Genomic DNA, 112,912 nt, shown 5'->3' on the forward strand with positions numbered 1-112,912 from the left:
GGCGATCTGCTCCAGCGCCTGGCCGATGGTGCTGACGACGCGGGCCTGCAACGAAGCTTCGTCCTGCTGATGGCGCAGATTGCTTTCGCGCTCGCTCTCGAGAGCCAGCTGCTGGGCAGCCTCGCGATCGGACATCGCGTGACGCTCCCGGATCTTTTCCTGCAGCGACTGCGTCGCTTTCGCCATCATGCCGACTTCGTTGTTCATGCCGGTATGCGGTATCGTAAGCTTCACGTCTTCCTCGGCAACCGCCTGCAGCGCGTTGTGAACGTCCTTCAGAGGGTTCGATATACCGCGGATGAAATAGAAGGCGGCGCCGATACCGCCAACGAAGACGATGGCGCAGGCCGTGAGAGCCTTCCACATCGTTTCATTGACCTTGGCCTGCAGGTCGTCGAGATAAACGCCTGTGCCGACGACGATCTTCCAAGGTTCGAAGGCCTTCGAATAGCCGCCCTTGAGGAAGACCTGGTCTTCCGGCTGACCCGGCTTGGTCCAGTAGTAGTAGGTACGGCCGCCGCCGGCCTTGCCATGGTCGACAAGGGCCTGGCTGAATTTCGCGCCTGTCTTGTCGACCTGGCCGCTCATGTCTTTGCCGAGATTGACCGGGCTCGGATGGAAGACCTGGATGACGTTATAGTCGAAGCCGAAGAGATAGCCTGATGGCTGGAAGGTCACGCGCTTCAGGATGTCGAAGGCTTCGGCTTGGGCAGCCTCATGCGTCATCTGGCCAGCCTTCTCGCGCTCATAGAAGGTGTTGAGAACGGAGATGCCCGATTCGACCTGCGTGCGAAGCATGTCGAAGCGCTCATCATAGATCGCCTGTTCGGATGTACGGATCTGAAAGTAGGTAGCGACTGCAAATGCAGCCATCAAAACACCGACCAGCGCAAAGAGCTGGTGCGCAATCTTGAGCTTCTTCATGGTTGACCTCGCGGAAAGGTGAAAAGCAATATCCCGGATCGGTCAACTCCCGACCTGCGCGCGAAGCATCGCGCGCTCAGTTAGCGCAGTCATGCGTCCTCCGGTTCCCCGACAAGTAAAATTAAAGTGAATGATTAAATTATCTTTTAACAAATGCGTCGCTTCTACTCGACGGACCTAGTAAAATTGACGGGTCTGTTCTTACAGACCTGTGTAAGTTGCAGTCATCGCCGACTGCAATTCAGTTAAATTAGGGTATACTTATTTAGAAAATCAAAAACACACCCGCGCCTCTTAAAGAGCGCGTGCATCCGCTTTGGCGGAGCTTTGTCCCGACCAAAACTCTGATCAACCAAACGGGGCTCAGAAACGGAGCTGGAAAGCAGAAGCGTCGAGGGGAGAAGCCTGCATGCCAGCCATCACCGGTTTCGCATCACCGCCAACCACGGCCGCCGTTGCCTCGTTGTCGATGCCCTCGGCGGGGGCAGACGGGGCGAGCGCCAGCATCTGCTCGGGCGTGGCTTTGCTGACGAAGAGGACAGGAGAACCGCCCATCCAGTTTTCGGTGCGATAAATTTTCTTCTCGCCGCCGATATCACGGACTTCGGCCTGCTGGAAAGTGCCAGGCCGCAGTTCCGGCACCGCGTAGTCTTTCTTGGAGACTTCTGCCTGAAGCGGCGGGCAATGCGTGCAGCTTTCAGTAACGATGCTGCCTGCTTCCTTCGGCTTGCTCGGCCCGATCACCTCGATCGACGAAGCCATGGCAGAACCGGCAGCCAGCAGGAACAACACACTGAAGAAAATCTGACGCATCAAGCTACTCCGTCTCCCTTGGGAGCGGCGCACCGAAAAACGGGTCGCGTCCACCGCTCTCAACTTTTTGTTTGAGCATCAGATTATCCGAAAACTGCTCCACACTTTTCGATCCAATGCACTGAGAGCCAGATTAGCGCAGCTTTGTTTCCATCCTGTCAGAAGAAAGGGTAAAAATTTAACGAAACAGGCAATTGCCTGCCTCGCTCTTATGCATTCTCGCGTTCAACCGCGCGCCAGCCAATATCGCGACGGCAGAAGCCGTTTTCCCATTTTACGCGGTCCAGCAGGGTATAGGCGCGGTCCTTCGCCTCGCCAACGGTCCGGCCCGTCGCCGTGACGTTCAGCACGCGGCCGCCGGTCGCGACAAGCGCGCCATCCTTCAGCGCTGTGCCGGCGTGAAACACCTTCTCGCCTTCACCAGCTTCCGGCAGAGCGATGATCGGCGTGTTCTTCTCATAGGAGCCGGGATAGCCCTTCGAGGCCATGACGACTGTCAGCGCCGGATCATCGGTCCATTCGGCCTTGACTTGATCCAGCGTGCCATTGGCACAGGCAAACAGCAGCGGCAGCAGATCGCTCTTCAGCCGCATCATTAGCACCTGACATTCCGGATCGCCGAAGCGGACATTATATTCAATGAGTTCCGGCCCCTTGGCGGTGATCATCAGCCCGGCGAAAAAGACACCGGTGAACGGATGGCCGCTTTCGGCCATGCCGCGAATGGTCGGCTCGATGATTTCCTTCATCGTGCGCTCGGTCATCTCGCCCGTCATGACGGGAGCCGGCGAATAGGCGCCCATGCCACCGGTGTTCGGGCCGGTATCGCCCTCGCCGACGCGCTTGTGGTCCTGTGCGGTTGCCAGCGGCAGCGCGCTCTTGCCATCGCACAGGCAAAAGAAGCTCGCCTCTTCACCATCGAGATAGGCTTCGACGACGACTTCGGCGCCAGCCTCCCCGAACGCGCCTTCAAAACAATCGTCCACCGCGGCCAGCGCCTCATCCAGCGTCATGGCGACCGTGACACCCTTGCCGGCAGCGAGACCATCGGCCTTAACGACAATCGGAGCGCCCTCCTCGCGTATATAGGCCTTGGCTTTCGGGGCATTGTTGAAGCGCTGATAGGCGCCAGTCGGAATATTGTAGCGGGCGCAGATATCCTTGGTGAAACCCTTGGAACCTTCAAGCTGGGCGGCCACGGCTGAGGGGCCGAAAACCGCAAAGCCTGCTGCGCGCAGCTTATCGGCAATGCCGGCCACCAGCGGCGCTTCCGGTCCGACGACAACGAAATCAATCTGCTTTTCGCGGCAGAAGGCGATAACGGCATCGTGGTCGTCGACATCAAGGGCGGCGAGCGTCGCGTGCTCGGCGATGCCGGGATTGCCAGGCGCGGCATAGAATTCCGTCATCAGCGGCGATTGCGCCAGCTTCCAGGCGAGCGCGTGCTCGCGTCCTCCAGATCCGATCAACAGAACCTTCATGCCCGATCCCCTTCCTGCTGGTCTGGCCTGTTGGCCCAGCCTGTTGGCCTAGCCTGCTGGTTTGGCGGTTAAGCGGGAAGGCCCGAAAGGTCAAGCAAGAATGCTTACCAGCCCCCGCCTCCGCCACCACCGCCGCCTCCGCCAGACGAACCGCCGCCTGAAAAACCCGAGGACGAACTGGAGGGCGGCGGCGACGGAATGGTGGAGGCGATCGTCGAGGCCATCGACGACGAGAAACCCCCAATACGATCCGAAAAACTGCCGCTGTTGAAATTGCCGGAATACCAACCCGGATTATAAGCGGCGGCGGCTGCACCCGCCGAGGCTGCAGCGAGCCATGTCTCGAACGTGCGTGACCACGGCTTTTCGACACCGAGCGCCACGGCATAGGGCAACAGGGTTTCGAAATGCTGCGGCGACATTTGCGGCGCGCCCGCCATGTTCATGCGGTCCTTTTCGGCGAGCGTCAGATATTGCCTGAGGCCATCGACGCCAGCTGTCATCTTGGCGCCGAGCGGCGTCGGCGCGCCCATAATGAAGAAATAGAGGATGTTGAAGAGAACGATGCCGCCGACGGCGAAGAGCATCGGCGTTTCGTGGAATTCCATTAGCGATGAGGCAAGTGCCAGCACGACGGTGGAAACGATACTGAGACCCACGAAAACGGCCATCGCAATAGCGATGACCGCGAAAATCTTGCCGACAAGCGAGCCGCGATGCAGCGCCTTAACGAAGCCTGCGACGAAAATGGAGAGAAAGACGGATATGCCGATCGGGACGACCATCAGTGCGATCGTATCCGGCTCCAGAGAGCCGAAGACGAAAAGCGCAACCAGCGCGACGGCGCTCAGCACCACGCCGCCGATGATATAGCCGGTATTGGAATTGTAATATTTGCCGCGGTGTTCCCGCTCGATCGAGGAGCGGAACGTCTGGCCGACTGATTTGACTTTTTCGCCGTTTGCCTTGTCGATGACCAGCGTATCGCCGGCGCCACCGACAGCTTTCAGAAGCTCCGACTCGCCTGCCTGAAACTTCTCCTTGCCAAGCGGCTTGTCGGCGCGGCGGATGATGATCGAGTCCCTGAGATCCTCGAGCCTGACATAACCGCGAACGGCAAGATCGAGCGCCGTCGCCGCAAGCGCAGTCCAGCCACCGCCGGAAAAGCCCCTGTTATCGATGTAATTGACGAGCGCAGGTGAGATGCCGCTTGGCGGATCCCAGCGCGGTACGACGATTTCGCGGGCCGGATCGCGGCCGACCTTCAGCCAGGAGCGCGTGTAATAGAGGAAGACGAGGATGAGACCGCCGAAGCCGATGAAATAATCTCGGTTGTCTCTGAACCACCAGGAGCTTTGCTGATCAGCACTTGGCGGATCGATCGCGCCTTTCGGCAGTTTCGCCGCAAAGGTCAGGCCCTCCTGCGCGCCGAGCGGCGCGGTAGTCGCGACGACCAGACGGCCATCCTCCACACTTGAGCGGGCATTTCTGTCTCTGGACCCGAGAGGCCCCGTGAAGAACGTCACATCCAGTGGCGTCACCCCCTGCGGAAAGGTGACGGTCGCGATAGCCGAGCGGATCGGGAATATCCAGCCATTGCCGGTCACGTTCCAGTAGAGTTCATCATGATCGTCGAAATAACGGATCTGACGGTTCGTTTTGTAGGTGAAGACATATCGGTGGCGGCCGGGAGAAATCGTCACGTCTTCTGAGCCGGCATAGATGCGAATGCCGCCGGAGATGGATTCCGTATGCCAGGGCTCGTCCCGACCGTCCCGCTTTACCGAGACGACGCTGAAATCGACGCTACGGCGTCGGCCGCTCTGATCGACGAAGGTCAGCGGAAAATCGCGGAAGATGCCGCGCCGGATACGGTCCCCTTCGGCATTGACGGTGATCGTTTCGGCCACCGTCATCGCCCCGCTCTTTTCCAACTGGATGGCGGAATCGAAGGAAGCGATGAACTCCGCACCGATTGCCGGCCGTGCAGCCATTACCAACAGCAGTACGAAATAAATGCCGAAAAACCGCCGGACCATGTGCCCTCCCCGTTTGCGGTTTCGCCTTGACTCGATTCAGGCTTCGTCCTTGTAGGCAACCCCCAGCCCTGTAAGCGTGCGCCAGTAGGCCGGGAAGGTCTTCCCGACGCAATCAGGGTTTAGAATGGTAACGCCGGCGATCTTCAGGCCGGCGAGCGCAAAACTCATGGCGATGCGATGATCGGCAAAGGTGTCGATATCGGCTGGTAACGTCTGGCCGGCGAGCGCGGGGTCGGAATGGACGATCAGATCGTCGCCTTCCTCAACCGCCAGGCCTCCTCGAATATTGTTCAGCCCCGTGGACAGCGCGCGGATGCGATCGCATTCCTTGACGCGCAGGTTGGCGATGCCGACGAAGCGGACCGGAGTCTGATTAAAGGCGGCGAGAACGGCAATCGTCGGGATGGCATCCTGCATCTGTGAGCCGTCGATTTCAGCCGGCAGATGCGGAAATTTGGCGATGGTCTCATAGGCCTTGGCATCCGGCTGAGTGAAGGCCTCGTTCTCGACGCCGAGATCGATCTTGCCACCGCTCAACACTTCGGCCGCCCAGAGATAGGTTGCGGCGGACGCATCCGGCTCGATGACGAAGTCGGCTGCGATATAACCGGTCGGCTCAACGCGCCAAGTCGCGGCATCGAGCTGTTCCACCTTGGCGCCGAACGCTTTCATGGCGGCAAGTGTCAGATCGACATAACCACGCGCGCCGATATCCGTGCCAGCAAGCGCGATTGTGAGCGTCGCATTGGCGCCCTGCTTGGCAAGCGGTGCTGCCATCAGAAGGGCCGAAACATATTGGCTAGAAAGTCCGGCATCGATCTCGACACGGCCCGAGGCGAAATGCCCGTTACCGCGCACGGTCACAGGTGGGCAGCCTGTCGGTGCTTCGGCATCGAGACCGAGCGACTTGAGGGCCGCGACCAGCGGGCCGATCGGGCGCTTGCGCATGTGCTCGTCGCCATCGACCACAACCGTACCGTCGACAGAAGCGACCGCCGCCGTCAGGAAGCGCGTCGCCGTACCGGCATTGCCCAGAAACAGCGGAGCTTTCGGCGGCAAAAGCTTGCCACTGCCGGTCACGACAAAGGTCGTTTCATCGGGTTCATCGATCTGCACACCCATGGCACGGAGCGCCTCGGCCATATATTTGGTGTCATCGCTCTTCAGCGCGCCGGTCAGCCGGCTCGTGCCCTTGGCAAGACCTGCCAGCAGCAGCGCGCGATTGGTGATCGACTTCGAGCCCGGAACCACGGCACGACCGGTGAGCGGCTTGCCCGGCGGGATGATGGTGAGCTTGGCTTTACTCATTGCGCTTGTCTCTTCTGTCCATTGCAGCGGCCGCGCACGGCCATGTCGGACTGCTCATAGCAGCTTTTGGGCAAAGACAAAGGTCAGAACTTGACGGATGGCACGGCGCGATCGGCCTCGTTGGTGATTTCGAAATATTCGCGCTTGGCAAAACCGAACTGGCCGGCGATGAGGTTAGACGGGAAGCTCTGGACCTTGACGTTCAGGTCACGGGCCGCACCGTTATAATAGCGGCGCGCCATCTGGATTTCGCTTTCCATCGTTTCCAGCGAGGCCTGAAGTTCGGAGAAATTCTGGTTGGCCTTCAGATCGGGATAGGCTTCGGCAAGCGCCATCACCCGGCCAAGCGCCTGACCGAGCAGCCCCTCCGCCTGCGCCCTGCCCGCTACATCGCCTGAAGGGACGGCCTGCGCCTTGTTCCTGAGTTCGACGACCTCTTCGAGCGTGCTCTTTTCATGGGCGGCATAGCCCTTGACGGTCTCGATCAGGTTCGGGATCAAGTCCGCACGGCGCTTCAGCTGCACATCGATACCGGACCAGGCTTCCTCAGCCATCTGCCGTGAACGGACGAGACCGTTGTAGATGAAGATGACGTAGAGCGCGATCAGAACGATGACGCCAAGAGCGATATACATCGCGAATCCCCTGCAACAAAGTAGCGTTTACGCAAAGACTTCGCAGGTTTCCCGGCTGTCGTCAAACGCCGATATGCGCGAGAATTCGGGCCACCGTCCGCTCCGGCGAAAGCTCCGTCGTATCAATTTCGACTGTGTTTTCAGCCAGTCCGCGCAACAGTTTATAGTTTGCCCGGAGCTGTTGCAGCCTCGCCGTATCCGTCAGCTTGAGCGCCTCTGAACGGCCGGGGGAGACAAGGCGTCTGGCGTTCTCCTCCGGCGCGCAATCGAGAAGAACCGCGACCAGATCCGCGCCTCTAGCGGCAGCCAAATCGAGATACCAGGAGAACGTCGCCCTATCATGCTCGTCATCGGCAAGAGCATCGGTAAAGACAAAGCTTTCAGCCGGATCGGCACGCACGGCATGGTCGAAAACCGCTCGTCGAATCTGCTCACGCAATGATGCATGTAGAGGATTGCTGCGGGCGAAAAGAGCTTCGGCTGGATTAAGCAGCATATGATTGTCGATGAGCCGCGCGCCGAGCCTTTTCGCCAGCGAGCGGCCGATGGTCAACTTCCCAGTGCCTGGCCAGCCGTTGATATGAACTATGCGGCTGGCAGGTTTTTGCGTCACGCGGCCTCTTTCGACAAGTTGACGCCGCCGGCATCCGTCAGCAGGAATGCTTCACCGCAGGCTTTGGCGAGGGTGCGTACACGCAGGATGTAGCTCTGGCGCTCGGTGACGGAGATCACGCCGCGCGCGTCGAGCAGGTTGAACACGTGGCTGGCCTTGATGCACTGGTCATAGGCCGGGAAGACGCACTTGTGCAGGCGCTGGTTGGCATTATCGCCGGGCGCGCCGGCGGCGAGCAGCGCCTGGCATTCCTTCTCGGCATCGATGAAGTGGCGATGCAGCATCTCGGTATTGGCAAATTCGAAGTTGTGGCGAGAATATTCCTGCTCCGCCTGCAGGAAGACATCGCCGTAGCTGATCTTCTCGTCGCCTTCGCGGCCGTTGAAGTTCAGGTCGTAGACATTGTCGACGCCTTGGACATACATGGCGAGACGCTCGAGACCATAGGTCAGTTCGCCGGCGACCGGCGAGCATTCGATGCCGCAGACCTGCTGAAAATAAGTGAACTGCGAGACTTCCATGCCGTCGCACCAGCATTCCCAGCCAAGGCCCCAGGCGCCGAGCGTCGGGCTTTCCCAGTCGTCCTCAACGAAGCGTATATCGTGCAGCAGCGGATCGAGCCCGATGGCGGCGAGCGAGCCGAGATAGAGCTCCTGCAGGTTCGGCGGGTTCGGCTTCAGGATGACCTGATACTGATAATAGTGCTGCAAGCGGTTCGGGTTTTCGCCATAGCGGCCGTCGGAGGGACGGCGGGAGGGCTGAACGTAGGCTGCCTTCCAAGGCTTGGGCCCAAGCGCGCGTAGCGTCGTGGCCGGGTGGAAGGTGCCGGCACCCACTTCCATGTCATAGGGCTGCAGGACCGCGCAACCCTTGTCCGCCCAGTAGTTATGCAGGGTCAGGATCAGCGCCTGGAAGGAACGCTTCGGGTTCATGTGGTCAGGAATGGCTGCAGACATGGAATGGCACCGATTGCTTGGAATATGAGCGCGACAGGTGCCACGCAGCGCCGCAGGGGTCAAGACTTTTGCGCCCTGTCGCCGGAAAGCTTGACGCCGTTTCGCTATGCTCTACTCGTCTTCCCGCTTCAGGCGATACTCTCCCGTCGCCGGATCCTTCACCAACGTGCCGATGGCACCCGTCTTGCGCTCTTTCTGAGCCCGGCGGGAGCGCTCGGCAAGTTTCTGCGCGTCGGAGACGAAGCGACGATAGAGCCACCAGGCCGCGCAGACGAGGATCAATAACGTAATAAGCTGTGCCATCCCCTCGTCTCTCCCGTCAAAGCCCGTAGCGGCTCCACAATGCTCTTTCCTCTGCCGCTTCGACAAGCCCTGATGCGAGACCGGAGGCCGCACCTTCGAGCGAGACCTGCGAGACGCCTGGAATACGGCGGCCGAGCAGACCGCGAGTGGCCGTAACGAGCTGCAGCTTTGTTTTCTGGCCGTAGCGTTTCTTCAGTTCCTGGCGCATGTCGCCGAGCCCATCGATAAGGCCGAGTTCCAGACCGCGCGTGCCACTCCAGAAGAGGCCGGAGAACACGGTCGCATCGTCCGTCAGCTTGCCGGCGCGACGCTCCCGCACCATAGAGATGAAAACGTGATGGATCTCAAGTTGCAGGCTTTTGAGATATTCGATGTCCTTTTCCTTCTCCGGCTGGAAAGGATCGAGGATCACCTTGTTCTCACCTGCTGTATAAACGCGGCGCTCGATACCGATCTTCTTCAAGAGTTCCGGAAAACCGAAACCGCCCGAGACGACGCCGATCGAGCCGACGATGGAAGTCGGATCGGCGATGATCTCATCGCCCGCCAGCGCGATCATGTAGCCACCGGACGCTGCGACATCTTCTACGAAAACCAGCACCTTCTTCTGCTTTTCGCGCGCCAGTTCGCGGATACGGGTGAAGATGAGGCGGGACTGGACGGGCGAACCACCAGGCGAATTAATGGAGATGGCAACGGCGGGCGCCTCCTTCATGGAGAAGGCCTTTTCAAGGACCGGCGCGACATTTGCGAGATTGAGGGTCGGGCGGAACTGGCCGCCACCGCTGATGATTGCGCCCTGCAGCCGAACGACGGGAATGACGATCCCATCCTTGCGAAACCGCTTCGGCATCAGCTTTCTCAAAAATCCAGCCATTTCTCTTCCTTACCATGATCGGCGGCGTCAGCATGCACATGCACATTACAAGGGCATTGCATGTATGCGTTGCGATGACAAACGCAATGGCTACGTTTCCAAAACATCCCGCCTCCATTTTCTTATTGCGAATGACTTGCATTATCATTCTAATCGGGCATAGTGCCAGCATGGCTAGACAGGTGAAAATCGCATGGACATCGTAAATCCGAAGGCAAAGCGCGGCTGGCGGACCGAACGCGAGGAAGCCTCGCTCTCCGACGTCTATCGTACGGTTGGTACGGGACGGCACAGCTCCGCGTGGCGGCGCGCAGCGGCCTTCCTCGGCCCTGGCTACATGGTTGCGGTCGGCTATATGGACCCCGGCAACTGGGCAACCTCGCTCGCAGGCGGATCGAAATTCGGCTATGCATTGCTGACCGTAGCCCTGCTTTCCAACCTGATGGCGATCGTACTGCAATCGCTCTGCGCACGTCTTGCGATCGGTTCCGGCCGCGACCTGGCGCAAGCCTGTCGCGACGCCTATCCGAACTATGTGGCTGTACCGCTCTGGGCTTTTGCGGAAATTGCCATTATCGCCACCGATATTGCCGAAGTGATCGGCACTGCGATCGGCCTCAACCTGCTTTTCGGCATCCCGCTCGAAATCGGCGTGCTGATCACGGCGCTCGATGTCTTCCTCATCCTTCTCTTACAGAGGCTCGGCTTCCGCTGGATCGAGGCCTTCATCATCACGCTGCTTGGCATCATCGCGCTCTGTTTTGCGGTTCAGATCTTTCTTGCCGACCCGCAATGGGGCGCCGTCATCAGAGGCTTCCTGCCCACGCCCGAGGTCGTTACCAATCCGGAAATGCTCTATCTGGCGCTCGGAATTCTCGGCGCGACCGTGATGCCGCACAATCTCTACCTTCATTCCGGCATCGTACAGACGCGCGCCTACGGCCATACGGTATCGGAAAAGAAGGAGGCGCTGACCTTTGCGACGATCGACTCCACCGTGGCGCTCTGCTTCGCGCTCCTGATCAATGCCTCCATTCTGATCCTCGCCGCAGCCGCATTCAATGCCAACGGCAAGACGGATGTGGTGGAACTTGGTGAGGCGCATTCGCTGCTGTCGCCGCTGCTTGGTCTTGCGATTGCGCCGACGCTCTTCGGCATCGCGCTGCTCTGCTGCGGCCTGAATTCGACGGTTACCGCCACGCTTGCCGGCCAGATCGTCATGGAAGGCTTCCTGAAAATCCGCCTGAAACCCTGGGTTCGCCGGATGATTACCCGCGCCATCGCAATCATCCCGGCTGCCTTCGTGACGATCTGGTATGGCGATCAAGGCACAGCGGAACTGCTGATCCTCACGCAGGTTGTGCTCAGCCTGCAGCTCTCCTTCGCCGTTTTCCCTCTGGTGATGTTCACGGCAAGCAAGGCGAAGATGGGCGAGCTGGTAGCACCGAAATGGCTCAGCGGCATCGCCTATGTGATCGCCGTGCTCATCGCCGGCCTGAACGTCAAGCTGCTCTTCGACTTTGTGACCGGCGGCTAGGACTTGGCGCGAAGTCTCGCATAGGCCGCCCGGCCATTGTTGAAATCATCGACGAGAGGGGAGAACTTGTGGCTCCCCTCTTCGTGCATGATGAACGGCGCCCGCAGCGATAACCTTGCCCGCGACCCCTTGATCGCCGTCACCAGAATGCGGACGGCACTTTTCCCCTCACGCGGATGGATGGCCGTGATTTCGATGCCGCCGAAGCGCCGGCCGCAGGCATCGATGATCTCCGCGATCGATTGCGGCCGGGCGATCAACGATAATTGACCGCCCGGAATCATGATGGCGCCGGCAGTGCGAATCCAGCTTTCGAACAGGCCGTCCGTCATGGCATGAGCCTCGGCCTTCAGCGCATCCGGCGTCTTGCGATCGCCGACATCGTTGAAGGGTGGGTTCATGATAACGTGATCGAAGCTCTCGTCGATCAGTCCGGCGTCATTGCGCGCCTTGGCGGTCAGCGTCACATCAGCTTCCACGACCGAGACACGGCCGCTCATATGAGCATTATCAGGCAATTCGATGCTACGGCGGGCGTAGTTGGCCATCTCTGCCGAACGCTCGAAGAGCACGACTTGAGCTTTTGGCAGACGGGAGGCAACGGCAAGGCCGGCGGCACCTGCACCGGCCCCGAGATCGGCCACTTTTATGGGGCGATCGTCGGCAACCAGAGCGGCAAGCAGCATGGCATCCATGCCGGCGCGATGTCCCCTGCCCTTTGGCTGAACGATACGGAAGAGGCCGCGATAGAAGGCATCTATGGTGTCGGTCACGGCCTGCGACATATTTTCACTTCCGCTCGCGAAGCTCGTCGCCGAGACCGGCATCGATCAGAATGCGGCGCGCGCGCTCAGCCATTTCTTCATCGACCAACAGCCGGCGCGGCAGCATGCCGAGCGATCCCTCGAGCACGCTCATGCCCTGATCGGCAATGAAGCACGCAATTCCCGCATCCTTCATGAGGCTCTCGGCAAATGAGAGCAGGACGGGATCGTTCGCGCGGATAAGTTCATGCATTTGCCGTTATTTTCCCTTCCGAATTTGCCCGCAGCGACAATTCACCCCTTGCCGCCTCCATCGCCCCTTTCTATTGTCAAAAGCAATGAATGAACAGGAGTCCGGGTCGTTGGGCGTGGTCATACCGCTAGAAGAAAGCAAAAACAAATTGGCTTCCATCAAGCCGCTGGTGGACCTCACCAAGGCTGATATGGAGCGGGTGAACCAGCTTATCCTTTCCAAGGCCGGCTCCGATGTGCAGATGATCCCGGAGGTGGCGAACCATCTCATCTCCTCCGGCGGTAAGCGCCTGCGGCCGATGCTGACGCTCGCTGCGGCCTCGCTCTTCGGCTACAAGGGCGAAAATCATATCAAGCTCGCGACCTCGGTCGAGTTCATGCACACGGCAACGCTCCTGCATGACGACGTAGTAGACGAAAGCGACCTGCGCCGCGGCAAATCAACAGCCCGCACCATCTGGGGCAACCAGGCGAGCGTTCTTGTCGGCGACTTCCTGCTCGGCCAGGCCTTCCGCATGATGGTCGAAGTCGGCTCGCTTGAAGCGCTCGACGTGCTGTCTTCTGCGGCCTGCGTGATCGCCGAGGGCGAAGTGCTGCAGCTTTCCGTCGCCAAGAACATGGAAACGACCGAGGATGATTATCTCTCCGTCATTCGCGCCAAGACGGCAGCACTCTTTGCCGCCGCCGCCGAAGTCGGCCCGATCGTTGCAGAGACCAACAAGTCCGGCCGCAACGCGCTGAAATCCTATGGCATGAATCTCGGCCTCGCCTTCCAGCTCGTCGACGATGCGTTGGACTATGGCGGCAAGGCTGCCGATCTCGGCAAGAATGTCGGCGACGACTTTCGCGAGGGCAAGATCACCCTTCCGGTCATCCTCGCCTATCGTCGTGGCACGCAGGAAGAGCGCGCCTTCTGGCGCGATGCGATCGAAGGCGGCAACAGCAGCGATGCCAATCTGGAAAAGGCCCTCGGCCTGATCACCAAATATGGCACGTTGAACGACACGATCCAGCGCGCGGTTCACTACGGTACGATCGCACGGGATGCACTCGCACCTCTGCCCGATACCGCCTGGAAATCGGCCCTGATGGAAGTCATCGACTTCTGCATCGAGCGCGTGAACTAATTGACGGGTGCCGTCATCGCAAAAATCGCTGCGCACTTTTGCGCGCATGCATGATCAAACGTCTTTGAACGAGGGCTGAATTTCTTGCAGGGCCGCTTCAAAAAAGCCATCCTGTTGTGAATCAGTGTTTGCAACTGATTTTGCGGCCGGCGCATTCAGCCGGCCGTCCCTGAAGAAAGGTTTTCTAATGCGGCAGAGATTTGTCACCCGTCTCCTTTCGAGCGCAGCCCTGGCGGCGGTCCTTTCGCTCGGTGGAATCGGCGGTGTGAACGCCGAAGACGCGGCCAAGGCTGACGATGCCGGCAAGGCCGTGACCTTCGATCCGGACAGCGTTTCCACCTTCTCGGGCGCGTTCCTCGCTGCCCGCACAGCCGATGTGGACCACGACTATCCGACCGCGATCGAGCTCTACAAGAAAGCTTTGCAGATCGAACCGGGCAATCCGGAAATCCGTCAGCGCCTGATGATCTCGCTACTGCTCAACGGCGATATCAAGGACGGCGTGAAATATGCCAACGACCTGAAGGGCGACCCGACCGTCGAGCGCATCACCACGATCGTGCGCGGTATGGATGCGATGCGCCGCGGCGAATTCAAGACGGCGGAATCGATCCTGAAATATGACGGTCCGAACGATCTCGACCGCATGATGAACGACCTTCTGCTGGCTTGGGCGCGGGTCGGCGCCGGCCGCGGCAAGGAGGGGCTCACCATGGTCGAGAAGATGAAGGGCCCGGATTGGGTCCGCATCTTCCAGAATTACAATGCCGGTGCGATCGCCATCGTCAACGGCGACGTCAAATCCGCCCGTCAGCATCTTAACGATGCCGTATTGGACAAGGAAGGCGGCGCGACCGCCCCTGATACGTTCATGCGCGCCATCATGGCGCTTGCCCGCCTCGAAGCCTCGCAGGGCAACAAGCAGAAGGCACTCGACGCCGTCTCGGTCGGCGACAATCTGCTTCCGAACTACGCACCGCTGAATGCACTGCGCGACAGCATCGAGAAGGGCGAAAAGCAGGAACAGCAGGTCAAGAGCGCCGAAGAGGGCGCGGCCGGCGTGCTGTTCTCGGTTGGCGGCGCGCTGAACCGCGACGGCGCTGAAGACATCGTCTCGCTCTATCTGCAGACGGCCAATGCGCTTGATCCGAACAGCGCCGACACGCTTGTCCTGCTCGGCGGCATTGCGGAAAAGCAGAACCAGATGGACCGCGCGATCGCGCTTTATCAGAAGGTGCCGGCGAATTCGCCGATGCGCCGCATCTCCGAACTGCAGCTCGGCCTGGCGCTTGCCCAGGGCGGCAAGGTGGACGAGGCCCGCAAGCACCTGCAGGCGCTGATTACGTCCGACCCGAAGGATATCCGCAGCTACCTCGCCTATGGCAGCGTGCTTTCCGATGCCAAGGATTATCGGGCGATGGCCGATAATTACGACAAGGCTGTCGAGGTGATCGGTCCGTTGCCGGGCCGCGCCGACTGGAGCGTCTTCTTCCAGCGGGGCATTGCCTATGAGCGGCTGAAGCAATGGGATCAGGCGGAGCCGAACTTCCGCAAGGCACTCGACCTCAATCCCGACCAGCCGCAGGTTCTGAACTATCTCGGCTATTCCTGGATCGACATGAACCGCAACCTCGACGAGGGTCTTGAGATGATCAAGAAGGCCGTCGAACTGCGCCCCGATGATGGCTACATCATCGATTCGCTCGGCTGGGCCTATTTCCGCCTTAACCGTTACAACGATGCTGTCGAAGAGCTGGAGCGAGCAGCCCAGATCAAGGCCGGTGACGCGACGATCAACGACCATCTCGGCGACGCCTACTGGCGCGTCGGCCGTAAGCTGGAAGCCGTCTATCAGTGGAACCGAGCGCTCGCCTCGCAACCCGAGGAAGCCGAGATCCCGAAGATCAAGGAGAAGATCGCCAGCGGCCTGCCGACCCAGGATGACGACTCCAAGACCGTCGACAAGAAGCAGCCCGACCCGCAGCCGGCAGCACCGCCGCCGGTCGACAAGAAATCCTGAGGTCGCATGCCTGAAACGGGCATGCTCCTTTCCGGATACGGCGATTTCGCCGTTACCGAAAATGCCTGCGCAAAAATCAATTTGGCCCTGCACGTGACGGGCCAGAGGCCTGACGGCTATCACCTTCTCGAAATGCTGGTGACATTTGCGCGACATGGCGACCGGCTGGGTTTTGCCCTCGCCGATACCGATGATTTCACGCTTTCCGGTCAGTTTGCCGATGTGCTGGCGGATGATCCGGGCACCAATCTGGTCCTGAAGGCCCGCGATCTGCTGCGCGAGGCGGCAGGGGTCGCTCCGCCCGTTCGTATCCATCTGGAAAAAAACCTGCCGGTTGCCTCTGGCATTGGCGGGGGATCGGCCGATGCGGCAGCGACGCTGCGCGGGCTGATGCGCCTCTGGGATGTGGCGCTTCCGGCTGAGACGGTCTCCTTGCTTGCGCTGAAGCTCGGGGCCGACGTGCCGATGTGCCTCAGGAGCGCACCGCTGATCGCCCGCGGTATCGGCGAGGAGCTGGAGAGCGCCGATGCGCTGCCCTCTTTCGCCATGGTGCTCGCCAATCCGCTGAAAGGCATTTCCACGCCCGAGGTTTTCCGGCGGCTTGCCATCAAGAACAATCCTCCGCTGGTCCTGACCAGGACGCTGCACTGGATGGAAGCCATACGGGCGACACGCAACGATCTCGAGCCGCCGGCGCGGGAACTCGTTCCCGAAATCGCCGAGATTTCAGACATGCTCACGGCCGAAGGCGCATATTTCACACGCATGTCCGGCTCGGGCGCAACCTGTTTCGGCATCTTTGAAACGCCTGTCGCTGCACTCCGCGCGGCTGAGCGCCTTCACGCCGCCCGCCCGGACTGGTATTTCCAGGCGACTGAGACTTTCGCGGGAGGTGCATGATGGCAGGCCTGGATGAAACAAGAGCTTTTATTCCCCTCGGCATCGCGGTGCTGACCGTTTCGGATACGCGCACGCTGGCGGACGATAAATCCGGCGATACGCTCGCAGCCCGGATCGCCGAGGCAGGACACCAGTTGATCGATCGGGATATCGTGCCTGACGACCGGGAAAGGATCGCCTCACGTGTGCGCGCCTGGACGGAAGCCAAGGAGATCGATGTCGTCATCACCACGGGCGGGACTGGCTTTACCGGCCGGGACGTGACACCCGACGCTCTAGAATCGCTCTTCGAAAAACGGATGGATGGCTTTTCGGCCGTGTTCCACCGTATTTCCTATGACAAGATCGGCACTTCAACGATCCAGTCACGCGCCACGGCGGGTGTCGTCAATGCCACCTTCGTCTTCGTGCTGCCGGGCTCGCCAGGCGCATGCAGGGATGCGTGGGATGGTATCTTGAAGGCGCAGCTCGACTATCGCCATATGCCGTGCAATTTCGTGGAGATCATGCCGCGGCTCGACGAGCACCTGAAGCGTGGCGCGACGAAGTAGGCTGGCTAAAGAGCGATATCCTCTGCGCATCGGCCTGAAAATCGGAATCGATTTTCGGAAAGCCTGATGTGTAGATTCAAAGCGTAGAGCGCAGTGCGCCGGACCCACTGCGCTCTAAGTCGCAAGGCCCGGCAGCGTGGGCAGCGTCTCCCAGCTATCACCGGACAGCAGCACGCAGCTTATGCCGTGAACATCCGTGATGACGAGCGTCCATGTACCGCTCTTGGCGGCATAAACTTCAAGAATGGCGTTCTGGTTGATCAATCCAACTGCCGTGAGCTTTTCAGCAAAGTTGCTGTCCAGGAAATTGACGATCTCAGATCGGCCTGCGCAACTGTGCATCATCTGCGATGCTGCCCGATGCGGATGCGCGATCATCGATATCGACAATATGACGGCCGACAGACCATGGATCATATTGCTTAGCATGACGCACCTCCTTTCGCCGGTGACCCGACAGAAAGGAGATTCTCGCTGACCTGTTCTGCCGTCCTCCGGCATTCATTGGCCATCCGCTACGAAGCGAGGCGCTTCGGCGGCGCCGTGTTCAAATTATAGCGCGAAATTTTATTGAGCGCCATCTTTACGCATGTCTGGAGGTGCAGGAGCTAGCGCGCCGCGCGGGCGACCCAGGAAGGAATCAACTCACTGGAAAGCTGGCGCGGCTTCTGCCCCTTGGTGAATTCGGCAAGCCGCATACCGCTCTTTGCCGTGGCAAGTGCAAGCTTCTTCGGCATCAGCAAACCGAGTTCCAGCGGCGGTCTGGTACGGCCGACGCGTTGGAGGAACGGGCGGCGATAGCCACGGGAGGCAGTGAAACGCGCCGGCACTTTATTTAGTGCGACATATTCCAGGATCTCGTCGATCCATCCTGCCTGCGGCCTCGCGCCCGGCTCGACGAAGAGCAGCCATTCACCACGTGCCGAACGAACGATGTCCTTGATATCCCATTGCGAATGGAAACGGCAGCCGGCAGCATCCGCCACCCGCGAGGTGCCGTCACGCGAGCCATGATCGAGCACGACCACGTCGCTGACGAGGCCTTCCACGGCGCCTGCCACCAATACGGATAAAGTCTGGGCCAGTTCAGGTTCCTGATCCTGGCATTCAAGAACGACAGTCAACATTGCCTGTTTATAGAGCGCCGCACAAAATTTTGCCAGCGGGACTTTCCTCATTTTGTTCTTGCATTGTTCTCATTTTGTCGATAGGAATTTAATCATCAAAACGAGCGGAGCCGAGCGTTTTCCGCCGCTGGAGAATCCGATGAGACCACAGTCCCTTGCAGGGCAGGCCGCATTTGCGCCTGCCAATACAGCGGATATTGCCGACGCGATGATCGCGGCCTCGGGGCTGCGCATCGAGGTTGACAGGCGGCACGGCCGCGGCGCCGGGCTGAATCCGAGCGGTCGCTTCGAGCCGATGCAGCGGGAGACCTTCGATGATGGTTGGCAGACGCTCGAGGATCTGCCGCCATTCAAGACGGATGTGCAGATCGAGAAGCCGCGTACGGCGATTACCCGCAACGAGTCCCCGGATCTTTCCTTCGACCGATCCATCAATCCCTATCGGGGCTGCGAGCATGGCTGCATCTACTGCTTTGCTCGGCCGACGCATGCCTATATGGGTCTCTCAGCTGGGCTGGATTTCGAGAGCAAGCTCTTCGCCAAGCCGGATGCGCCGAAGCTTCTGGAGCGGGAGCTCGCCAAGCCCGGTTATAAAGTGCGCGTCATTGCGATCGGCACCAATACTGATCCCTATCAGCCGATCGAGAAGGAGTGGCGCATCATGCGGCAACTTCTTGAAGTGCTGAATAAGGCGAATCATCCGGTTGCTATCGTCACCAAGTCGGCGATGATCCTGCGCGATCTCGACATCCTCTCGGAGATGGCGGCAAAGAACATCGTTCGTGTTGGCATTTCGGTGACCACGCTTGACCGCAAGCTCGCGCGCCTCATGGAACCGAGGGCCGCGACCCCGACGCGCCGGCTGGAGGCGATCCGCGGGCTTTCCGAGGCCGGTGTGCGCACGACGGTGATGGCAGCGCCAATGATCCCGGCACTCAACGATCACGAGTTGGAGCGTATTCTGGAGGCCGCCAAGGCATCAGGCGCAGAAGAGGCAAGCTATGTGCTGCTGCGGTTGCCGCTCGAAGTGAGCCCGCTTTTCCGTGACTGGCTGCTGCAGAACTATCCTGACCGCTATCGCCATGTCATGTCGCTCGTGCGCTCGATGCGCGGCGGCAAGGATTATGATGCCGAGTTCGGTAAGCGTATGAAGGGTACTGGTCCCTATGCCTGGCAGATCGCCCGTCGCTTCGAAATGGCGGCAAAACGATTGGGGCTGACCCGTCGAAGCCTTGCCCTGAGCGACGACCTCTTTGTGCCGCCCAATGGCAGCGGCGTGCAGCTTTCGCTGCTCTGACTGATCGCCTTCATGCAATTCCGGACGCAAAACCGCTGCGCACTTTTGCTGAATTGGTTCTCTGTTTGCGCAATTCCAGACGCAAAAACCGCTGCGCACTTTTGCTGGAATTGCTTGTGAGCTTGCGTAAGGCGTGAAGAAGACCTGCCCTGCGTCTTCTGCCTTACGCAATTCCCGCGGATGGCCTTGACCGCACCCATCCGCCGGACCGCCCCCGGCCGTCGCCGCCCTGATCCGGGGGCTTGCAGGAAATCGGGTTGGCGTGCGAGTTTCAACCGCATGAAACATCGCACGTCACCCGATTCTCCTCTGCTCTTCGAAGAGGTTCCTCTCGTGCCGGATTTCCGGCTGGAGCTGAAGGCCCGCAAGGCCGGCCACTGGCCTGTTGCCGGCGCCGACGAGGCTGGACGCGGACCGCTTGCCGGCCCTGTTGTTGCCGCAGCTGTCATTCTCGATCCCAAACGCATTCCCGAGGGCCTGAACGACTCTAAGCAGCTTTCGGTACAGAGGCGCGAGGAGTTGTTTACGCAGATCCTGGCAACCGCGACGGTTTCCATCGCCTCCTCCAGCTCCACTCGCATCGACGAGACCGATATCCGCAAGGCGAGCCTCGATGCCATGCGGCGTGCGATCTGCGGCCTAGCCATACAGGCAAGCTATGTACTGACGGACGGGCTCGACGTGCCGACTGGGCTCGCATGCCCGGGTCAGGCCGTTGTGAAGGGGGATGCGCGCTCTGTCTCGATTGCGGCAGCTTCCATCGTCGCCAAGGTAACGCGCGACCGGATGATGGCTCGGGCGCATCTCGTATTTCCCGAATATGGTTTTGCAGCGCACGTCGGATATGGCACGGCACAGCATCGTTCCGGTATCGAGAAACACGGGCCGTGTTCGCTGCACCGAATGACCTTCCGGCCACTCCGCAAAGATGGCGTGGAGGTCGAGGTGAACGGAGAGATGCTCAACGAGTAGTTCCGGTCGCGACCTCGTATCTCCTGACCGGACTATTGCGTTTTGCAAGCCCATCATCGACAGCCTGTCGCATCAGGCGAGACACCAACACATACAAAACAAAAAGCCCCGCTGAGCGGGGCTTCTCTAATTCTATTGAGTTGAAGCTTAGTTCAGACGGGTTTTCACTTCGCCAACAGCCTTACCGAAAAGCTCGGACTGGATCTTGGAATCGGCCTGCTTGCCGATAACCGATTCAGCGGCTGCGATAGCGAGATCGACGGCAGCAGAACGAACGGCCTTCATCGCATCGACTTCGGCCTGCTTGATCTTCTGCTCTGACAGAGCCGTACGGTTGGCAACGAATTCTTCCGTCTTCTTCTTCGCTTCCGCAGTCAGCATCTCGGCTTCGCGCTCGGCTGCAGCTACGATGTGAGCAGCCTCAGCTTCAGCTTCTTTGCGCTTGCGCTGATATTCAGCGAGCAAGTGTTGGGCTTCTTCGCGCAGGCGCTTGGCTTCTGCCAACTCGTTGCGAATCTGATCGGCGCGGTCGTCGAGCGACTTTGCCATCATGCCCGGAACCTTCAGATAAACGACCAGCGCCACGAAGAGAACGAGGCCGACAAAGGCGAAGAAAGTTGCATCAAAAGCAAATTCCATCGATCAAGCCTCCTTCTTGGCAGCTGCAATGGCAGCGGCGACGTCAGACTGGGCAGCAGAGCCGCCGATGAGCTGTTCGACAACGGCTGCGGCGGTTTCCTCCGCGATGGCGCCGACATCGGCAAAAGCCTTTGCCTTCACATCGGCGATACGGGCCTCGGCAGCCTTCAGCTTTTCGCTCAGGCTTGCCTCGACCGCACGACGATCTTCCTCAGCCTTGACCTTGGCAGCGTCACGAGCGGCAGTGCCGATCGAATTTGCCTTGGCGCGGGCAGCGGCGAGTTCGCCTTCATAGGTCGCGACAGCGGCGTCAGCCTCGGCCTTCAGACGGCCCGCTTCTTCGACGTCCTGCGAGATACGGCTATGACGCTGCTCGATGATGCCGCCGATGCGCGGGGCGATGACCTTTTGCATGAGCAGATAGAAGATGACGAACGTAATCGCCAGCCAGAGAAGTTGGGAAGCGTAGGTCGTCGAATCGAAAGGCGGGAAAGGTCCGCGCGCGTGCTCGCCTTCGGGGACGCCGGTCTCGGTATGGACCTCGCCGGCAGCCGGAGCGGCGTGCGCATCCGTCGCGGTTCCCGCCGGGGCCTCTTCAGCGTAGGCCGGGGTCACAAAAAACATGCTCACCTCCAGGTGTACTGCAAATGCAAAGGATCACGGCTCGCTGTTCGCAGGCCGTGATCCATCAATCCACCGGTATCAAACGGCGAAGAGCAGGAGGAGAGCGACGAGCAGCGAGAAGATGCCCAGAGCTTCCGTAACGGCGAAGCCGAATACCAGACGGCCGAACTGGCTGTCTGCAGCAGACGGATTGCGCAGAGCGCCGGAGAGGTAGCTACCGAAAATGTTGCCGAGGCCGAGAGCCGTACCGGCCATACCAAAGCAAGCCAGACCTGCACCGATGAACTTTGCTGCTTCCGCGTCCATGTTGAACTCCTTTAAATGGTTGTTGCGGCGATTGACTGACGCCCTTTGACGTCGCTGTCGTTATCCTTAGTGCCCGCCTGGATGGATCGCGTCATTGAGGTACATGCAAGTCAGTACCGCAAAGACGTAAGCCTGAAGGAAGGCAACGAGGAACTCGAGACCGGTCAGGGCGACCGTCATCAAGAGAGGAAGAACGGCTCCGCCGACACCGACGGCACCAAGGGCTCCAAGCGAGGCGACGAAGCCTGCGAACACCTTCAGCGTGATGTGACCGGCGAGCATGTTAGCGAAAAGACGAACCGACAATGAAATTGGCCGGGACAGGAAGGAAATGATCTCGATCCCGACGACCAGAGGCAACAGAATGCCCGGCACGCCCGATGGCACGAAGACATTCAGGAAGTGGAAGCCGTGCTTATAGAAACCGTAGACGAGAACTGTGCCGATGACGAGGATCGCCAGCGCAAACGTGACGATGATCTGGCTGGTGACCGTGAAGAAATACGGGAACAGACCAAGCAGGTTTGCCGTCAGCACGAACATGAAGAGCGAGAAGACCAGCGGGAAGAACTTCATTCCCTTGGTGCCCGCCCCTTCCTTCAGCATGCCGGCAATGAACTCGTAGGACATTTCGGCCAGCGACTGCGAACGGCCAGGAATGATGGCCCGGTTCGAGGTCGAAAAATAGAGAAAACCGGCGGCGACAGCGGCCGAAGCCACCATGAAGAGCGATGCGTTGGTGAACGAGAAATCAATCCCGCCGATCTCGATCGGCACAATCTTGAAGATCTGGAACTGATGAGTCGGATCGTTTGACACCGGTTGTTCTCTCTCTTTGACCCGCCAAGAGGCGGAAATTGCACTGGACCGGGAGCGGTCCCTATTTCTCAGGCGGCCTGCGATCCAGGGGTTGGGAGACCCTCCCCGCAGCACGCAGTACATTCAGCACGCCAGCACAGAATCCAAGAAGCAGAAGAACAATCAACCCCCAAGGCGCCGTGCCGACAAAACGGTCGAGGAGATAGCCGAGCACAGCACCGACAATGATGGCGGAAATGAATTCGCTCGAGAGCTTCATCGCCTGGGCATAACCTTTGCGGCTCTGCTCGGCGTTGGCCTCTCGCGCCTCTTCCTTCCTGTCATCGACACGCTTGGAGGCAAGTTCCGCTTCCAGCTGCCGACGGCGCTGCTCAAGACTTTCTTCGCGGTCATCCGCCATCGTGCTCTCCTCCGCTTCCGTCGCCCGCAATCCCGCTACCCCGGTTTTCCGAACCACGGACGCAAAGGTTAAAGAACCTTCCGGCCCGTTCTGAAGTCGCGCGCAACATAGTTTTAGGGATTAGCATAGTCAAGGCGTAGGAAGCTTGTGTCCAGCCATAAAATAACCATCAGAAATCAAATACTTAAGCGGAACTTTGTTGCGTGAACCCGATTTCTCCGAAAGAATCCGCTTTCGAATGGGTCAGGACGGCGAAAAATTGGCAATCAGCGACCCTTTTGCCTTAAGCGTGTCGCGGTCTTTCGGTTTCGCATTCCACGCTTTACGCTTTTGTTTTCGGCACGTCGTTATCGCAAGACCGCTGCAAACTTTCGCGCGACATTCTTTAGCTCCAGCCACCACCGTAGGTGCGATAGAATACATGCATACCAATGCGGCCGACTTTTTCCATGGTCTTTGCCCAATTCGGCCTAACATAGACAGCATGGTAATGCGTCGCCGAGCCAACCTGTGGCAGCCAGATCCTGCCGGCGGTCACGGCCATGGCCACATCGCGGGCGACGCGCCAGTGATATTGCGAGTTCACGCGGTCCTTGATGTTGTCGCAGGCAAAGGAAAACTGGCAGCGGTTGCGCCAGTCCTCGTTCTGGTAAACGACGCCGCAGATGGTCTTGGGATAGGCCGGATTGCGGACCCGGTTGAGGATGACCTGGGCAACGGCTGCCTGCCCTTTCACAGATTCGCCACGCGCCTCGAAATAAATGCCTGACGCTAGGCACTGCTGTTCGCGGGCGGAAAAGACACTGGGCGGGAGGATGCTTGCAGCCCATGCATGATCCTTCGGGCCGATCTGCGGGACGAAACGGCCTTCCTCCCTGTCGGTCAAGATCGAATCGAAAGGCGATTGGCGAGAATAATCCGGCGCGGCAGGCGCATAGGCCGTTGCCAGCACATCCGCCTTGTCGCTGGTCACCAGACTTGCCAGCACGGCCGGTATGGCATCGTCCTGCTGCGGAACCGGCTGCTTCTTATAGAAGGCCGTGGCGATCTCGATTTCCTTGCCTTTGATCGCTGGCTTCACGAAGGCCGACTTCTCCTTGAGGTCGAAGACAGGGCGGAAAAGAAGCTTGGTGCGTTCGAGGATGGAACCGGCCGAGAAATCCTTCGGCGGCTGCACCTTTTCCACGGCAACGACGCGGCCTTTCTTGGCGTTACGGTTGACGCGGTCCTCATCCGGGATCGCCTCATTGCCCTTCTCGCCGGCAATGAATGCAACTTTGCGGCCATCGGGCAACACCATACCGGCACCGGCAGCGATCGAACCGGTGACAGCGGGATCGGCAAATGCGAGTTCGGCCTGATGAATGGAGCCGGCCGGCGAGTTGGTCAGAACCATGCGCCAGCTTTCGCCATCATTGTCGAGACCGGCAAGCATGGTGGCGAGATCTGCATGAGAAGCGACGCTCGGGAAGATCAGCCATCCGGCAACGCCGAAGATCGCGGGAGAAACCCAGTTCTGGGGCAAGAGACGCAGCTTGCTGCGGGAACGGCCATTTCGACGCAACGCGGACTCCAGGCATGGGACGCAGGACAGTCCCAAGAAAATCTCGCATTAACCTTGATAGCTGGTTAACGACCTGTGCCGGAATATGCCCATGAAGATATTGCTCTGATGCCGCTGACGTTTTCATGAGATGGAGCATCTCATTGTGTGCCTATCACAGGAATGGGAGAGGACGAAATCGTGCCCTCTCCTTCCTTCTCGTCAGATGATGACGTGCGAACCCAGTTCCACCACGCGGTTGGCCGGCAGGCGGAAATAGTCCGAGGGGTTGGCGGCCGCATTGGCGAGCGCGATGTAGAGGCGGTCCTGCCAATAGGGCATGCCGGATTTGGCATCGGGCACCAGCTTGCGGCGACCGAGATAGAAGGACGTCGTCATGATATCGAATTTCAGGCCGGTCTTGCGCAGCGCGGCCAGCGCCTGCGAGACGTTCTGCGATTCCATGAAGCCGAACAGCAGCTCGACGCGGGAGAATCGTTCGGAGATCTGCTCCACCTTGTAGCGCTCCTGTGGCGAGACACGCGGCTTGTTCACCGTGCGGATCGTCAGGATAACATTGCGATCATGGAGCACGTGGTTGTGCTTGAGATTGTGCAGCAGCGCGGCAGGTGCGGAATCCGGGTCGCTGGTCAGGAAGATCGCAGTGCCCGGAACATGGGCCGGCGAATGCTCACTCTTGCGCTCGATGGAGCTCACGAAAGAGGCGAGCGGAATGTCGGTATGGCGAGTCTTTTCCGTCAGGATCGCCGTACCGCGGCGCCAAGTCCACATGATGACGGTGAAAGCGGTCGCGATCATGATCGGGATGTAGCCACCGTCATGGATCTTCAGGAGGTTGGCGCCAAGGAAGACCAGTTCCAGGGCGACCAGTGGCAATAGCGCCGTGATGGTGACCGGCAGCGACCAGTTCCAGCGGACGCGGACGAACTCAAAGGCCATGACCGAAGTGACGACCATCGCGCCGGTGACCGAAATACCGTAGGCGGTGGCCAGCGCATCGGAGGTCTTAAAGCCGAGCACCAGGAAGATGACTCCGAAGAACAGAACCGCATTGACCGAGGGCACGAAGATCTGCCCGGTATTGGTCTCGGACGTGAAGAGGATTTCCATGCGCGGCAAGAAGCCGAGGTTGATCCCCTGGCGCACCAGCGAAAAAGCGCCCGTTATGACGGCTTGGCTAGCGATGATGGTGGAGGCGGTCGCAAGAATGACGACCGGCAGCAGCGCCCACTGCGGATACATGAGATAGAAGGGATCGGACATTGCCGCCGGATTGCCGAGAACGAGCGCGCCCTGCCCCAGATAGTTCAGCGTGAGCGACGGGAAGACCAGGGCAAACCACGCCCACTGGATCGGGCGACGACCGAAGTGACCAAGGTCCGCGTATAGCGCCTCCGCACCCGTGACGGTCAGGAAGACAGCGCCGAGAACGACGACACCGTAGAAACCCTCATGCAGCAGGAAACTGACGGCATAATAGGGATTGAAGGCGGCGAGAATGCCGAAATCATCTGAAATATGAGCGATGCCGGCAGCGGCCATGACGAGAAACCAGAGCGCCATGATTGGACCGAAGAAGCGGGCGACGGCACCCGTGCCATGCGACTGCACGACGAAGAGCAATGCCAGGATCGCCACAGATATGGGCACGATATAATCCGTCAGGCTCGGGGTCACGAGCTTCAGACCCTCGACGGCCGAAAGCACCGAAAGCGCCGGGGTGATCATCGCATCGCCAAGAAAGAGCGCCGCGCCCATCAGGCCGAGCAGCATCAGCAGGGCAGTGTGGCCGTTGGCGGTCTTCATCAGGAGGGCCAACAGCGATAGAGTGCCGCCTTCGCCATCGTTATCGGCGCGCAGCAGGAAGAGCACGTATTTGATGGTGACGATGATGGTCAGCGCCCAGATCATCAGGGAAATAAGGCTGATGACCTCGAAACGGGTGAGACCATCGTGGGCGACCGGCTTCAGCGCTTCGCGGAACGCATAAAGCGGGCTCGTGCCGATATCTCCGTAAACGACGCCTACCGAGCCCAGCGCAAGATAGAAGAGCTTGCGCGGCCCTAGGTGACGCTCGTGAGAATGGCTTTCTTCGGACATGAAGCAGTTACAGGCTCCTTAGAGCCAGCCTTTCCAGCGGAAAAAGAAGAAGGGAATGACGGCGGAGATCACCATGAGGCCCAGCGAGTAGGGATAGCCCGCGCTCAGGTGCAGCTCCGGCATGAACTCGAAATTCATGCCATAGATGGAGGCGACCAGCGTCGGCGGCAAGAACACGACCGAAGCGATGGAAAATATCTTGATGATGGCATTCTGTTCGATGTTGATGAGGCCGAGCGAGGCGTCGAGGAGAAAGGTGATATTGCCGGCGACGAAGGAGGCGTGTTCCGAAAGCGACTGGATGTCGCGCGAAACCGTGCGGCAAAGCTCCTTGGTCTCCTGGTCGTGCTGCACGGCAGGGATCGTGTAGAAGAAAGTGAGAAGGCGCGAGAGCGAACCGAGGCTGTCGCGCAGTTTGCTGATCATGCGGTGATGGCCGGCAATGTCCTTCAGCTTCTCTTCGAGGTAGTTCGAGGGCTTGCGTATCTTCCTGGCGCGATCGCCGAAGACGTGGACCGACAGAATGTCCAGCCGGGACACCGAGACTTCCAGAACTTCGGCCGTGCGGTCGACGATCGTTTCCAGAAGCTTGGCGAGAAGAGCAGCACCACTGCGCCATTGCTCGGGTATGCGATGCAGAGCAGCAATAAAAAGCGCGAAAGACTTCGGATGGGCATAGCGGATGGTCACCAGCCGGTCGCCGGCCAGAATGAAGGCGACGTCCGTCAGGGTTGGAGCTTCCGTCTCAGCCTTCCATATCAGAGACGCCGTCATATAAACTGCGTTGTTTTCGACATAGAGGCGCGCCGACGGCTCGATCGCCCTGAGATCGTCACGGGTCGGCACTTCGATACCAAGGATCTTCTCGACATGCAGTTCCTCCTCGCGAGTCGGTTCGACCATGTCGATCCATACCACATCCGCCGGAAACTCCGGAGAATTCGCTAGGTCGCGAATCTCGATCGATTTGCAGTTGGAACAGTATGCGGTGATCACAGTCCGCATCTCCGGCGCCGGCAACGCCCGGCCATCCTAATCCTTTTCATCGAAAGCCCATCCATGCGGTCGCGAGCGCGACGGGGCCAGGCGCGCGCGGCATCGATCGTAACGGAAGCAGATAAAAAGAGTTCATACAACTCCGGCCATATACGGCCTTTCCGGTCGGGTCGCTCCACCGCATCGCAGTCACCAATCCTTCGATCGACAAGTCAACCCCGAATATGCAGTAAGGCCGTAACCTTCATCGACAGGCGGCCATCGCAGAGCATTTGCAGACGCGCCATCATGACGCCGGCGCGCATATGAAGCAAACCCGGAGAATAATCAAGACACCTTACGTGAACTGCGCCTTTTCATCTCATTTCCCCCACAATTTGGGGTAAACGGCCAAGTGATTCGCTATTCGAAGACGATGGCGGGCGCTTCGCGCTGCGGCTTTTCGCCGATCTGCTCCCATACTTTGGCGGCGATGGCGCGGTAGATTCCGGCCACGGTGCCATTCGGATCGGAGGCGACAAGCGGCGTTCCCGCATCGGACGTTTCGCGGATATTCATGGTCAGCGGCACTTCGCCAAGGAAGGGTACGCCGATACGCTCGGCCTCCTTGCGGGCGCCGCCGTGGCCGAAGATGTCATAGCGCGTGCCTGTGTCGGGCGCGACGAAATAGCTCATGTTCTCGACGATGCCGAGAACCGGCACCTCGACCTTGCGGAACATATTAAGTCCCTTGCGGGCGTCGATCAGCGCCAGATCCTGCGGCGTGGAGACGATCACGGCGCCGGAAAGCGGCACCTGCTGGGCCATGGTAAGCTGGGCATCGCCGGTGCCGGGCGGCATGTCGACGACGAGAACATCCAGTTCGCCCCAGGCGACTTCACGCAGCATCTGCAACAGCGCGGACTGAACCATCGGCCCGCGCCAGATCATCGCGGTCTCCTCATCAACGAGAAAGCCCATCGACATGACCTTAAGGCCGTAATTTTCCATGGGGTTTATGATGCGACCGTCGATCTGAGTCGGACGGCCGGAAATCTTTAGAAGGCGCGGCATGGAGGGGCCGTAGATATCGGCATCGAGGATCCCGACACGAAGGCCGTTCGCCAGCAGACCGAGGGCAAGATTGACGGCCGTTGTTGACTTGCCGACACCACCCTTGCCCGATGCGATGGCGATGATGGCGCCGATGCCTGGAACGCCGATCTTGGCCGTGCGCGGCTGCTGTTGCTGCGGCGCGTGGGAGTGGCCGTGATGGCTCTGGCTCGCCTGGGGTGCGGGTCGCGCTGCAGGTGCATTGGCGGCGGCTTTCTTGTCAGCCGTCAGCGCCACGAGCGCGCCTTTCACGCCTGGCATTTCCCTGATGACACGCTCCGCAGCGAGCCGCATCGGCTCCAGTTCCTGGGCGCGTTCGGCCGGTACGGTGATGGAGAAATAGACTTTGCCATCGGAGATGAAGACGTCGGACACCATGCCGAGTTCGACGATATTGTGCTCCAGATCCGGCCCGCGCACGGTCTTCAGCGTTTCCAGAACCTGTTCCTTGGTGACCTCGGTCATTCCATCCTCACTGCTTTTCCCCGCATAAATAGTGGAGGGTGGCAGCTTCGCCAAACAAAATCGGGCGGCGCAAAAAATCTCCCATCGAATGGAATGGCAGCGGGTTCTCTTTCCGTTGCGGCCATCAAGTCCGCCGGGCTTTCACCCTGATGACCGCAACGGACTCCCCGAGAACCGACGCAATTCGGGGCGAGTTAGCGCAAGCTGAAAAAAAGGCCAGTAAAAATTTGAAGAAATCGTGCGGTTTCGGAACAGCGGCTAAACGCGGTTGCCTAAACGCAACAACCGCCGCTGATATCGAAATACCGGGAAAGCGGCAACGATGTCAGGCGGCGGCATGTCGGTCGCACCGTTGAACTGGCGCTGTTTTCAAAGTCCCCTCTGGACCTCTGCCAGGACCGATGCAGGAAGCGTGCCAGCTGCGAAATTTGCTGAAAAAGGATGATAATTATCAATCTGGGCAGCCGAATTAGGAATGTACGCTCAGATTTTGAGCAGCCCAGCGGTTGCTGACGTTAATTTAGGCTGGCTACACGTTACTTGATGAGGCCGATGCGCAGGGCCTTGGCAACAGCCTGCGTGCGGTTGACCGTATCCAGCTTCTTGGTGGCGCGATTCAGATAATGATTGACCGTATGTTCCGAGAGATCGAGAATTTCGGCAATCTCGGCGCTGGTCTTGCCGGCCGCCGTCCAGTTGAGGCAATCGATCTCGCGATCCGTCAACGTGTCTGTCATGCGTGTATCGAGGTTGCGGATCTCGGCAAGTCGATCGAAGACATGAATGGAGATGTAGCTGAGTTCGCGCATCTCGGCCGGCGTAAAGGGTTCGCGATCACCGGCAAAGGAGACCGCGCCCCGCGCGCCCGACGGTTCATGCGTCGGAAAATAGGCGCAGCGCATCATTTTGAAGCGTTCGAAGAGGGTGGCAACAAGGCCCGATTTGCCATCGTCACGCGGCCAGTTGGCGCGTGCTGTGTCGTAGAAGAACGGCAAGGTCGACGTGCGCAGTCTCCGCAGGACCGGACTGTTCATCATCAGCCCCTCCTGATCGTAGATGGATAACAATTCTGCCGGCCAGCTCGTGATGATCGTATTGCCCTGCAGATCGAAGGAGGTGATCGGCGGCAGGTTCAAAACCATGAAGGCCCGGCTGCGATAGGCCTCAGTCACCCGTTTCATGAAGCGGAAGATGTCGAACTGGGTCTTGAGACTGGCGACCTCCTGGACATAGGCGTCTTCCACCGAAGTTTGCGGTAAGCTTGCCATCAGATTTTTCGCCTTCGAGCCGGGCTTTGGGTAAACCGCTGGCAGCCTGTATGGAAAAAGGTCAGGTACAGGTGGGTTACACAACGCCCGTCAGATCAATAGGATTCAGCCTCGGCGGGCAGCGCGTTCGGCCGGTGAATTGTCGATGATTTCGCGGACGACCCCAGTTGGCGTGATTCGCCGTCAAATCTCAATAACACACTTATCATAAGCATGCTATGTATGGACGTCCAGCAACTGACCATCGTCAAATTGGCATCATCGCCGTGGACCGAGGCGGATGCGCATCTCGTCCATGATTTTCCGCGCGGTCATTTGAACCGGAACGGCCCATGCCTGGAGAAGTTCCATCGACAGGCGATAAGCGGGGCCGGTGACAGAGACCCCGCCGATGAAGGATCGGTCGTCCGACCAGATGGGAGCAGCAACACAGCGGATACCCGCCTCGTGCTCCTCCCGATCGTAGGCGTGACCGACAGAGACAATATCGCGGATCTCCGCCAGCAAGGTTTCAGCATTCATATGCGTCGCCGAGGTGAAACGGTTGAAATGCAGGCTGCGAAGCAGTTCGGAAAGTTTGTCGGCTGTCAAAACCGAAAGGGCCGCCTTGCCAACACCGGTACAATAGCAGGGTGAGGCATTGCCGATCTGTGAATACATGCGCACCGGCTGATGCCCTTCGACCTTGTCGAGATAGATGATGGAGGAGCCGCGCAACACACCAAGATGGACAGTCTCGCCTGTCTCCCGATGCAAGGCGGCCAGATGTGGTGCCGCAATCAGGCGGAATTCGTTGCGTGCCCAGCTGCGCGAGGCGAGATCGAGCAACCGCAGGCCCGGCGCGTAACGCCCCTCGGCATCGATTTCAAGAAGCCCCTCCTCCACGAGATGGCCGAGCTGGCGGTGCAGCGTGCCGCGCGGCTGACCCGCAAGCGCGAGGATATCAGTAAACCGCAAGGGAGCATCGGAATGGGTGACGAGATCGAGCAGCACCATCAGCTTGCCGAGCGTGCCGGTATCACGCGGCGTGCTCGCGTCACGCGACGCATCATCATTATCGTCTACCTGGGCCATGCGGTCGCCGCCTGATATCATCGCCTTTCCTGCCCCTTGACAGGAAAGGCAGCCTAATTCGATAATTCCACATAGTCAAATAAAGTTCCAAATAATGGAATTTTTCGAATACCGGGAGGAGAGACGGTGAATACTATGTCTGCACAATTCCCCGAATTCAGGGACCGCACGGTGCTGGTAACCGGCGGCGGCTCGGGGATTGGCGCCGGTATCGTCGAGGGCTTCGCAAGACAAGGTGCAAAGGTCTCCTTCCTCGATATTGCCGAGGCTGAAAGCCGGGAACTGGCGGAACGGCTTTCGAGAGAGAATGTGCATCCGGTGACCTTCTATCACGCGGATCTCCGCGACATCGATGCCATCAGGCGTACCGTGACAGAGGTCGTCGAAAAATCCGGACCGATCCGGGTGCTCGTCAACAATGCCGCCTGGGACGACCGGCACGAATTCAATGACGTGACCGAGGAATATTGGGACAATAACCAGGCGGTCAATCTGCGCCATGTCTTCTTCACCTCGCAAGCGGTTGCACCTTCGATGCGGGAGGCCGGTGGCGGAGCGATCATCAACATGTCATCGATCGCCTTCAAGCTGAACATGGGCGTCTTTCCCGCTTATGCGGCCGCGAAAGCCGCGGTAATCGGCCTGACGAAAAGCATGGCCGGAAGGCTTGGGCCTGAGAATATCCGCGTCAACTGCATCCTGCCGGGCATGGTGGTGACCGAACGGCAGATGAAGCTGTGGCTGACGGAGGAGAGCATTGCCCGCTCCATGCAGGGTCAATGCCTGAAAGTAGTCTTGAAGGCAGATGCGATCGTCGGTCCGGCTCTTTTCCTTGCATCCGACTGCGCCGCCGGGATGACCGCGCAGTCCCTAATCATCGATGGAGGCGTTCTTTAATGGCAATTCCCGCTTATGTCGCGGTGGACTGGGGCACCAGCAGCTTCCGGGTCTGGCTTATCGGTACCGACGGCAGCATACTCGCTGAGCGCCGCAGCAGCGAGGGCATGACGACCGCGGCCAAGACCGGCTTTTCTCAGGTTCTCGAAGGACATCTTGCGGCAGTCGATGCGCCAGCCGATCTGCCGGTTATCGTCTGCGGCATGGCGGGCGCGCGGCAGGGTTGGGTGGAGGCCGGTTATATCGATGTGCCGGCTTCGCTTTCCTCGATCCTGTCAGGAGCAGTCTCCGTGCCAGGCGAACGCCGAGACGTGCGGATCCTGCCAGGCCTTGCGCAGCGCGATGCGGCTACACCCGATGTCATGCGCGGCGAGGAAACTCAGCTTCTCGGCGCGCTGGGGCCTGACAGCGAGGGAACCCAGGCTGTCTGCATGCCCGGCACGCATTCGAAGTGGGTGCATGTCAGCGATGACAAGGTCACCGGCTTCTCCACCTTCATGACGGGCGAGCTTTTCGACGCCATCACCAAACATACGATCCTCATGCATGCGGTCGCCGGCGCCGAGGATCAGCCGGCCGATGCGGCCGCCTTCGAGGCAGCGGTCGCCGCAGCCTTCAAACGGCCCGCACTCGCCTCCAACCTGATCTTCACCGCCCGTTCCGGCCAGCTTCTGCACGGTATTTCGGCCGCCGCCGCCCAGGCAAAACTCTCGGGCACACTGATCGGCCTCGAAATCGCCGGCGCGCTGCAGGATGCCAGCAGGGATACGGCGATTACCCTCGTCGCTTCCGGACGCCTGCAGGCGCTCTACGAGCTGGCCTTCCGCACGCTTTCCCTATCCTTCAACGCGATCGATGCCGATGCTGCCGTTCGCGGCGGCCTTTCGGCTGCTGCCAAGGCCATCTGGCCGAACTGAGAAAGACATTTCCTATGAACCGTATCCCCTTCCCCGATATGAAGCGTCCGCTGATTGCCATTCTGCGCGGCATCAAGCCCGAGGAAACCGAAGCCGTGGTCGGTGCGTTGATCGAAAACGGCCTAACGGCGATCGAGATCCCGCTCAATTCGCCTGAGCCCTTCAAGTCCATCGAGATCGCCGCCAAGATGGTGCCGGCCGAGGTACTCATTGGCGCCGGCACCGTTCTGACCACGGATGCAGTCGACAGCCTTCATAATGCCGGCGGCCAGCTGTTGGTGACACCGAATGTCGAACCCGATGTGATCATCCGCGCCCGCGACTATGGCATGGTGACCATGCCTGGGGTCTTCACGCCGACGGAAGCTCTGCAGGCGGCCCGCGCGGGTGCGACCGGCCTCAAATTCTTCCCTGCCAGCGTTCTCGGCCCTTCTGGCATCACCGCAATCCGCGCCATTTTGCCGCCGGAATTGGTCATTGCAGCGGTCGGTGGTGTGTCGGACAAGAACTTTTCCGACTACACGAAGGCCGGCATTCTCGCCTTCGGCCTCGGCACCAGCATTTACAAACCGGGAATGACTGCCGCAGAGGTTGCCGAGCGCGCCAAGGCGACCATCTTAGCCTATGACGCAGCCATAGGAGCGTAGTCATATGACTGATATTTATGAATTCGAGGGCAAAACACTTTGCAATACCAATTCGGTTCTCGGTGAAGGCCCCACCTACGATCCCATTACCGATACCGTCTGGTGGTTCAATATTCTCGGTAAGGAGCTTCACGAGCTTAATCTTTCGACCGACGAAAAGAAGGTGCATCCGCTGCCAATGATGGCAAGCGTGCTGGCTCGTATCGATTCCGGCCGCCAGTTGCTGGCGACAGAAGAGGGGCTTTTCGTGCGGGATATCGCCGGCGGGAACCTAACCTTCTATGCGGCGCTGGAAAACGACAAGCCGGAAAACCGCTCCAATGATGGTCGGACGCATCCGTCGGGCTCGCTCTGGATCGGCACGATGAGCAAGCGCGCCGAGAACCAGGCGGGCGCGATCTATCACGTGGCTGGCGGCAAGGTGACGAAGATCTTCAGCGGCATCAGCATTCCGAACTCCATCTGCTTTTCGCCCGACGGGACGATCGGCTATTTCACCGACACGCGCATCAGTCGCCTCATGCGCGTCATGGTCGACCCACAGACCGGTCTTCCCACTGGCGAGCCGATCGTGATGGTCGACAGCATGGACGAACCCGGCGGGCTGGACGGTTCGGTCTGTGATGCCGACGGCTATATCTGGAACGCCCGCTGGGGCGCCGGCGTCGTCGACCGCTACAGCCCCGATGGTCTGCGTATCGCTCGCTACAAGGTCCCGGCCGCGCAACCTTCCTGCCCCGCCTTCATCGGCGCCAATGCTGACCGACTTGTGGTGACGACGGCCTGGGAAGGGCTGGACGAGGATGCCCGCTCCGCCCAGCCGAGCGCAGGCGCGCTACTCGAACTCGGAATCACCGTGAAGGGCATTTTCGATCCGGCCTATGTGATCTGAGGGCAAGGCCTGGAATTCAGAAGGCGCTCCATTGCGGGGCGCCTTTGCTTTTCCAGCTGGTTTCCGGACAAAGTTCCGTGAAAATCGTAAAATTTTCCGTGTCTTCGTCCGGAACCAATAGGCGTATCGGTCATTTCACTTTCGGACCGCGCGGCAGGATGTCTGCAAAACGGGCGCTGCCGGGCCAGAGATTATGCAAGCAACCGAAAGGTAGGTTCGAAATGACACGCAAACTTCTGACGACCGTCGCCGCTGGCGCCTTGTTTGCCACGGCTTTCGCGCCGGCGGCATTTTCGCAGACGGCACCGCAACCGGCCAACCCCGCTGCCCCAACGCAGTCTGCACCCTCCGATGCGACCCCGGCGCCAGCAAAACCGATGGCGCCTGCCGGTAATGCAGCACAGGCTCCGGCCCCGGCACCGAGCACAGATACAGCTCAGGCAGGCAGCGGCAGCTATCTGACGCAGCAGGCCGCGGACCAGATCAGCGCCAACACCTATATCGGCCAATCGGTCTATAACGGCAACAATGAGAGCATTGGTAAGGTCAACGACCTGATCATGAAGAAGGACGGCGGCCTTGTTGCAGCCGTGATCGGTGTCGGCGGCTTCCTCGGCATCGGCGAAAAGAATGTCGCCGTTCCGATTGCAAAGATCACCGTCGCACAGAATACGCAGGACGGCTCCGTCAAGCTGACGACCACGGAGACTGCCGAGTCACTGAAGGCTGCTCCCGAATTCAAGACACTGGCCATGCAGTCAGCTGAAAAGGCTCCGGCATCAACCGGTACTGGCATGCCGACGGACAATACCGCGACGGGTTCGACCACCAACAAGTAACTCGTATGGTGAGTAAAAGCGTAGGCGACGGCGTCCCTTGAGGGCGCCGTCGTTTTTGCCTCTGCTGCTAAGCGCTGACACGTTCCGTCGCGTTGATATCGTAACAGTAGTTCTCGTGCAGGAACCGCAGCGTGGCGATGCCATCAGCGGGCCTGCCAAAATGGTAGCCCTGCCCCATCCCGCAGCCTAGCATGCGCAGCTTGACCGCTTCCGAATAATCTTCGATCCCCTCGGCCACGACTTCCAGTTCGAGGCCTTCGCACATAGCAAGGATCGCCTTGATGATGTGCTCGGAGGCACGATCGGAATTGATCCGCGAGACAAAGGCGCGATCGATCTTGATCTTATCGAAAATGAAATCGCGCAAGCGTCCGAGGCTCGACTGGCCGGTACCGAAATCATCCAGCGAAATGCGTACGCCGGCAGCCCTGAGATCGGCGAGAATCCGGTGAGCGGTATCTGCAGAGCCCATCACAGCCGTCTCGGTGATCTCCAGCTCGAGACGGTGCGGATCGAAACCGACTCGACCAAGGATCGACAGAATGCTGCTGCTTGTCCCCGGATCCATGAGTTGGGCCGAAGACAGGTTGAAGGACAGGAAGAGCTCGCGCGGCCAGGAAAGTGCGGCTTCGGCAGCCTTGCGCAGCAGCGCTTCCGACAGGGCATCGATGAAACCGCGCTCTTCGGCAAGCGGCACGAAGACGCCGGGGGAGACGAAACCGAGATCAGGATCGTTCCAGCGTGCAAGCGCCTCGAAGCCTACCACCTGATTGTTGGCGAGCGAGACGATTGGCTGGAAATGCACGTCGATCGCGTCTGATATGATGGCGTTTCTGAGCGCCTGTTCGAGCTGGGTCGCCCGCTTCATCTCCTGCGCGATCTCACGCGAATAAACAGTGATCTGACCGCGACCGCGGCGTTTGGAGCGATAGAGCGCTGTTTCGGCACTTTTCAAAAGCTCGTCGCAATCCTCGCCGGCAAAGGGATAAATCGCAAAACCGAAGGAAGCGGAAAGGCGCACGTTGCGGTCGCCGAGATCATAGGGCGCCGACAGGACTTCGCGGATCATCTGACCGAATTTTTCGGCACTGGCGCGCTCGAAAACCAGCGGCAGAATGAAGGCGAACTCGTCGCCTTCATGACGGGTCACGAGAGCCCCGTCGGGGATGCAGGCCTTCAGGCGATGAGCGACCTGGCACAGGATTTCGTCGCCGGCGGCAGAGCCGAAGAGATCGTTGATCGGCTTGAAACTATCCAGATTGGCAATGCCGATGGTGAAGGGTGCCGGGTCGCTGGCGCGCTCGGCAGAAATCTGCATCACCTTGTCCCGCATACGATGCCGGTTTCCCAACCCGGTCAGCGGATCGGTATAGGCCATTGTCTGCAGCTCGTTCTGACTTACCATCACGAATGGTATTTCCGCCGACACCATCACTCGAAACCCAAGGTTTTCCTCCACACCCTGGCGGAGAATGACCGGCAAATCTTAACAATTCGATAGTAAATCGGCAGCGATACAACCCAAAGCATTCCCCAAATCTGGGAATTGATCCGGATTCTATTTAATTTCGCGCCCTGATCGGCTCTTCGATTAGATATCTCTGAAATACAGTTTCAAGAATATCCGGGCTGACGGGCTTCATGATGACGTCATCCATGCCCGCCTTGGCGCATTCCGCACGATCGCGCTCGAAGGCTTGCGTCAGCACGCCGATGATCGGCGTGTGCGTCCCCTGCCCTTCTTCCATCTGACGGATGAGGCGCGAGGCTTCGAAGCCGTTGAAGATTGGCAGTGAAATATCCATCAGCACGATCTGCGGCCGGTGTTCGGCCCACAGGCGAACGACCTCTTCGCCGGTTGCGGCGATGAGATGGCGGTAACCGAGACCTTCGAGGATTTGCGAGAAGACGATCTGATTGATGTCGTTGTCTTCGGCAACGAGGACCTGAAGGCCCATGGGGGGGTCATCGGTCGTGGTGATTTCCCAGTTCCCCTCGGCACCGCCGCCACGGCCGTTGCGATTGAAATGGCGGGCGATCTGAAAGGTCAATTCGTTGGCGATCTGAAAGCCATCCATGACGAGGGCCGGAATACCGTATTGTTCGGAAAGCTCCAGGCAACGCATGCCCATCTGGTTATCGATGATCAGAAGATCGAGCGAGATACCGGAAGAGCTGGCGATCTCAAGGAAACGCTCCTCCTCGTCCTCGCCGCGGACCGAGCAGGATTCGAAGCCATATTTAGCGAGCGTGCGCAGCGCGGCAGTCTCGGCGGCAAGATCCGAGGTGACGACGAGGATCTTCCGGCCGGAGAAGTTTTCGGGGACGATCGCTTCCATCGCTGCCGGCTCGCGGCGCTGCGATGCGTTCGGCATTGGCACGTAGGCGCGGCGATAGGTCTGGTTGCTGGAAGTGGTAATCTCGGAGGCCTGAGTAAACTCGTCGAGATCGTCGCCCTCACGTGGCAGGTCCTGCATGGTCGAGACGAGGAAGTAACGTCCCGGCTTGCCTATCCTATGCTTGCGGCTGACGATATCGCGCTCGGTGCCGTCACGGGCGACCTGACGCTGGCGGGAGACCGACATTTCGCCGGTTTCCAGCACATGGCGGTCGCTTTCCTCGAAGCGCTTGGCGATGTCGGGCGAAAAGAGATCACCGCTCTTGCGACCGAGAACCTCGTCCGCCGTCGTCTGGTACTTCTCGCAGAAGGCCTTGTTGACGGCGACATAGACGAGGTTGCGATCCTTGACGAAGAGCGGGAACGGCAGATGGTCGAGAATATCCTCGGTGAGCTGTACGCGCTCCAGATCGTAGCGCCACTGTTCCTCGCGCTTACGCGCCTCAGAAATATCGGAGATGACGGTCACGCCGTAACCATTCGGCAGGCGGCGCTTCAAAAAGCGCACCCAGTGGGCGGTGCCGTGGCGCTCGACGGATTCGAAACGTTCACGCCAATGAGAAGCAATGCGTTGGGACAACCAGTCCTCGCGGCTGAGCGAAGCCGCCTGGCGGACGAGGGTCTGCTCGCGGATGCCGGTATCGTAGACCGCGCCCAGGAAATCACGAAGCCGCGTGCCCGGTCGCAGAACATCCTCGGGTACGGCAAAGAACTCCATGACCTGGCGGCTGGCAAAAATAAGCAGATCGTTGCGGTCATAGATGATGAACGCCGCCGAAAGACTATCGCACACCGCGTCGAAGAGCGCCGTCTGAAGCTCAGCCTCAGCCGGCATCGCATTCGCCATAGATGATGTGTCCGTCTTTTCGAAGCCGGCACTCATTCATTCACATCCCATATCTGTCCGATTTTTGCATTTTCGGAGGTATATGAATAAAATGCCGTTTTTGTCTTAAAGGCCGCTTAACGATATCGACCCCCAATTTTGGGGGAGAAGGCTTCGCCATCTGCTTTCGGCCCGACGAAAGCCCTTTTCTCCTGACCACGAATCCTCGAAAATAGGCCTATGGCCATCAGACAGCTCTCCGAAACGCTCATCAACCAGATCGCCGCCGGCGAGGTCATCGAACGGCCGGCGAGCGCTGCCAAAGAGTTGATCGAAAACGCACTCGACGCGGGCGCGACGCGTATTGAAATCGCCACTGCCGGCGGTGGCAAGGCGCTGTTGCGGGTCAGCGATAACGGTTCCGGCATGGATGCCGCCGATCTTGAACTTGCCGTGCGGCGGCATTGTACCTCGAAAATATCTGATACGCTCGATGATATCCGCACGCTTGGCTTCAGGGGCGAAGCCCTGCCGTCAATCGGTTCGGTGGCACGGCTCAGCATCGCGAGCCGCAAGCGTGACAGCGCTGCAGGCAATGAGATTTCTGTTGCCGGCGGCAAGATCGTGCATCTGCGCCCGGCAGCCGCCAATCCGGGGACGATCGTCGAAGTGCGCGACCTGTTCTTCGCCACGCCGGCACGGCTAAAATTCCTGAAAACGGAGAAGGCGGAAGCTGCCGCAATCACCGAGATCGTCAAGCGGATTGCGATTGCGTTTCCGGGCGTGCGTTTCGTGCTGTCAGGTCCGGATCGTTCGACGCTGGAATTTCCGGCAACCGGAGAAGATCATCTGGCGCGCATGGCGCAGGTGCTCGGCAAGGAATTTCGTGACAATGCGATCGCGATCGACGCCGAACGCGAGGACGTTCAATTGACCGGCTTTGCCGGCGTGCCGACCTTCAACCGGGGCAACTCGGCCCATCAATATGCCTTCGTCAACGGCCGTCCCGTACAGGACAAACTCATCCTCTCGGCGATCCGCGGCGCCTATGCCGAGACGATCCCGGCCGGTCGTTACGCAGTCGCCGTGCTGTCGATCACGCTCGATCCGGCGCTGGTGGACGTCAATGTGCATCCGGCGAAATCCGACGTTCGCTTCCGCGATCCGGGACTGGTGCGCGGGCTCATTGTCGGCGCCATCCGCGAGGCGCTGGCGCGCGACGGCAGCCGGGCGGCAACGACGGGTGCAAGCGATATGCTGCACGCTTTCCGGCCCGGCTTCCAGGCGGCACCACAGCGACCGCAGGCGCCATGGTCTGCGGCAACGTCCCCTTCCCGGCCATACCAGCCGGCAGCCGGTTTCGGTGAAAAACCGCAAGCCTCCTTCGATGGGCTCGTCCATCCGACGGCACGTTCGGAACCGGTTTTCGAGCAGGCACCGCAGCCGCAATCAGCCGCCCCTGAACCGGTGGCGCGCTATCCGCTCGGGGCAGCACGGGCGCAGATTCACGAAAACTATATCGTTGCCCAGACGGATGACGGCATCGTCATCGTCGATCAGCACGCCGCGCATGAGCGGCTGGTGTTCGAGGCCATGCGTAAGGCGCTGCATTCGAAGCGGCTCGCCTCACAGGTGCTGCTGATCCCTGAAATCGTCGACATTCCCGAGGAGGACTGCGACCGGCTGATGGTGCATGCGGCAGAACTCTTTGAGCTCGGCCTTGCGATCGAACGCTTCGGGCCGGGTGCCATCGCCGTGCGCGAGACGCCGGCCATGCTGGGTGAAGTGGACGCGCCTGGCCTCATCCGCCAGCTCGCTGACGAGATCGCCGAATGGGATACGGCCTCAGGCCTTTCCGCGAAGCTCGAATATGTGGCTGCGACCATGGCCTGTCATGGTTCGGTACGATCAGGACGGCGGATGCGGCCCGAAGAAATGAACGCACTCTTGCGCCAAATGGAAGTCACTCCGGGCTCCGGCCAGTGCAATCACGGACGCCCGACCTATATCGAACTCAAGCTTGCCGATATTGAACGGCTGTTCGGCCGGAGCTGAAAAAGCTGGCAAAAGGACCTCTCGGGGAGTATGGCAAGCGGATGACAGACCACAGGGAATGGAGCGCATGAACTTGTTCGAAGGGCACGGGAACCGCGAAGCGAAGATCCGTTATCTCGACGGCGACTTCCAGATTCTGTCCCCCGGCTCCTATGTTGTCTGCGCGCTCACCGGCAAGCAGGTTCCGCTCGACGAGCTTCGTTACTGGAGCGTTGCGCGACAGGAACCCTATGCCGATGTCGCCTCGGCACTCGAAGCCGACCGTCGCGCCGGTGTTCTGCCGACCCAACGCTAAGTCTTTACCTTCGCCTCTCTGAGCCGCCGTTGTCGGCAGGCCTCGAAAGCCCGGTCTATGATGAGGCCCGGGGCGAGCGGGTCCGTGAAGGCCATTTCCACCTCGACGACGCGGCAGCGGGCTGCAAGCTGTTGCGCCTTGCCGTGGTGGCCGGCGAGACGCACGAAGTCCTTCGCGGTCGTAACGATCGTCAAGTTCTGCTGGTCCGCAGTCTTCAGAAGACCGTCGATCTCCTCTTCGCTCAGGTGTTCGTGATCGCCGAAGGCGGTGGCGACTTCGATGGTCGCACCGAGTGAACGAACTGTGCGGAAGAACTTCTCGGGATCGGCGATGCCGGCAAAGGCGAGCACTTTCAAGCCCTCAAGATAGTTTTCGCCCGAGACCTTCAGTGCAGCGGTGAAATAGGGCTTTGCCGCGCGGGCCGCGATACGCACGATACGGTCAGCCGCATTGCCATCTCCGACCTTCAGAAGCGCGGTCGCCTGCCGCAGTTGCAAACGGATCGGCGCGCGCACCGGCCCGCTTGGCACGATATAGCCATTGCCGAGACCGCGCGTCGCATCGATCACCAGAAGCGCATAGTCGATCGAAAGGCGCGCACTTTGGAAGCCATCATCCATGATGATGAAATCGGCACCTTCCTCGACCAGTCTGACCGCACCATCGACACGCCGGCGGGAGATGACGGTCAATGCTTCCTGCGCCAGTAGCAACGGTTCGTCGCCGACGGCAACGGCGTGGTGGTGCGCAGGATCGACAACCGTCGTCACATCGAGAGAGCCGCCATGGCCACGGCTCAGGAAACCGGGGGTCAACCCCTTGGCCTTCGCGGCACGGGCAATTGCAATTGCAGTCGGCGTTTTGCCGGCGCCGCCGACGGTGAAATTACCGACACAGATGACGGGGATCGGAACCGAGGCGCGGCGCGCATGGGTCATGCGGTAACCGGCCACACGACCATAGAGGAAAGAAAGGGGCGATAAAACCCAAGCCTGCCAGCCTGCCCGCCTCCACCAGAAAGGCGGCGCTTCTGAAATCATAATGCCGTCCCGTTTCCCTTGCCCCGCCCTTCAGGACGAGATCCTCCAAAATCGATCGGGCGGATTGAGAGGCCAAAACGCATGAAAATGCAAGCCTTTGCGGGTCAGGCGGGCTGCAGATCTGGTAGCAGGGCCTCAATGCCGGTAATGTCGTCGAAGATATGATCGGCCGCAGCGGAGAGTGATTCAAGTGAGCCGGTACCGGTCAGAACCGCGATCGTCAGGCCAACTTTCGCATTCCTGCCCATATGGAGATCGTGGTTGTTGTCGCCGACTATGGCAACCTCTTCCGGCGATAGGCCGGTCGCAGCGCAGAAGCCGAGCACCATGCCGGGCTCCGGCTTGCTGCCGAAGCCGCTATCATAACCGGCGATGTAATCGACATATTCAGAAATGCCAAAACGCTGAGCCGTCTGGCGGATAGAGCGTTCGTTGTCGCTGGAGGCAATGCCAAGTTTGATGCCGCTGTTGTGCAGCCTCTCGAAGAAGGCGGCGAGATCCGTCACCGGAACGGAGAATTGGGCGGCATTGGCAAAGAGATTGTCCAGCTTGATCGTCAGCTCGATGACATCAACTCCGGAGCCGGCGGCGACCAGGCCCTCGGCGATCTGACGGGTATTGCCGGCCGCAAGCAAGCTGTCAGGCACGATATGTCCGGTTACCGGGTCCATACCGCATTCAGCCAAAAGATGGTCGGCCAGAGCAGCGTCGCCTTCAGCGGCGATGCGGGCAAGCTCGCGGTTTACCGGCAGCCAGCTTTCATCATAGTCAAGCAGCGTGCCGTCCTTGTCGAAAAGGATGCCCCTGATCTTCGCCTTGGCCGACATATTTGCTCCTCAGGCCTGCGCTGCCTTGGGCAGCAGGCGCGCCTTCACCGTCAGCGGATTGATATAGGGCTCCAGCCCCTTCAAGGTGGCGCTCAGCGCGCCGCGCATTTCATGCACGGTGGCGATGCCAGCCTGGATCATGTTGCCGCGCGCCTCGTCATTGGTCAGCAGGTAATGCACGCCTTTTGCCAGCATTTCAGTATCGCGCACCATGCGGGCGCTGCCGCTGCGGGCGAGCTTCTGATAGGCCTCGCGGAAATTCTGAACATTGCCGCCGGACAGGATGGCGCAGCCAAGCATGGCCGGCTCCAGCGGGTTCTGGCCGCCTTCGGCAAAGAGCGAACGGCCAACGAAAGCGACTTCCGTCAGGCGAAGATAGAGGCCCATCTCGCCGATCGTATCGCCAAGAAAGATATCGACGTCGGGCGAGAGGACATCATCGCGTGTGCGGCGGGCGACCTTCAGCCCCTGTTTGACGAGGGCAGCCTCGATCTCGTCCCCCCGTTCGGGATGGCGCGGCACGATGATCGTCAATTGCCTGTCGCGGTCGCGGAGCGCCCGGTGGACAATGCCGGCCGCATTCTCCTCGCCGTCGAAGGTGGAGATCGCGGCCCAGGTCTTGCGATCGCCGATCTGCTTTTTGTAGCGGGCAAAGACGGCGCTGTCATAGGGTGGCGCGTCGGTATCGACCTTGAGATTGCCTGAGGTTATGACCGGTACGGCGCCGAGATCCCGGAAACGTTCGGCATCGACATCGGACTGGGCGATGACGAGCGCAAGATTTTCGAAGAGCGCTTCGGCAATCGCCGGGCGGCGGCGCCAGCGAGCGAATGAGCGGTCCGACATGCGGGCATTGACGAGGATCTGCGGAATACGGCGACGGCCGAGTTCCAGCACGGTCGCGGGCCAGATTTCGGACTCGGCAATGATGGCGCAGTCCGGCTGCCAATAATCGAGGAAACGGCCGACGGCGGGCTTCAGGTCGAGCGGCACATATTGATGGATCGCATCATTGCCGAGACGTTCGGCGGCGAGCTTCGCCGAGGTGATGGTGCCCGTCGTGAGGATGACGTTGATGCCACGGCGGCGGATTTCACGGATGAGGGGAATGACAGCGTTGGTTTCACCGACACTTGCAGCATGAAACCAGACGAGCGGGCCTTGCGGCCGGTTGGCGCTCGCATAGCCGAACCGCTCCAGCCGGCGGGCACGGTCTTCCTTGCCCTTGGCCGTGCGATAGGTGATGTAGAGGCCGACGACCGGCGAGGCTACGGTTCCCGCCAGACGGTACGCGTTCAGACCGATCCGCGCCATCCGGGAGCTCATTCAGCAGACCTCCGATCCATGCAGATCGACATCAATCCAATTTCCCTAATTATCGTTGCGGCCGCAATGACCGATTAATTTGTTCAGAATGCGTCGATCGAGGGCAAGGGAGCGATGCGCAAAGGCCTCCGCTGTGGATAGCGGAGGCCAACGATTGCAGCGAGGCTCACTTGCTTCCGGTCGTATCCTGCGGGTCGAGCAGGCGATGCATATGAACGATGAAATAACGCATATGCGCGTTGTCGACCGTCTGTTGCGCCTTGCCCTTCCAGGCCGTCAGTGCCGAAGCATAGTCGGGGAAAATACCGACAATATCGAGATCCTTGAGATCCCGAAACTGGATGCCTTCGAGGCTTTCGAGTTCGCCACCAAATACGAGATGCAGGAGCTGCTTTTTACCGCCGGAGTCCGTCATTTTTATTCTCTTTCCGATTATTCTCCTCCGGCTCCTCATCTGAGGGATTTTGACGGAAACGTCAACCGTCTCGTAGCTGAGTGAGCAAGTCAAGATATTCGTGGAGACGGGTAATTGAAGCTGCACAAAGAGCGTCGTGACTGACTTTTTCTGTATTATAGATTGCCGATCGACCCGAGAGATCGACAAGGCGGCCACCCGCGCGATCCAGAATGAGATCAGCAGCGGCAATATCCCAGTCGTGCGCGTTGTGCCCGACAAACGTTGCGTCCAGACGTCCATCGGCGACCATGGCGATACGGTAGGCGAGCGAAGGGATATGTTTGACGCGCTCGCTGCGCTCTCGCACGGCTGCCGGCAGAGCCTTGAACAGTTCCTCGCCGATAGCAAACTGGCTGATATCGCCTTTGCCGCGCCTGGATACGGCGATCGGCTCGCCGTTTTTCAGTGCAGGACCACCCTCCACTGCCTCGTAAAGTTCGTCCAATGCAGGCGCATAAAGCACGCCAGCTACGGGGCGGCCGCGATGGACGATGCTGATGCTCACACACCAGAGGTTCTTGCCGGCCAGAAATGCCCGCGTGCCATCAATCGGATCAACGATAAACAGCGTCTCATATTGCAGGCGGCCGGCATCATCGTCCGTCTCCTCCGACAGCCATCCATAGTTCGGCCGCGCATTGCGCAGGATGGTCTCGAGCTTTTCGTTGGCAGCGAAATCGGCGGCGCTGACGGGTGATCGGTCTTCGTTCTTCCACCAGACTTCCGGCGACTTGTTGAAGAAGCCGAGTGCGACGGCGCCTGCCTGTTTCGCGGCATCGGCAATCAGCATGAGATCGCCTTGCCAGCGGGACTGTTCCACGTCGCTCATCGCATCGATCCGTTCGTCAGCGGCCCGCAAGCGTCATGCCTTCAATGGCGAAGGTCGGAGCCGCCACACCGAACTTGCGGTCGATGTCATTGGCGAGCGTCAGCCGCATGAACATGTCCTTGAGGTTCGAGGCAATCGTCACCTCCGACACCGGGAAGGTCAGCTCACCGTTTTCGATCCAGAACCCGGTCGCACCGCGACTATATTCGCCGGTGATCATGTTGACGCCCTGGCCGATCAGTTCCGTCACATAGAAGCCGTTGCCGACGCTGCGGATCAGCTCTTCCGGCGAGATGTCGCCAGGTTCCAACGCTAGGTTGGTTGACGCTGGCGTAACCGACGTGCCACCGCGCACACCGCGGCCATTGGTCTCGAGACCACCAATCTCACGCGCTGTGGATGTGGACAGAAACCAGTGCTTGAGTACCCCATCCTCGATCATCACGAGCCGTTCGCCGGACACACCTTCGCCATCGAATGGACGGGAAGACGGTCCACGCACGATCAGCGGATCGTCCGTTATCGACAGGCCTGCCTTCAACACCTGCTGGCCCATCTTGTCACGCAGGAAACTCATCTTGCGGGCGACCGAAGCGCCGTTGATGGCGCCGGCAATGTGGCCGACGAACCCACGAGCGATGCGCGGATCGAAGATGACGGTAATGTCCTTGCCGGTTGGCACCTGCCGCGGATTGATACGCTTGATGGCGCGCTCGCCGGCCCGGCGGCCGATTTCGGCTGGATCGTCGAGATCGGCATGATAGAGGCGGCTGTCGAAATCATAGTCCCGCTCCATGCCGGTGCCTTCACCGGCAATGACGCTGACGGAATTGCCGAAGCGCGACGCCATATAACTGCCTTCGAAGCCGTGCGAGGTGGCAAGCACCAGTCCGCCCATGCCGGCGGAGGCACCAGCGCCGGAGGAGTTGGTGACGCCTTTCACGGCAAGCGCTGCGGCTTCGGCGGCAAGGGCAGCCTCGCGCAGCTGCTCGGCGCTGACCTCGGTCGTGTCCAGAAGCTGCAGGTCGGGATAGGTCTTTGCCAGCCTGTTTTCGTCAGCCAGGCAGGCGAACGGATCTTCCGGCGAGACTTTGGCCATGGCGACCGCACGCTCAGCCATCGCCTGCAGATCGAAGCCCGGATTTGCGGAAACACTTGCAACCCGTTTGCCGATGAAGACACGCAGCGAAAAGTCGTCGCTTTCCGAGGATTCTGTTCCTTCGACTTTGCCTAAACGAACGCTCACCGATTGCGCGCGCGAGCGGACAACCACGGCGTCTGCTGCATCGGCGCCTGCTTTCTTCGCCAGATCGATCAGTTGACTTGCGCGGGAAAGAAGTGTCGAGGAATCGATTTCAGAGGACATGATTTGGCCTTTCCTTCCAGTTCCATTTATTGTGCACTCCTGAAAGCATCAAGGCCGTGGATGCCGATTCTTTTCCTGGCTGCCTGCTTGCTCCGCCATCGAAAGAAATGAAGCATGTCCGCACCCAACGCGCTTTTCACCGAAACCATCCTGCTGCTCGGCGGCGCCGTCGTCGCCGCCCCTATTTTCAAGAAGCTGGGTCTCGGCACGGTGCTCGGCTACCTGGCGGCAGGCATCGTCATCGGACCGGTCTTCCACGGCATTACCGACGGCGAGCAAATCCTCGACGTTGCCGAACTGGGCGTCGTCTTCCTGCTCTTCATCATCGGGCTTGAACTGAAGCCATCACGCCTCTGGCAGATGCGACGCGACATCTTCGGTCTCGGCACGGCACAGGTGATGGTGACGGGTCTGGCCTTGACTGGGCTTGCCTGGGCTTCCGGCGTCCTAGGCTGGCGCGGCAGCATCGTTGCCGGTTCCGGGCTGGCGCTCTCCTCGACTGCCTTTGCCATGCAGATCCTAGAAGGCGATGGAGACGTGAACACGCGCTATGGGCAACGCTCTTTCTCCATGCTGCTCTTTCAGGATCTCGCGATCGTGCCGCTTTTGGCTGTCGTCACCATTCTCGACGGCAACAAGGGCAGCGGCAATCCGCTTGTCGACTTCGGCGTCTCGGTGGCAGCCGTCGCCGGGATGATCGTCATGGGAAGATACCTGCTGACACCCCTCTTTCAGGTTATCGCCCGTACCGGCGCACGCGAAGCGATGATCGCAGCCGCTCTGTTCGTCGTCTTGGGATCGGCAAGCCTGATGCAGCTTGCCGGACTTTCGATGGCGATGGGCGCCTTCCTGTCCGGCGTCATGCTGGCGGAATCCTCCTACCGCCATGAGCTGGAAGCCGATATCGAGCCTTTCCGCGGCGTGCTCCTCGCTATCTTCTTCATTGCCGTCGGCCTGTCGCTGCAACTCGACGTGCTGATCGACAATGCTCTCTTCATCATCGTCGCCGTGCCGATCATCATGGCCGTCAAGGCGCTGATCATCTATGCGCTTTGCCGGCTGACGCGCTCTTCGCACGACGATGCGGTGCGCATCGCCTTCCTCCTGCCGCAAGGCGGCGAATTCGGCTTCGTGCTCTTCACCGCGGCTGCCGTTGCCGGGCTGATGCCGAGCAGCACCGCTTCGCTTCTCGTGGCAATCGTCACGCTTTCCATGGCGCTGACGCCGCTCGGTGCTGCCCTTTCCCAGCGAATGCTGACAGGGGAAGATCATGAGGAGCTCGATGAGGATTTCGAGGGCGCGGGCGCAGATGTGCTGATGGTCGGCTTCTCGCGTTTCGGCCAAATCGCTGCGCAGATCCTGCTTGCCGGCGGCCGGAGCGTCACAGTCATCGACTTTTCGGCCGACCGCATCCGGCAGGCGTCCTCCTTCGGTTTCCGCATCTATTTTGGTGACGGCACACGCAAGGATGTGCTGCGCTCGGCGGGCATCGACCGGGCAAAGATCGTGCTCGTCTGCACCCAAAAGAAGGAGATCACCGACAAGGTGGTCGAACTGATCCAGGCCGACTACCCGCAGACGACGCTCTTCGTGCGTTCCTATGATCGTATTCACTCGATCGAACTGCGTAACAAGGGCGTCGATTACGAGCTGCGCGAAACGCTGGAATCCGGTTTGCTGTTCGGCCGGCGGACGCTGGAAGCGCTCGGCGTTGCCGAGATGGATGCCTATGAGATCGGCGAAGACATTCGCAAGCGCGACGAGGCCCGGCTGGTGCTGCAGGTTTCCGAGGGACTGCAGGCGGGACGGGATCTCCTGTTTTCAACACCGATCCGTCCGGAGCCGCTGGTCAAGCCGAAACGCGCAGCCGATCCCTTTGCCGACGATCCGCTGGCAGCCAGGTCCGACGTGACGGCGGATGCCTAAAGGCCTGCGGCACTCAGCGCTTCAACCGCGCCTCGATTTCCCGGTCGAGGGCGTATTTCAATTCGTCCTTCACACCGACGGACATGGCAAGCACGTCGCGCGCCTTCAGGAAATCCATGACGCCGGTGCGGCCGACCGTGGGGCGAAGAAAGATATGCGGCCGCGAGAGCCTCAGCTTCAGCGAAATTGCCGTTTGCATCATCAGCTGACCGGAGCCGAAGATGCTTTCCATGCGGTTCGGGATATGAGTGCCGTCGCCTTCGGGTGCGCCGACGACATCGATGCCCACGACAATATCGGCAAGGTCCATCAGGCATTCATAAGGCACGGGATTGGAGATGCCCCCGTCGATCATTACCCGGCCATGCAGCCTGACTGGCATGAAGACGGCAGGAATGGCCGATGATGCGGCGAGCGCTGGAAAAAGCTGACCCTGTTCGACGATGACCTCGTTCTGGCCGTAATAGTCCGTGGTGACGACTTTCATCGGCACCAGGAGATCTTCGAAACGCTGCGGCAGTTCCGAGGGCAGGAACGCCTTCAGGATGCGTTCGAGATTGAACTGGCCGATGCGGATACCCTTAGCCACGGCATCCCGCACGGTCGTTGGCCGTAGGCCCCAGATACGGCTGACGACGGCCGCCTTGTTGCCGACAGTTGCCAGCGCATGTTCGCGGATTTCCGCGCCGGACATGCCGGCGCCCATGCCAGCGCCCATGATGGCGCCGATGGAGGAGCCTGATATCGCCACTGGACGAATACCGAGTTCATCCAGCGTTTCGATGACATGAATATGTGAGAGGCCGCGCGCACCACCGCCGCCGAAGGCGACAGCTATCGTCGGGAGATCGCTGATCGCAGGTGACTTCGGACTGATGATTTCCGCCTGCGGCACGATTTGCTGCCCCCAACGCGCCGACTACTGCGGCTGATACCGGAAGAAATGCACTCTGGTATCGCCGAATATTCGGTTTTCGAGAAAAACATAGGAAGGATGCACCGAAACTGCAACATCTGCGCGTTCTTCCAGGACGGTAATCGCGCCCGGCTTGAGCCAGCCGCCTTCGGCAGCTGCTGCCAAGGCCTTCTCGCCCAGCCCTCTGCCATAGGGCGGATCGGCGAAGAGCATATCGAAGGGCTCGAGATTGCCGATGCTGCCGAGATCGGTCGCATCACGACGCAGGATGCGCGTCCTGCCATGCAAGCCGAGCGCATCGATATTTTCCCAGAGAAGCGCTCTGCCCTCGACACTGTTTTCGACAAACAGCGCATGGCGACAGCCGCGTGAGACGGCTTCGAGGCCGACCGCGCCGGTACCCGCGAACAGATCGAGGATCCGGGTGCCGTCAACGCATTCCGGATAGGCATGGCTCAGAATATTGAACAGGCTCTCACGCGTCCGGTCCGCAGTCGGCCGAATGTCGTTGGATTTTGGTACGGCAAGCGGCCGTCCGCGAAACTCACCGCCGACGATCCGCACCGCGCGTCATTCCCTTACCTTTCGCACCACCTCTGGACGGCCCGCCCGAAGGCTTGCCGCCACCACCCGGCCGATCGCCTTTCGGCTTGCCGGAGAAACCCTTTGCCCCACGGGGCTTGTCCCCAAAAGGCTTGTCACCGCGTGAACGTTCCGAACGGCCCTCGCCGCCAAAGCTTCTACCCGTACGGGAACGCTCGCCGCCCTCTTCGCGAGAGCGGAAAGGACGCGAACCCTCTTCACCTTCGGTGCGTGGGCGATGCTCGCCACGCGGCTTGGCACCAGAAGGTTTGTCTCCACGCGGACGGTCAGAACGGCTCTCGCCGCCGAAACTCCTCGCTGGACGCGAAGAGCGTTCGCCACCATCCTCACGCGGGCGGTCGCGGAAGGAACGCGGGCGCTCTTCTCCGTCCGTGCGCGGACGGCGCTCGCCACGCGGCTTGTCTCCGAAAGACTTGTCGCCGCGCGGTCGTTCCGAGCGGCCTTCGCCACCAAAGCTTCTCTTGCGCGGACGATCGCCGCCCTCTTCACGTGCAGGATGATCGCCGAAAGAGCGCTTGCGGCCGAAACCTTCATCCTCGTCGCGTTTGCGGGGCGCCTCGCTCGAGCGAATCCATTCGCCATCCTCTTCATGGACGCGATTGATCTGCAGGCGCGGGCGATCGCTCGTGCGGTCGAAGCGCGGCTCCTTTGCCGGGGCGGCCGTTTCGCCGCGACGGCGGGCGGTCTGCGCATTCTTCGCGGCCTTGGCCGCTGCCTTCTCGCCGAGCGGACGCGCACCTGGCGCCATCCAGACATTGGCGTTGCGACGGCTGCCGAGAGCCGGACGCTTCGGGCGGTCATCGTCGCCGCGGCGGTCGTCTCTACGATCATCCCGCCGACGATCGTCGCGCTTGGTATCAAGACGGCTCAAAGCGCGTTCGCGCTTGTCTTCGTCACGGCGCGGGCGTTCGCGGCGCTCCTGCACCGGTTCCTCGGTCTCTTCGGCAGCAACGGCCGGCGCGTTATAGATCGGCGCGTCGAAATTCGCTTTGGCATCCTCGATCAGGCGCGGGCCAAGCTGATCGCGCAACGTGCGGCCACGCACTTCGATCACCTGACCCTCGGGCAGTTCACCGAGCTGGAAAGGACCGTAGGAAACGCGGATCAGGCGATTGACGTCGAGGCCGAGCGCGCCGAGCACGTTCTTGATTTCGCGGTTCTTGCCTTCGCGTAGGCCCATGGTGATCCAAACATTGGATCCCTGGGTGCGGTCGAGCGTCGCCTCGATGGAGCCGTAGAGAACGCCGTCGACGGCAATGCCGTCCTTCAGCTTGTCGAGCGCTTTCTGATCGATCTCGCCATGGGCGCGCACGCGGTAGCGGCGCAGCCAGCCGGTGGTTGGCAGTTCCAACGCGCGGGCAAGGCCGCCGTCATTGGTCAGCAGCAGCAGGCCTTCGGTGTTGATATCGAGACGGCCGATCGACATGACGCGCGGAAGCTCTTCCGGCAGGTTGTCGAACACGGTAGGGCGGCCCTCGGGATCGGAATTCGTCGTCACGAGGCCCGGCGGCTTGTGGTAGAGCCAGAGGCGCGTGCGCTCGATACCACGAATCGGCACGCCATCAACTTCGATCTTATCTTCGAGTGTGACGTTGACGACGGGCGTGTCGAGGAGCTTGCCGTTCAGCGTGACGCGGCCGTCCATGATCATGCGTTCGATATCGCGGCGGGAGGCAACGCCGGCGCGCGCCATCACCTTGGAGATGCGTTCTGCCTTGGCTTCGCCATCCGTTTCATTAGCGGCCACTTTCGCGGCTGCGGCCTTTGCCGGCTTGTCGCTACCGGCCTTCGGGCCGCTTTTCGACCGCGCGTCACGCGCAGGGGGCCGTGCGCCCGGGCGTTTTGGCTTGTCTTTGGGTGTCATTTGTTGTTTGCCTGCCTTTTCGGCCTGTCTATCAGGTCGCGCACCTGCGGTTAAGTGGAAATTCTTGCGAACGTGAAGACAAATCGATTTATGGAGATGGCGTTAGAGGAAGCGCGCGCTGCGGGAGACCGCGGCGAAGTGCCGATCGGCGCCGTTGTCGTGGTCGATGGCGAAGCGATCGCAAGCTCCGGAAACCGCACCCGGGAACTCAACGACGTGACCGCCCATGCCGAAATCGCCGCCATTCGCATAGCTGCCGACAGGCTCGGCCAGGAGCGGCTCGTCGGTGCCGATCTCTATGTGACCCTGGAACCCTGTACGATGTGTGCGGCGGCGATTTCATTTGCCCGTATCCGCAGGCTTTATTACGGCGCGGAGGATCCGAAAGGTGGCGCGGTCGACAATGGCGTGCGCTTTTATGCGCAGCCGACCTGCCATCATGCGCCGGAGGTCTATTCCGGCTTCAACGAGACCGAATCCGCTGACATGCTGAGGACATTCTTTTCGGAGAAACGAGACACGCCTTGATGCCCGTTAGGAATCACCGGGCTCCTTGTCGTCTGCGGCTGTCTCACGTCGCGCAGACGCCACACCGGTTCACTGAGGACCAGCGATAGCGGGTTTTATTGAAGGATCTGCCACCATTTGGTGCCGCTGCCGGCAACGGCCGCGTCCTTCTTACGCTGCTTGTCTTTCTTCTGCTCCGGCGTGCCCAGATCGTCGAGCTTTGCCGGATCATCGACCGCGCGATATTCGGTCGGCGGATCGGAAATGTAGCGGCGCTGGTCGATATAGGCGCCCTTCTGCAGGGCGCGCGCTTCACGATATGCCTTGGTCTGGGCTTCGGTCGTCTGGCGTCCGCCCTCGATGGCGGAACTGGCAAGCGGCGAACGATAGGCTGGATTGTCCGAATTTTCGTCGGCTTCCTTGACGAGACGCTGGCGGGCTTCTTCAGGCGATTCAACCCACTGCGGATTGTCCTTATTGGCAACGGTTTGCTGCGGCTGGACGAGAGTTTCCTTCTGGTCCTTCGCGGGCATGACGAGCGTCGGACGCGGCGTGTATTTCACACCGGCATTTTTCGGGCCTGGGCCAGTCAGTGAAACGGATTGGCCGAGGTCGTCGGCAAGCTGTTCCATGGCGGTCTTGTCGGTGCCGTAAGTCGGGCTGCTGGCGCAACCTGACATCAAGGAGCTTCCCGCCATCACAAGAGACAGGCAGGCGCCCAAACGGAACCAATGCGTCGCTAACATGAAAACCCTTCCCGCATGCCGGAATCAGTACTGCCCACCGGACAATCGTCCCCCTGACGCAAAAATCCGGCCATTTTCAGGCAGCTTTTACCGGATGAACGCCACAAAGGCAATTCACCCGGCAAATATCTTCAGGCCCGGATACCGAGTTCGCGCAATGCCGCAGCGTCACGCGCCGAGACATCGGGATAATCAGGGTCGGAGCCGACATCGGTTGTGATGCGCCACGAACGGGCGCATTTGACGCCTTCGGCAAGCTTCGGAACGACGGCGACTTCGGGGACTTCGGCCAAGCGGAAGGCTTCAGCCGGGCCAGCGCTCGCCTCGACCTTGATGCCCGAGGTGATGCAAACTTCGCTGAAATCCTGACCTTCGAGCGCCTTCAACAGTTCCGCGTCGGCGACATAGACGACGGGGGCTGCTTCCAGCGACGAGCCGATGCGCTTGTCCTTGCGTTCGATTTCGAGCGCTCCGGTCACGACGCTGCGGATCGCGCGGATCTTCTTCCATTTCTCAGCCAGCGCGTCGTTGTGCCATTCCTTCGCAACCGGAGCAAACTGCTCCAGATGTACGGAGACGGCCGACGGATTGCGCGAGAGCCATGCTTCTTCGGTCGTGAAAGGCAGCATCGGGGCGAGCCAGGTCACCATACAATCGAAGATCATGCGGATGACATAGAGCGCCGAGCGGCGGCGAAGGCTGGAGGGCGCATCGCAGTAGAGCGCATCCTTGCGGACGTCGAAATAGAAGGCCGAGAGCTCGACATTGGCAAAATCGATCAATGCGCGGGCGATCTTCTTGAAGTCGAAGGCGTCGTAGTTTTCACGCACGAGCTGATCAAGCTCAGAGAGGCGATGCAACATCAGTTGCTCCAGCTCCGGCAGATCGGAAAGTGAGATGACTTCGCCCTTGTCGTGCGCCAGCGTGCCGAGCATCCAGCGGATGGTGTTGCGCAGCTTACGATAGGCATCGACATTGGTCTGGATAATCGTCTTGCCGACACGCAAATCGTCCGCATAGTCAGAGGTCATGACCCAGAGACGCAAGATGTCGGCGCCGGCATCTTTCATCACTTCCTGCGGCGAAGTGACGTTACCCTTCGACTTCGACATCTTCTCGCCCTTCTCGTCCATGGTGAAACCATGAGTGAGGACGGCATTATAAGGCGCGCGGCCACGGGTGGCAGCCGATTCCAAGAGCGAGGAGTGGAACCAACCGCGATGCTGGTCGGAACCTTCAAGATAGAGATCGGCCGGCCACTTCAAGTCGGGGCGGTCTTCCAGGGTAAAGGTGTGGGTGGAGCCCGAGTCGAACCAGACGTCGAGAATATCCATGACCTGCGACCACTTGGACGGATCATGCTCGTTGCCGAGGAAGCGCTCCTTGGCGCCTTCGGCAAACCAGGCATCGGCGCCTTCGGCATCGAACGCGTCAAGGATGCGCTGGTTGACGGCATCATCCTGCAACACTTCACCATGCTCGTCGACGAAGACGCAGATCGGTACGCCCCATGCGCGCTGGCGAGACAGAACCCAATCCGGGCGCTGCTCGATCATGGCGCGCAGACGGTTCTGGCCGGCAGCGGGCACGAAGCGGGTATCGTCGATCGCCTTCAGCGCGCGGGTGCGCAGCGTCGTTCCGTCCGCCAGCGTCTTGTCCATATAGACGAACCACTGCGGCGTGTTGCGGAAGATGACCGGCTTTTTGGAGCGCCAGGAATGCGGATACTGGTGCTTCAGGCGGCCACGGGCAAAAAGTGTGTTGCGTTCGATCAGCGCCTTGATGACGCGGTCGTTGGCATCGCCCTTCTTGCCATTGTCGTCGATGACTCGTGCGCCTTCGAAGCCGGGGGCGTCAGCCGTGTAGAAACCGCCATCGTCAACCGGGAACGGGATCTTGGTCTCGATACCGCGTGCCTCGATCTCGCGGCCGTGCGCCATCCAGACATCGAAGTCTTCGCGGCCGTGGCTCGGCGCGGTATGCACGAAACCGGTACCGGCATCATCAGTGACATGATCGCCATCGAGCAGCGGTACGGCGAATTCGTAGCCGCCGCCGAGGCCCTTAAGCGGATGGGCGCAGGTGATGCCAGAGAGATCGGCAGCCGTGACGTCGGAAAGGCGCTTATACTGCAGCTTTGCCTTGGCGAAACATTCTTCGGCGAGCTTGTCGGCGAAAACAAGCTTCTCACCCGGGCGCGGACCAAATTCGTTCTCGGCGGCCGTCACTTCGTAAAGGCCGTAGGCAACGCGCGAGGAATAGGCGATCGCCCGGTTGCCAGGGATCGTCCAGGGCGTTGTGGTCCAGATGACGACGAAGGCATCCTTGAGACCATCAGAGCCCTTTGCGACCGGGAACTTCACCCAGATCGTGTCGCTCTCATAATCATGGTACTCGACTTCGGCTTCCGCCAGCGCCGTGCGCTCGACGACCGACCACATGATCGGCTTGGAGCCGCGATAGAGCTGGCCGCTCCTGGCGATCTTCAACAGTTCGCCGGCGATGCGGCTTTCCGCGTGGAAGTTCATCGTCAGGTACGGGTTTTCGAAATCGCCTATTATGCCGAGGCGCTGGAACTCGCCGCCTTGGATGGCGATCCATTTTTCGGCATAGGCGCGGCATTCGCGGCGGAATTCGATCATCGCCGACGGTTCGGTCAGGTCAGGCTTGGCCTTGCCCTTGGCGCGGTAGTTTTCTTCCTCGATCTTCCATTCGATCGGCAGGCCGTGGCAGTCCCAGCCGGGAACGTAGTTGGAATCGTAACCGCGCATCTGGAAGGAGCGGGTGATGACATCCTTGAGGATCTTGTTCAGCGCGTGGCCGATATGGATGTTGCCATTCGCATAGGGCGGGCCGTCGTGCAGGACGAATTTTTCGCGGCCGGCGGCGGACGCACGCAGCTTCTTGTAGAGGTTCATCTGCTGCCAGCGGGCAACGAGTTCCGGCTCCTTCTGCGGCAGGCCGGCGCGCATCGGGAAATCCGTCTCGGGCAGATAGAGGGTCTTCGAGTAATCGATCTTTTCGGCTGTATCGGTCATGTGTGACAATCGTTTCTGGCGGCCCGGATGGGCGCGCGGATATCAAATCTATGGTGACGGAAAGCGCTTGCTCAGCTCAAGCGCCAAAAACCCGGACCTTCCGGCCGCTCAGCGCGCGCGGAAGACCGGGCCGATAATTCGTATCGAATGCGCCAGCCGGATTTTACTCATCGCGCCGGTTCATAGGCGCTTTTCAGCGGAAAAGGAAGAGGGATTTCAGTCCTTCGCCTTCACGAAAAGCCGCAGCAGGACGCTTGCGGCTTGGCACCAGGCGGGCTCAGGCCCTTGCCGTTCCCCGTGCCGGCGCCAGCAGATTGACGATGACGGCGACGAGGATGTTCACCACCAGGGCCAGCAGGCCGATATAAATGGTGAAGGACGTATCCCCAAGGCTGATCGGTTGCAGCGGTTTCAGGCCGTTGATCCAGACGAGGAAGGTGCCGCCGAAGAAGCCGACAAACCAGCCGGCAAGCAGGCCGGGCGCGCGGAACCAGCCGGTGTAGAGGCCGAAGACAAGTGCAGGCAGCGTCTGCACGATCCATATGCCGCCCAGAAGCTGCAGATCGAGCGCAAACTGCGTAGGCAAGAAGATGACAACGAGCAGAGCACCGATCTTCACGACGAGCGAGGTCACCTTGGCGACCTTGGCCTCACCCGCTGGGGAGACTTCGGGGTCGATATAGGCCTTCCAGAAATTGCGGGTGAAAAGATTGGCCGCCCCGATGCTCATCACTGCCGCCGGCACCAGTGCGCCGATCGCAATCGCCGAGAATGCAAAGCCGGCAAACCAGCTCGGGAAGAGCGTTTGGAAAAGAGCCGGCACGACATCATTCGGGCTGTCGAGCTTCAGGTTGGCGGCGTGGCCCATATAGCCGAGCAAGGCGAGGAGGCCGAGTAGAAGCGTATAGGCCGGCAGCAGCACCGCATTCTTGCGGATCGTGTTGCCGCTGTTGGACGCGAAGATGCCAGTCAGCGTATGCGGATACATGAAGGCGGCGAGAGCCGAGCCGAGCGCCAGCGTCGCGTAGGCGACGTACTGGTTGGGGGCAAGCAGCAGGCTTCCCGATCCCTTGGCCTGGAAGGCGGCGTCGGCGGCGTTGAAGACATTGGCATAACCGCCGAGCTTCGAAGGGATCAGGGCGACTGCGGCTATCACCACGATATAGATCATGATGTCCTTGACGAAAGCGATCAGGGCCGGTGCGCGCAATCCCGCGGAATAGGTATAGAGCGCCAGCACGATGAAAGCGATGGCGAGCGGCAGTTCGCCATGCAGACCGAGCGCCTTGAAGACCGCCGCCATGCCGACCAGTTGCAGGGCGATGTAAGGCATGGTGGCGATGGCGCCGGTGATGGCTACCGCCAGCTCCAGCCCGCGCGAGCCATACTGGCCATGAACCACATCGGCAGCCGTGACGTAACCGAAATCCTTCGCCCGCTTCCAGAGCACTGGCATGACCATGAAGACGAAGGGGTAGACGATGATCGTATAGGGCAGCGCGAAGAAGCCATAAGCGCCGACGGTATAGACGAGCGCGGGCACCGCAATGATCGTATAGGCGGTGTAGAAATCGCCGCCGACAAGGAACCAGGTGATCCAGATACCGAAGCTGCGCCCGCCAAGGCCCCATTCATCGATGTGCGCAAGCGTTTCAGGTTTGCGCCAATGGGCGGCGATGAAGCCCATAACGGTGACCAACAGAAAGAAGAAGATAAAGATGGCAAGCGCCGTCATGTTGCTTTCAGTCGTCATGGCGCATGCTCCGATAGGCGATCCAGGTCAGGAACGCTGTTATCGGTACCCAGAGAAGCTGATACCAATAGAAAAAGGGGAAGCCGAGAACGACCGGGTCGCGGAAATTATAGAAGGGCACCCAGAGAAGCCCGATATAGGGGATGAGGAGCAGCCAGCAGGCTGCCGTTCCAAAACCTTTGTCCATGTCGAGATCGCCTTTCGAAGCTTGGGCGCAGTCGATCCGCGTCTTATCTCCAAAATGAAATATGCCCCGGCGACGGGTCGGCAAGCAGAAGACGGCTGCGATTTCGTTGCTTCCAATACAAAAAATTCAAAACCCCTGTCGATTTCCGGCTTGCCCGATCGTCTTTGACTTGCAGGCATGAAATTTCATCATGTCAGATCAAACCCGTCCGTAAGGAGTGATGAGGATATGAGCAGTTCCTATCGTTGGGTTATCGTCGCGGCCGGCGCACTGATGACGTGCGTGGCTCTCGGCGCCATGTTTTCTCTCGCAATTTTCCAGCAACCGATCGCCGACGCGACCGGCTGGTCGCATGCCGGTATCGCCAGCGCCATGACGCTGAATTTCATCGTCATGGGCATAGGTGGCTTCTTCTGGGGCGCTGCCAGCGACCGGTTCGGACCGCGCCCGGTGGTGCTGATCGGTGCCGTCATTCTCGGGCTGGCGCTGATGCTGGCCAGCCGCGCAGAAACGCTTCTGCAGTTCCAATTGACCTACGGCGTGCTCGTCGGCCTTTCAGCCAGCGCCTTTTTCGCGCCGATGATTGCCGCGACGACAGCGTGGTTCGACGAGAACCGCGGCCTTGCCGTCTCGCTGGTTTCGGCCGGCATGGGCGTTGCGCCGATGACGATCTCGCCCTTCGCGCGCTGGCTGATCACATCCTATGAATGGCGCCCGGCGATGATGATCATCGGCATCGGTGCGCTCATCCTGATGATCCCGGCCGCCCTTCTCGTACGCCAACGGCCGTCGCCGCCTGTCGATACGCATGAGGCAATCGTCTCAGGCGATGGCGGCGCCGCTGACCTTTGGACGGTTTTCCGTTCGCCGCAGTTCATCGTGCTCGGGCTCACCTTCTTTGCCTGCTGCGCCGCCCATTCCGGGCCGATCTTTCATATGGTGAACTATGCCACGCTCTGCGGCGTAGCCCCCATGGCCGCGGTCAGCATCTACAGTGTCGAGGGTCTTGCCGGTCTCGGCGGACGCCTGCTCTATGGCACGTTGGCGGACCGGATCGGTGTGAAGCGGGTGATCGTTGCAGGCCTGCTGATACAGGCAGCGGCGCTTGCGACCTATCTTGCCGTCAGCAAACTCGGCGAGTTCTACGCACTCGCCGTCATCTTCGGCAGTGCCTATGGTGGGGTGATGCCACTCTATGCCGTGCTGGCGCGCGAATATTTCGGCCCACGTATCATCGGCACGGTCTTTGGGGCAGCGACGATGCTGTCCAGCCTCGGAATGGCCTTCGGCCCGCTGGTCGGCGGGTGGATCTACGACACCTATGCCAACTACTCGTGGCTCTTTATCGGCTCCGCTCTGGTCGGGCTCGGTGCGGCAGCAATTGCACTCGCCTTCCCGCCGCTGCCGCGACCGAAGGCGCAGCCTGCACTCGGGGCAGCCTGAGCAGTTCTTCGCGTTTATGCAATTCCGGACGCAAAACGCCTATGCACTTTGCTGGAATTGTTCAGTCGAAACAGAGCTTCCGGTCGAGTTCGCCAAGTGGCCTCACACCCGAAAGCAGAGCCCTCGCCTCTTCCTCGTCGCGCTTCATCTGCGCGACGAGCGGATCAAGCCCGTCAAATTTCAGTTCCGGACGCAGATAGCCGAAGAAGGAGACCGAACAGGTCTGGCCATAGAGATCGCCGCTGAAATCAAAGAGATAGGTTTCTAGCAGCGGCGCGCCGTTTTCCGTCACCGTCGGGCGGCGGCCGTAGCTTGCCACCGCATCATAAAGCTTGCCGTTTTCGAGGCGGAAGCGAACGGCATAGATGCCCGCCGCAAGATCCACCTCCGGCGGCAGCTGCATATTGGCAGTCGGAAAACCGAGCTGGCGGCCAAGCTTTTCACCGCCAATCACCTTCGACTGCACCGTATAATGATAACCGAGCATGGCGGCGACGGCAGAGACGTCGCCTTCCTTCAGCAGCGCCCGGACATGGCTCGAGGAGACGACATCGGTATTCTCGTCGCGGAAGGCGTCGATCAGGGTGACGCCGAAGCCATATCTGTTGCCGGCATCCATCAGGAAGGCCGGCCCGCCCTCGCGGCCGCGGCCGAAATGGAAATCGAAGCCGGTCACCACCTGGGAGGCTCCGAGCCAGTCCTTCAGGATGGAATGAATGAAATCTTCCGCCGAACGCTGCGAAAAGTCGTAATCGAAGGGATATTCGATGACGGCGTTGAAGCCCATTTCCTCCAGGATGCGCGCCTTGAAGGGGGCGGGCGTCAGACGAAAGACCGGCGCATCCGGCTTGAAGACGGTACGCGGATGCGGCTCGAAGGTCAGCACGAGGGCGGGAATGCGACGCTCTCGTGCTATATCGAGCGCTCGGTTCAGCACGGATTGGTGACCGCGGTGAACGCCGTCGAAATTGCCGATGGCGATGACGCCGCCCTTCAGATGCTCGGGTAGCGGATCGCGGGTTTCATTGCGGTGAAATACGGTCATCGGCTTCATTTCTCTTATGCGAGGCGCGGCATCCACCACTTGGGTGCGGCTTTTTCCCGTTCGAGATAGGCGTGCAGGATCGCCTCGTCTGTCTCGCCGTTCAACGTATATTCCTTCGCGTGGATGCCACCGCTGATGTAGAGAAGATCGAGGCCATAATTCAAGGCGCCGCGAACGTCCGTCGGCATGCCGTCGCCGATCGCCAGCACGCGGTCAATAGGGAAGTCGCCGCGCACTTCACGGGCTGCGGCAAGCGTTGCCTCATAGATCGGCCGGTGCGGTTTGCCGGCAATACGGGTGGAGCCGCCGAGCTGCTCATAATAGGCGGCCATGGCGCCGGCGCAGGGAATGATGCGGTGGCCGCGCTCGACGACGAGATCGGGATTGGCGCAGATCATCGGCACGCCACGGGATTTGAAATCCAGCAGCATGTCCCTGTAATCCTCGGGCTTCTGTGTCTCGTCGTCGAAGAAACCAGTACAGACGACGGAGGTAGCTTCGCCGGCGGCGGCGCGCTCGATATCGAGGCCTTCGAGGATTGGACTGTCGCGTTCGGGGCCGAGCAGGAAAACCTCGCGCGGACCTTCGGCGATCAGCGCCCGGGTCACATCACCGGAGGTGACGATGCGGTCATAGGCGCCGTCGGGCACGCCGATCTGGCGCAACTGCTCGACGACCTGCCAGGAGACGCGGGGTGAATTGGTAATCAGAACGACGGCCAAGCCGGCGGCACGGGCGGCCTGCAGCGCCTCGCCGGCCTTGGGAAACGGATCGACGCCGTTATGCACGACGCCCCAGACATCGCAGAGCACCGCGTCATATCGATCGGTGATCTCGGAGAAGTTCGCAATCCGCTTTGCCATTCCGCTTTCCTGCTTCGCTTTCGGTCACCGGTGACATTGCAAAGGCGGACTTTAATGGCAAGGCATTTTCTGCATCGGAAGATGCCTGACGAAGGATAGTGAGCACGATAGGATCGAACCTATACCGTCCCGCCAAGGCTTATAAAAAAGCCGGACGCGGCCTGGGGCTCGGTAACCATATTGACGAATCCCGCCCGTCTCCACAATTCCGGCATAAAAATCCGTGAAGGCTCTTCTTGACTCCTTCCGGAGCCATCCCTAAATGCACGGCGCTAGCACTCACGGGAGTTGAGTGCTAACATTCTCCATGTGGGCCACCCGGTCCGCGAATGTCATTTGATCGAGGGATTAGACAATGGCAAGCACCAATTTCCGCCCGCTTCACGATCGCGTCGTCGTCCGTCGCGTTGAATCCGAAGAGAAGACCAAGGGCGGCATCATCATCCCGGATACCGCTAAGGAAAAGCCGCAGGAAGGCGAAATCGTCGCTGTCGGTTCCGGCGCTCGTGACGAGTCCGGCAAGGTCGTTCCGCTGGACGTGAAGGCTGGCGACCGCGTTCTGTTCGGCAAGTGGTCCGGCACCGAAGTCAAGATCAACGGCGAAGACCTTCTCATCATGAAGGAAGCCGACATCATGGGCATCATCGGCTGATCAGCCGGTTGTCTTTCACCTGTAATCGCTGACACCCCTTTTCAGGAGTTCTCAAAATGGCAGCTAAAGAAGTAAAATTCGGCCGCGGCGCGCGCGAAAAGATGCTGCGCGGCGTCGATATCCTCGCTGACGCAGTGAAGGTCACTCTCGGTCCGAAGGGCCGTAACGTCGTTATCGACAAGTCCTTCGGCGCTCCGCGCATTACCAAGGACGGTGTTTCGGTCGCCAAGGAAATCGAACTCGAAGACAAGTTCGAAAACATGGGCGCGCAGATGGTCCGCGAAGTTGCTTCGAAGACCAACGACGTCGCCGGCGACGGCACCACGACTGCAACGGTTCTTGCACAGGCCATCGTTCGCGAAGGCGCAAAGGCGGTTGCTGCCGGCATGAACCCGATGGACCTGAAGCGCGGTATCGACCTCGCTGTTGCTGAAGTCGTCAAGGATCTCCAGGCCAAGGCCAAGAAGATTAACACGTCGGAAGAAGTTGCCCAGGTCGGCACGATCTCCGCAAACGGCGAAAAGCAGGTCGGTCTCGACATTGCTGAAGCCATGCAGAAGGTCGGCAACGAAGGCGTCATCACCGTCGAAGAAGCCAAGACCGCCGAAACCGAACTCGAAGTCGTCGAAGGCATGCAGTTCGACCGCGGCTACCTGAGCCCGTACTTCGTCACCAACCCGGAAAAGATGGTTGCTGACCTCGAAGATGCCTTCATCCTCCTGCACGAAAAGAAGCTCTCGAACCTGCAGTCCATGCTCCCGGTTCTCGAAGCTGTCGTTCAGACCGGCAAGCCGCTCCTCATCATCGCTGAAGACGTCGAAGGCGAAGCTCTTGCGACCCTCGTCGTCAACAAGCTGCGCGGCGGCCTCAAGATTGCTGCCGTCAAGGCTCCGGGCTTCGGCGACCGCCGCAAGGCCATGCTCGAAGACATCGCCATCCTGACGGGCGGCACGGTCATCTCCGAAGACCTCGGCATCAAGCTCGAGTCTGTCACCCTCGACATGCTCGGCCGCACCAAGAAGGTCTCGATCTCCAAGGAAAACACCACGATCGTCGACGGCGCTGGCGCCAAGTCCGACATCGAAGGCCGTGTTGCTCAGATCAAGGCCCAGATCGAAGAAACCACTTCCGACTATGACCGCGAAAAGCTGCAGGAACGTCTTGCCAAGCTCGCTGGCGGCGTTGCCGTCATCCGCGTCGGCGGTTCGACGGAAGTCGAGGTTAAGGAGAAGAAGGACCGCATCGACGACGCTCTCAACGCGACGCGCGCTGCTGTTCAGGAAGGCATCGTCCCGGGCGGCGGCGTCGCGCTGCTGCGTTCTTCCACGAAGATCACCGCTAAGGGCGAAAACGACGACCAGGAAGCCGGCATCAACATCGTTCGCCGCGCTCTCCAGGCTCTGGTTCGCCAGATCGCTGAAAACGCTGGTGATGAAGCTTCGATCGTTGTCGGCAAGATCCTCGACAAGAACGAAGACAACTACGGCTACAACGCCCAGACGTCTGAATTTGGCGACATGATCTCCATGGGCATCGTCGACCCGGTCAAGGTTGTCCGTACGGCTCTGCAGAACGCAGCTTCGGTTGCTTCGCTGCTGATCACCACGGAAGCCATGATCGCCGAGCTGCCGAAGAAGGACGCTCCGGCAATGCCGGGCGGCATGGGCGGCATGGGCGGTATGGACATGATGTAAGACGCCGGAGGCGTCTTACAGCATAGTTCATAAAACCGCCCATCATCTAAAGTGGTTCAGCGCGTCAAGCGCGCTGAACAGGCGGTATGGACATGATGTAAGACGCTAGAGTCGTCTTACATCTGAACCAACTGGTTCGGTCTATGGAGGGCGGTCTTCGGACCGCCCTTTTCTTTATTCCGCTCTCTTCTATTCAACGATTCGAAAATGCTGCCTTGCTTAAGCATTTAATCAGGTCACTACATGCCGCTTCTGGACTGAAACTTTCGCGAGGCTTGCGTATCGTGTATTTTCCCAACTTAAGGAAATCCGGTCTCCGAGCCGCCTAATCTACGAAAACTGCCTGCTGTGGTGCGAGTGAAACCGTTTACACGACACAGAAATGAGAATTTTGCTCACGAGATTACTTGATCGCGTACAAATTCACTCAAAGTCCCAGTCATAACGCCAGCCTAACGCCCCCGAAAAAGCCGTTGCCGTTTGCGCAAAAGCTCCTATAAATCCGCGCTGCAATTGACGTTGGGCCCGGACGAACACTCGCCCCAGACGAGACCGGAACGCGCCAAAGGCCAATGCGTGAACATTCGGGCTATCGAAGGTCTCCGCTAACATATGAGAGTAAACTTGCGGGAAGTCGGCGGCCGCCATTGGTGCCGAGCGAGTAGGTTGTTCCCATAAGGTACAAGCACGGGCATGATGCCTGGCGCTACATGATCCTGTTTCTTTGTTTGCCGAGCGCGGCGGGGAGCCGCACCCGAACTGGGGAACGCCTTGTTTAAGATCGCCAAAGCCAATGCTGCCGCGCCTTTGATGCCCGGCTCGCTGGATTACAATCATCATAATCACGATATGTTGGCGCAGTTTTCCGTCTCTGAAAGCTGGATCGGAGATTTTTCGACTGGAGCCATCAGGCTCGGAGAGTGGAGCGCAATGCTGCACGGCCTCTCGGCGCAGGAATGCGGCCTGTTGAGCCTAGTGCGCTGCTATGATGCAAGAGATCGCAACCACGTTCTGCAGCTCTTCGAACAGGCGGCGACGCTTTCCTCCTCTTTCTGTTTTTCAACGACCATCATCATGCCGAACGGTCTGCGCCAGCCCCTCTTCTGCATGGGTGAATCCAACGGTCTGGAAGAAAAGTACAGCGGCAGCATGGTCGGCGTCTTCATATTCCCGCGCTTCAAGCTGGAAGGCGCTAACCAGCTCGTCAGCCGCCAGTAATTTGCGCAAGGTGCGCCAGAAAAAGGCCGGTTGTTATATCGGCCTTTTTCGTTTCAATGCAAAGACCATCAGTCCGGCTTAACCGGAATGTTAAGCCCCTTCTCGCTCGCCGGGCGGGCGATGCAGCGCTGCAACCAATCCATAACGGCTGGAAACTTCGCATATTCCAGCATCTCGCGACCGCCATAAAAGATGTCGGCGCCACGGATCCACGGGAAGGTGGTGATGTCAGCGATCGTGTACTGGTCGCCCATGATCCACTGGCGGCCCTGCAGGCGGCTCTCCAGCACGCCGAGCAGTCGCTTGGCTTCGTCGCGATAACGCTCCACCGGGTAGGAATTGTTGGCGACCTTGTCGGCAGCGAATTTGTGAAAATGGCCGAACTGGCCGAACATCGGGCCGATGCCGGCCATCTGGAAAAAGACCCACTGGATGGTTTCGTAACGGCCCGCTGCATCCGCCGGGATGAGCTTGCCGGTCTTCTCAGCGAGATAGAGCAGAATGGCGCCCGACTCAAAAAGGCCGATCGGCTTTCCGTCGGGGCCGTTGGGATCGATGATGGCCGGGATGCGGCCGTTCGGGTTCAGCGAGACGAATTCTGGCGTCTTCTGATCGGTGGTCGCAAAAGACACATAGTGCGGCTCATAGGGCAGCGCGAGTTCCTCCAGCGCCACCGAGATCTTCACTCCGTTCGGCGTCTGCAGGGAATACAGCTGGATAATATCGGGGTTCTTCGCCGGCCAGCGGCTGGTGATTGGAAACGCGGAAAGATCTGCCATTGGTTTCTCCTTGGGTGAGGCGGCGACCATATGAGACGCCCACACTCCAACGCAAGCCGCCCTATCGTTTCTTATTGGTGAACAAACTGTCCGCTACTGTTTATCTTTCCCTGACGCCGGAAAAAGGCGAAATAGGAGGCATTCGAGGTCCAACACGGTGCCGGGGCATCAAGACCTCCAACGCCATTCAACGGAGCAACGTCCATGTCGAACACGAACAACGTCCTCATCCTTCTCGCCCGCATCCTCCTGTCCTTCATGTTCCTCTTTGCCGGCTTCGGCAAGGTCACCGATCCCTCAGCTACCGCAGGCATGATCGCCGGCGCCGGCCTCCCAGCCTCCACCGCGTTGACCTACCTTGCCGGCATCTTCGAACTCATCATGGGCGCTTCAGTACTCATCGGCTATCAGGTCCGCTACACGGGCTGGCTGATCGCTGCCTTCTGTGTATTTACCGGCATCGTCTTCCATCTGCCGACCGTCAACGTTCCTGACTTCCCGGCTGCTGCCAACGGCTGGATCAACGGCCTGAACTTCGTGAACTTCCTGAAGAACATCACGCTTGCCGGCGCTTACATCATGCTCGCCACCAACGGCGCAGGCGCCTACTCGGTCGACGCTCGCCGCGGCCTGCAGACCGTCGCTGCCCGCTAATCGATATCCTCCCAAGCACACCAAACCCGCCATCGAAAGACGGCGGGTTTTTCTTTGCCCGAAATTCAATCTCAGAGAACCGAGCGCACGGCCTCGACAATCGCCGCCGCCGTCGGCGTATCGGCATGGGCATCCTTGCGGGCACGCACCAGACAAGCTTCCGAGCGCAGGATGACGCCATCCGAAAGCACCTTCAGGTGATTGGCACGCAACGTCGAGCCGGTCGAGGTGATATCGACGATGATATCGGCAGAGCCCGAGGCAGGTGCACCTTCGGTGGCGCCGAGGCTCTCAACGATGCGATAGAGCTGGATGCCGTGCTGGCTGGAGAAGAACTGCTGGGTCAGGCGCCAGTATTTCGTGGCGATTGCCAGGCGCCGGCCATGACGGGCGCGGAAATCGGCTGCGACGTCAACGAGATCAACCATGGTATCGACATCTAGCCAGATTTCCGGCACGGCGACGACGACATCGGCATGGCCGAAGCCGAGCCGGGCGCAGAATTCGACACGCTTGTCGGCTTCCGCCAGACCCTCGCGCACAAGGTCTTCGCCGGTCACGCCGAAATCGATCGAGCCATTACCGAGCTCGCGGGAAATCTCCGAGGCCGAGAGGAAGGCAATGTCCACATCGTCCCAGCCTTCGACGCGGCCACGATAGGAGCGGTCATTGCCGACGGCATAGATTTTCAGGCCAGCGCGCTCGAAGATCGCTGAGCAGTCGTCCTTCATGCGGCCCTTGGAAGGAAGCGCAATGGTGATCGTCATGCAGCTGCCCTTTCGGTTTCGATACGGTCCAGCCAGAGGGAGAAGCCAACGGCAGGAATCCGGTCCTTGGCGCCGAGGAAGGTCATCAGCTTGTCGAAACGACCGCCACCGGCGAGGACCGCGGCGGATCCTTCCACCATCACCTCAAAGACGAGACCGGTATAGTAGTCGAGCGGGCGGCCGAAGGCAGCGCGATATTCGATAAGCGAGAGATCGACGCCGGCATTGGCAAGTGCTGCGACACGGCCATCGAAGCGCGCCAGCGCGTTGCCGAGCTTCAGCCCGGCCGCATCGGCGAAATGCGATAGCGCGGCGGATGCGTTGACGAGCGGCACGTTGAGCGACAGGAACTGCTCAAGCACTTGGAATGCAACGTCATCCAGCCGGGTCTCCGACAGAACGAGCTTTTCCTTGAGGCGACGGGCGATCTCCTGGGGCGAGCGGCTGGCATTGGTGGAATAGCCGGTCGCCTGCATCGTCTCGTCGATATAGGCAATCAGTGGCGTTTCATCGTCCTGGCCAACCAGGGAGGCCACCTTGTCATCGAGGCCGGTCACGAACTGCGGGCTGACGAGGCGCGCAAGCAAGCTCTCGAGCTGGATCATATTACCGAAGGCGTGGATCAGCCGCTTCTGCCAGCCGAGCGGCAAGCCAAGCGCCTGCACGACGGCCTCGAACACGGCCTGATCGCCGATCGTGACAGAGAGCTGCCGACCGGGCAGCAGGCGGGCGAGGATACCGACTGCATCGCCGATCGCACGGGCATCGGCACTGGCGAGATTGATATCACCAAGGTCCTCAATGCCGGCCTGATAGAATTCGTTGCTGCCGTCACGGCGCTGACGAAAGACCTCACCGAGGTACGAGTAGCGCTTCGGTGTGCCGGTCGCGCTCTCGATATGGCGCAGACAAACGGGAATAGTGAATTCCGGGCGCAGGCAGAGGCTGGCGCCGGTCTCGCTTTCCGTCATGAAGATACGCCGGCGAAGATCTTCGCCGGCGATATCCAGAAATGGTTCGGCCGGCTGAATGACCGGCGTGTCGATGCGTTCGGCCTTGCGGGCAGAAAATTCGTCAAGAAGCTCACTGGTGAAGTCTGGAAGGTTGATGAGGGCCATCAGCCCGCCCTCTTCCGGTCCTCCGCCTGGGCGGCAAGGATTTCCTTCACCTTGGCGACGAGATCGGCCTCCGCGACAGTTTCCTGCGCCACGCGCGCCTCGCGCCAGGTCGTGTTGTCCTCGATCTCGCCGGAGAGGCGTTTGCCCTCGATCAGGTCCTTGATTTGGATGACGCCTTGCGCGCGCTCGTCGCCGCCCTGGATGATGGCGATCGGGCAGCCGCGGCGGTCGGCATATTTCAGCTGATTGCCGAACTTCTTCCAGTTGCCTTGGAACATTTCGGCGCGGATGCCGGCGGCGCGAAGCTGCTGCGTGAAACGCTGGTAGCGACCCATAGCCCCGACATCGCCATCCATGACGGTGACGAGAACTGGCTCGATGATGTCCTGCTGGCCGAGCTTGCCGAGGTTCTTCAGCGCCGTCATCAGGCGAGAGACGCCGATGGAAAAACCGGTTGCCGGAACGGGCTGGCCCATGAACCGAGAAACGAGACCATCATAACGACCGCCGCCGCCGACGGAGCCGAAGACGACCTTCTCGCCCTTTTCATTGGTGACGTCGAAAAGCAGTTCGGCCTCATAGACCGGGCCCGTATAATATTCGAGGCCGCGCACGACGGAGGGATCGATCTTAATGCGGTCAGACTGATAACCGGCGCTGGTGACGAGCGCGCCGATGAAATTCAGCTCCTCGACGCCTTCGACGCCCTTCTCGGTGCCGGCGACCAGCTCGGCCAATTGGACGGCGCTTTCGGCATAATTCTTGATGCCGACGAAGAAGAGAACCTTCTCGATCTGATCGCTGTCGAGGCCGGCACCCTTGGTGAAGTCGCCGGATTCATCCTTGCGGCCAGGGCCGAGCAGGAGGGCGACGCCTTCCGGGCCGAACTTGTCGAGCTTGTCGATGGCGCGCAGCACATTGAGGCGCTGACCGGCCTTGTCATCACCGCCGAGGCCGATCGCTTCCAGTACTCCGTCCAGAACCTTGCGGTTGTTGACGCGGATCACATAGTCGCCGCGCTTGATGCCGAGGGCTTCCAGCGTATCGGCCATCATCATGCACATTTCCGCATCAGCTTGGACGCCCGGCGCACCGACGGTATCGGCATCGAACTGCATGAACTGGCGGAAGCGGCCCGGGCCGGGTTTTTCGTTGCGGAAAACATAGCCGGCGCGATAGGTGCGGTAAGGCAGCTGGATCTCGTTGAAATTCTCCGCGACATGACGGGCAAGCGGCGCCGTCAGATCGTAGCGCAGGGACATCCACTGCTCGTCATCGTCCTGCAGCGAGAAGACGCCCTCGTTCGGGCGGTCGCTGTCCGGCAGGAACTTGCCGAGCGCATCGGTATATTCAAGCAGCGGCGTTTCGACCGGATCGAAACCATAATGCTCGTAGACCTCGCGGATCTTCGCGGTCATTTCGTTGACGGCGCGGAGATCGGCTGCGGAGCGGTCGACAAAGCCGCGCGGAAGGCGGGCTTTGAGCTTTTGCGGTTTCTTCTGCTTGTCGTTCATTTCGGGGGATTTCCACATATGTGACAGTGGCGGTTTCCTAGCGGATTGGGCGGTTAGCGGCAAGGGCAAGGGCCTTGATATGGCGACCGGAATCGATTGATCGATGCGGAAAGGACCTGTCATCAGGATATCACCATGATCGCGGAAGCGCTTCAGTATCTCGCCACAGCAGCACTTACGGGCAGCGCTCACCGCCACTTCGTGCGCTATTCGGTCAATCTCTGGTCGCGCGCCGGCCGTTGCAGCCGGGCTTGGGCGGCCCATGAGGCAAACTGCAAGAATGCCATCCGCACAGCCATGAGCGATCTTTCGCAGCGTCGGACTGCTGTCGTGCTTGGCTCGGGATTACTCCGGGATGTGCCGATTGGGGAGCTCGCGAAAACCTTCGATACGGTCGTTCTGGTCGATCTCGTACATCTGGCATCGGTGCGCCTGTGGCTTAAGGCCAAGGCCTATCGGAACGTCCGGCTGATTGAACGCGATCTTTCCGGCTCTGATGATGTCAAGGCAGGTCGAGATCCCGAGCCGCTCGGCTTCCTGCGTAGCGTGCCCTATCTCGATTTCGTCGTGTCCGCCAACCTGCTTTCGCAGATCGGGCGTGGGGTAAAACGGCAATTCGAAGCTGAAGCTTCATCCGGGATGCCGGCCGACACCGTTGGAACACTGATCTCGACACATCTTCAAGGATTGGCAGACCTGCCCTGCCGTACCTGCCTGCTGACGGATATTTCCTACGCCGTCATCGACCGCACCGGCAAAGTGCACGAGGAGGCGGATCTGCTGCACGGCATTGTGCCGCCCACGGCAAAGGCCGGCTGGGATTGGCCGGTGGCGCCACTCGGCGAGGAAAGTCGCGACTATCAGATCGTCCACAACGTAATCGCCAGCTGGTGAGAGACTTGGCTTTTCACCCGCATGCGCCTATGTCTTTCGTATGCGCGCTTTGGCTCTCGTCACGATGTTTTTCAGCTGGCTGGTCTATAGCACCATGTCGGCGTGGGCAGGATGTCCGACCTGCGCATCGATGAATATGGCAATCGGGGCCGAAGCCAGCACTGCACATCACCACATGGCCGACGTGGCATCCAAAGGCGACGCGGCAAAGGACCCCTGCTCGACCGGTGTTGCCCATATGCCGCTTTGCAATGCCTGCATGGTGCTTCCGGCGGACGTTCCGATCGCCGATGGCGGCAAGCACGTTTTCGCCTACCCTTCTCCGGCCCCTGACCGGGCACTCCGGGAAAACAGGCCCGCACCGCAGGCGCCGCCTCCCCGCGTCATCTGACGATCCCTTTCGCAGAACGGCAGTCATCGACTGCTGCGTTAACCTACTGTAAGACAGAGGAAGGAACTCTCATGTCTTTGAAAATCGTCACCCTTTCAGCCCTGATCGCCTTTGCTGCGCCTGCCTTTGCCGAGGACATGCCGACGATGGACATGTCCAAGCCCATGGGCGATCACAGCCCATCCAGCCATGCCTTCACCGAGGCCAATGACAGGATGCACAAGGATATGATGATCGAATTGAGCGGCGATACCGATGTGGATTTCGTCCGCAGCATGATCCCTCACCATCAGGGCGCGATCGACATGGCGAAGATCGAGCTGCAATACGGAAAGGATCCTGAAATCCGCAAACTTGCGGAGGGCGTCATCAAGGCGCAGGAGGCTGAAATCGAAGAGATGAATGCCTGGCTGAAGGCGCACGCCAAATAAACCAGCGGAATGTGGGGCCGCTGTCAGACAGCGGCCCTTTGCTCGATCAGGACTTAGGCTCGAAATCGGCGGGGCGGCGACCGGCTGCCTGGCGGGAAAGCATCCAGCCCGGATATTCGGGGGCAAGTGCGCTGACGTCATCGAGGCGCTTGATCTCGTCGGCGTCGAGCTTCAGCTTAACGGCGGCAAGGTTCTGGTCGAGCTGATCGACACGCTTGGCGCCGATGATGACAGTCGTCACGAAAGGCTTTGCAAGAATATAGGCCAGCGCCACGGTCGCGACGCTAACACCGTGCTTTCGGCAATCTCGCGCATGACGGCAACGCAGGCCCAGGCACGGTCCTTGTCAACTGGCGGGAAGTCGAAATTGGCGCGGCGGCCTTCGCCGTTGCCCGGTGCGCCCGGACCATACTTGCCGGAGAGCAGGCCGCCAGCGAGCGGCGACCACACCATAAGGCCGAGCTTTTCTTCTTGCAGCAGCGGCACGATATCGCGTTCGAGGTCGCGGCCGGCAATCGAATAATAGGCCTGCACAGTTTCAAAGCGGGCATAGTCCTTGCGCTCGGAAATGCCGAGTGCCTTGGCGATGCGCCAGGCCTGCCAGTTGGAAACGCCGACGTAACGCACAAGCCCGCGGGAGACGAGATCGTCGAGTGCACGCAGCGTCTCGTCGATCGGCGTGACCGGGTCGGTGGCATGGATCTGATAGAGGTCGATATGATCCGTCTGCAGGCGCTTCAGGCTGGCTTCGACGGAATCCATGATGTGGCCGCGGGAGGCGCCGCGGTCATTCGGCTTGTCGCCCATGACGCCATAGACCTTGGTGGCAATGACGACATCTTTGCGCGGCACGTTGAGGTTCTTCAGCGCCTGACCGAGCAGACGTTCGGATTCACCGAAGGAATAGACGTCAGCGGTGTCGATGAAATTGACGCCAGCTTCCAGCGAGCGCTGGACGATCTCATCGGCCGCCTTCTGATCGACATCGGCGATGGCACCCCAAGGAGTACCTTCCTTGGCTTCACCGAAAGTCATGGTGCCAAGGCAGATTTCAGATACGAAAAGTCCGGTATTTCCGAGTTGATTGTAACGCATGTCGAGAAATTCCCTTGTGTCTGCCGCAATAGGTGCTTGCGGACTGCTGAACTCTATTTTTTGATTATTGGCCTGCGCGTGACAGGCACAGCCGGGGCTGGCTGCAAGATGAGGCAAATTTGATGTAGGTCGCCGACCCGCGTTTTTCAACGGAACACGGCCTCGTTCAGAGATGCCGCAACGCCCTTGTCTCGACACAGGCCGGGAATAGATTGCCTGCCGTATTTCTAGAGGTGAGTGTATGAGCACCCGACCATTGACCACGATCGGCTTCGATGCCGACGATACGCTTTGGCAGAACGAACATTATTACCGGCTAACGGAAGAGCATTTTATCAGGCTTCTTGCCGATTTCGCCGATGGAGCGACGATTTCCGAACGGCTTCTGGAGGCGGAGAAGCGCAACCTCGCCCATTACGGTTTCGGCATCAAAGGTTTCACGTTGTCGATGATCGAGACAGCGATCGAGATTACCGAGGGCAAGGTGCCGTCGAAGGTGATCGCCAAGATCCTTGACACCGGACGCGATCTTCTGTCCCACCCGGTGGAGACCCTGCCGCATGTGCGCGACACGCTGGAGGCGCTCGCTGGAAAATATCTGCTGGTGCTGATCACCAAGGGCGATCTCTTCGACCAGGAGCGCAAACTCGCCCAGTCCGGGCTCGGCGATTTCTTCGATGCAGTCGAGATCGTTTCGGACAAGACGGCCGTCACCTATCGGCGCATCTTCTCCAAGGTCGGCGACGGGCCGGAGCGGGCGATGATGGTCGGCAATTCGCTGAAGTCCGATATCGTGCCGGCCATTGCCGCCGGCAGTTACGGCGTCTTCGTGCCGCATAAGCTGACATGGGTATTGGAGCGGGTCGAAGAACCGAAAGAGGCGCCGCGCTTTCGCAAGATCGATCATCTTGGCGAACTGCACGGGTTAATCGATAGCTTAGGCTAGATGGAGTTACTTCCGCTGCGGAAATAGCGACGGCCGTTGAGGTGTCGGCTGCGCTGGCTGTGGCGCCGCGGCAAGCGGTTCGATCAGGATACTGTAGGGCGCACCCAGCCCGCGGCGCGGCGAGACCTTGGAATAATAGGGGCGCAACAGCCAGGTGGCGTTTTCCTTGACTGTCGTCTCATAGCTCGTGCCGTCCTCATCGGTGCCGAAAAAAGCCTCGTCATCCGGCTTCGACAGGTCGAAGATCGCCAAAAAAGCGAATTTGCTTTTTGTCTCGAAGCTGATCTTCACATGTTGGCCGGCGCGCACGGGAAGCGTATAAACATGGCTGTTGCCGAACTTGGTCCAGCCTTTCAGCTGCATGGTAACGGCCGGAAACTGCAGCTTTTCGAGCTTTTCGCCCGGATCGAGTTGCGGCGCCTGCGCGAGGCTTGCAGAAGCAGACAGGAGAAGAGCTGCGGCAAGCATAATAACCGACTTCATGGACGCACCAATGCTGCGCGCATCGCCTCCACTTCCGCGCGGCAGAAGCAGCCTTCGAGGTGATCGTTGACGAGACCCATTGCCTGCATGAAGGCGTAAACTGTGGTCGGTCCGACAAAGGTCCAGCCGCGCTTCTTCAAATCCTTTGATATCCTGACCGACGTTTCGGTCGTCGGATTGGCGACGAGATGCTGCCGGTCGACGATATCTGGCCGATCCTCGGGACGTGGTTCGTAGCTCCAGAAATAACGGGCGAGGGAGCCAAATTCATTCCTTAGATCGATCGCACGCCGCGCATTGTTGATCGTCGAGACGATCTTGCCGCGATGGCGGATGATGCCGGCATCGGCGAGGCAACGGGCAATATCCTCATCGCCGAAACATGCCACTTTTTCGAAATCGAAACCGGCGAAGGCGGCACGGAAATTCTCGCGCTTGCGCAGGATCGTCAGCCAGGAAAGACCGGACTGGAACCCTTCAAGGCAGATCTTCTCGAAGAGCCTGATGTCATCGGTGACCGGTCTGCCCCACTCTTCGTCATGGTAGCGCAGATAATCAGGCAGATTCGCATGCCAGTGGCACCGGCTCTTGCCGTCCTCGCCGATGATGATGCCGGTATCGCTCATATTTTCTTCTCATTTTCTGCCTGCGAACCCGGCTTTACCATTTGCAAACCTTCTTTCCAAACCGAACGATAACCCTGACAAAAAGTTTATTCGGTCCTTCGCCTTTTCATGAATCCGCATTTACCATTCGCTGGCGGACGCGGTGGCAGCATGACCGCAGGCGGACAATTCCGCCAGTGCATTTTCGGTCATTTGTAGAGAGTTCGTCCGATGATGAAATCCCTTGTTCTTGCCGCAGCCATGCTCGGCATTCTGTCCACGGCCGCCCTTGCAGACGACCGCTATGCCAGCCGCCCACCTGTCGTGCTGAGCCCCGATCTTACCGCCCCCTGGGTCAACCAGCTCGGTGGCGGTCCTGTTCGTCCCGTCGTCTACCAGCGGCCGGTCGTCGTGCAGCAGCGCGGCCTCTTCCAGCCGCGCCGCACCTTCACCCAGCGCGCGCCGCAGCCGGCACCCCAGACCGTGTCCGCCGTCCGCGCGGGCATCCCCGTGATCCGGGGACAGATCGAACCGCAGTTCCTGCCGCAGATCGTCAATTATGACACGAAGGAAAAGCCTGGCACCGTGGTGATCGATACCAATAACCGCTTCCTCTATCTCGTCATGGACGGCGGCAAGGCGCGTCGTTATGGAGTCGGTGTCGGCAAGCCCGGTTTCGAGTGGGCAGGCGCGCACACGATCACACGTAAATCGGAGTGGCCGGATTGGACGCCGCCATCGGAGATGGTCAGCCGCGAAGCCGCCAAAGGCCATTATCTTCCGGCTCGCATGGACGGCGGCCCAGAAAATCCGCTCGGCGCGCGCGCCATGTATCTCGGTTCCACGCTCTACCGCATTCACGGTACCAATGCACCCTGGACGATCGGCAGCGCCGTCTCCTCCGGCTGCATCCGCCTGCGCAACGAAGACGTGGTCGATCTCTATGATCGGGTCAAAGTCGGTACCCGCGTCATCGTAATGTAAAAGCCGAGCAACGATCGGCGGGCGGCAGGAACAGCCGCCCGCCGAACTACAAAAAACCGTATCTCCCGCCTCTCCGGCTTGAAATTCAAACCGATTTGACTAGCCTCTGCGCAGTCCTGAAGGAGAGGGTATCGAAAATGAAGCAATTTCTTAGGCTCGCGGCGGCGGCTGCCGTTGCGTTGTCCTGTACGGTTGTGGCCGTCAACGCGGAACCGGTCATGACGGCAACCGATGCCGTGCGCGGCGTCAAGCAGACGAGGGAGATCAAGCCGCAGTTCCGCAAGCGTGTGGTTCGCCTTACCACCAACGAGAAGCCCGGCACGATCATCGTCGACACCAACAACAAGTTTCTTTATCTGGTGGAAGGCAACAACCGCGCCACGCGTTACGGCATCGGCGTCGGCCGCGACGGCTTCGGCTGGTCGGGTGTCGTGACGGTCGGACGCATGGCCGAATGGCCGAGCTGGACGCCGCCGGCCGAGATGCGCGCCCGCGAGGCCCGCGAAGGCCACAATCTTCCCGCCGTTCAGCCCGGCGGCCCGGACAATCCGCTCGGCGCGCGCGCCATGTATCTTTATAAGGGCGGCCACGACACGATCTTCCGCATTCACGGCACGAACCAGCCCTGGACGATCGGCCTCAACATGTCATCGGGCTGCATCCGCATGATGAATGACGACGTGACCCATCTTTACAACCGCGTTTCCGTCGGCACCAAGGTCATCGTCGTCGGCCCCGGCAACAAACAGGGCAACGTCGCCTTCCAGGACAAGGGCATCGATATCCTGCGCACCATGTTTGGCGGTTAAGCAACACTTTTCGAAAAAATGCAGGCGCATTTGGATGCGCCTTTTTTATTTTGAGATTTTGACACGGAAATCTGCGAGAAAATCGATCTAATAGCTTTTTGGCATTTCGGGGATATTCGATGGCATCTGCATTGCGTCATTCCACCTCGCTTCTGGCGAGCATTGCGTTTTCCGCGCTTGCGTCGGTGGCTGGCACCGCTTCTGCTGAAGATCTGGAGTTTTCCATCTACGGCGGCTATCAGACGGCGCCGCACAGTCATGTTGATGTTTCCGACGGCACTTCCTTCAGCGCCGGCTGGGAAGGCAAATCCTTCGGCAGCCCACCCTACTACGGCGGCCGCGTCACCTGGTGGCTGGGCGACTTCAACCTGCCGAACTGGGGCGTGTCGCTCGATTATACCCATGACAAGGTCTATGCCGACGACGAAACGATGGCACGCACGCCGGGCTGGACGCATTTCGAATTCACCGACGGCCTAAACCTCTTGACGGTCAACGGTCTCTACCGCTTCAAGGACCCGGCTCGCCGCTGGACCCCCTATCTCGGTGCCGGTGTCGGTGTAAACATTCCGCACGTCGAAGTCACCCGTCCCCAGGGCACGACCTTCGATTACGAATTCGGTGGCGTGACCTTTCAGGCGCAGGCCGGTGTCGACTTCCGCATCACCGACAACTGGTCGACCTTCGTTGAATACAAGGGCACCTATTCGCGTGTCGACGTTCCGATCGACAGCGGCGACCGCCTGAAGACGAACATCGTCACCAACGCCGTCAATGTCGGTATTTCCTACCACTGGTAATCTGGAGCAATTCCAGCATGTGCCGCAGTTTTTTATCTGGAATTGCGCGAAATAAAGAGATGGCGCTGCGGGGCTATTTGGTACCGCAGCTCACCTTGCCTTCGACGGCGAAGAAGCTGGTACTGCCCTCGATCCGTAGGGCATAAGTGCCGCCGAAATTCGGCGACGTCTTGCCATGCTGGCCGGCGAGAACTGCGAGATCCAGAGACTCGCTTTCGGTGTCAGCACCTTCCGCCGCGAAGACTTCCAGACGCAGGTCGCCATCGCGAGACCAACGGTTCGTCAGATCCTTCGATTCGAGGATCCGCTTGCCGAAATTCTTGGATTTGCCGGTATCCTTGAGCATCAGCGCGCCACGGAAATGGATCAGCTGATGGCCGCCTCCATCTTCGAAAGCGCTTTCGAGCGTGAAGCGCACATCCTTGTCGTCTGTAGAACAGAAATATCTGACATCGGCGTGCGCCGCACCAGCCGCGCCGAGCAATACGGCAAGCACCATCAATCCGCGCCACATAGTCAAAGCTCCTGAGATCGCCCCGCCGATCCACCAATGAACCGGTGGTCTCAGGCTAGCGGCAAATCCCTTAATTTTTCAGGCACAGCGCCCCCATAGGCCCAGTCCAGAAGCTCGACGGTGTGCAGGATCGGAGTGGCGGTGCCCGACCCTATCTGGGTAATGCAGCCAATATTACCGGTGGCGATGATATCGGCCTTGGTCGCCTCGATATTCTTGATCTTGCGGGCCTTGAGGGCTGCGGAAATATCCGGCTGCATAATGTTATAGGTGCCGGCCGAGCCGCAGCAGAGATGTCCCTCGGCCGGATCGCGAACGGTGAAACCGGCCGCCTTCAGCAAGTGCTTCGGCGCCATGGTGATCTTCTGGCCGTGCTGCATTGAGCAGGCGGAATGATAGGCGACGGTGATGCCCTTTGACATGTGTGCAGGCAATTCGAGCCCTGCCAGATATTCGGTAATGTCCTTGGCAAGCGCCGAAACCCGCGCCGCCTTGCCGGCGTAAGCGGGGTCAAGACGCAGCATGTGGCCGTAATCCTTGATCGTCGTGCCGCAGCCTGATGCGGTAATGATGATCGCGTCGAGGCCGCCGGCCTCGATCTCGCGAGTCCAGACATCGACATTGGCGCGGGCTGAAGCAAGCGCCTGTTCCTCGCGCCCCATATGGTGGACCAACGAGCCGCAGCAGGTTTCTCCTTCTGGCACGACCACCTCGACGCCAAGGCGGGTCAACAGCCGGATGGTCGCCTCGTTGATGGCCGGATCGAGAACGGGTTGCGCACAGCCGGTCAGGATCGCCACGCGCCCGCGACGTTCGGCCTGCGGCTCATACCGGCCGGGCCGGGCAAAGGGCGATGGCGCCGGAATACTGTGCGGCGCAAGCGCCAGCATCGCGGCAAATGGTTTCAGCGCCGCCCCGCGCATCAGGCCGGCAAAGGGACGGCCGATGCCGGCAAGGACCAGTGCTGCCCGGAAGCGGCCGGGATAGGGCAATACCGCCGCCAGGATGGCGCGGGTCAGCCGGTTCATGAACGGCCGCTTATAGGTCCTTTCAATGTGAACCCGGGCATGATCGACCAGATGCATATAGTCGACACCCGAGGGACAGGTCGTGGTGCAGGCAAGGCAGGAGAGACAGCGGTCGATATGGGTAACGACTTGCGTATCCGCCGCGCGACCGTTTTCCAGCATGTCCTTGATGAGGTAGATACGCCCCCGCGGGCTGTCGAGTTCGTTGCCGAGGGTGACATAGGTCGGACAGGTGGCGGTGCAAAAACCGCAATGAACGCATTTACGCAGGATCTGCTCTGATTCCGCTACATGCGGATCGGCAAGCTGGGCGAGTGTGAAGTTGGTCTGCATTTCAATGTCTCGCCATCTTGCCGGGATTGAAGATCCCTGCCGGATCAAACTTTTCTTTCACGCGGCGCGACAGCAATGCCACCGCCTCCTGCTCGGGATGGAAGGCCGATAGTGCCGCTCTCGCATCGCTAGGCGCGCGGATCAGCGTCGCATGGCCGCCGCCGAGCGCCTTGACAAAGCGGCGGACGAGATCAGCCTCCGGGTCGGCTTCCATGCGCATCCAGACGAGACCGCCCTGCCAATCATAGAAAGCATCCACGCCGGCTTCGAGCCTCAGGGCCGCAACGAGCTGATGGCCTATACCAGGCGCCACGGAGACACGCCAGACAGGCCGCGCGGTTCCGTCGGCATAGGGCGCGACATCGCGGATTTCCTGCCAGAGGAGCCGGCTGGCAGCGTGATCGAGCTTCGTGGCCTGACCGAACGTCCTCATCGCCGACAGAAGCTTTGCGGCGCGTGAGTCCACCGAACCCGGCAGGCCCTCGATACGCAGCACCGTCGCCTCTCCCTCCGGTAGCTTGCCGCCGAGAAATTTCCAGGTCACGGTCAAGGGCAGGTGCGCGGCACCCGAAATCTCTACCGGCAGCGCCATGGCCGCTGCCATCGCATTTGCCGCCTCGGCATCATTGAGACCGGAGATAATGACGGTCTCTTCGGTCTTGGCGCGCGGCGGCACCCGGAAGGTCACCTCGGTCAGGAAGCCCAGTGTGCCGTGCGAACCGGAAAGCAATTTCACCAGATCGAGACCGGTGACATTCTTCATCACCCGGCCGCCAGCTTTGATGATCTCGCCGTGGCCGTTGACGAAGCGGATGCCCAGCAGACTGTCGCGCGCAGCACCCGCCACGAAACGGCGCGGACCCGAGACGTTGGCGGCAAAGACGCCGCCAATTGTCGGCTCGCCGGACGTGCCCATCACGGCGCGATGGTCCATGGGTTCGAAGGCCAGCATTTGGCCGTTTTCGGCAAGCGCCGCCTCGACCATGGCAAGCGGTGTGCCCGCCCTTGCGGTCATGACCATCTCGCCCGGATTATAAGCGACAATGCCGGATAGGCTGATAGAACGCAGCCGATCCTCCGCTTCGACGGCGTTGCCGAAACCCGAGCGCGTATCGCCGCCGCTGATGGCGAGAGCTCTGCCCTCTTGTGCATGGGCACGGATGACCGCCGCGGCTTCCTCCTCGCTTGCCGGCATCAGATCAATCATGCAGCCGAACGCCCTTCGAGCGGGAAGACCTTGGAGGGATTCAATAGCCATTGCGGATCGAAAGCGGCGCGTGCCGCCATCTGCTGGGCGAGATCGGCCTCGGAATATTGATGGCGCATCAGATCACGTTTTTCAATGCCGACGCCATGCTCGCCTGTCAGGCAGCCGCCGGCATCGACGCAGAGTTTCAGGATATCGTTGCCGGCCGCCTCGGCCTTTGCCGCATCCTCCGGATCATTGGCATTGAAGAGGATCAGCGGGTGCATGTTGCCGTCGCCGGCGTGGAAGACATTAGCGACCCGCAGGCCATATCTCGCGACGATCTCGGACGTTCGCTTCAGCACATGGGAAAGCTGGCTCAGCGGCACGGTGCCGTCCATGCAGATGTAATCGGCAATACGGCCGGTGGCACCGAAGGCGGACTTGCGCCCTTTCCAGATCAGCGCCGCCTCGGTCGCCGACTGGCATTCGCGCACCGTCTTTACACCATGGTTGCGGGCGATCTCGACAATGCTTTTCAGCATGTCGTCCATTTCCGCGTCCGATCCCTCGACCTCGACGATCAGGAGAGCGCCGACATCGAGCGGGTAGCCGGCGTGGGCGAAGGCCTCACAGATCTCGATTGCTGGCTTGTCCATGAATTCGATGGCGACAGGAATAATGCCGGCGGCGATCACATCGGCCACACAGCGGCCAGCCTCTTCCGAGCTTTCGAAACCGAACAGCACCGGGCGTGCACCCTCGGGCTTGGCGATCAGGCGCACCGTCGCTTCGGTGACGATGCCGAGCTGGCCCTCATGGCCGCAGACGAGGCCGAGCAGATCATAACCTGCCGCATCCAGCGCCTTGCCGCCGAGCTCGATCACCGTGCCGTCGGTCAGCACCATCTTGACGCCGAGCAAGTTGTTTGTGGTTACTCCATATTTCAGACAGTGTGCGCCGCCGGAGTTCATGCCGATATTGCCGCCGATCGTGCAGGCAAGCTGGGAACTCGGATCCGGCGCGTAGAAGAAACCGTCCGCAGAGACGGCTTCAGAAATATTGAGATTGGTCACACCAGCCTGAACGACCGCGCAGCGATTCGCAAAATCAATGTCCAGAATGCGGTTCATCTTCGACAGGCCGAGCACGACAGCATCTTCCTGCGGAATCGCACCGCCAGAAAGCGACGTGCCGGCGCCGCGGGGGACGACCGGAATGCCGTAGCGATGACAGTATTTCATGACGGCTGCCACTTCCGCCGTCGAGCGCGGCAGCGCGACGGCCAGCGGCAGGCGGCGATAGGAAACGAAAGCATCTGTCTCGAAAGGCACGAGTTCGCGTGCTTCGTGGATCAGGCATTCCGGCGGCAGGAGATCGGCGAGATCGGCGACGATTTCCTTGCGGCGCGCCAGAACATCAGGGCGCGGAGCGAGAAACGGAATGGCGTCGGACATGGCGTTTTCCCTCGGCCAACATGACGGAAACCGGTGACAAATCCTCCATGCCACCGGTTCTTTCGGCTTAGCACTTTCCCGAAACCGGCGCAAATGTTAAGCACTTATGCCAAAAGGGGAAAAAGTTACAGAAGCTTATGACCAATCTGGGTGATCTCGAAATCTTTGCCAAGGTCGTTTCGACCGGCAGCATGTCGCTTGCCGGCCGCGCGCTCGGATTTTCCCCGGCCGTCGTTTCCAAGCGCATCAAGCGGCTGGAGGACCGGCTCGGCACGCGGCTTTTGCAGCGCACGACGCGACAGATCTCGCTGACGGAAGCCGGCCAGGGTTTCTACGACCGGGTTCTCGGCATCCTGGCGGGGCTGGAGGAGGCGGAATTCTATATTTCCGGCCGCTCAGCGCAGATGCATGGCACGTTGAAGATCTCCGCCCCCACCTCTTTTGGGCGGATGCATATTGCCCCGCATCTGAAAGCCTTCATGGACGCCCATCCAGAGCTTGCGATCAATCTGGTGCTGACCGACGAGTTCAGCGATATCGTCGGCGGCGGCTTCGATCTTGCCATCCGCATTGCGGAGCTTACCGATTCCAGCCTTGTCGCACGCAGGCTGGCACTTGTGCGCCGCGTGCTCTGTGCTTCACCTGACTATATCGCCGGTCACGGCATGCCCAAACATATCGAAGAGCTGAAACAGCATCGCTGTCTGCCAGCGCATAATAATGACGTCTGGCGGCTGGACGGTCCGGACGGGGCCTTCAGCCTGCGGCCCGAGGGTATGCTGATTACCAATTCCAGCGAGGTGATCCGCGAAACGGTCATTGCCGGCCTCGGGATCGCGCTGCGCTCCACCTGGGACATTGGCGAGGAGTTGAAGAACGGCAAGCTCGTGCAGGTCTTGCCGGCTTACGAAGGCTCGCACAATGTCACGCTCTCGGCGGTTTATCCGAGCCGGCAATTCCTGCCGGCCAAGGTTCGGTTGTTCATTGACTTTCTGGCCGAACTTTATGGCCCGGTTCCCTATTGGGAGCGCTGAACTGCTGCTTTAGCGCAATTCCGAACGGAAAACCGCGGCACACTTTTGCTGGAATTGCTTCTTTGTTTAGCGCAATTCCGAACGCAAAACCGCTACGCACTTTTGCTGGAATTGCTTTAGCGCGCCAGATCAAGATAGGCGCTGGCGACCATCGCATCGATATCAGCGGGCACCGGTACGATGCAGGATTCGGCACCGACGCCGCGCTTTGCGACCCGCTCCAGGCAGCGGGCCTGTAAGGTAAAGCCGAGATCCATGGATTCGACTGAGTTGCCGAGCGGGCGCGGGCCGGCGAGGTTGGCCATATGGCCGCCGCCGAGCACGTGGAATGACCGGCCGTCCCTGAGGTGGAAAGTCTCGATATGATCGGCCTCGTAGCGATCGATACCGACAATATCGGGATGGCTGCGGAAAGCGGCCACGTCGATCTCATGCGGGAAATGACCGCCATTCATCAGGATCGCCCCGTCCTTGATGAATGGCAGATCAGCTGACGTGATGATGTCAGGGAAACCTGTGACCGTGGCGATGACATCGGCAGATCGGATCGCCTGTTCGCGTAGCGGTGTGACGAAACCGTCGAGGTGGGCTTCCAAGCTGGTGACGGGGTCGATATCGATGACGCTCACGGTCGAGAAAGCGTTGCGGAAGCAGGCGGCCGTGCCCTTGCCGCAGGCGCCGTAACCAAAGACGGTTACGCGTTTGCCATTGGTGGAACGGTTGGTGAAGCGCATGTAGCTTTCGAACAGGCTCTGGCCGACGGCGTGCTTATTCTCGGCGAATTGCTTGATCGGGCTGTCATTGATGACGAGGATCGGCATACCAAGCTTCTCGCGCATCGGCAGCAGACGGGTTCGGCCGGAGGTCGTCTCTTCCGTGCCACCGAGCAGATTGGCATAGGGCCTGTCGGCCGCGATCGCGAAGAGATCGCCGCCATTGTCCAGCAGCAGATCCGGCTTTTCGGCGACGACGGCTTCGAGGCTCTTAAGATGGGCCACCGGATCGGTCGTCTGGGTCGCAAAAACGGTAATGCCCTGCGAACGCAGGAAGTCGACCGTTGCCGGCTGCGTGCTGTTCAGGTTGCCGGTGCAGACGAGGCGCGCGCCGCCGGCGCGCAGAGTCATCAGGAGAGCGACCGTCTTCGGCTCCAGATGGATGCCGGTACCGATCGAGAGGCCATCAAAAGGCCGCGTCTTTTCGAATTCCGCGGCCGTTGCCTTCAGCAGCCGGCAGCTATTTCCGATCCAGTCGATGCGTGTTGCAAGCTTTTCCATCTCATGCCCTTTCGTTCCCCTCTGATCTAGCGAAAGGAAGATAGGGCCGGCATGGAGATATTTCTGATGAAAGGGCAGAAAAACTGCCCTTTCTCATGCCGTGCCGGAGCGCAGCAGCCAGTTTCGGAGTGCCACTAAGCCTGGCCGTTTCGCATCTAGCGTACGACAACAGAGGCTATAACCCGCCGGGCGGCGAATGAAGCCATAGGGAGCAACGAGGACGCCGCGGGCAAGATCGTCCTCTATCGAGGCCTTCGGCGCCAGCGCAACGCCGAGACCGGCTCGGGCGGCACCCAGCGCCAGAAGCAGATCCGCGAACTCGCGGCGATGGGTAAAGGCAACCGGCGGAGCGCCGCTTTCGGCAAACCATTCCGCCCAGAGTTTTGGCGCACTGCGGCTGACCAGGATATTTGATTTCGCCAGGGCCGCGACATCGCCCGCAAGTCTGGCTGCCAGCGGGGGCGTCGCAACCGGGCCGAATTCATCCTGCATGAAGCGTGTCTCGATGATGCCGACAGAGGAGCGATATTCGCCACCCATGATGACTCCATCGAAATCCGGATGCTGGGATAGCGGCTCGGCCACACTCATGGGCACGATATCGACCTCGACGCTGCCCAAGCTTGCCTGCATGTCGGCCGCGCGCGGCATCAGCCACCAGATCGCGAAAGCCGAGGGCACGCCGAGGCGGATGCGCTCCCTACCCGCTTCCTCGAATTCATCAGCGGCACGTTTCAATATGGTCAGGGCAGCTCCGGCGGCCTCGGCAAAGGCCCTCGCCTTTTCGGTCGGAACGAGCCTTCGGCCATCCCGCACGAAGAGCTTCCGGCCCAGATGATCTTCGAGCGTCGATATCTGCTGGCGCACCGCGCCGCGCACCACGCCGAGCTCTTCGGCCGCCTTTAAAATGCTGCCATGCCGGCAGACCGCTTCGAAAGCACGGATAGCATTCAGGGGCGGGAGTCTCATAGTTACCACATTCCGGAAAATCGTAGTGGATCACCTGACCTTGGCATTGAAGAGAATGCAAGATCGAACCATATTGTACACCTGTGCAAGACGGGTGCATTTGCGACAGGAAATGGCGAAATTTTCGAACCTGTCCCGCTTCGAATTTTCCTATGTACGATGAAACAAATCGTGTCCGTCTCGCTTTGGATGCATGGATCGCGCAAGCTATTCATATGATACTAATATAAGACCGATTCGACATTAAAGGTGACCCAACAATTGACCCTTCTTGCCCGCCTGGCTTCTGATGTGCAACTGATGTTTCGGCGTCCGCCGAGACAGCAATATGCTGCTCTCTGCTATCGGGTGAAAAAGAAGACGGGCGATCTCGAAGTTCTGCTGATGACCAGCCGCGACACAGGCCGCTGGGTGATCCCCAAGGGCTGGCCGATGGCGCGCAAGTGCGCCTACGAAGTGGCCGCCCAGGAAGCCCTAGAGGAGGCCGGCATACGCGGTACGATCGAAACCGAAACGCTCGGCCACTATACGTATTCCAAGGTTTTGCGCGACGGCCTGAAAGTGACCTGCAAGGTCCAGGTCTTTGCCCTCGAAGTGACAGGCATGGCGAAGAACTTCAAGGAAAAGGGCGAGCGGACGATCGAGTGGGTTTCCTGCGACGAGGCCGTGAAGCGCGTGAACGAGGCTGACCTGCGCGACCTCTTCCTTGCCTTCAAACAACGTATGGCGGAGCGACTTTCCAGCGGCATGCCGAAACAAATTCCTGCAGAATGAGTCTTGCCATCTTGTGCTGCTAAGTAGGGCAGCTCAAAAAGCATTGCTCAGCCAGGAACCAGAATGCCGCAACGCAACCCAGTGCTCACCAAACGCACGCTCGACAAGGATCTCGATAAGCTTACCTATGTCGAAGATGCGGCGAGGTACGTCTCGCGACGGCTGGTGACGCCGGGGCTCGGCCTGATCTTTCTCGGCCTCGCCATGCTTTTTGCCGGCGTCTATGTATTCGACAGGCCGGGCGCGATCCTGATCATAGCTGCCGCAGCGCTTGCCGCCTACATGGCCATGAATATCGGCGCCAACGACGTGACCAACAATGTCGGCGCGGCCGTCGGCGCCCGCGCCATCACCATGAAGCAGGCGCTGATCATCGCCGCGGTCTTCGAGGTGCTGGGCGCAACGATCGCTGGCGGCGAGGTCGTTAAAACAATTTCCTCCAGCATCGTCGATACGGTGCAGGTCCCGCCGGCGACGCTCGGCTGGGTCATGATGGCAGCACTGACGGCAGCCGCGCTCTGGATCAATCTCGCCACCTGGATGAATGCACCGGTTTCGACGACACATGCGATTGTCGGGGCCGTGATCGGTGCTGGTATTGGCGCCGTCGGCTTTGAACCGGTCAATTGGCGGGTGATGCTGGAAATCAGCATAAGCTGGATGACATCGCCACTGATCGGCGGACTGATTGCCGCGGGACTGCTCTATCTGGTGAAAACCCTCATCGTCTATCAAGAGGACAAGGTTGCCGCCGCCCGTCGGTGGGTGCCCGCGATGATCGCCGTCATGGCCGGCGGTTTCATGGCCTATATGGTGCTGCAGCTTGCGCCGCGTGGGCGTTATCCGTCGCTGACGATCCTTCTGATCGGGATCGGCATAGGCCTCGTCAGCTGGCTGGTCGTGCGGCCGATCGTCCTGCGGCAGGCGGAAAATCTCGAAAATCGCCGTAGTTCGCTCCGGACGTTGTTCCATTTTCCGCTGATCGGTTCGGCCGCCCTGCTCTCCTTCGCGCACGGCGCAAACGACGTTTCCAATGCGGTCGGCCCGCTCTCGGCGATCGTTCATTCGGCCGGCATCGCCGACAGTGGCATGATCGGCCAGCCGCCGCTCTGGGTGATGCTGATCGGCGCGTTCGGCATCTCGGTCGGTCTCCTGCTTTTCGGGCCACGCCTCATTCGGCTCGTCGGCTCGGAAATCACCAAGCTCAACCCGACACGCGCCTATTGCGTGGCCCTGTCGACCGCCTTCACCGTCATCGTCGCCTCCTGGCTCGGCCTGCCGGTCAGTACCACCCATATTGCCGTCGGCTCTGTCTTCGGCGTCGGTTTCTTTCGCGAATGGTACACGCGTCATTCGAAGCGCCGTATCGAGTTCATACGCCGCAAGGCCGAGGCCTTCGAGATCGACGAGCCCGAGCCAAACGTCCATGAAGCCCGGCGGCGCTATCTCGTCCGCCGCTCGCATTTTATGACGATCGTCGGGGCATGGGTCATCACCGTGCCGGTTTCGGCCGCGCTTGCGGCGGTGATTTATTGGGCTATGTTCGCGCTCTTCATGTAGGTCGGGGTTTCAGAATGCGCGCCAATTTCCGCATGCAGCGGGTTTTTATCGATGCTCCCTTGTCAGAGGGTGCTACCGTCGAGGCCAATCCCGATCAGTTCAACTATCTCGCCAATGTACTGCGCATGGAAGAGGGTACGGAAATCCTGCTCTTCAATGGCCGCGACGGTGAATGGAAGGCCGGCCTGTCCTTCCCGACCCGCAAGCGCATCCTGCTGACTGCCATCGAGAAAACCCGGCCGCAGCCTGCCCCTTCCGATCTGCACTATCTTTTCGCGCCGTTGAAGATCGGCCGCATGGATTATTTGGTGCAGAAGGCGGTCGAAATGGGTGCCGGGCTTTTGCAGCCAGTCATGACGCAGCATGTGCAAGGCAAGATCACCAATCTTGACAAGATCCGCGCCAATGTGGTCGAGGCGGCCGAACAATGCGGCATCCTTGGCATTCCCGATGTGGCCGAACCGGTCAAACTTGCCGATCTTCTCGACCACTGGCCTGCTGACCGGCGCATCATCTATTGCGACGAGGGCGATGCGGGGCAGAACCCGCTGCCGATTCTCTCGAAGGTGACGGAGCGAAGGCTCGCGCTGCTGGTCGGCCCGGAAGGCGGCTTCTCAGAGGAGGAACGGACACGACTACGCAGCCTCGATTTCGTGACCGCCATTCCGCTCGGGCCGCGCATTCTGCGCGCCGACACGGCAGCAGTCGCGGCAATGGCAGTAATGCAAGCGGCGATTGGCGACTGGAATTGACTGCCGCGGATCGATCCAGCGAAAACTGGTGCTATTTTTTTGATGACCTGTTGAAACAATTTCACTTGCAACTTAGCTGACTTGGGCACTAATCACCCTTCCAATTGCCCGGCCCCGGCCTTCCCGAATACAGGTACTTTCATGGCTCGCGACACTACCGACCAGACACCGCTCTCTTCGGTTCAGGAGCTGACCGATTACCTTGCCGCGGGCAACAAGCCGAAGGAACGTTTCCGGATCGGCACCGAGCACGAGAAGTTCGTGTTCTTCCGCAGGGATAACAGCCCGGTTCCCTATTTCGGCGAGGCCAGCATTTCGGCGCTCCTGAAGGGCCTGCAGGCCAAGTCCGGCTGGGAGCCGATCATGGACGGCGACAATATCATCGGCCTCGGTGAGCAGAACGGCATGGGCGCCATCTCGATCGAGCCTGGCGGCCAGTTCGAACTCTCAGGCGCGCCGCTCGAAAACATCCATCAGACCTGCAAGGAATCCAACCAGCATCTGGCGCAAGTGCGCGAAATCGCTGAGCCGATGGGCATCGGTTTCCTCGGCATCGGCGGCAGCCCGACATGGACCTATGCGGAAACCCCGCACATGCCGAAGTCGCGCTATGAGATCATGACGAACTACATGCCCGAGGTCGGCACCCGCGGCCTCGACATGATGTACCGCACGTGCACGATTCAGGTGAACCTCGACTTCTCGTCGGAAGACGACATGCGCCGCAAGATGCGCGTGTCGATGAAACTGCAGTCGCTCGCGACCGCGCTCTTTGCCTCATCACCCTTCACTGAAGGCAAGCCGAACGGCATGCTCTCCTGGCGTGGCGACGTCTGGCGCGACGTGGACAATCGCCGTAGCGGACTGCTGGACTTCCCTTTCCGCGACGATTTCGGCTTCAAGGACTATGCCGAATGGGCGCTCGACGTGCCCATGTATTTCGTCATGCGCGACGGCCACTATCACCGGGCTACACATGTCACTTTCCGGCAGTTCATGAACGGCGCGCTGAAGGGCGAGATATCAGCCTATCAGCCGACGATGGGCGACTGGACGAACCATCTTTCGACGCTCTTCCCGGATGTGCGCCTGAAGCGCTTCCTCGAAATGCGCGGCGCCGATGGCGGCCCATGGCGGCGCATCTGTGCCCTGCCGGCCTTCTGGGTCGGCCTGCTCTACGACGATGCCAGCCTCGAGGCTGCGGACGAACTGACGAAAGACTGGGGCTTCGAGGAAGTGAACGCGTTGCGCAACGCGGTGCCGGCGGAAGGCCTGAAGGCCGAATTCCGTGGCCATCGGCTGATCGACACGGCGCGCGAGGTCGTCAATATTTCCCGCGCCGGCCTCAAGGCGCGCAACAGGCTGAATGGCGACGGCGTCGATGAAAGCATCTTCCTTCAGCCGCTCGACGAGGTCCTGGCCAAGAAGGCAACACTCGCCGAAGATCTGCTGGCGCTGTATCACGGGCGCTGGAGCGGCTCAGTCGACCCGGTCTTCCAAGAATATCAATACTAAGACGCGATTTACCCTTTCCAAAAAGCCGTTTGCGCATTTCCATTTCGGGCTATACTGGCGCGAATATGCGTCGCGACTCGGGGAAAGGGACGTTCATGCTACCACTCTTCGACATGATGATGCAGGCGCAGAACGGGGCGGCGATGGATGCCCTCGCCAAGCAATTCAATCTCGCCCAGGAACAGGCGACGAAGGCGATAGCGGCGCTGATGCCGGCCTTTTCTGCCGGTCTGAAACGCAGCACCAGCACCCCATACGACTTCATGGGCCTGATGCAGGCGGTGGCTTCGGGCAACTATGCCAAATATTTCGAAGATATGAGCAAAGCCTTCACGCCCGAGGGTATTTCCGATGGCAACAACATCCTGTCCCAGCTCTTTGGTTCCAAGGAAGTCTCGCGCGCCATTGCCGCGCAAGCGGCGCAGATGACCGGCATCGGCCAGGAAATCTACAAGCAAATGCTGCCAGTCATGGCCGGTACGCTGATGGGTGGGCTGTTCAAGCAATCGACGGGTCAGATGGCCTCACCGGTCAATCCTTTCGTCAATACGGCCATGGGGGAGACGATCCAGAAATGGCTTGAGAGCACCGGCTTTGCGCCGAAACCAAAGGCCGCTCCCGAGCCCAGCATTTTCGATAATCCTTTCACGCAGGCTATGCAGCTGATGTTCAGCGTACCAAAACCCGAACCCCAGCAGCAGCCCGCCAATCCCTTCCTCGACAACCCCTTTGCCAAGGCATTCCAGGAGATGATGGCAGGGTTTCAGCAGCCGGCGGCAAAGGCTCCGGAACAGCCGAAAGAAGATCCGAAAGCTGAACACGATAGCTATGCGCATATGTTGAATGCCATGTTCGACAGCGGTCTGGAAGTGCAGAAAAGCTATCAGAAAGGCATCGAGGCAATCTTGGAAGCCTATCGGCCGAGACCAACGCCGTCTCCCGAAGGCCCCGGCCCCACAGACCGCTCCAGGATGACCGAAAAATAAAAAATCCCGGAGATGGCTGGGAAAGCCGATCTCCGGGTTAAGCGGCAGGGCTATTGGCTATCACCCTGCGGGGAAACGCGAGCGTTCAGTCCCTGTAGGGGCGCATGACAGCAATACGCCAGCGGCGCTTGGCCGCCTGCGTCAGATGCTCCGACGGATCTTCAAAGAAGGTCGAAGCGAGAAAGGCGGAGGTCACATCGGCCCGCGTCAGGCCGATATCCCGCAGCTGATTGTCATCAAGGTCGTAAAGCCCATTCACCTGCGAGCGATTGCGCACAATGCGAAGAGCGGTTGCCAGCGGCGCGAAAGCAGCCATGAGACGCTGGGTAAACGTCGGGGCGAGTTTGCCGCAGTCGAGTTCTAGTGTCTGTTCATGAGTGCGCATCGAACTCTCCTTTCTTCGGGGCGCAGAACAGCCCGCCCCGCCTGCGAGGTCGTGCAGGAAGGGTGAAGCTGGTCACAGGGCGGACAGGCAGGGTGTCTGTCCTTCACTTTGCTTGATTTGCATCCCGAAGATGCCAAAGAGCTATTGATCAGTCCAACGAATGTTTCTAATGATTAGCATCAGCGATCTTTATGAATGGACAAGATCATGTCGGCGCCCCTTGATATCGACCAGTTGCAGACTTTCATCGCAATCGTGGACTCCGGCAGCTTCACCAAGGCCGCCGACAAGGTCTACAAGACACAGTCCGCCGTCTCCATGCAGATGCGCCGTCTGGAAGAGCGCATCGGCAAGCAGCTGTTCATCAAGGACGGCCGCGGCAACAGGCTGACGGTCGAGGGCGAAAAACTGCTCAACTATGCACGCCGCATTATTCGCCTGAACAATGAGGCGATCGCCGCCTTTGACGACAACAGGCTGGAAGGCACGCTTCGCATAGGCACGCCCGATGATTATGCCGACCGTTATATGCCCGAGATCATCGGCCGCTTCGCCAAGACGCACCCGAATGTCGAGCTTTATATCGTCTGCGAGCCTTCGGTCGACCTCGCCGAACGCATGCACAAGGGCGAGCTCGATATTGCGCTCGTCACCCACAATCCGCGCGAACGCATTTCGGATGTGGTGCGCACGGAGCCGCTCTGCTGGGTCAGCTCCGCCAATCATCCGATCCGCGACGATGCGCCGGTGCCGCTTGCCGTCGGCCGGCGCGACTGCCAGTGGCGCCAGCTCGCCTGCTCGGCGCTCGACGCAGTCGGCCGCGAATATCAGATCCTGTTCACGAGCTGGTCCTGCACCGTGGTCGCCTCGGCCGTGCTTGCCGGCATGGCGGTTTCGGTCATGCCGGAATCGGCACTACGGACGGGCATGAAGGTCTTGAGCCAGGCAGACGGCTTCCCGGCGCTGCCGCCGGTGCAGATCGGTATCATGAAGCGACCCGGCGTTTCGCTATCGCTGATGAATGCAATCACGGCGCATATCACGGCCTGCCTCGACAACATTACGCCGACGGTCATCGAAGATGGGCTGGAACAGGATGTGAAGACGGGTTACGCCCGACACTATCCGCGGCTCAAGGCTGCGGCCAGCATGATGCCGAGCTGGTAAATTACGCCGCCGAGGCAGATGTCGGGGCAAAGAGGGAAGCACGGATTGCGCGCTTCCACTCCTCGAGGATGCGCTCGCCGAAACTATCTTCACTCAGCACCGCAAGGCGGATGGCCGCGCCGATCAGGTGACTGAAAAGATACGTGCGCGCTTTCATTTGCTCATCGCAGGATTCCGGCGCCAGGCGGCGTACGGCAGCCTGAAAGATCTCAGCGACCTGGCCGCTATGCTCGATGTTCAGGCGCAGGAGATCCTGATCGGTTTCGGTGCCCATCCAGACGCCGAGATAGGCGGCATCGTTGCGGTATTCGGCATAGTACCAATCGATCATTGTCGCGATCAGGTCGAGCGCTTCGTCGAAGGACTGAACGTCTTCGAACATTTCAGTCGTCTTCTGCTGGATCGCTTGCGCATGACGGTCAAACAGCGCTTTGACGATCGCTGCCTTTTCCGGGAAATACTGATAGACCGAACCGATCGGAACTTTGGCGGCGGCGGCCAGCTCGGTCATCCGCATGGCGCTGACGCCTTTTTCCGCGATGATGGTGGCGGCGGCGTTGAGGATCAGATCCAGCCGCTGGATGCTGCGCTCCTGTTTTGGCTTCCTGCGAAGCGCTATGCGATCCAAATTCTCCGCGCCCATGTGGTTCCCATCTGTCTCGTTATTGAGCGGCGGAAGTGGAGTGTCATACCGGCGCGTCGGGCCGATATGACATGCAGGTATTCATCCGTCGTAAATGGAAATGGTCGGATTTTAACCAATGGCAAGAGGTCATGAAAAACGGGGCGTTACGCCCCGTTTTGGCTCCTCACGAAACAGGTCCTTAACAGTTTGTTCAGCAAGGCCCGACTGAGTGTTTGCTGCCCGGTCTTGTCGCCTTACGGCACAATGCTCAGCCCTGTCAGGCAAGATTCTGTTTCAGGAACTCGACAGTGCGACCCCAGGCAAGATCGGCGGCTGCCTTGTCATAACGGGCAGCCGACGTATCGTTGTTGAAGGCGTGGTTGGCGCCGTCATAGATGTAGATTTCGAATTTTTTGCCATTCTCCTCCAGCGCCTTCTTGTAGGCTTCGATGCCGGCATTGATGCGGTCATCGAGGCCGGCATAGTGAAGCAGCAGCGCCGCCTTAATATTGGGCACGTCCGAGGCCGGCGGCTGGGCGCCATAATAGGCGACGGCCGCCTTCAGCTCAGGCGATTTGACCGCAAGGTTGTTGACCGCGCCGCCGCCCCAGCAAAAGCCGATCGCGCCGACCTTGCCGTTTGTCGCATCGAGCTTGGAGAGGTAGACGACGGTTGCTTCGCCATTTGCGGTGACCGTGGCCGCGTCGAGCTTGCTGAACATGTCGCGCGCCTGATCCTCATTCTCAGGCGTGCCGCCCTGAGGCGAGAGGAAATCCGGAGCGAGCGCCACGAAGCCTTCAAGCGCGATGCGGCGGGCGACATCGCGGATATGCGGATTGAGACCGCGGTTCTCATGGATGACGATGACGGCGCCGAGCTTGCCGGGCGCATTCTTCGGCTGCACCAGATAGCCTTTCATATCGCCGCCACTGCCGGGATAGGTAATATCCTGGCCGGTCAGGCGATCGTCATTTTCGGCGACGACCTCGGCGGCTGCCTTGTTGGCGGCAAGCAATGGTGCAATTGCCGCGGCCGCGGTTGCCGAGCCGGCAAGCTTGGTGAGCTTGTCCATGAAGCTGCGGCGATCCAGCGTCAGATGCGTATATTCGTCATAGGCGTTGATCATTGCCTGCGTAATGACGGGCTTTTCCATGACAGACCTCCTCTGTTCCCTACCCCATGCCCAATCGGCAGGAGAGAACATAGGCCAGCGCCTGATAACGGAGGAACAAAACTGTGTTACTGGCGGCTTCAGCTCAGGAAAACAGCATCCAGCCGGCAAGCCAGGCCCACATGCCGGCGAGTACGACAAAGCCAAGGGCAAAGAGCGGGCTGCGATAGCGCAGATCGTTGCTGGTGACATGCACATAGGCATGAGCATAACGCAGGATGACGAACAGCCAGGCCAGCACCATGGCCGCCAGATTGTCGGCCTCGGTTATATAAAGAAGAATGCTGCAAGCATAGAAGAGCACCGGCAGTTCGAACTGGTTGGAAAGGCTGTTCTTGACGAACAGGCATTCGGCCGGTTCGTCACGGTTCTCGCGATAATCGGATCTCTTGATCCGGCCCTCGCGAACTGCCTTGCCGCGACGCAAGCTGAGCAGCCCGTAGAGGATATAGACCAGCAGGACGTGGGCAAGCAGAGGCCAGAACATCTCATAGCCGGTCATCATCATTCCCTTCATTTCGGCGATTGCTGCGCGAGCAGTAGCGGAAAGATCGGGCGGATGCCAGAGCCTGACGGCCCGCCGTGGAGCGGGCCGTCTTCTGTATCAGACTTGAGCGATACCACCGTCGACGAAGATCTCCGCGCCGGTGATGAAGCTCGAATCATCGGATGCGAGGAAGAGTGCCGTAGCGGCGATTTCCTCCGGACGACCGACGCGGCCCATGGGAACCTGCGAGGCCATATAATCCAGCAGGCCCTGCTGTTGTGCCTTGTCCTTGCCGGCTAGTTCGACGAGGCCGGTCGTTTCCGTCGGGCCGGGGCTCAGCGTGTTGATGCGGATGCCGCGGTCCTTCAGGTCAAGGATCCAGTTCCGGGAGAAGTTGCGGATTGCGGCCTTCGAGGCGGCATAAACGCTGAAGGCCGGCGTGCCGGATGCACCCGCAGTGGAACCAGTGAGAATGACCGAAGAACCATGCCCAAGCAGCGGCAGAGCCTTCTGCACAGTGAAGAGCACGCCCTTCACGTTGCGGCCGAACGTATCGTCATACTGTTCCTCGGTGATGGAGCCGAGCGGCGCAAACGAACCGCCGCCGGCATTGACGAAGAGCACGTCGAGACGGCCGGCCTCTGCCCTCACCAGGTCGTAGAGCCGATCGAGATCGGCAAGCTTTGCTGAGTCAGCCTGAATGCCGGTAACGTTGCCGCCGATTTCCGCCACGGCTGTATCCAGCAATTCCTTGCGGCGGCCGGTAATGAAGAGCCGTGCGCCTTCGGCAGCGAAGCGCTTTGCGGTGGCAAGGCCGATGCCCGAGGTGGCGCCCGTGATAACCGCAATCTTTCCATTCAGTCTCTGGGTCATTGTCGTCGTCTCCTGTTGTGTTCGACCGGACTGAAGATGTGGACGGACCTTCTGTTTCTGAATAGAAAGAAATGAAAGACATCATTGCAGGAATGAAACGATGAGCTTTCCGGATTTCGAGGGCCTTGCCATGTTCGCCAAGGTGGCGGAGGAGCGCTCTTTCGCTCGTGCCGCCAAGACGCTCGGGGTTTCCGTGCCGACGGTGTCGCGGGCGATCAGTCGGCTGGAAGAGCGGCTCGGAGCGCGGCTCTTCAACCGCACATCGCGGCAGCTGGCACTGACCGTTTTCGGTCTGCGGCTCGTGGATAGCGCCCAGCGCATCTATGCCGAGGCGGAAGCAGCCGAGAATGCAGCACGCGAACTTTCAAGCCAGCCGCGCGGGCTGATTCGTCTTGCCGTGCCCATGGTCTTCGGACGGCAGTGGCTGGCGCCGATCCTGCCCGATTTCTTCGAACTCTATCCCGAAGTTTCGATCGACATGCACATGAGCGATGCGGTCGTCGATCTCGTGGGTGACGGCTTCGATGCGGCGCTCCGCATCGCGGTGCTGCCCGATTCCTCGCTCGTGGCAAAAAGGCTGACGCCGGTCGCGCCCTTCATTCTTGCCGCTCCCAGCTATCTCGAGAAATACGGCTGCCCGCAGCATCCACGGGACCTCGCGGCCCATCACTGTCTCGGTTACGCCTATCGGCCGCGGCAGGATATCTGGCGTTTCGGCAACAAGGCGGGTGAAGAGGAGATCGTCGTGCCGACCGGGCCGCTGCGCGCCACCAATTCCGAGGCCCTGATTCCGATGGCGTTACGCGGCCTCGGCATCGTCGAATTGCCGGAATTCATAGCTTACGACTATCTTGTCGACGGCCGCCTGAAAGCGATCCTGACCGACTGGACCTTGCCGAAAGGCGCACTTTATTTCGTGACACCAACGGCGCGTGCCCGGCCGGCAAAAGTGGAAGCGCTCGGGGATTTCCTTGCGGCGAGGCTTTCGCAGCCGACATGGCGTTGGCCGCGATAGAGCAGTTCCAGCACTGTTGTGCAGCGGTTTTTGCGTCCGGAATTGCGCGAAGGGGGCTGCGGGCGCTCAGTCTTGGTGCGTCTGGCGGAGAATTGCGCCACGCACGATGAGAATGGCGCAGATGGCGAGGCTTGCGAATTTCAGCTTTGTCATCCACGGCAGGATCTGCGCGGCAAGGGCCGCCGCACCGCTATCGCTGAAGGCAAAAAGGCTTGAGACATTTTCCGCGTAATCGGCAAAACCATAGATGAAGGGCAGGATATAGGTCATCCGGCCGAGCAGGCGGGGTGCCTGCCTGCCACGCCATGTGTCAATCGGCCCGAGCCGCAGGAAAATCAGGAATAGAAGGGCCGTCAGCAGGGCCGGAAAGATGAGTTCCGGGCCGAAATACATAGCCCGGAGAATACGGCTTGCCGTCTCGTTCTGATCGAGCAGCGTCTGCATGTGAAAGACGGCAGCCTCGTCATAGCCCGAGAAATAAGTATCGAGCACCGCCTGCCCCGTCTCATGCTCGAAAGGCAAGGTGAAGCCGAAGGTGGTCCAGCCGAGGACGATGAGACAAAGGGCTGCGAGCAGCGCGATGATCCAGAGCGGAATCGAGCTGCCCATTTTCATTATCAGACACCGACACCCGGATAGTTCGGGCTTTCGCGGGTGATGGTCACGTCGTGCGGATGGCTTTCGCGAAGGCCGGCGCTGGAGATGCGCACGAAGGTGGCGCGCTCCTGGAACTCCTTGATATCCTTGCCGCCGACATAGCCCATGGCAGCCTTGAGGCCACCTGCGAGCTGATGCAGAACGCCCGAGACTGGTCCCTTGTAGGGAACCTGGCCTTCGATGCCTTCAGGCACGAGCTTCAGCGTATCGCGCACTTCCGCCTGGAAATAGCGGTCTGCCGAGCCGCGCGCCATGGCGCCGACGGAACCCATGCCGCGATAGGCTTTGAAGGAGCGGCCCTGGTAGAGGTAGACCTCGCCCGGGCTTTCGTCGGTGCCGGCCAGCAGCGAACCGATCATGACGGCCGAAGCGCCTGAAGCGATCGCCTTTGCCACGTCGCCCGAGAACTTGATGCCACCATCGGCGATCACGGGGATATTCTGCGCCTTTGCCGCCTCGACCGCCGACATGATCGCGGCAAGCTGGGGAACGCCGACGCCGGCGACCACACGCGTCGTGCAGATCGAGCCCGGGCCGATACCGACTTTCACCACGTCAGCACCGGAATCGATCAGCGCCTTGGTGCCGTCATAGGTCGCGACGTTGCCGGCCATGATACGAACGGAATTGGAAAGCTTCTTGACGCGGCCGACGGCTTCCAGAACGCGGGCCGAGTGACCATGGGCGGTATCGACGACGAGCAGGTCGACGCCGGCATCGATCAGCCGTTCAGCGCGTTCGAAACCATCGTCACCAACGCCGACGGCAGCGGCAGCGCGCAGGCGGCCCTGCGCATCCTTCGATGCGTTCGGGTTCAGCTGCGCCTTTTCGATATCCTTGACGGTAATAAGACCGACGCAACGACCCTCGCCATCGACCACCAACAGTTTTTCGATGCGATGTGCGTGCAGCAGGCGCTTGGCCTCCTGCTGATCGACGCTTTCCTTGACCGTCACGAGATTGTCGCGGGTCATGAGTTCGAAGATCTTCTGGGCCGGGTCGGATGCGAAGCGAACGTCGCGGTTCGTGAGGATGCCGACCAGCAAACCGGATTTTTCAACGACCGGAATGCCGGAAATGCCATGCATTTTCATCAGCGCCAGGGCATCGGCAAGCGTCGCGTCGGGGCCAATCGTCACCGGATTGACGACCATGCCGCTTTCGAACTTCTTGACTTGCCGAACCTGCTCGGCCTGTTCCGCCGGCGTCAGGTTCTTGTGAATGACGCCGATGCCGCCGGCCTGGGCCATGGCGATTGCGAGACGTCCCTCGGTGACTGTGTCCATGGCGGCTGAAATGATCGGGATATTCAGCTCGAAGTCCGGTGCGAGGCGTGTTGCGACGCTCGTCTGGCCGGGGAGGACTTCGGAATGACCGGGTTGCAGCAGCACGTCATCGAAGGTGAGTGCGTCCAGTCCGGTTGGCGTTTCTATGATGCGAGCCATGGCCAAATTCCCTCAAGAAAGAAAAATGCGACCCACCCGGTACGAATCGTCCGCACCGGCGGTGTGCATGAGTTTATGGAAGTTGGCGAGGGCTGGTAACACGTCTATGACAGGAAGGAAATAGCAAAAAAGCCAGGCAAACGGCCAAGTCTAATGAGCCGTGCACTCGTTCCGTCGCGCAGAGGACGCTCTAACATATTGAATTTATGCGTCAGGCTTAGTGAAAATCGACTTCGATTTTCGAGCAGATGCTTTCGCATGGGAGCCATGCGCCTAGCTCAGATGTCGAATAGTTCGCCCGGATTTCTTGCCCTGGCCGGGCAAGCATATTTCAAACTCGAGAGACGAAGGTGCCGAACACCGCGTCTCACGCAGTCGTGATCCAAACGGGTAAATGCTACCGATTGGGGGATTGGCAGAGCCCACAACTGAGACTACACAGCACGGGCCTCCCAAGCCTCATCCGCATCCATCAAGGCATTCGCCTATGAACCGCATTGTCCCGCTGATCCTCGCTGTTGCCCTCTTCATGGAACAGATGGACTCCACCGTGATCTCGACGGCTCTGCCGGCGATTGCGGCCGATCTGCATGTCGGGCCGATCACCCTGAAACTCGCGCTCACCTCCTATATGGTGGCGCTTGCGGTGTTCATTCCGATCAGCGGCTGGATGGCAGATCGCTTCGGCGCCAAGAAGATCTTCCGGCTTGCAATCTGCGTTTTCGTCGTCGGCTCCATTTTCTGCGCCTTCTCCTCCAGCCTTGTCGAATTCGTCTTTGCGCGCTTTCTGCAGGGCATGGGCGGCGCGATGATGACGCCTGTCGGGCGCCTGGTGCTGGTGCGCACCACGCAGAAGAGCGAACTGGTCTCGGCCATGGCGCTGCTGACGATTCCGGCGCTCGTCGGCCCGCTTGCCGGCCCGCCGCTCGGCGGCTTCATCACCACCTATTTCAGCTGGCACTGGATCTTCCTGATCAACGTGCCGGTCGGCGTCATCGGCGTGTGGCTGGCGACGATCTACCTGCCGGAAATAGAGGCAACGGCGCCGCCGAAGCTCGACTTCAACGGCTTCGTCCTGACCAGCCTTGCGGCGGCCGGTGTCGTCTTCGGCCTGTCGGTCGTCAGCCTTCCGGCCCTGCCGCCGATCATCGGCATCTCGGCCACGGCAATCGGCATCATCTGCGGCGTGCTCTATGTGCGCCATGCCCGGCGCTATCCAACGCCGATCCTCGACCTCAACCTGTTCAAGAACTCGACCTTCCGTGCCTCGACGACTGGGGGCACACTGTTTCGCATCTGCGTCGGCGCCATGCCCTTCCTGACCCCACTGATGCTGCAGCTCGGATTTGGCCTAACACCCTTTCAATCCGGCCTTATCACATTTGCTGGCGCGATCGGTGCCATCACCACGAAGTTCATCGCACGCCGCGTCTACAAGGCGATCGGCTTCCGCACGACGCTTCTTTGCGCCGGTGCGGTGACGACGGTCGTGACAGCCGTCACCGGCCTCTTCACACCGGATACGCCGCATCTCGTCATCATCGGCGTGCTGCTGCTCGGCGGCTTCTCCCGCTCCTTCATGTTCACTGGCGTCAATGCGCTAGCCTTTGCCGATATCGACGATGCACAGGCGAGCCAGGCAACATCGATGGCCTCGGTGATGCAGCAGATCAGCCTGGCGCTCGGCGTTGCCCTCGCCGCCTCGATCCTGGAAACTTCGATCTATTTCCGCGGCGCCGAACTGCAGATCATCGATTTCCACATCGCCTTCTTCGTCATCGCTGGCCTGACCGTCATCGCAACCATCCCCTTTGCCCGCATGGCCAAGGACGCCGGCGCCTCCGTATCAGGGCACCGCGCCAAGCGCGTGCCGCCAACGATCAACGCGCAACAGGCTGTCAAATAAAGAGTGGTTCTTCGGCTTTCTCACAGACGGCGCACAGCTTGTTGCCGTCGAGATCGCGGACATAGGCTGCGTAGAAATGCGCGTGATAGGAGCGCAGCCCCGGCTTGCCTTCATCGATAGCACCGGCCGCAATTGCTGCCGCATGGAAAGCATCCACCGCCGACCGCGTCTCCGCCTCGAAAGCCACCATGGAGCCGTTGCCGTTCGTCGCGGCGCCGGTTGAAGGGAGTTACCACCCAGAAGCGGCAGCGCGTGTCGCCATCGGCGGCATAGCCGATCTCCTCTTCCGAATAGCGCTGGCACCGGTAGCCGAGCACCGGCAGAACGGCATCATAGAAATGCCGCGCGCGATAGAGATCGTTGGTGCCGAATGTAACATAAAGAAGCATGGGATCGGCGGATATCCAGTCCTGGGCGTCTAATCATTCACAGGACTGACATAAAGATCAAGCGTCCTCGGGCTCGACCTCTGCCTTGCGGCCTTTGAAACCCTTTGCCAGCAGGAACATCTCGACCGATTCCGCACGCGAGGAAGCGGGCTTGACGTGCACGACCTGGCGGAAATGCTGTTTCAGCATGGCGAGCAGATCGCGCTCGGTGCCGCCCTGAAAGGTCTTGGCCAGAAAATGCCCGCCCTCGCCAAGCACTTCGATGGCGAAATGCGCGGCGACTTCGCAGAGATGCATGGTGCGCAGATGGTCGGTGCGGTGATGACCAGTTGTCGGTGCCGCCATATCCGAAATCACCAGATCCGGCGTGCCGCCGACGGCCTCCATCAGCTTTTCCGGAGCCGATGGATCGAGGAAGTCGAGCTGGAGAATCTTGACGCCAGGAAGCTGAGCCATTTCCAGGAAGTCGATCGCGGCAACGCGAACATCCTCGTCGGTCGATCCCGTCACCTTCGCAGCGATCTGCGACCAGCTGCCCGGGGCGGCGCCGAGATCGATGATGCGCTTTGCGCCCTTCAGGATGTGGTACTTCTCATCGATCTCCAGCAGCTTGAAAGCTGCACGGGCGCGATAGCCTTCGAGCTGGGCGCGCTGCACATAGGGATCGTTGATATGGCGCTGCAGCCACTGGCGGGAGGAAGCCTTCAGTTTCTTTTTCTTGACGCGCTGGCCAAGCTTGCGGCCGATCGGTGCCTTGGTCATGCCTATCCCTTATTACCCCGTTGGCCGCGGCGGTTGCGATTCCGACGCCAGACGCCGTCATCGGCCATCATGTCGGTCAGCAGGCCTTCCCTCAAGCCACGATCGGCAACACGCATGCGCGGGCTTGGCCAGCGGCGGCGGATCGCTTCCAAAATGGCGCAGCCGGCGAGCACCAGATCGGCACGATCCGGCCCGATGCAGGGATTGGCAGCGCGGCTTTCGAAATTCCAGGAGAGAAGCTTCGCCTGCATGGCGGAAACTTCGCCGTCCGACAACCATATGCCATCGACCTTGCGGCGATCGTAACGCGGCAGGTCCAGATGCACGCCGGCAAGCGTCGTGACCGTGCCCGATGTGCCGATCAGATGGAAATCGCCGTCCTCGGCAATCTCGATCTCCGGGCAATCGAAATTCGACAGCATGCCGGCGACTTCGCTGACCATGCCCTCGAAAACCTCTGGTGTCACGTCGCGGCCGCCGTGGCGTTCGGAGAGGGTAACGACGCCGACGGGCAGCGAGGTCCAATGGGTGATGTGATTGGCAAGACGGGCGAAGCGGTTGTCGCCGATGCGGATAACGGCAATTTCGGAGGAGCCGCCGCCGATATCGAAGAGCACGACAGAACGCGCCTCACGACCGACCAGCGACGAGCAGCCGGACACGGCAAGCCGCGCCTCGGTTTCACGATCGATGATTTCGAGCTCGAGCCCGGTCTCGACGATCACCCGCTGCAGGAATTCCTCGCCATTGGCCGCTTGGCGGCAGGCCTCTGTCGCAATCAGCCGCATGCGGCGGATCTCGCGGTTCCGGAGCTTGGCGGCGCAGATCCTGAGCGCATCGACAGCCCGCTCCATCGCCTCATCGGAGAGCCTGCCGCTGGCGGCTAGTCCTTCGCCGAGACGCACGATACGGGAAAAGGCATCGACGACGCGGAACTGGCCGGGGCGCGTCGGCTGGGCGATCAGCAGGCGGCAATTGTTGGTGCCGAGATCGAGCGCTGCATAGAGTTCGTCAGGCCAAGGATGTTCGCCACCTGCCCGCTCCTCTTCGGGCCCCGGCTGCCGGCTCCGACGATTTGCCGCTTCGGCGTCATGCACCTCGCGCGGCTGAACGCGCGAAGGCGCATCAGCGCGATGCTCGGCGCGTGCGGAGGGCGGCGCATGCGCGGGAGCCAGCGGCCTGCCCTGCAGGCCCCTTTTGCTGCGATGCTTGCGACGGTTGCGGCGGCTGGAGGGCGAATCGCCGTCCGGCCGTGCTCCATTTGCATGCGCGGCGATCTGGACCGCGGTCTGAGGCTGAGCAGCAATATCAGGCTGGGATGTACCCCGTCCACCACGGCGCCTGCGTTTCCGCTTGCGGGCCGGACTTTCGGCGTCTTCCTTCGGGCGCGCTGCCTCGCCGGCATGGCCGGCAAGATCATGCGAAGCGGGATGAGCGGCGCTGCGGGATTGCCCGCCTCGCTTGCCCTTGCGGCGCCTGGACTTCTTGCCATCCTTGCGCCCTGCCGCCGACGCCCCGTCAAATTGCGGCCTTGCGCCGCCTTCGGGGTCTTCCACGTTCGTTTTCCATCGCGCCGCGCAAGTCCGGAAGGTATGCAGCAGGCGCTCATTCGATTTTTGCGTTGGCGCGAGAATATCAGCGACCGGCAAAATCACCAAATTCTTTTTGATTCCGGATTTTAGACCTGAAATTTTCACCCGCGTTGGAAGGGCCGAAATTTTTCAAAACGGGTATTTGCAATCCGCCAGCTTTTGTTTATAAGCGCCGCACACCAGCCGAACCGACGCGGTTCGCAGCTGCTGGGGAATAGTTCAATGGTAGAACAGCGGACTCTGACTCCGTCGATCTTGGTTCGAATCCAGGTTCCCCAGCCAATTCTCGCTAAATTCCCTTCATTCCTTGATTTTCCAGTCGTGCCGGATCCCGTTTTGGCATCATTGGCGACCTGATGCCTAGAACTGTAGCCCCACGCCAGTTAAGCGCGGCGACGGCACAACTGGCAGGCGAGGGCAAACTCCTTAAGGCGGTCAGCCACGACGTCGCCTGCTCCGATAGACGCGTTCAATATATTCGTTAACTGCCGACATTCCCCACCCTCCTTTGTTATTTCCATTCTCAAAGGTGCGGGCAGAGAAGGACCGGCGCAAATACGCCGTACATTTAATATTAAGCGTTTACTCTTTAGATTATCAATATTTGGCCGCACCATGAAGATCGGCGCAAGAATTTAGTTGTCCAGACAGATGATCTGTTTCAGACACCACGGCCGTCGGCATGTTAACTGGACTATGTTCGCGATCGCAAGAAGATTTGACGCTGGCCGTTACTAAACAGGCCCATTCCGTCGATCAGGAATCACTCCACCCGCTGCCTGTGGCCGCCACCTTTCTGGGGGCCTTGCTTGCCTTAATCACCCTTTGGTCTGCCAGTCCTCGAAATGATTCAGTTTTAGTTGTAAGCAATCCTTTCGATCCGCCCGGCAGGGCATTGTCGATCATCGGTGAGGCTGGCGGCTCCTTCGTCGGCAACGGCCGCGTGCCGTGGCTTTCCATCGCCTATTCATCGGAACCCGGTTTCGCCTCACGGCTTGTCCGTGCAGGCGCCCTGTTCGCACTCAGCAATCCCTTTTCAGCAACTTGCCTTCAGGAAGCAGTGAAATGACTGCCATCGCTCGTATCCGCCAGCGCATTTCAATCATCATCATTTCCCTCCTCTGGCTCAATTACCTGCTCATTCTCAGCAGGCTGGCGATTGCCGGAAGCGGATTCGACTGGACCGCAGCCTTTGCCCCGCTGGTGGTCGTGCTGGCCGCGACCGCGTGCTGGCTGAAATCCCGATATGGCTCCATGACGCGGTTTCTAACCTCGATCGCCCATGCGATGACCGTCGCCGCCCTCGTCTATGCCTTCGCCGGATCGCCGCTCCAAATCGACATGCACATGTATTTTTTCGCCAATCTGGCGATCTGCGCGGCATGGTTAGACTGGCGTGCCGTGGCTGCTTACACGGCCTTCGTCGCCGTGCATCACCTGCTTCTCTATGTTCTCCTGCCCTGGGCCGTGTTCCCGGGCAGTTCGGACCTGACGCGCGTCGCGCTCCACGCGGTCGTTCTGCTTCTAGAAGCGGGCGTCCTGTTCTTCCTGTCCCGGACACTTATTTCAGCGATGCGTTCGGCCGAGAACGCGACCAACGAAGCATATGCTGCCAAGATCAGGGCCGACGAAATGGCCGAGCAGGCGAAGAGGGCCGATCTACAGATGGCCGCCGAACGCGAGCGGTTGGCGGCAGAAGCCGAAGAGGCGGCGCAAATCCGGCTGGAACAGGCGACAGCAGCCCTTGCAGGCGGCCTTCGGCGGTTGGCAAACGGCGATCTCTGCACCCGGCTCGATACACCCCTCTCCGCAGAATTCGAAGCCCTGCGTTGCGACTTCAACATTTCCATCGAGAAACTGGAAACGGCCCTGATGCAGGTAGCCCAGAATACTCGTGGTATTGAGGCAGGTTCGAACGAAATTCGTTCCGCAGCCGACGTCCTTGCCAAGCGTACCGAACAGCAGACCGCAGCCATTGAGGAAACCGCAGCCGCACTGGAAGAGATCACCGCGACAGTGAAGAACTCGACCAGCCGCGCGCAGGAAGCGGGCCAGCTTGTCAGCCGTGCAAAGACAGGTGCAGAACAATCTGGCGAGGTCGTCCGCCGTGCTGTCTCCGCAATGGAAGCCATTGAGAAATCGTCCGGCGAGATCAACAATATCATCGGCGTGATCGACGAGATCGCTTTCCAGACAAATCTGCTGGCGCTCAATGCAGGTGTTGAAGCCGCGCGAGCCGGAGAGGCCGGAAAGGGCTTTGCGGTCGTCGCTCAGGAAGTGCGCGAACTGGCACAGCGTTCCGCCAACGCCGCCAAGGAGATCAAGACACTCATCGGCACTTCGAGCAAACAGGTTCGCGAGGGTGTACAGCTTGTCGGCGATACCGGCCGCGCTCTGGAAACCATCGTTGCCGAAGTGCAGGAGATCAACCGCCACGTCGCCGCCATCGTGGAAGCGGCGCAGGAGCAGTCCTCCGGTTTGCAGCAGATCAACACCACCGTGAACCAGATGGATCAGGACACCCAGAAGAATGCAGCAATGGTAGGAGAGACCACCGCTGCCACACACAGCCTGTCCGGGGAAGTGTCTTCGCTCAACGAGCTTCTGACCATGTTCAAGCTGTCGGGCAAAGCGCGTCAGGCATCGGCTACGGTGCGCGCGGCAAGCAGCTCGGAAAGGCCTGCGGCATTGCCGACGAAGGCGCTAGGCCGCAAGATCGCCAGCGCCTTCGTCGGCAATGCCGCCGTCAAGCAGGATGGATGGGAGGACTTTTGATGAAAATCGTCCGAATATCGGCGTCGACATCACCCGGGAACTGGTGGTCGTGATCGGCGCGATGCCCGAACATTGTAAGCGCTGCACTTTTCCTACAAAGTTTGTAAGCAAGTTTTCAAAACGAGATCATCACCTTAATTGGTGTGCTTACGAAATTACGAAGTTACGGCACATTTCCAACTCTCATAGGAATAACCCGCAGTCTCCCACGCCCCGTCTCTCCTGTGTTTTGCCATAATTTCGGTAAGTTTGTAATCAGACAGCTAAGCAACTGAAATCATTATTCGAATTTTCTTACAAAATGATATGTAAAATCGTAAGCGCCGTAAGCAACCTGCAGGTCGGCCCGTAAGGAAGAACCATTGGAAGGCCAGCGCCTCCGCGACAGCGCGCGCACGTTCTGGAAGACTCGTTCCTGCCCTCATCAGGCATAGTCACTTTATCATCCGCCGTTTCGCCCAAAGCCTCCTGTTCAGATCTTCAGTTACCACCAGCCTGCATTCGCAACACAGCGTAGTAGCAAAACCTCAACCTTCCGCCGGTAGAATCGCTCCCATTCCCTGGAGACGGTTCGAGCCATGAAGACCTTTTCTGCCCTTTTGCTGACAGCATTTCTCATTCCGGCGACAGCCCGGAGCGAGACGGCGTCGGGCGAGACGGAATGGATGGGCGAAGCGCGGCAGTGGTCGGTCGGGTTCGTCGATGAGAAGCCCTCCTATTGCCGGCTGGTCTGGAACAACGAACTCGGCAAGACGGTCGAATTCCGCCAGAGCCTCGACAGCGTAATGTGGCTCGTCTCGAAGGATGGCTGGGATATCCCCAAGGGCACGACGACCCAGGTCACGCTTGTCGGCTATTCCGGCACCAAGGCTGTTGCGGCCAAGGGCTTCGACAGCAAGACGCTTCGCATCGTGCCCGCCGACGGGAAGACGGGTGTGGCGCAGATTAAGACGATCCTGAAGAATTCGTTTGTCGGCACGCCGGATATGGAACTGGATTTTTCCGGCGACGAAGGAAAATGGGTGGTGCCGCTGTCGCGAGTCCAGCAGATGTACACGACCTACGTCAACTGCCTGAACCGGCTCGTCCCTGCCAATCAGGTCAGCCCGGTTTCCGACAAGACGCAGCCGTTCTGAAGCAGATTACGATCTTCAGATCGGGTTTCCACGCTGGCAGTCTTTGTTGACGCAGTAGTTGCCACAAGACCGTTGGACACTTTTGCGCGACCTGCTTTCGAACCGCGCATCTGCGTCGCCACGCCGCAGCATCGCGCCACAAATTCGGCCCGCGCCACAATGATCATCCTTCTCGCCCGCCGGTATGCATGCGGGCAGTTGGATGGTGTTCTTCCCGTTTCAGGAGGTCATTGTGCAAAAACTTGGTATCGCATTCCTCATGAGCGCCGCGGTGATTGCTGCCCCAGGCCTTGCCAGCTTGGCGCAGGCTCAGACTATCGCCCATAAATCCAAGGATACCCATGTGCTCATCGTGCGCCTGCCGGATGGCTCGCTCGAGCGCATCCGCTATGCGGGTAATCAGCCGCCGCAGGTCCGCATCGACGGCGAGCCCGATCCGGCGCCTAACCTCTTCGATCCCTTCTGGCCTTCGTCGCCCTTTGCCGATCTAGACCGCATATCCTTGGCGATGGACCGCGAGGCTGCGGCGATCATGCAGCAGGCCGACAGCATGATGCAGGCATCGCCGGGCGATATGGCGACAGCCGGGCTGGGTGAATTGCCTGCCGGCACGCAGGGCTATTCGATGGTCTCGACCATGTCCGGCAACGGCATCTGCACCCGAAGCGTCCGTTATTTCAGCACCAGCGACGGCAAGCCGCATGTGGAGAGCAGTACATCGGGCAATTGCGCGCCGGGCAAGGCGGCAAGCATACCGGTTCCGACGAAGACGCCTCGGCCAGCCTTCAAGCCGAAAGCCTCTGGGATCATCGAAGTGAACGCAGAGCCACCCATCAGAGATGGTGGTGCGCCACAGGCAGGTCTGCGGCTTGCGAGCGCAGTGAATTGATGTGTTGAGGTAGACGGACGGCAGCCGTCGTGCTCTAGACCGAAATCTTGCTCCGAACCGCATCGGCGATCTCGGTCATGCGGTCGACCGAAGCATGGCCAATGAGCATGAAGGCGTGTGTGGCGCTTGACCAGTAGACGACATTCATGCCCTTGCGACCTTCGATGTCAGGTGCCTTGGGGCCGACATCGGAGGCGACGATGCAGAGTGCCATGGGCCCGGTCTTCGGGTCCAGATAAGCGATCTGGGCGAGTGGCTTGCCGTCATATTGCAGGATTTGGGCGCGTTTGAAGTCGATATCCTGCACGGCGATCTGCTCAGGCGAAAGCTGCAGGCCGAGGCTTCCGTCCAGACGGGCAAGCTGCGCTGCCTGCACATCTGCCGGCGGAACGGGACCGGCGAGCGTCTCCGGCGTATAAAGCGAGATATATTCGGCGACGACGGCGCGCCATTCGCTGTTTTCATCCTTGCCCGAGAACCTTGCACTAAGGCCGATCACGGTGCGGTCGACAGCGATACCAGCAACAACCGAAGCGGCAAGCGCGCCGAGAAAGCCGCGACGGGTCACGAAGGCACTCGCGCTTGCAGGCTGTGCGGCGGGAATAGCTGAGAGCATGGCTTCGAGCTTTGCCTGCGGGGCGGCATCGAGCAGCGGCGCGAATGCTTCCTTATAATGCAGGCTTGCGCGAGCCAGAAATTCAAGTCGGTCGGCGACAGCCTCGTCGGCCTCAACAAGCGCTTCGATGCGGGCAGCCTCTTCAGCGCTCACTTCACCATCGATGAAGGCGGTCAGTTCCTCGTCGGAGGGCATTACGTGCTTCGTGCTCATTCAAATCCCCCTGCCGACACGGTCTCGGATAGCTTCGCGCGGGCGGCTGCCAGCCGGCTCATCACGGTGCCGATCGGAACATCCATGACGGAGGCGACCTCGCGATAGGAAAGCCCTTCCACATAGGCGAGGAACACCGCCGATCGCTGCGCCTCCGGCAGCGCGTTCACCTGTTTCAAAACCTGGTTTGCCATGACATGCGTTTCGGTATCGCGAGCGCCATCGACGGTGAGTGTCTCGTCAGCATCGACGAAGCCCTGTCCCTGGCGGACGCGGCGGGCGCGAATCTCGTTCAGCCAGATGGAATGCAGGATCGAAAACAGCCAGCGATCGAGCCGCGTGCCGGCGACGAACTGATCGACCCGTTCCAGCGCGCGAACACATGTCGCCTGGACGAGATCATCTGCGACATCACGCTGATGCGAAAGGACGAGGCCATAGCGCCACAGACGCGCGAGGTGCTCCGTCAGGCCGCTCCTGATATCCGCTTCGCTCGCGATGGCTGCCTCCGCGCTTATTGGCTGTTTCGGAACCGCCGGTCCTGCCGGCGATTCCGTTCTGCCGTGACTATAGGCAGGAAATGTGGTGTATGCGACCGACATCCGGAAATACCCTTCAATCAACCTTGCCTCTCTCCTGCCGCGGCCAGAGCTCAGATCTTCGACGGATCGAGGATTGCGGCGTTGAGGTCCTGATATTCTTCGCAGCCCGTGCCGCAGATCGCCTTGATGGTGGTCAGTTGCTCCTTGGCGAGGTCGAGCTGACCCTTGATGACGTAGGCTTCGCCGAGATATTCGCGAACCTTGGCGTATTGCGGATCAAGCTTTACCGATTGCAGATAGTAGGAAATGCCTTCATCCGTGCGGCCGAGTTTGCGGGTGACGTAACCGCGGTAGTTCAGCCATTCGGCGTTGTTCTGATCCTTGACGGTGTCGAGCATGGCGAGCGCTTCATCATAGCGACCGGCCTTGGCAAGCGAGTAGGCGTAATCGGTACGGTTCTCATCCGTCACGTTGGAGCTCTGTTGCTTGACGCATTTCTTGGTCTTCTGGTCGTATATTTCGCCCTTCTTGCAGACCGGCGTGGTGCTGCTGTCGTTGCCGATTGCGAAGACAGGACCGGAGAAGGCAGCGGCGGCAATGCAGCTGCCGAGCACGAGGGAAGCGATGCGGACAGTCTTGATCGTCATTGGATAACTCCTCGAAAAATGACGTTGCGAGGAGTGAACACCGCTGCATCAAGCTTTATTCGGTACGCTCCAGCATTTTTCCGATCACGGCTTCGTGAAACGCGATGCTTCGAATAAACTCTCCAGCCAGCGTGTTTTCCGCTTGTTCCGCCGGGAACGACAAGGAGAATATTGTGGCTCAATCCGTCAGACTGTTAAGTCTCGTCACCGCCGTGCCTGAACATGTCATTCCTCAGCGCCAGGCCGCCGAGACCTCCGCTCGCCTGTTTGCCGATCGTTTCAAGGAATTCCGCCACCTCGCGCCCGTATTCGAGAATGCCGGCATCGAGAAACGTCATGCCGCCCGTCCCCTCGCGTGGTTTGAAGAGATGCATGGCTGGCGGGACAGGATGGAGGCTTATGAGGAGGTCGCGGGTTCGCTGTTCGTCGAGGCGGCAACGCGCGCACTTGATCAGGCCGGGCTGACGGCCAATGCGGTCGATTGCGTGGTAACGGTTTCCTCGACGGGCATCACCACGCCGAGCTTCGATGCGCGGCTCGCGGGCCGGCTCGGGTTTCGCGCGGATATCGAGCGCGTGCCCGTCTTCGGACTTGGCTGCGCTGCCGGCGTTTCCGGCTTTGGTATCGCCTCACGGCTGGCGCGCAGCCGACCGACCGCCGTGGTACTCTTCGTCGCCATCGAACTTTGCACACTGGCGTTCCGGCTAGATGAATTGACCAAGCCGAACATCATCGCCACCGCCCTCTTTGGTGACGGGGCTGCAGCCTGCGTGCTGCGCTCCGGCGACGGCGGTATTGCGGAGGTGGAATCGGCGGGTGATCATCTCTTTCCGGATACGCTCGATATCATGGGCTGGAAGATCGATGATACCGGCTTCGGGATCCTGCTGGCGCAATCGCTGCCGCCCTTCGCGGAAAAGGAACTCGGTCCGGCAATCGACAGCATTCTGGCGCGTGCCGGCCTCAAGCGCGGCGATATCAACCGTTTCATCTGCCATCCCGGCGGCACCAAAGTGGTGACGGCTATGGAGAGTGCGCTTTCCATGGCGCCTGATACTCTCGACATCGAGCGGTCGGTACTTGCCGAATACGGCAACATGTCCTCGCCGACAGTGCTTTTCGTTCTGGAGCGCGCGATCCGCCGAGGATTGCCCGATCGGGCGGCTATGATCGCCATGGGACCGGGTTTTACGGCAAGCTGCGTCACATTGCGGAGGATCCCATGATGTGGCCATCGATCGCTTTGCTGACTTTCGTGACTGTGCAGCGGCTCTCCGAGTTGGTCATCGCGCGCCGCAACACGATGGCGCTCTTTGCAAAAGGCGCGCGCGAAATCGCGCCCGAACATTATCCCTACATCGTGGCGCTCCATACGAGCTGGCTCGTCGGGCTCTGGGTGCTGGCAACGGGTCAGCCGATCCAGCTCTTCTGGTTCGGCCTCTTCATGCTGCTGCAGGTGCTGAGGCTATGGGTATTGGTAACGCTCGGGGAGCGATGGACGACGCGTATCATCATCCTGCCCGGCGCGCCGCTCGTCGAAAGCGGCCCCTACCGCTTGTTCAAACATCCCAACTACATGATCGTGACAGGCGAGATCGCCACCCTGCCGCTCGCCTTCGGCATGCCGTTTTATGCGCTCGTCTTTTCGCTTCTCAATGCCGTCATCCTGACCATCCGCATCAGGGCTGAAAATGCCGCACTGAAAAGCGCAATGATTTTGAAATGAAATGTAATTTTTCGTTTGCGCCGCAGCATTGAGATGGGCATTTTAGGCCCGATAATACAGCGGAATGCAGGGGAAATGACGAAAAACGCAATTGTGCTCGGCGCTGGCATCGTCGGGGTTTCGACGGCCATCCATCTTCAACGTCGCGGTCGGCAAGTAACCCTCATCGATCGCAAGGAGCCGGGCAACGAAACCTCCTTCGGCAATGCCGGTCTGATCCAGCGCGAAGGCGTCATGCCCTACGGCTTCCCACAGCAGCTCGGCCTGCTGCTGCGCTACGCGCTGAACAACCGTATCGATGCGCATTATCACCTGAAAGCGCTGCCGAGCCAG

Annotated in this window: 109 protein-coding genes, 1 tRNA gene and 3 pseudogenes (1 of these 113 only partly in view); 45 read left to right on the top strand and 68 right to left on the bottom strand. The window is 60.0% G+C overall.

The window, feature by feature from the left end; all coding sequences use genetic code 11:
* From EV281_RS07505 to EV281_RS07550, 10 genes are all read right to left on the bottom strand, one after another.
* Nucleotides 1-924 (bottom strand): cache domain-containing protein (locus EV281_RS07505; RefSeq protein ID WP_132653208.1); only part of this gene is annotated, 924 nt, incomplete at its 3' end.
* A gap of 363 nt (nt 925-1,287) precedes the next feature.
* Nucleotides 1,288-1,737, bottom strand: coding sequence for a plant virulence effector HPE1-like domain-containing protein (locus EV281_RS07510; RefSeq protein ID WP_132652416.1), 450 nt, complete (start codon nt 1,735-1,737; stop codon nt 1,288-1,290).
* A 209-nt stretch (nt 1,738-1,946) separates the two neighbouring features.
* On the bottom strand, nt 1,947-3,218 hold the full coding sequence (gene purD / locus EV281_RS07515; RefSeq protein ID WP_132652417.1) for a phosphoribosylamine--glycine ligase: 1,272 nt from the start codon (nt 3,216-3,218) through the stop codon (nt 1,947-1,949).
* A gap of 104 nt (nt 3,219-3,322) precedes the next feature.
* Nucleotides 3,323-5,257 carry a DUF2207 domain-containing protein gene (locus EV281_RS07520; RefSeq protein WP_132652419.1) on the bottom strand — a complete coding sequence of 645 codons (1,935 nt, stop codon included), beginning with the start codon at nt 5,255-5,257 and terminating at the stop codon, nt 3,323-3,325.
* A 36-nt stretch (nt 5,258-5,293) separates the two neighbouring features.
* Nucleotides 5,294-6,565, bottom strand: coding sequence for a 3-phosphoshikimate 1-carboxyvinyltransferase (locus EV281_RS07525; protein ID WP_132652421.1), 1,272 nt, complete (start codon nt 6,563-6,565; stop codon nt 5,294-5,296).
* An 83-nt stretch (nt 6,566-6,648) separates the two neighbouring features.
* The gene (locus EV281_RS07530) at nt 6,649-7,200 is read right to left on the bottom strand and encodes a LemA family protein (protein ID WP_132652423.1); all 552 of its coding nucleotides are present in this window, start codon (nt 7,198-7,200) and stop codon (nt 6,649-6,651) included.
* 61 nt (nt 7,201-7,261) lie between these two features.
* Entirely contained in the window at nt 7,262-7,813 is a 552-nt protein-coding gene (locus tag EV281_RS07535) for an AAA family ATPase (protein WP_132652424.1), read from the bottom strand.
* On the bottom strand, nt 7,810-8,745 hold the full coding sequence (locus EV281_RS07540; protein ID WP_184327379.1) for a glycine--tRNA ligase subunit alpha: 936 nt from the start codon (nt 8,743-8,745) through the stop codon (nt 7,810-7,812). Before EV281_RS07540 ends, EV281_RS07535 begins: the two co-directional genes overlap by 4 nt.
* Before the next feature lie 135 nt (nt 8,746-8,880).
* Complete coding sequence (locus EV281_RS07545) at nt 8,881-9,072, bottom strand: hypothetical protein (RefSeq protein ID WP_132652428.1); 192 nt, start codon at nt 9,070-9,072, stop codon at nt 8,881-8,883.
* 16 nt (nt 9,073-9,088) lie between these two features.
* A complete protein-coding gene (locus EV281_RS07550) occupies nt 9,089-9,949 on the bottom strand; it encodes a S49 family peptidase (protein ID WP_132652430.1) in 861 nt (286 codons plus the stop codon).
* 193 nt (nt 9,950-10,142) lie between these two features.
* Between EV281_RS07550 and EV281_RS07555 the strand changes: the two genes are divergently transcribed.
* The gene (locus EV281_RS07555) at nt 10,143-11,486 is read left to right on the top strand and encodes an Nramp family divalent metal transporter (protein WP_132652431.1); all 1,344 of its coding nucleotides are present in this window, start codon (nt 10,143-10,145) and stop codon (nt 11,484-11,486) included.
* Here the strand turns inward: EV281_RS07555 and EV281_RS07560 are convergent.
* Together EV281_RS07560 and EV281_RS07565 are read right to left on the bottom strand one after the other, a co-directional pair.
* A complete protein-coding gene (locus EV281_RS07560; RefSeq protein WP_132652433.1) occupies nt 11,483-12,271 on the bottom strand; it encodes a methyltransferase in 789 nt (262 codons plus the stop codon). The genes EV281_RS07555 and EV281_RS07560 overlap by 4 nt on opposite strands.
* Nucleotides 12,272-12,275: 4 nt before the next feature.
* Nucleotides 12,276-12,503, bottom strand: coding sequence for a DUF2007 domain-containing protein (locus EV281_RS07565; RefSeq protein ID WP_132652434.1), 228 nt, complete (start codon nt 12,501-12,503; stop codon nt 12,276-12,278).
* 109 nt (nt 12,504-12,612) lie between these two features.
* Here EV281_RS07565 and EV281_RS07570 point away from each other — a divergent pair, with 109 nt between their 5' ends.
* From EV281_RS07570 to moaB, 4 genes are all read left to right on the top strand, one after another.
* On the top strand, nt 12,613-13,629 hold the full coding sequence (locus tag EV281_RS07570) for a polyprenyl synthetase family protein (RefSeq protein WP_132652436.1): 1,017 nt from the start codon (nt 12,613-12,615) through the stop codon (nt 13,627-13,629).
* Between the two features lie 187 nt (nt 13,630-13,816).
* Entirely contained in the window at nt 13,817-15,649 is a 1,833-nt protein-coding gene (locus EV281_RS07575) for a tetratricopeptide repeat protein (RefSeq protein WP_132652437.1), read from the top strand.
* Between the two features lie 6 nt (nt 15,650-15,655).
* Nucleotides 15,656-16,549, top strand: coding sequence for a 4-(cytidine 5'-diphospho)-2-C-methyl-D-erythritol kinase (locus EV281_RS07580; RefSeq protein WP_132652439.1), 894 nt, complete (start codon nt 15,656-15,658; stop codon nt 16,547-16,549).
* Nucleotides 16,549-17,100 (top strand): molybdenum cofactor biosynthesis protein B, encoded by a 552-nt coding sequence (gene moaB, locus EV281_RS07585; protein ID WP_132653209.1) that lies wholly within the window; start codon nt 16,549-16,551, stop codon nt 17,098-17,100. The genes EV281_RS07580 and moaB overlap by 1 nt, the downstream gene beginning before the upstream one ends.
* Nucleotides 17,101-17,214: 114 nt before the next feature.
* Here the strand turns inward: moaB and EV281_RS07590 are convergent, their stop codons facing one another.
* Nucleotides 17,215-17,529 carry a hypothetical protein gene (locus EV281_RS07590; RefSeq protein WP_132652440.1) on the bottom strand — a complete coding sequence of 105 codons (315 nt, stop codon included), beginning with the start codon at nt 17,527-17,529 and terminating at the stop codon, nt 17,215-17,217.
* Nucleotides 17,530-17,708: 179 nt separating this feature from the next.
* Nucleotides 17,709-18,227: a glycosyl transferase gene (locus EV281_RS07595; protein WP_132652442.1), complete on the bottom strand. Its 519-nt coding sequence runs from the start codon at nt 18,225-18,227 to the stop codon at nt 17,709-17,711.
* A gap of 139 nt (nt 18,228-18,366) precedes the next feature.
* Here EV281_RS07595 and EV281_RS07600 point away from each other — a divergent pair, with 139 nt between their 5' ends.
* On the top strand, nt 18,367-19,524 hold the full coding sequence (locus EV281_RS07600; RefSeq protein ID WP_132652444.1) for a PA0069 family radical SAM protein: 1,158 nt from the start codon (nt 18,367-18,369) through the stop codon (nt 19,522-19,524).
* A 279-nt stretch (nt 19,525-19,803) separates the two neighbouring features.
* A complete protein-coding gene (locus EV281_RS07605; protein ID WP_132652446.1) occupies nt 19,804-20,496 on the top strand; it encodes a ribonuclease HII in 693 nt (230 codons plus the stop codon).
* A 147-nt stretch (nt 20,497-20,643) separates the two neighbouring features.
* On the opposite strand, the gene EV281_RS07610 is transcribed toward EV281_RS07605, so the two are convergent.
* The 11 genes from EV281_RS07610 to EV281_RS07670 form a co-directional block, all read right to left on the bottom strand.
* Nucleotides 20,644-21,135, bottom strand: a complete 492-nt coding sequence (locus EV281_RS07610; RefSeq protein ID WP_132652447.1) for a F0F1 ATP synthase subunit B — start codon at nt 21,133-21,135, stop codon at nt 20,644-20,646.
* 3 nt (nt 21,136-21,138) lie between these two features.
* Nucleotides 21,139-21,759 carry a F0F1 ATP synthase subunit B gene (locus EV281_RS07615; RefSeq protein ID WP_132652449.1) on the bottom strand — a complete coding sequence of 207 codons (621 nt, stop codon included), beginning with the start codon at nt 21,757-21,759 and terminating at the stop codon, nt 21,139-21,141.
* Between the two features lie 78 nt (nt 21,760-21,837).
* A complete protein-coding gene (locus EV281_RS07620; protein WP_015338972.1) occupies nt 21,838-22,065 on the bottom strand; it encodes a F0F1 ATP synthase subunit C in 228 nt (75 codons plus the stop codon).
* A 66-nt stretch (nt 22,066-22,131) separates the two neighbouring features.
* Nucleotides 22,132-22,884, bottom strand: a complete 753-nt coding sequence (locus EV281_RS07625; protein WP_132652451.1) for a F0F1 ATP synthase subunit A — start codon at nt 22,882-22,884, stop codon at nt 22,132-22,134.
* Nucleotides 22,885-22,945: 61 nt separating this feature from the next.
* Nucleotides 22,946-23,284 carry an AtpZ/AtpI family protein gene (locus tag EV281_RS07630; protein WP_132652452.1) on the bottom strand — a complete coding sequence of 113 codons (339 nt, stop codon included), beginning with the start codon at nt 23,282-23,284 and terminating at the stop codon, nt 22,946-22,948.
* Between the two features lie 385 nt (nt 23,285-23,669).
* Nucleotides 23,670-24,848, bottom strand: coding sequence for a cell wall hydrolase (locus EV281_RS07635; RefSeq protein WP_132652454.1), 1,179 nt, complete (start codon nt 24,846-24,848; stop codon nt 23,670-23,672).
* 201 nt (nt 24,849-25,049) lie between these two features.
* On the bottom strand, nt 25,050-26,948 hold the full coding sequence (locus EV281_RS07640; protein WP_132652456.1) for a potassium transporter Kup: 1,899 nt from the start codon (nt 26,946-26,948) through the stop codon (nt 25,050-25,052).
* 18 nt (nt 26,949-26,966) lie between these two features.
* Nucleotides 26,967-27,944 (bottom strand): magnesium transporter CorA family protein, encoded by a 978-nt coding sequence (locus EV281_RS07645; RefSeq protein ID WP_132652458.1) that lies wholly within the window; start codon nt 27,942-27,944, stop codon nt 26,967-26,969.
* A 402-nt stretch (nt 27,945-28,346) separates the two neighbouring features.
* Nucleotides 28,347-29,501: an Mrp/NBP35 family ATP-binding protein gene (locus tag EV281_RS07655; protein WP_132652460.1), complete on the bottom strand. Its 1,155-nt coding sequence runs from the start codon at nt 29,499-29,501 to the stop codon at nt 28,347-28,349.
* 536 nt (nt 29,502-30,037) lie between these two features.
* The gene (locus tag EV281_RS07665) at nt 30,038-30,769 is read right to left on the bottom strand and encodes an autoinducer binding domain-containing protein (protein WP_132652464.1); all 732 of its coding nucleotides are present in this window, start codon (nt 30,767-30,769) and stop codon (nt 30,038-30,040) included.
* A 258-nt stretch (nt 30,770-31,027) separates the two neighbouring features.
* Entirely contained in the window at nt 31,028-31,843 is an 816-nt protein-coding gene (locus tag EV281_RS07670) for an IclR family transcriptional regulator (RefSeq protein ID WP_245508242.1), read from the bottom strand.
* 135 nt (nt 31,844-31,978) lie between these two features.
* Here EV281_RS07670 and EV281_RS07675 point away from each other — a divergent pair, with 135 nt between their 5' ends.
* The 5 genes from EV281_RS07675 (at nt 31,979) to EV281_RS07695 (ending at nt 36,035) form a co-directional block, all read left to right on the top strand.
* Nucleotides 31,979-32,740, top strand: a complete 762-nt coding sequence (locus EV281_RS07675) for an SDR family oxidoreductase (RefSeq protein ID WP_132652467.1) — start codon at nt 31,979-31,981, stop codon at nt 32,738-32,740.
* Nucleotides 32,740-33,657: a 2-dehydro-3-deoxygalactonokinase gene (locus EV281_RS07680; protein WP_132652469.1), complete on the top strand. Its 918-nt coding sequence runs from the start codon at nt 32,740-32,742 to the stop codon at nt 33,655-33,657. Before EV281_RS07675 ends, EV281_RS07680 begins: the two co-directional genes overlap by 1 nt.
* A 14-nt stretch (nt 33,658-33,671) precedes the next feature.
* Nucleotides 33,672-34,304, top strand: coding sequence for a 2-dehydro-3-deoxy-6-phosphogalactonate aldolase (locus EV281_RS07685; protein ID WP_132652470.1), 633 nt, complete (start codon nt 33,672-33,674; stop codon nt 34,302-34,304).
* A gap of 4 nt (nt 34,305-34,308) precedes the next feature.
* Entirely contained in the window at nt 34,309-35,196 is an 888-nt protein-coding gene (locus tag EV281_RS07690) for an SMP-30/gluconolactonase/LRE family protein (RefSeq protein WP_132652472.1), read from the top strand.
* Between the two features lie 221 nt (nt 35,197-35,417).
* Complete coding sequence (locus tag EV281_RS07695) at nt 35,418-36,035, top strand: PRC-barrel domain-containing protein (protein WP_132652474.1); 618 nt, start codon at nt 35,418-35,420, stop codon at nt 36,033-36,035.
* Nucleotides 36,036-36,102: 67 nt separating this feature from the next.
* Here the strand turns inward: EV281_RS07695 and EV281_RS07700 are convergent, their stop codons facing one another.
* The gene (locus EV281_RS07700; protein WP_132653210.1) at nt 36,103-37,470 is read right to left on the bottom strand and encodes an EAL domain-containing protein; all 1,368 of its coding nucleotides are present in this window, start codon (nt 37,468-37,470) and stop codon (nt 36,103-36,105) included.
* A 127-nt stretch (nt 37,471-37,597) separates the two neighbouring features.
* Complete coding sequence (locus EV281_RS07705) at nt 37,598-39,316, bottom strand: response regulator (protein ID WP_132652475.1); 1,719 nt, start codon at nt 39,314-39,316, stop codon at nt 37,598-37,600.
* 183 nt (nt 39,317-39,499) lie between these two features.
* Between EV281_RS07705 and mutL the strand changes: the two genes are divergently transcribed.
* Together mutL and EV281_RS07715 are read left to right on the top strand one after the other, a co-directional pair.
* Nucleotides 39,500-41,314: a DNA mismatch repair endonuclease MutL gene (mutL, locus tag EV281_RS07710; protein ID WP_132652477.1), complete on the top strand. Its 1,815-nt coding sequence runs from the start codon at nt 39,500-39,502 to the stop codon at nt 41,312-41,314.
* Nucleotides 41,315-41,381: 67 nt separating this feature from the next.
* Nucleotides 41,382-41,609, top strand: coding sequence for a DUF2093 domain-containing protein (locus tag EV281_RS07715; RefSeq protein WP_132652478.1), 228 nt, complete (start codon nt 41,382-41,384; stop codon nt 41,607-41,609).
* Here EV281_RS07715 and lpxK read toward each other — a convergent pair.
* The 6 genes from lpxK to EV281_RS07745 all read right to left on the bottom strand — a co-directional run bounded on the left by lpxK (nt 41,606) and on the right by EV281_RS07745 (nt 47,454).
* Entirely contained in the window at nt 41,606-42,649 is a 1,044-nt protein-coding gene (gene lpxK, locus EV281_RS07720) for a tetraacyldisaccharide 4'-kinase (protein WP_132652480.1), read from the bottom strand. The two genes, EV281_RS07715 and lpxK, sit on opposite strands and share 4 nt — an antisense overlap.
* 104 nt (nt 42,650-42,753) lie before the next feature.
* On the bottom strand, nt 42,754-43,476 hold the full coding sequence (locus tag EV281_RS07725; RefSeq protein ID WP_132652482.1) for an HAD family hydrolase: 723 nt from the start codon (nt 43,474-43,476) through the stop codon (nt 42,754-42,756).
* A 9-nt stretch (nt 43,477-43,485) separates the two neighbouring features.
* Complete coding sequence (gene waaA, locus EV281_RS07730) at nt 43,486-44,802, bottom strand: lipid IV(A) 3-deoxy-D-manno-octulosonic acid transferase (RefSeq protein ID WP_132652484.1); 1,317 nt, start codon at nt 44,800-44,802, stop codon at nt 43,486-43,488.
* A 166-nt stretch (nt 44,803-44,968) separates the two neighbouring features.
* Nucleotides 44,969-45,217: a DUF4170 domain-containing protein gene (locus EV281_RS07735; protein WP_132652485.1), complete on the bottom strand. Its 249-nt coding sequence runs from the start codon at nt 45,215-45,217 to the stop codon at nt 44,969-44,971.
* Between the two features lie 61 nt (nt 45,218-45,278).
* Nucleotides 45,279-46,088, bottom strand: a complete 810-nt coding sequence (locus EV281_RS07740; protein ID WP_132652487.1) for a 3'(2'),5'-bisphosphate nucleotidase CysQ — start codon at nt 46,086-46,088, stop codon at nt 45,279-45,281.
* Between the two features lie 16 nt (nt 46,089-46,104).
* On the bottom strand, nt 46,105-47,454 hold the full coding sequence (locus EV281_RS07745; protein ID WP_132652489.1) for a TldD/PmbA family protein: 1,350 nt from the start codon (nt 47,452-47,454) through the stop codon (nt 46,105-46,107).
* A gap of 114 nt (nt 47,455-47,568) precedes the next feature.
* Between EV281_RS07745 and EV281_RS07750 the strand changes: the two genes are divergently transcribed.
* Nucleotides 47,569-49,380, top strand: coding sequence for a monovalent cation:proton antiporter-2 (CPA2) family protein (locus EV281_RS07750; protein ID WP_132652491.1), 1,812 nt, complete (start codon nt 47,569-47,571; stop codon nt 49,378-49,380).
* A gap of 13 nt (nt 49,381-49,393) precedes the next feature.
* Here EV281_RS07750 and EV281_RS07755 read toward each other — a convergent pair whose 3' ends face one another.
* From EV281_RS07755 to EV281_RS07765, 3 genes are read right to left on the bottom strand one after another with little or no spacing between them, the layout of a single operon-like run.
* Entirely contained in the window at nt 49,394-50,275 is an 882-nt protein-coding gene (locus EV281_RS07755) for a patatin-like phospholipase family protein (RefSeq protein WP_132652492.1), read from the bottom strand.
* A 24-nt stretch (nt 50,276-50,299) separates the two neighbouring features.
* Complete coding sequence (gene rsmD, locus EV281_RS07760; protein WP_132652494.1) at nt 50,300-50,860, bottom strand: 16S rRNA (guanine(966)-N(2))-methyltransferase RsmD; 561 nt, start codon at nt 50,858-50,860, stop codon at nt 50,300-50,302.
* Nucleotides 50,841-52,763, bottom strand: coding sequence for a pseudouridine synthase (locus EV281_RS07765; protein WP_132652496.1), 1,923 nt, complete (start codon nt 52,761-52,763; stop codon nt 50,841-50,843). The genes rsmD and EV281_RS07765 overlap by 20 nt, the downstream gene beginning before the upstream one ends.
* 90 nt (nt 52,764-52,853) lie before the next feature.
* Between EV281_RS07765 and EV281_RS07770 the strand changes: the two genes are divergently transcribed.
* Complete coding sequence (locus tag EV281_RS07770) at nt 52,854-53,291, top strand: nucleoside deaminase (protein ID WP_132653211.1); 438 nt, start codon at nt 52,854-52,856, stop codon at nt 53,289-53,291.
* A 95-nt stretch (nt 53,292-53,386) separates the two neighbouring features.
* Here EV281_RS07770 and EV281_RS07775 read toward each other — a convergent pair whose 3' ends face one another.
* From EV281_RS07775 to EV281_RS07790, 4 genes are all read right to left on the bottom strand, one after another.
* Nucleotides 53,387-54,016: a hypothetical protein gene (locus EV281_RS07775; protein ID WP_132652498.1), complete on the bottom strand. Its 630-nt coding sequence runs from the start codon at nt 54,014-54,016 to the stop codon at nt 53,387-53,389.
* 131 nt (nt 54,017-54,147) lie between these two features.
* The gene (ileS, locus tag EV281_RS07780; protein WP_132652500.1) at nt 54,148-57,054 is read right to left on the bottom strand and encodes an isoleucine--tRNA ligase; all 2,907 of its coding nucleotides are present in this window, start codon (nt 57,052-57,054) and stop codon (nt 54,148-54,150) included.
* A 277-nt stretch (nt 57,055-57,331) separates the two neighbouring features.
* On the bottom strand, nt 57,332-58,807 hold the full coding sequence (locus EV281_RS07785; protein ID WP_132652501.1) for a sodium:solute symporter family protein: 1,476 nt from the start codon (nt 58,805-58,807) through the stop codon (nt 57,332-57,334).
* Nucleotides 58,797-58,994 (bottom strand): DUF3311 domain-containing protein, encoded by a 198-nt coding sequence (locus EV281_RS07790; protein ID WP_132652503.1) that lies wholly within the window; start codon nt 58,992-58,994, stop codon nt 58,797-58,799. Before EV281_RS07790 ends, EV281_RS07785 begins: the two co-directional genes overlap by 11 nt.
* 228 nt (nt 58,995-59,222) lie before the next feature.
* Between EV281_RS07790 and EV281_RS07795 the strand changes: the two genes are divergently transcribed.
* A complete protein-coding gene (locus tag EV281_RS07795) occupies nt 59,223-60,437 on the top strand; it encodes an MFS transporter (RefSeq protein ID WP_132652505.1) in 1,215 nt (404 codons plus the stop codon).
* A gap of 61 nt (nt 60,438-60,498) precedes the next feature.
* Here the strand turns inward: EV281_RS07795 and EV281_RS07800 are convergent, their stop codons facing one another.
* Complete coding sequence (locus EV281_RS07800) at nt 60,499-61,482, bottom strand: bifunctional riboflavin kinase/FAD synthetase (RefSeq protein ID WP_132652506.1); 984 nt, start codon at nt 61,480-61,482, stop codon at nt 60,499-60,501.
* A 14-nt stretch (nt 61,483-61,496) separates the two neighbouring features.
* A complete protein-coding gene (locus EV281_RS07805) occupies nt 61,497-62,345 on the bottom strand; it encodes a TIGR01459 family HAD-type hydrolase (protein ID WP_132652508.1) in 849 nt (282 codons plus the stop codon).
* Between the two features lie 355 nt (nt 62,346-62,700).
* On the opposite strand from EV281_RS07805, the gene groES reads away from it, so the two are divergent.
* The 3 genes from groES to EV281_RS07820 all read left to right on the top strand — a co-directional run bounded on the left by groES (nt 62,701) and on the right by EV281_RS07820 (nt 65,909).
* A complete protein-coding gene (gene groES / locus EV281_RS07810) occupies nt 62,701-62,997 on the top strand; it encodes a co-chaperone GroES (protein ID WP_012706990.1) in 297 nt (98 codons plus the stop codon).
* Nucleotides 62,998-63,053: 56 nt separating this feature from the next.
* On the top strand, nt 63,054-64,691 hold the full coding sequence (gene groL / locus EV281_RS07815) for a chaperonin GroEL (protein ID WP_132652510.1): 1,638 nt from the start codon (nt 63,054-63,056) through the stop codon (nt 64,689-64,691).
* A gap of 771 nt (nt 64,692-65,462) precedes the next feature.
* Complete coding sequence (locus EV281_RS07820) at nt 65,463-65,909, top strand: hypothetical protein (protein ID WP_132652512.1); 447 nt, start codon at nt 65,463-65,465, stop codon at nt 65,907-65,909.
* A 68-nt stretch (nt 65,910-65,977) separates the two neighbouring features.
* Here the strand turns inward: EV281_RS07820 and EV281_RS07825 are convergent, their stop codons facing one another.
* A complete protein-coding gene (locus EV281_RS07825) occupies nt 65,978-66,688 on the bottom strand; it encodes a glutathione binding-like protein (RefSeq protein ID WP_132652514.1) in 711 nt (236 codons plus the stop codon).
* Between the two features lie 204 nt (nt 66,689-66,892).
* On the opposite strand from EV281_RS07825, the gene EV281_RS07830 reads away from it, so the two are divergent.
* On the top strand, nt 66,893-67,342 hold the full coding sequence (locus EV281_RS07830; RefSeq protein WP_132652516.1) for a DoxX family protein: 450 nt from the start codon (nt 66,893-66,895) through the stop codon (nt 67,340-67,342).
* 71 nt (nt 67,343-67,413) lie between these two features.
* On the opposite strand, the gene hisG is transcribed toward EV281_RS07830, so the two are convergent.
* From hisG to hisS, 3 genes are read right to left on the bottom strand one after another with little or no spacing between them, the layout of a single operon-like run.
* Nucleotides 67,414-68,109 carry an ATP phosphoribosyltransferase gene (hisG, locus tag EV281_RS07835; protein WP_132652518.1) on the bottom strand — a complete coding sequence of 232 codons (696 nt, stop codon included), beginning with the start codon at nt 68,107-68,109 and terminating at the stop codon, nt 67,414-67,416.
* Nucleotides 68,106-69,227 carry an ATP phosphoribosyltransferase regulatory subunit gene (locus tag EV281_RS07840; protein WP_132652520.1) on the bottom strand — a complete coding sequence of 374 codons (1,122 nt, stop codon included), beginning with the start codon at nt 69,225-69,227 and terminating at the stop codon, nt 68,106-68,108. The genes hisG and EV281_RS07840 overlap by 4 nt, the downstream gene beginning before the upstream one ends.
* Nucleotides 69,227-70,741 carry a histidine--tRNA ligase gene (hisS, locus tag EV281_RS07845; protein ID WP_132652522.1) on the bottom strand — a complete coding sequence of 505 codons (1,515 nt, stop codon included), beginning with the start codon at nt 70,739-70,741 and terminating at the stop codon, nt 69,227-69,229. Before hisS ends, EV281_RS07840 begins: the two co-directional genes overlap by 1 nt.
* A gap of 135 nt (nt 70,742-70,876) precedes the next feature.
* Here hisS and EV281_RS07850 point away from each other — a divergent pair, with 135 nt between their 5' ends.
* The 3 genes from EV281_RS07850 to EV281_RS07860 all read left to right on the top strand — a co-directional run bounded on the left by EV281_RS07850 (nt 70,877) and on the right by EV281_RS07860 (nt 72,457).
* Nucleotides 70,877-71,635, top strand: coding sequence for a hypothetical protein (locus EV281_RS07850; protein ID WP_132652524.1), 759 nt, complete (start codon nt 70,877-70,879; stop codon nt 71,633-71,635).
* 40 nt (nt 71,636-71,675) lie between these two features.
* A complete protein-coding gene (locus tag EV281_RS07855; RefSeq protein ID WP_132652526.1) occupies nt 71,676-72,026 on the top strand; it encodes a hypothetical protein in 351 nt (116 codons plus the stop codon).
* A 71-nt stretch (nt 72,027-72,097) separates the two neighbouring features.
* Nucleotides 72,098-72,457 carry a DUF305 domain-containing protein gene (locus EV281_RS07860; RefSeq protein WP_132652527.1) on the top strand — a complete coding sequence of 120 codons (360 nt, stop codon included), beginning with the start codon at nt 72,098-72,100 and terminating at the stop codon, nt 72,455-72,457.
* Nucleotides 72,458-72,503: 46 nt separating this feature from the next.
* Here EV281_RS07860 and EV281_RS07865 read toward each other — a convergent pair.
* Nucleotides 72,504-73,552 (bottom strand): annotated as a pseudogene (locus tag EV281_RS07865) (aldo/keto reductase).
* 241 nt (nt 73,553-73,793) lie between these two features.
* On the opposite strand from EV281_RS07865, the gene EV281_RS07870 reads away from it, so the two are divergent.
* A complete protein-coding gene (locus EV281_RS07870) occupies nt 73,794-74,498 on the top strand; it encodes an HAD family hydrolase (RefSeq protein ID WP_132652529.1) in 705 nt (234 codons plus the stop codon).
* A 6-nt stretch (nt 74,499-74,504) separates the two neighbouring features.
* On the opposite strand, the gene EV281_RS07875 is transcribed toward EV281_RS07870, so the two are convergent.
* Together EV281_RS07875 and EV281_RS07880 are read right to left on the bottom strand one after the other, a co-directional pair.
* Nucleotides 74,505-74,981 carry a hypothetical protein gene (locus tag EV281_RS07875; protein ID WP_132652531.1) on the bottom strand — a complete coding sequence of 159 codons (477 nt, stop codon included), beginning with the start codon at nt 74,979-74,981 and terminating at the stop codon, nt 74,505-74,507.
* Nucleotides 74,978-75,607: a DNA-3-methyladenine glycosylase I gene (locus EV281_RS07880; protein WP_132652532.1), complete on the bottom strand. Its 630-nt coding sequence runs from the start codon at nt 75,605-75,607 to the stop codon at nt 74,978-74,980. The genes EV281_RS07875 and EV281_RS07880 overlap by 4 nt, the downstream gene beginning before the upstream one ends.
* A 210-nt stretch (nt 75,608-75,817) precedes the next feature.
* Between EV281_RS07880 and EV281_RS07885 the strand changes: the two genes are divergently transcribed.
* The 3 genes from EV281_RS07885 (at nt 75,818) to EV281_RS07895 (ending at nt 78,179) form a co-directional block, all read left to right on the top strand.
* Nucleotides 75,818-76,570, top strand: coding sequence for a L,D-transpeptidase (locus tag EV281_RS07885; protein ID WP_132652534.1), 753 nt, complete (start codon nt 75,818-75,820; stop codon nt 76,568-76,570).
* A 137-nt stretch (nt 76,571-76,707) separates the two neighbouring features.
* On the top strand, nt 76,708-77,379 hold the full coding sequence (locus EV281_RS07890) for a L,D-transpeptidase (RefSeq protein WP_132652536.1): 672 nt from the start codon (nt 76,708-76,710) through the stop codon (nt 77,377-77,379).
* Nucleotides 77,380-77,498: 119 nt separating this feature from the next.
* Complete coding sequence (locus EV281_RS07895; protein ID WP_132652537.1) at nt 77,499-78,179, top strand: outer membrane beta-barrel protein; 681 nt, start codon at nt 77,499-77,501, stop codon at nt 78,177-78,179.
* Nucleotides 78,180-78,252: 73 nt separating this feature from the next.
* On the opposite strand, the gene EV281_RS07900 is transcribed toward EV281_RS07895, so the two are convergent.
* From EV281_RS07900 to EV281_RS07915, 4 genes are read right to left on the bottom strand one after another with little or no spacing between them, the layout of a single operon-like run.
* Complete coding sequence (locus tag EV281_RS07900) at nt 78,253-78,693, bottom strand: hypothetical protein (RefSeq protein ID WP_132652539.1); 441 nt, start codon at nt 78,691-78,693, stop codon at nt 78,253-78,255.
* A gap of 50 nt (nt 78,694-78,743) precedes the next feature.
* Entirely contained in the window at nt 78,744-80,054 is a 1,311-nt protein-coding gene (gene glcF, locus EV281_RS07905; protein WP_132652541.1) for a glycolate oxidase subunit GlcF, read from the bottom strand.
* A 1-nt stretch (nt 80,055) separates the two neighbouring features.
* The gene (locus tag EV281_RS07910) at nt 80,056-81,261 is read right to left on the bottom strand and encodes an FAD-binding protein (protein ID WP_132652542.1); all 1,206 of its coding nucleotides are present in this window, start codon (nt 81,259-81,261) and stop codon (nt 80,056-80,058) included.
* On the bottom strand, nt 81,258-82,697 hold the full coding sequence (locus EV281_RS07915; protein ID WP_132652544.1) for an FAD-linked oxidase C-terminal domain-containing protein: 1,440 nt from the start codon (nt 82,695-82,697) through the stop codon (nt 81,258-81,260). Before EV281_RS07915 ends, EV281_RS07910 begins: the two co-directional genes overlap by 4 nt.
* Nucleotides 82,698-82,834: 137 nt before the next feature.
* On the opposite strand from EV281_RS07915, the gene EV281_RS07920 reads away from it, so the two are divergent.
* Nucleotides 82,835-83,731, top strand: a complete 897-nt coding sequence (locus tag EV281_RS07920; protein ID WP_132652546.1) for a LysR family transcriptional regulator — start codon at nt 82,835-82,837, stop codon at nt 83,729-83,731.
* A 116-nt stretch (nt 83,732-83,847) separates the two neighbouring features.
* Here the strand turns inward: EV281_RS07920 and EV281_RS07925 are convergent, their stop codons facing one another.
* Both EV281_RS07925 and EV281_RS07930 read right to left on the bottom strand, forming a co-directional pair.
* Nucleotides 83,848-85,005, bottom strand: a complete 1,158-nt coding sequence (locus EV281_RS07925) for an adenosylhomocysteinase (protein WP_132652548.1) — start codon at nt 85,003-85,005, stop codon at nt 83,848-83,850.
* Between the two features lie 93 nt (nt 85,006-85,098).
* Nucleotides 85,099-85,974 carry a LysR substrate-binding domain-containing protein gene (locus tag EV281_RS07930; RefSeq protein ID WP_132652549.1) on the bottom strand — a complete coding sequence of 292 codons (876 nt, stop codon included), beginning with the start codon at nt 85,972-85,974 and terminating at the stop codon, nt 85,099-85,101.
* Nucleotides 85,975-86,235: 261 nt separating this feature from the next.
* Here EV281_RS07930 and EV281_RS07935 point away from each other — a divergent pair, with 261 nt between their 5' ends.
* From EV281_RS07935 to EV281_RS07955, 5 genes are all read left to right on the top strand, one after another.
* Nucleotides 86,236-86,748 carry an NUDIX hydrolase gene (locus EV281_RS07935; RefSeq protein WP_132652550.1) on the top strand — a complete coding sequence of 171 codons (513 nt, stop codon included), beginning with the start codon at nt 86,236-86,238 and terminating at the stop codon, nt 86,746-86,748.
* Between the two features lie 63 nt (nt 86,749-86,811).
* Nucleotides 86,812-88,308 (top strand): inorganic phosphate transporter, encoded by a 1,497-nt coding sequence (locus EV281_RS07940; protein WP_132652552.1) that lies wholly within the window; start codon nt 86,812-86,814, stop codon nt 88,306-88,308.
* A gap of 14 nt (nt 88,309-88,322) precedes the next feature.
* Entirely contained in the window at nt 88,323-89,060 is a 738-nt protein-coding gene (locus tag EV281_RS07945; RefSeq protein ID WP_132652553.1) for a 16S rRNA (uracil(1498)-N(3))-methyltransferase, read from the top strand.
* Between the two features lie 141 nt (nt 89,061-89,201).
* On the top strand, nt 89,202-90,575 hold the full coding sequence (locus tag EV281_RS07950) for a glutamate--cysteine ligase (RefSeq protein ID WP_132652555.1): 1,374 nt from the start codon (nt 89,202-89,204) through the stop codon (nt 90,573-90,575).
* A gap of 95 nt (nt 90,576-90,670) precedes the next feature.
* The gene (locus tag EV281_RS07955) at nt 90,671-91,561 is read left to right on the top strand and encodes a DUF937 domain-containing protein (protein WP_132652557.1); all 891 of its coding nucleotides are present in this window, start codon (nt 90,671-90,673) and stop codon (nt 91,559-91,561) included.
* Between the two features lie 85 nt (nt 91,562-91,646).
* Here EV281_RS07955 and EV281_RS07960 read toward each other — a convergent pair whose 3' ends face one another.
* The gene (locus tag EV281_RS07960; RefSeq protein ID WP_132652558.1) at nt 91,647-91,946 is read right to left on the bottom strand and encodes a DUF1127 domain-containing protein; all 300 of its coding nucleotides are present in this window, start codon (nt 91,944-91,946) and stop codon (nt 91,647-91,649) included.
* Nucleotides 91,947-92,153: 207 nt separating this feature from the next.
* On the opposite strand from EV281_RS07960, the gene EV281_RS07965 reads away from it, so the two are divergent.
* On the top strand, nt 92,154-93,113 hold the full coding sequence (locus tag EV281_RS07965; RefSeq protein ID WP_132652560.1) for a LysR substrate-binding domain-containing protein: 960 nt from the start codon (nt 92,154-92,156) through the stop codon (nt 93,111-93,113).
* Between the two features lies 1 nt (nt 93,114).
* Here the strand turns inward: EV281_RS07965 and EV281_RS07970 are convergent, their stop codons facing one another.
* The 4 genes from EV281_RS07970 to EV281_RS07985 form a co-directional block, all read right to left on the bottom strand.
* Nucleotides 93,115-93,756 (bottom strand): TetR/AcrR family transcriptional regulator, encoded by a 642-nt coding sequence (locus tag EV281_RS07970; protein ID WP_184327233.1) that lies wholly within the window; start codon nt 93,754-93,756, stop codon nt 93,115-93,117.
* 259 nt (nt 93,757-94,015) lie between these two features.
* Nucleotides 94,016-94,891, bottom strand: coding sequence for a dienelactone hydrolase family protein (locus tag EV281_RS07975; RefSeq protein ID WP_132652562.1), 876 nt, complete (start codon nt 94,889-94,891; stop codon nt 94,016-94,018).
* Nucleotides 94,892-94,994: 103 nt separating this feature from the next.
* The gene (locus EV281_RS07980; protein ID WP_132653212.1) at nt 94,995-95,411 is read right to left on the bottom strand and encodes an MAPEG family protein; all 417 of its coding nucleotides are present in this window, start codon (nt 95,409-95,411) and stop codon (nt 94,995-94,997) included.
* Between the two features lie 102 nt (nt 95,412-95,513).
* Nucleotides 95,514-96,269 carry an SDR family oxidoreductase gene (locus tag EV281_RS07985; protein ID WP_132652563.1) on the bottom strand — a complete coding sequence of 252 codons (756 nt, stop codon included), beginning with the start codon at nt 96,267-96,269 and terminating at the stop codon, nt 95,514-95,516.
* Between the two features lie 100 nt (nt 96,270-96,369).
* On the opposite strand from EV281_RS07985, the gene EV281_RS07990 reads away from it, so the two are divergent.
* A complete protein-coding gene (locus EV281_RS07990) occupies nt 96,370-97,284 on the top strand; it encodes a LysR family transcriptional regulator (protein WP_184327234.1) in 915 nt (304 codons plus the stop codon).
* Nucleotides 97,285-97,350: 66 nt separating this feature from the next.
* Here EV281_RS07990 and EV281_RS07995 read toward each other — a convergent pair whose 3' ends face one another.
* Entirely contained in the window at nt 97,351-97,899 is a 549-nt protein-coding gene (locus tag EV281_RS07995) for a hypothetical protein (protein WP_132652564.1), read from the bottom strand.
* A 2-nt stretch (nt 97,900-97,901) separates the two neighbouring features.
* Nucleotides 97,902-99,386, bottom strand: a complete 1,485-nt coding sequence (gene guaB / locus EV281_RS08000) for an IMP dehydrogenase (protein ID WP_132652565.1) — start codon at nt 99,384-99,386, stop codon at nt 97,902-97,904.
* A gap of 487 nt (nt 99,387-99,873) precedes the next feature.
* Here guaB and EV281_RS08005 point away from each other — a divergent pair, with 487 nt between their 5' ends.
* Complete coding sequence (locus EV281_RS08005) at nt 99,874-101,292, top strand: DHA2 family efflux MFS transporter permease subunit (protein ID WP_132652566.1); 1,419 nt, start codon at nt 99,874-99,876, stop codon at nt 101,290-101,292.
* On the opposite strand, the pseudogene EV281_RS08010 reads toward EV281_RS08005, so the two are convergent.
* From EV281_RS08010 to EV281_RS08020, 3 genes and pseudogenes are all read right to left on the bottom strand, one after another.
* Nucleotides 101,285-101,681, bottom strand: a pseudogene (locus tag EV281_RS08010) (VOC family protein). The gene EV281_RS08005 and the pseudogene EV281_RS08010 overlap by 8 nt on opposite strands.
* 57 nt (nt 101,682-101,738) lie before the next feature.
* The gene (locus EV281_RS08015) at nt 101,739-102,443 is read right to left on the bottom strand and encodes an RlmE family RNA methyltransferase (protein WP_132652567.1); all 705 of its coding nucleotides are present in this window, start codon (nt 102,441-102,443) and stop codon (nt 101,739-101,741) included.
* Nucleotides 102,444-102,445: 2 nt separating this feature from the next.
* A complete protein-coding gene (locus EV281_RS08020; protein ID WP_132652568.1) occupies nt 102,446-103,999 on the bottom strand; it encodes a Ppx/GppA phosphatase family protein in 1,554 nt (517 codons plus the stop codon).
* A 244-nt stretch (nt 104,000-104,243) separates the two neighbouring features.
* Here EV281_RS08020 and EV281_RS08025 point away from each other — a divergent pair.
* The 5 genes and pseudogenes from EV281_RS08025 to EV281_RS08045 all read left to right on the top strand — a co-directional run bounded on the left by EV281_RS08025 (nt 104,244) and on the right by EV281_RS08045 (nt 108,835).
* Nucleotides 104,244-104,317: transfer RNA gene (locus EV281_RS08025), tRNA-Gln, on the top strand.
* 436 nt (nt 104,318-104,753) lie between these two features.
* Nucleotides 104,754-105,104 (top strand): hypothetical protein, encoded by a 351-nt coding sequence (locus EV281_RS08030; RefSeq protein ID WP_132652569.1) that lies wholly within the window; start codon nt 104,754-104,756, stop codon nt 105,102-105,104.
* A gap of 593 nt (nt 105,105-105,697) precedes the next feature.
* Nucleotides 105,698-106,810: pseudogene (locus EV281_RS31570) on the top strand (methyl-accepting chemotaxis protein); the annotation flags it as partial.
* A 578-nt stretch (nt 106,811-107,388) separates the two neighbouring features.
* The gene (locus EV281_RS08040) at nt 107,389-107,946 is read left to right on the top strand and encodes a hypothetical protein (RefSeq protein ID WP_132652571.1); all 558 of its coding nucleotides are present in this window, start codon (nt 107,389-107,391) and stop codon (nt 107,944-107,946) included.
* 232 nt (nt 107,947-108,178) lie between these two features.
* Entirely contained in the window at nt 108,179-108,835 is a 657-nt protein-coding gene (locus EV281_RS08045) for a hypothetical protein (RefSeq protein WP_132652572.1), read from the top strand.
* A gap of 34 nt (nt 108,836-108,869) precedes the next feature.
* Here the strand turns inward: EV281_RS08045 and EV281_RS08050 are convergent, their stop codons facing one another.
* Genes EV281_RS08050 through EV281_RS08060 form a run of 3 tightly spaced genes read right to left on the bottom strand, consistent with a single transcriptional unit; the run spans nt 108,870 to nt 110,853 of the window.
* Nucleotides 108,870-109,664 (bottom strand): anti-sigma factor, encoded by a 795-nt coding sequence (locus EV281_RS08050; protein ID WP_132652573.1) that lies wholly within the window; start codon nt 109,662-109,664, stop codon nt 108,870-108,872.
* Nucleotides 109,661-110,266, bottom strand: coding sequence for an RNA polymerase sigma factor (locus EV281_RS08055; protein ID WP_132652574.1), 606 nt, complete (start codon nt 110,264-110,266; stop codon nt 109,661-109,663). Before EV281_RS08055 ends, EV281_RS08050 begins: the two co-directional genes overlap by 4 nt.
* A gap of 50 nt (nt 110,267-110,316) precedes the next feature.
* Nucleotides 110,317-110,853: a tetratricopeptide repeat protein gene (locus tag EV281_RS08060; RefSeq protein WP_132652575.1), complete on the bottom strand. Its 537-nt coding sequence runs from the start codon at nt 110,851-110,853 to the stop codon at nt 110,317-110,319.
* A gap of 173 nt (nt 110,854-111,026) precedes the next feature.
* Here EV281_RS08060 and EV281_RS08065 point away from each other — a divergent pair, with 173 nt between their 5' ends.
* The 3 genes from EV281_RS08065 to EV281_RS08075 all read left to right on the top strand — a co-directional run.
* Nucleotides 111,027-112,079: a type III polyketide synthase gene (locus EV281_RS08065; protein ID WP_132652576.1), complete on the top strand. Its 1,053-nt coding sequence runs from the start codon at nt 111,027-111,029 to the stop codon at nt 112,077-112,079.
* The gene (locus EV281_RS08070) at nt 112,076-112,579 is read left to right on the top strand and encodes an isoprenylcysteine carboxylmethyltransferase family protein (RefSeq protein WP_132652577.1); all 504 of its coding nucleotides are present in this window, start codon (nt 112,076-112,078) and stop codon (nt 112,577-112,579) included. Before EV281_RS08065 ends, EV281_RS08070 begins: the two co-directional genes overlap by 4 nt.
* A gap of 75 nt (nt 112,580-112,654) precedes the next feature.
* A protein-coding gene (locus tag EV281_RS08075; protein ID WP_132652578.1) for an FAD-binding oxidoreductase crosses the window boundary here: on the top strand, nt 112,655-112,912 show its 5' portion. 990 nt of this gene lie beyond the right edge of the window; 258 of the gene's 1,248 nt are visible here — the first part of the coding sequence; it begins with the start codon at nt 112,655-112,657; its stop codon lies beyond the right edge, outside the window.

Source organism: Rhizobium sp. BK418, assembly GCF_004341105.1.
In the GTDB taxonomy this organism is placed as follows: Bacteria; Pseudomonadota; Alphaproteobacteria; order Rhizobiales; family Rhizobiaceae; genus Rhizobium.

What these genes read in the sequence shown, in the direction of transcription:
- EV281_RS07640 (WP_132652456.1), bottom strand. Translation starts at nt 26,948, where the DNA reads ATGTCCGAAGAAAGCCATTCTCACGAGCGTCACCTAGGGCCGCGCAAG.
- EV281_RS07540 (WP_184327379.1), bottom strand. Translation starts at nt 8,745, where the DNA reads ATGAACCCGAAGCGTTCCTTCCAGGCGCTGATCCTGACCCTGCATAAC.
- EV281_RS07575 (WP_132652437.1), top strand. Translation starts at nt 13,817, where the DNA reads ATGCGGCAGAGATTTGTCACCCGTCTCCTTTCGAGCGCAGCCCTGGCG.
- EV281_RS07895 (WP_132652537.1), top strand. Translation starts at nt 77,499, where the DNA reads ATGGCATCTGCATTGCGTCATTCCACCTCGCTTCTGGCGAGCATTGCG.
- EV281_RS07550 (WP_132652430.1), bottom strand. Translation starts at nt 9,949, where the DNA reads ATGGCTGGATTTTTGAGAAAGCTGATGCCGAAGCGGTTTCGCAAGGAT.
- EV281_RS07715 (WP_132652478.1), top strand. Translation starts at nt 41,382, where the DNA reads ATGAACTTGTTCGAAGGGCACGGGAACCGCGAAGCGAAGATCCGTTAT.
- EV281_RS07785 (WP_132652501.1), bottom strand. Translation starts at nt 58,807, where the DNA reads ATGACGACTGAAAGCAACATGACGGCGCTTGCCATCTTTATCTTCTTC.
- EV281_RS07795 (WP_132652505.1), top strand. Translation starts at nt 59,223, where the DNA reads ATGAGCAGTTCCTATCGTTGGGTTATCGTCGCGGCCGGCGCACTGATG.
- EV281_RS07890 (WP_132652536.1), top strand. Translation starts at nt 76,708, where the DNA reads ATGAAGCAATTTCTTAGGCTCGCGGCGGCGGCTGCCGTTGCGTTGTCC.
- EV281_RS07960 (WP_132652558.1), bottom strand. Translation starts at nt 91,946, where the DNA reads ATGCGCACTCATGAACAGACACTAGAACTCGACTGCGGCAAACTCGCC.
- EV281_RS07685 (WP_132652470.1), top strand. Translation starts at nt 33,672, where the DNA reads ATGAACCGTATCCCCTTCCCCGATATGAAGCGTCCGCTGATTGCCATT.
- EV281_RS07945 (WP_132652553.1), top strand. Translation starts at nt 88,323, where the DNA reads ATGCGCGCCAATTTCCGCATGCAGCGGGTTTTTATCGATGCTCCCTTG.
- EV281_RS07910 (WP_132652542.1), bottom strand. Translation starts at nt 81,261, where the DNA reads ATGATTGATCTGATGCCGGCAAGCGAGGAGGAAGCCGCGGCGGTCATC.
- EV281_RS07665 (WP_132652464.1), bottom strand. Translation starts at nt 30,769, where the DNA reads ATGGCAAGCTTACCGCAAACTTCGGTGGAAGACGCCTATGTCCAGGAG.
- guaB (WP_132652565.1), bottom strand. Translation starts at nt 99,386, where the DNA reads ATGGCTCGCATCATAGAAACGCCAACCGGACTGGACGCACTCACCTTC.
- EV281_RS07955 (WP_132652557.1), top strand. Translation starts at nt 90,671, where the DNA reads ATGCTACCACTCTTCGACATGATGATGCAGGCGCAGAACGGGGCGGCG.
- EV281_RS08055 (WP_132652574.1), bottom strand. Translation starts at nt 110,266, where the DNA reads ATGTCGGTCGCATACACCACATTTCCTGCCTATAGTCACGGCAGAACG.
- EV281_RS07620 (WP_015338972.1), bottom strand. Translation starts at nt 22,065, where the DNA reads ATGGACGCGGAAGCAGCAAAGTTCATCGGTGCAGGTCTGGCTTGCTTT.
- EV281_RS07980 (WP_132653212.1), bottom strand. Translation starts at nt 95,411, where the DNA reads ATGACCGGCTATGAGATGTTCTGGCCTCTGCTTGCCCACGTCCTGCTG.
- EV281_RS07930 (WP_132652549.1), bottom strand. Translation starts at nt 85,974, where the DNA reads ATGAGACTCCCGCCCCTGAATGCTATCCGTGCTTTCGAAGCGGTCTGC.
- EV281_RS07970 (WP_184327233.1), bottom strand. Translation starts at nt 93,756, where the DNA reads ATGGGCGCGGAGAATTTGGATCGCATAGCGCTTCGCAGGAAGCCAAAA.
- groL (WP_132652510.1), top strand. Translation starts at nt 63,054, where the DNA reads ATGGCAGCTAAAGAAGTAAAATTCGGCCGCGGCGCGCGCGAAAAGATG.
- EV281_RS07670 (WP_245508242.1), bottom strand. Translation starts at nt 31,843, where the DNA reads ATGGCCCAGGTAGACGATAATGATGATGCGTCGCGTGACGCGAGCACG.
- EV281_RS07610 (WP_132652447.1), bottom strand. Translation starts at nt 21,135, where the DNA reads ATGGAATTTGCTTTTGATGCAACTTTCTTCGCCTTTGTCGGCCTCGTT.
- EV281_RS07510 (WP_132652416.1), bottom strand. Translation starts at nt 1,737, where the DNA reads ATGCGTCAGATTTTCTTCAGTGTGTTGTTCCTGCTGGCTGCCGGTTCT.
- EV281_RS07595 (WP_132652442.1), bottom strand. Translation starts at nt 18,227, where the DNA reads ATGTTGACTGTCGTTCTTGAATGCCAGGATCAGGAACCTGAACTGGCC.
- EV281_RS07725 (WP_132652482.1), bottom strand. Translation starts at nt 43,476, where the DNA reads ATGTCGGCCAAGGCGAAGATCAGGGGCATCCTTTTCGACAAGGACGGC.
- EV281_RS07555 (WP_132652431.1), top strand. Translation starts at nt 10,143, where the DNA reads ATGGACATCGTAAATCCGAAGGCAAAGCGCGGCTGGCGGACCGAACGC.
- moaB (WP_132653209.1), top strand. Translation starts at nt 16,549, where the DNA reads ATGGCAGGCCTGGATGAAACAAGAGCTTTTATTCCCCTCGGCATCGCG.
- EV281_RS07530 (WP_132652423.1), bottom strand. Translation starts at nt 7,200, where the DNA reads ATGTATATCGCTCTTGGCGTCATCGTTCTGATCGCGCTCTACGTCATC.
- EV281_RS07900 (WP_132652539.1), bottom strand. Translation starts at nt 78,693, where the DNA reads ATGTGGCGCGGATTGATGGTGCTTGCCGTATTGCTCGGCGCGGCTGGT.
- EV281_RS07580 (WP_132652439.1), top strand. Translation starts at nt 15,656, where the DNA reads ATGCCTGAAACGGGCATGCTCCTTTCCGGATACGGCGATTTCGCCGTT.
- EV281_RS07870 (WP_132652529.1), top strand. Translation starts at nt 73,794, where the DNA reads ATGAGCACCCGACCATTGACCACGATCGGCTTCGATGCCGACGATACG.
- EV281_RS07615 (WP_132652449.1), bottom strand. Translation starts at nt 21,759, where the DNA reads ATGTTTTTTGTGACCCCGGCCTACGCTGAAGAGGCCCCGGCGGGAACC.
- EV281_RS07830 (WP_132652516.1), top strand. Translation starts at nt 66,893, where the DNA reads ATGTCGAACACGAACAACGTCCTCATCCTTCTCGCCCGCATCCTCCTG.
- EV281_RS08040 (WP_132652571.1), top strand. Translation starts at nt 107,389, where the DNA reads ATGAAGACCTTTTCTGCCCTTTTGCTGACAGCATTTCTCATTCCGGCG.
- EV281_RS07605 (WP_132652446.1), top strand. Translation starts at nt 19,804, where the DNA reads ATGAAACATCGCACGTCACCCGATTCTCCTCTGCTCTTCGAAGAGGTT.
- EV281_RS07775 (WP_132652498.1), bottom strand. Translation starts at nt 54,016, where the DNA reads ATGTTAGCGACGCATTGGTTCCGTTTGGGCGCCTGCCTGTCTCTTGTG.
- EV281_RS07885 (WP_132652534.1), top strand. Translation starts at nt 75,818, where the DNA reads ATGATGAAATCCCTTGTTCTTGCCGCAGCCATGCTCGGCATTCTGTCC.
- EV281_RS08050 (WP_132652573.1), bottom strand. Translation starts at nt 109,664, where the DNA reads ATGAGCACGAAGCACGTAATGCCCTCCGACGAGGAACTGACCGCCTTC.
- EV281_RS08005 (WP_132652566.1), top strand. Translation starts at nt 99,874, where the DNA reads ATGAACCGCATTGTCCCGCTGATCCTCGCTGTTGCCCTCTTCATGGAA.
- EV281_RS07560 (WP_132652433.1), bottom strand. Translation starts at nt 12,271, where the DNA reads ATGTCGCAGGCCGTGACCGACACCATAGATGCCTTCTATCGCGGCCTC.
- EV281_RS07800 (WP_132652506.1), bottom strand. Translation starts at nt 61,482, where the DNA reads ATGACCGTATTTCACCGCAATGAAACCCGCGATCCGCTACCCGAGCAT.
- EV281_RS07990 (WP_184327234.1), top strand. Translation starts at nt 96,370, where the DNA reads ATGAGCTTTCCGGATTTCGAGGGCCTTGCCATGTTCGCCAAGGTGGCG.
- EV281_RS07920 (WP_132652546.1), top strand. Translation starts at nt 82,835, where the DNA reads ATGACCAATCTGGGTGATCTCGAAATCTTTGCCAAGGTCGTTTCGACC.
- EV281_RS07705 (WP_132652475.1), bottom strand. Translation starts at nt 39,316, where the DNA reads ATGAGTGCCGGCTTCGAAAAGACGGACACATCATCTATGGCGAATGCG.
- EV281_RS07655 (WP_132652460.1), bottom strand. Translation starts at nt 29,501, where the DNA reads ATGACCGAGGTCACCAAGGAACAGGTTCTGGAAACGCTGAAGACCGTG.
- EV281_RS07765 (WP_132652496.1), bottom strand. Translation starts at nt 52,763, where the DNA reads ATGACACCCAAAGACAAGCCAAAACGCCCGGGCGCACGGCCCCCTGCG.
- EV281_RS07915 (WP_132652544.1), bottom strand. Translation starts at nt 82,697, where the DNA reads ATGTCCGACGCCATTCCGTTTCTCGCTCCGCGCCCTGATGTTCTGGCG.
- EV281_RS07520 (WP_132652419.1), bottom strand. Translation starts at nt 5,257, where the DNA reads ATGGTCCGGCGGTTTTTCGGCATTTATTTCGTACTGCTGTTGGTAATG.
- lpxK (WP_132652480.1), bottom strand. Translation starts at nt 42,649, where the DNA reads ATGATTTCAGAAGCGCCGCCTTTCTGGTGGAGGCGGGCAGGCTGGCAG.
- hisS (WP_132652522.1), bottom strand. Translation starts at nt 70,741, where the DNA reads ATGAACGACAAGCAGAAGAAACCGCAAAAGCTCAAAGCCCGCCTTCCG.
- EV281_RS07975 (WP_132652562.1), bottom strand. Translation starts at nt 94,891, where the DNA reads ATGGAAAAGCCCGTCATTACGCAGGCAATGATCAACGCCTATGACGAA.
- EV281_RS07940 (WP_132652552.1), top strand. Translation starts at nt 86,812, where the DNA reads ATGCCGCAACGCAACCCAGTGCTCACCAAACGCACGCTCGACAAGGAT.
- EV281_RS07855 (WP_132652526.1), top strand. Translation starts at nt 71,676, where the DNA reads ATGCGCGCTTTGGCTCTCGTCACGATGTTTTTCAGCTGGCTGGTCTAT.
- EV281_RS07805 (WP_132652508.1), bottom strand. Translation starts at nt 62,345, where the DNA reads ATGGCAAAGCGGATTGCGAACTTCTCCGAGATCACCGATCGATATGAC.
- EV281_RS07770 (WP_132653211.1), top strand. Translation starts at nt 52,854, where the DNA reads ATGGAGATGGCGTTAGAGGAAGCGCGCGCTGCGGGAGACCGCGGCGAA.
- EV281_RS07735 (WP_132652485.1), bottom strand. Translation starts at nt 45,217, where the DNA reads ATGACGGACTCCGGCGGTAAAAAGCAGCTCCTGCATCTCGTATTTGGT.
- EV281_RS07995 (WP_132652564.1), bottom strand. Translation starts at nt 97,899, where the DNA reads ATGAAAATGGGCAGCTCGATTCCGCTCTGGATCATCGCGCTGCTCGCA.
- EV281_RS07675 (WP_132652467.1), top strand. Translation starts at nt 31,979, where the DNA reads ATGTCTGCACAATTCCCCGAATTCAGGGACCGCACGGTGCTGGTAACC.
- hisG (WP_132652518.1), bottom strand. Translation starts at nt 68,109, where the DNA reads ATGACGATCACCATTGCGCTTCCTTCCAAGGGCCGCATGAAGGACGAC.
- EV281_RS07880 (WP_132652532.1), bottom strand. Translation starts at nt 75,607, where the DNA reads ATGAGCGATACCGGCATCATCATCGGCGAGGACGGCAAGAGCCGGTGC.
- EV281_RS07985 (WP_132652563.1), bottom strand. Translation starts at nt 96,269, where the DNA reads ATGACCCAGAGACTGAATGGAAAGATTGCGGTTATCACGGGCGCCACC.
- EV281_RS07825 (WP_132652514.1), bottom strand. Translation starts at nt 66,688, where the DNA reads ATGGCAGATCTTTCCGCGTTTCCAATCACCAGCCGCTGGCCGGCGAAG.
- EV281_RS07680 (WP_132652469.1), top strand. Translation starts at nt 32,740, where the DNA reads ATGGCAATTCCCGCTTATGTCGCGGTGGACTGGGGCACCAGCAGCTTC.
- EV281_RS07630 (WP_132652452.1), bottom strand. Translation starts at nt 23,284, where the DNA reads ATGGCGGATGACCGCGAAGAAAGTCTTGAGCAGCGCCGTCGGCAGCTG.
- EV281_RS07965 (WP_132652560.1), top strand. Translation starts at nt 92,154, where the DNA reads ATGTCGGCGCCCCTTGATATCGACCAGTTGCAGACTTTCATCGCAATC.
- EV281_RS08015 (WP_132652567.1), bottom strand. Translation starts at nt 102,443, where the DNA reads ATGACCAAGGCACCGATCGGCCGCAAGCTTGGCCAGCGCGTCAAGAAA.
- EV281_RS07790 (WP_132652503.1), bottom strand. Translation starts at nt 58,994, where the DNA reads ATGGACAAAGGTTTTGGAACGGCAGCCTGCTGGCTGCTCCTCATCCCC.
- EV281_RS07565 (WP_132652434.1), bottom strand. Translation starts at nt 12,503, where the DNA reads ATGCATGAACTTATCCGCGCGAACGATCCCGTCCTGCTCTCATTTGCC.
- EV281_RS07850 (WP_132652524.1), top strand. Translation starts at nt 70,877, where the DNA reads ATGATCGCGGAAGCGCTTCAGTATCTCGCCACAGCAGCACTTACGGGC.
- groES (WP_012706990.1), top strand. Translation starts at nt 62,701, where the DNA reads ATGGCAAGCACCAATTTCCGCCCGCTTCACGATCGCGTCGTCGTCCGT.
- waaA (WP_132652484.1), bottom strand. Translation starts at nt 44,802, where the DNA reads ATGAGCTCCCGGATGGCGCGGATCGGTCTGAACGCGTACCGTCTGGCG.
- EV281_RS08060 (WP_132652575.1), bottom strand. Translation starts at nt 110,853, where the DNA reads ATGACGATCAAGACTGTCCGCATCGCTTCCCTCGTGCTCGGCAGCTGC.
- mutL (WP_132652477.1), top strand. Translation starts at nt 39,500, where the DNA reads ATGGCCATCAGACAGCTCTCCGAAACGCTCATCAACCAGATCGCCGCC.
- EV281_RS07925 (WP_132652548.1), bottom strand. Translation starts at nt 85,005, where the DNA reads ATGGAAAAGCTTGCAACACGCATCGACTGGATCGGAAATAGCTGCCGG.
- EV281_RS07840 (WP_132652520.1), bottom strand. Translation starts at nt 69,227, where the DNA reads ATGGCCCTCATCAACCTTCCAGACTTCACCAGTGAGCTTCTTGACGAA.
- EV281_RS07695 (WP_132652474.1), top strand. Translation starts at nt 35,418, where the DNA reads ATGACACGCAAACTTCTGACGACCGTCGCCGCTGGCGCCTTGTTTGCC.
- EV281_RS07690 (WP_132652472.1), top strand. Translation starts at nt 34,309, where the DNA reads ATGACTGATATTTATGAATTCGAGGGCAAAACACTTTGCAATACCAAT.
- EV281_RS07860 (WP_132652527.1), top strand. Translation starts at nt 72,098, where the DNA reads ATGTCTTTGAAAATCGTCACCCTTTCAGCCCTGATCGCCTTTGCTGCG.
- EV281_RS07750 (WP_132652491.1), top strand. Translation starts at nt 47,569, where the DNA reads ATGTCCGCACCCAACGCGCTTTTCACCGAAACCATCCTGCTGCTCGGC.
- EV281_RS07740 (WP_132652487.1), bottom strand. Translation starts at nt 46,088, where the DNA reads ATGAGCGACGTGGAACAGTCCCGCTGGCAAGGCGATCTCATGCTGATT.
- EV281_RS07600 (WP_132652444.1), top strand. Translation starts at nt 18,367, where the DNA reads ATGAGACCACAGTCCCTTGCAGGGCAGGCCGCATTTGCGCCTGCCAAT.
- glcF (WP_132652541.1), bottom strand. Translation starts at nt 80,054, where the DNA reads ATGCAGACCAACTTCACACTCGCCCAGCTTGCCGATCCGCATGTAGCG.
- EV281_RS07525 (WP_132652421.1), bottom strand. Translation starts at nt 6,565, where the DNA reads ATGAGTAAAGCCAAGCTCACCATCATCCCGCCGGGCAAGCCGCTCACC.
- EV281_RS07745 (WP_132652489.1), bottom strand. Translation starts at nt 47,454, where the DNA reads ATGTCCTCTGAAATCGATTCCTCGACACTTCTTTCCCGCGCAAGTCAA.
- ileS (WP_132652500.1), bottom strand. Translation starts at nt 57,054, where the DNA reads ATGACCGATACAGCCGAAAAGATCGATTACTCGAAGACCCTCTATCTG.
- EV281_RS07590 (WP_132652440.1), bottom strand. Translation starts at nt 17,529, where the DNA reads ATGCTAAGCAATATGATCCATGGTCTGTCGGCCGTCATATTGTCGATA.
- EV281_RS07875 (WP_132652531.1), bottom strand. Translation starts at nt 74,981, where the DNA reads ATGAAGTCGGTTATTATGCTTGCCGCAGCTCTTCTCCTGTCTGCTTCT.
- EV281_RS08070 (WP_132652577.1), top strand. Translation starts at nt 112,076, where the DNA reads ATGATGTGGCCATCGATCGCTTTGCTGACTTTCGTGACTGTGCAGCGG.
- EV281_RS07950 (WP_132652555.1), top strand. Translation starts at nt 89,202, where the DNA reads ATGGCTCGCGACACTACCGACCAGACACCGCTCTCTTCGGTTCAGGAG.
- EV281_RS07545 (WP_132652428.1), bottom strand. Translation starts at nt 9,072, where the DNA reads ATGGCACAGCTTATTACGTTATTGATCCTCGTCTGCGCGGCCTGGTGG.
- purD (WP_132652417.1), bottom strand. Translation starts at nt 3,218, where the DNA reads ATGAAGGTTCTGTTGATCGGATCTGGAGGACGCGAGCACGCGCTCGCC.